Source organism: Pseudomonas sp. B35(2017) (assembly GCF_002113645.1).
Classification (GTDB): Bacteria; Pseudomonadota; Gammaproteobacteria; order Pseudomonadales; family Pseudomonadaceae; genus Aquipseudomonas; species Aquipseudomonas ekonensis.
Genome location: NZ_NEIZ01000003.1, coordinates 1 through 113,647, shown reverse-complemented (window position 1 = coordinate 113,647; position 113,647 = coordinate 1). Strand labels below are relative to the sequence as shown.

103 protein-coding genes and 1 pseudogene (1 of these 104 cut by a window edge) are annotated in these 113,647 nt (G+C 65.0%); 37 read left to right on the top strand and 67 right to left on the bottom strand.

The features are described from left to right. The 17 genes from CAG41_RS07045 to rpsB all read right to left on the bottom strand — a co-directional run. A protein-coding gene (locus CAG41_RS07045; protein WP_085581403.1) for an acetyl-CoA carboxylase carboxyltransferase subunit alpha crosses the window boundary here: on the bottom strand, positions 1-229 show its start. Its footprint begins 719 nt before the window's first position; 229 of the gene's 948 nt are visible here — the first part of the coding sequence; it begins with the start codon at positions 227-229; its stop codon lies beyond the left edge, outside the window. A gap of 138 nt (positions 230-367) precedes the next feature. Beyond that, entirely contained in the window at positions 368-3,889 is a 3,522-nt protein-coding gene (gene dnaE / locus CAG41_RS07040; RefSeq protein ID WP_085581401.1) for a DNA polymerase III subunit alpha, read from the bottom strand. A 76-nt stretch (positions 3,890-3,965) separates the two neighbouring features. Further along, complete coding sequence (rnhB, locus tag CAG41_RS07035; RefSeq protein ID WP_085581759.1) at positions 3,966-4,592, bottom strand: ribonuclease HII; 627 nt, start codon at positions 4,590-4,592, stop codon at positions 3,966-3,968. Positions 4,593-4,603: 11 nt separating this feature from the next. After that, on the bottom strand, positions 4,604-5,734 hold the full coding sequence (gene lpxB, locus CAG41_RS07030) for a lipid-A-disaccharide synthase (protein WP_085581399.1): 1,131 nt from the start codon (positions 5,732-5,734) through the stop codon (positions 4,604-4,606). 2 nt (positions 5,735-5,736) lie between these two features. Next, complete coding sequence (gene lpxA, locus CAG41_RS07025; RefSeq protein WP_085581397.1) at positions 5,737-6,513, bottom strand: acyl-ACP--UDP-N-acetylglucosamine O-acyltransferase; 777 nt, start codon at positions 6,511-6,513, stop codon at positions 5,737-5,739. Beyond that, positions 6,510-6,950 (bottom strand): 3-hydroxyacyl-ACP dehydratase FabZ, encoded by a 441-nt coding sequence (gene fabZ / locus CAG41_RS07020; RefSeq protein ID WP_085581395.1) that lies wholly within the window; start codon positions 6,948-6,950, stop codon positions 6,510-6,512. The genes lpxA and fabZ overlap by 4 nt, the downstream gene beginning before the upstream one ends. 105 nt (positions 6,951-7,055) lie before the next feature. Next, positions 7,056-8,111, bottom strand: a complete 1,056-nt coding sequence (gene lpxD / locus CAG41_RS07015; RefSeq protein ID WP_085706807.1) for a UDP-3-O-(3-hydroxymyristoyl)glucosamine N-acyltransferase — start codon at positions 8,109-8,111, stop codon at positions 7,056-7,058. 3 nt (positions 8,112-8,114) lie between these two features. Next, entirely contained in the window at positions 8,115-8,618 is a 504-nt protein-coding gene (locus CAG41_RS07010; protein WP_003222140.1) for an OmpH family outer membrane protein, read from the bottom strand. A 45-nt stretch (positions 8,619-8,663) separates the two neighbouring features. Next, positions 8,664-11,054: an outer membrane protein assembly factor BamA gene (bamA, locus tag CAG41_RS07005; RefSeq protein WP_085581391.1), complete on the bottom strand. Its 2,391-nt coding sequence runs from the start codon at positions 11,052-11,054 to the stop codon at positions 8,664-8,666. Positions 11,055-11,128: 74 nt separating this feature from the next. Next, the gene (gene rseP / locus CAG41_RS07000; RefSeq protein ID WP_085581389.1) at positions 11,129-12,481 is read right to left on the bottom strand and encodes a sigma E protease regulator RseP; all 1,353 of its coding nucleotides are present in this window, start codon (positions 12,479-12,481) and stop codon (positions 11,129-11,131) included. A gap of 53 nt (positions 12,482-12,534) precedes the next feature. Next, the gene (ispC, locus tag CAG41_RS06995) at positions 12,535-13,725 is read right to left on the bottom strand and encodes a 1-deoxy-D-xylulose-5-phosphate reductoisomerase (protein WP_085581387.1); all 1,191 of its coding nucleotides are present in this window, start codon (positions 13,723-13,725) and stop codon (positions 12,535-12,537) included. Next, positions 13,722-14,528, bottom strand: coding sequence for a phosphatidate cytidylyltransferase (locus CAG41_RS06990; protein WP_085581385.1), 807 nt, complete (start codon positions 14,526-14,528; stop codon positions 13,722-13,724). The genes ispC and CAG41_RS06990 overlap by 4 nt, the downstream gene beginning before the upstream one ends. After that, the gene (uppS, locus tag CAG41_RS06985; RefSeq protein WP_085581383.1) at positions 14,528-15,283 is read right to left on the bottom strand and encodes a polyprenyl diphosphate synthase; all 756 of its coding nucleotides are present in this window, start codon (positions 15,281-15,283) and stop codon (positions 14,528-14,530) included. The genes CAG41_RS06990 and uppS overlap by 1 nt, the downstream gene beginning before the upstream one ends. A 17-nt stretch (positions 15,284-15,300) precedes the next feature. Further along, positions 15,301-15,858, bottom strand: a complete 558-nt coding sequence (gene frr, locus CAG41_RS06980) for a ribosome recycling factor (protein WP_085581381.1) — start codon at positions 15,856-15,858, stop codon at positions 15,301-15,303. Next, on the bottom strand, positions 15,855-16,598 hold the full coding sequence (gene pyrH, locus CAG41_RS06975; RefSeq protein WP_011332683.1) for a UMP kinase: 744 nt from the start codon (positions 16,596-16,598) through the stop codon (positions 15,855-15,857). The genes frr and pyrH overlap by 4 nt, the downstream gene beginning before the upstream one ends. A 212-nt stretch (positions 16,599-16,810) precedes the next feature. Then, positions 16,811-17,674, bottom strand: coding sequence for a translation elongation factor Ts (gene tsf, locus CAG41_RS06970; protein WP_085581379.1), 864 nt, complete (start codon positions 17,672-17,674; stop codon positions 16,811-16,813). 205 nt (positions 17,675-17,879) lie between these two features. Further along, positions 17,880-18,617, bottom strand: coding sequence for a 30S ribosomal protein S2 (rpsB, locus tag CAG41_RS06965; RefSeq protein ID WP_085581377.1), 738 nt, complete (start codon positions 18,615-18,617; stop codon positions 17,880-17,882). 373 nt (positions 18,618-18,990) lie between these two features. On the opposite strand from rpsB, the gene map reads away from it, so the two are divergent. The 4 genes from map to CAG41_RS06945 all read left to right on the top strand — a co-directional run bounded on the left by map (position 18,991) and on the right by CAG41_RS06945 (position 24,679). Further along, positions 18,991-19,773, top strand: coding sequence for a type I methionyl aminopeptidase (map, locus tag CAG41_RS06960; protein WP_085581375.1), 783 nt, complete (start codon positions 18,991-18,993; stop codon positions 19,771-19,773). Positions 19,774-19,813: 40 nt separating this feature from the next. Next, entirely contained in the window at positions 19,814-22,516 is a 2,703-nt protein-coding gene (locus CAG41_RS06955) for a [protein-PII] uridylyltransferase (RefSeq protein WP_085581373.1), read from the top strand. Between the two features lie 61 nt (positions 22,517-22,577). Further along, entirely contained in the window at positions 22,578-23,777 is a 1,200-nt protein-coding gene (dapC, locus tag CAG41_RS06950; protein WP_085581370.1) for a succinyldiaminopimelate transaminase, read from the top strand. Positions 23,778-23,932: 155 nt separating this feature from the next. After that, positions 23,933-24,679: a peptidase M12 gene (locus tag CAG41_RS06945; protein WP_085581368.1), complete on the top strand. Its 747-nt coding sequence runs from the start codon at positions 23,933-23,935 to the stop codon at positions 24,677-24,679. Between the two features lie 27 nt (positions 24,680-24,706). Here the strand turns inward: CAG41_RS06945 and CAG41_RS06940 are convergent, their stop codons facing one another. Beyond that, positions 24,707-26,338, bottom strand: coding sequence for a Na+/H+ antiporter (locus tag CAG41_RS06940; protein ID WP_085632055.1), 1,632 nt, complete (start codon positions 26,336-26,338; stop codon positions 24,707-24,709). Positions 26,339-26,610: 272 nt separating this feature from the next. Here CAG41_RS06940 and CAG41_RS06935 point away from each other — a divergent pair, with 272 nt between their 5' ends. From CAG41_RS06935 to CAG41_RS06920, 4 genes are all read left to right on the top strand, one after another. Next, positions 26,611-26,973, top strand: a complete 363-nt coding sequence (locus CAG41_RS06935) for an ArsC family reductase (protein WP_085581364.1) — start codon at positions 26,611-26,613, stop codon at positions 26,971-26,973. 32 nt (positions 26,974-27,005) lie between these two features. Then, entirely contained in the window at positions 27,006-28,040 is a 1,035-nt protein-coding gene (gene dapD, locus CAG41_RS06930; protein ID WP_085581362.1) for a 2,3,4,5-tetrahydropyridine-2,6-dicarboxylate N-succinyltransferase, read from the top strand. A gap of 70 nt (positions 28,041-28,110) precedes the next feature. Continuing rightward, a complete protein-coding gene (locus CAG41_RS06925; RefSeq protein ID WP_085581360.1) occupies positions 28,111-29,316 on the top strand; it encodes an aminotransferase class V-fold PLP-dependent enzyme in 1,206 nt (401 codons plus the stop codon). After that, complete coding sequence (locus CAG41_RS06920) at positions 29,313-29,717, top strand: SufE family protein (protein WP_085581358.1); 405 nt, start codon at positions 29,313-29,315, stop codon at positions 29,715-29,717. The genes CAG41_RS06925 and CAG41_RS06920 overlap by 4 nt, the downstream gene beginning before the upstream one ends. 93 nt (positions 29,718-29,810) lie before the next feature. Here the strand turns inward: CAG41_RS06920 and tcdA are convergent, their stop codons facing one another. Continuing rightward, positions 29,811-30,623, bottom strand: a complete 813-nt coding sequence (tcdA, locus tag CAG41_RS06915) for a tRNA cyclic N6-threonylcarbamoyladenosine(37) synthase TcdA (RefSeq protein ID WP_085581356.1) — start codon at positions 30,621-30,623, stop codon at positions 29,811-29,813. Positions 30,624-30,840: 217 nt separating this feature from the next. Between tcdA and CAG41_RS06910 the strand changes: the two genes are divergently transcribed. The 4 genes from CAG41_RS06910 to CAG41_RS06895 all read left to right on the top strand — a co-directional run bounded on the left by CAG41_RS06910 (position 30,841) and on the right by CAG41_RS06895 (position 36,088). Further along, positions 30,841-33,432, top strand: a complete 2,592-nt coding sequence (locus tag CAG41_RS06910; RefSeq protein WP_085581354.1) for a glycosyltransferase — start codon at positions 30,841-30,843, stop codon at positions 33,430-33,432. 242 nt (positions 33,433-33,674) lie between these two features. Then, positions 33,675-34,826 (top strand): succinyl-diaminopimelate desuccinylase, encoded by a 1,152-nt coding sequence (gene dapE, locus CAG41_RS06905; RefSeq protein WP_085581352.1) that lies wholly within the window; start codon positions 33,675-33,677, stop codon positions 34,824-34,826. After that, the gene (locus tag CAG41_RS06900) at positions 34,826-35,635 is read left to right on the top strand and encodes a putative RNA methyltransferase (protein ID WP_085581350.1); all 810 of its coding nucleotides are present in this window, start codon (positions 34,826-34,828) and stop codon (positions 35,633-35,635) included. The genes dapE and CAG41_RS06900 overlap by 1 nt, the downstream gene beginning before the upstream one ends. A gap of 75 nt (positions 35,636-35,710) precedes the next feature. Next, positions 35,711-36,088, top strand: coding sequence for a hypothetical protein (locus tag CAG41_RS06895; RefSeq protein ID WP_085581348.1), 378 nt, complete (start codon positions 35,711-35,713; stop codon positions 36,086-36,088). 138 nt (positions 36,089-36,226) lie between these two features. Here the strand turns inward: CAG41_RS06895 and CAG41_RS06890 are convergent, their stop codons facing one another. Then, on the bottom strand, positions 36,227-36,436 hold the full coding sequence (locus CAG41_RS06890; protein ID WP_008019570.1) for a cold shock domain-containing protein: 210 nt from the start codon (positions 36,434-36,436) through the stop codon (positions 36,227-36,229). Between the two features lie 239 nt (positions 36,437-36,675). On the opposite strand from CAG41_RS06890, the gene plsB reads away from it, so the two are divergent. The 4 genes from plsB to CAG41_RS06870 all read left to right on the top strand — a co-directional run bounded on the left by plsB (position 36,676) and on the right by CAG41_RS06870 (position 41,130). Then, the gene (gene plsB, locus CAG41_RS06885) at positions 36,676-39,186 is read left to right on the top strand and encodes a glycerol-3-phosphate 1-O-acyltransferase PlsB (protein ID WP_085581346.1); all 2,511 of its coding nucleotides are present in this window, start codon (positions 36,676-36,678) and stop codon (positions 39,184-39,186) included. A gap of 91 nt (positions 39,187-39,277) precedes the next feature. After that, entirely contained in the window at positions 39,278-39,964 is a 687-nt protein-coding gene (locus CAG41_RS06880) for a hypothetical protein (RefSeq protein WP_085581344.1), read from the top strand. Between the two features lie 50 nt (positions 39,965-40,014). Continuing rightward, the gene (locus CAG41_RS06875) at positions 40,015-40,413 is read left to right on the top strand and encodes a YbaY family lipoprotein (RefSeq protein ID WP_085581342.1); all 399 of its coding nucleotides are present in this window, start codon (positions 40,015-40,017) and stop codon (positions 40,411-40,413) included. A gap of 27 nt (positions 40,414-40,440) precedes the next feature. Next, the gene (locus tag CAG41_RS06870; RefSeq protein ID WP_085632050.1) at positions 40,441-41,130 is read left to right on the top strand and encodes a DUF4197 domain-containing protein; all 690 of its coding nucleotides are present in this window, start codon (positions 40,441-40,443) and stop codon (positions 41,128-41,130) included. On the opposite strand, the gene CAG41_RS06865 is transcribed toward CAG41_RS06870, so the two are convergent. The 3 genes from CAG41_RS06865 to CAG41_RS06855 all read right to left on the bottom strand — a co-directional run bounded on the left by CAG41_RS06865 (position 41,127) and on the right by CAG41_RS06855 (position 46,774). Further along, positions 41,127-42,503 (bottom strand): Fic family protein, encoded by a 1,377-nt coding sequence (locus tag CAG41_RS06865; RefSeq protein WP_085581757.1) that lies wholly within the window; start codon positions 42,501-42,503, stop codon positions 41,127-41,129. The genes CAG41_RS06870 and CAG41_RS06865 overlap by 4 nt on opposite strands. A gap of 98 nt (positions 42,504-42,601) precedes the next feature. Further along, positions 42,602-45,667 (bottom strand): efflux RND transporter permease subunit, encoded by a 3,066-nt coding sequence (locus CAG41_RS06860; RefSeq protein WP_085581338.1) that lies wholly within the window; start codon positions 45,665-45,667, stop codon positions 42,602-42,604. Positions 45,668-45,673: 6 nt separating this feature from the next. Then, complete coding sequence (locus tag CAG41_RS06855) at positions 45,674-46,774, bottom strand: efflux RND transporter periplasmic adaptor subunit (RefSeq protein WP_085706806.1); 1,101 nt, start codon at positions 46,772-46,774, stop codon at positions 45,674-45,676. A gap of 94 nt (positions 46,775-46,868) precedes the next feature. On the opposite strand from CAG41_RS06855, the gene CAG41_RS06850 reads away from it, so the two are divergent. After that, a complete protein-coding gene (locus CAG41_RS06850) occupies positions 46,869-47,504 on the top strand; it encodes a TetR/AcrR family transcriptional regulator (RefSeq protein ID WP_085581334.1) in 636 nt (211 codons plus the stop codon). A 91-nt stretch (positions 47,505-47,595) separates the two neighbouring features. Here the strand turns inward: CAG41_RS06850 and CAG41_RS06845 are convergent, their stop codons facing one another. Beyond that, positions 47,596-48,378, bottom strand: coding sequence for a class I SAM-dependent methyltransferase (locus CAG41_RS06845; RefSeq protein ID WP_085581755.1), 783 nt, complete (start codon positions 48,376-48,378; stop codon positions 47,596-47,598). 92 nt (positions 48,379-48,470) lie between these two features. Between CAG41_RS06845 and CAG41_RS06840 the strand changes: the two genes are divergently transcribed. Then, entirely contained in the window at positions 48,471-49,091 is a 621-nt protein-coding gene (locus CAG41_RS06840) for an energy transducer TonB (RefSeq protein WP_085581332.1), read from the top strand. Positions 49,092-49,113: 22 nt separating this feature from the next. Here the strand turns inward: CAG41_RS06840 and CAG41_RS06835 are convergent, their stop codons facing one another. From CAG41_RS06835 to ppc, 6 genes are all read right to left on the bottom strand, one after another. Beyond that, positions 49,114-49,935: an oxaloacetate decarboxylase gene (locus CAG41_RS06835; protein ID WP_085706805.1), complete on the bottom strand. Its 822-nt coding sequence runs from the start codon at positions 49,933-49,935 to the stop codon at positions 49,114-49,116. 33 nt (positions 49,936-49,968) lie between these two features. After that, positions 49,969-50,829, bottom strand: a complete 861-nt coding sequence (locus tag CAG41_RS06830) for a DUF72 domain-containing protein (protein ID WP_085581328.1) — start codon at positions 50,827-50,829, stop codon at positions 49,969-49,971. Beyond that, on the bottom strand, positions 50,829-51,137 hold the full coding sequence (locus CAG41_RS06825; RefSeq protein WP_085581326.1) for a hypothetical protein: 309 nt from the start codon (positions 51,135-51,137) through the stop codon (positions 50,829-50,831). Before CAG41_RS06825 ends, CAG41_RS06830 begins: the two co-directional genes overlap by 1 nt. Positions 51,138-51,370: 233 nt before the next feature. Further along, a complete protein-coding gene (tsaB, locus tag CAG41_RS06820; RefSeq protein WP_085637416.1) occupies positions 51,371-52,045 on the bottom strand; it encodes a tRNA (adenosine(37)-N6)-threonylcarbamoyltransferase complex dimerization subunit type 1 TsaB in 675 nt (224 codons plus the stop codon). A gap of 94 nt (positions 52,046-52,139) precedes the next feature. Further along, positions 52,140-52,787 (bottom strand): adenylate kinase, encoded by a 648-nt coding sequence (adk, locus tag CAG41_RS06815; protein ID WP_085581321.1) that lies wholly within the window; start codon positions 52,785-52,787, stop codon positions 52,140-52,142. A gap of 289 nt (positions 52,788-53,076) precedes the next feature. Further along, complete coding sequence (ppc, locus tag CAG41_RS06810) at positions 53,077-55,707, bottom strand: phosphoenolpyruvate carboxylase (protein WP_085581319.1); 2,631 nt, start codon at positions 55,705-55,707, stop codon at positions 53,077-53,079. A 212-nt stretch (positions 55,708-55,919) separates the two neighbouring features. Here ppc and CAG41_RS06805 point away from each other — a divergent pair, with 212 nt between their 5' ends. From CAG41_RS06805 to CAG41_RS06795, 3 genes are all read left to right on the top strand, one after another. Beyond that, the gene (locus tag CAG41_RS06805) at positions 55,920-56,261 is read left to right on the top strand and encodes a pilin assembly protein (protein WP_085581317.1); all 342 of its coding nucleotides are present in this window, start codon (positions 55,920-55,922) and stop codon (positions 56,259-56,261) included. A 443-nt stretch (positions 56,262-56,704) separates the two neighbouring features. Beyond that, the gene (locus tag CAG41_RS06800) at positions 56,705-57,109 is read left to right on the top strand and encodes a DUF4398 domain-containing protein (protein ID WP_085581314.1); all 405 of its coding nucleotides are present in this window, start codon (positions 56,705-56,707) and stop codon (positions 57,107-57,109) included. A gap of 54 nt (positions 57,110-57,163) precedes the next feature. After that, on the top strand, positions 57,164-57,952 hold the full coding sequence (locus CAG41_RS06795; RefSeq protein ID WP_085581312.1) for an OmpA family protein: 789 nt from the start codon (positions 57,164-57,166) through the stop codon (positions 57,950-57,952). A gap of 91 nt (positions 57,953-58,043) precedes the next feature. On the opposite strand, the gene CAG41_RS06790 is transcribed toward CAG41_RS06795, so the two are convergent. The 14 genes and pseudogenes from CAG41_RS06790 to CAG41_RS06725 all read right to left on the bottom strand — a co-directional run bounded on the left by CAG41_RS06790 (position 58,044) and on the right by CAG41_RS06725 (position 74,052). Then, on the bottom strand, positions 58,044-58,373 hold the full coding sequence (locus CAG41_RS06790; RefSeq protein WP_085632037.1) for a hypothetical protein: 330 nt from the start codon (positions 58,371-58,373) through the stop codon (positions 58,044-58,046). Next, complete coding sequence (locus CAG41_RS06785; RefSeq protein ID WP_085694423.1) at positions 58,370-59,284, bottom strand: alpha/beta hydrolase; 915 nt, start codon at positions 59,282-59,284, stop codon at positions 58,370-58,372. Before CAG41_RS06785 ends, CAG41_RS06790 begins: the two co-directional genes overlap by 4 nt. 176 nt (positions 59,285-59,460) lie before the next feature. Further along, the gene (locus CAG41_RS06780; protein ID WP_085581306.1) at positions 59,461-60,738 is read right to left on the bottom strand and encodes a flavohemoglobin expression-modulating QEGLA motif protein; all 1,278 of its coding nucleotides are present in this window, start codon (positions 60,736-60,738) and stop codon (positions 59,461-59,463) included. A 124-nt stretch (positions 60,739-60,862) separates the two neighbouring features. Beyond that, positions 60,863-61,567, bottom strand: coding sequence for a TetR/AcrR family transcriptional regulator (locus CAG41_RS06775; protein ID WP_085581304.1), 705 nt, complete (start codon positions 61,565-61,567; stop codon positions 60,863-60,865). Positions 61,568-61,685: 118 nt separating this feature from the next. Then, positions 61,686-63,188, bottom strand: coding sequence for a lysine--tRNA ligase (gene lysS / locus CAG41_RS06770; RefSeq protein WP_085581302.1), 1,503 nt, complete (start codon positions 63,186-63,188; stop codon positions 61,686-61,688). 118 nt (positions 63,189-63,306) lie between these two features. After that, positions 63,307-64,402 (bottom strand): peptide chain release factor 2 gene (gene prfB / locus CAG41_RS06765; RefSeq protein ID WP_139831342.1). Its coding sequence is split into 2 segments (ribosomal slippage): positions 63,307-64,329 and positions 64,331-64,402, totalling 1,095 coding nucleotides; the frame shifts between segments, so codons are not numbered across the junction. Positions 64,403-64,642: 240 nt separating this feature from the next. Continuing rightward, positions 64,643-65,672 (bottom strand): annotated as a pseudogene (locus tag CAG41_RS06760) (diguanylate cyclase domain-containing protein); the annotation flags it as partial. A 48-nt stretch (positions 65,673-65,720) separates the two neighbouring features. Next, positions 65,721-66,731 (bottom strand): chemotaxis response regulator protein-glutamate methylesterase, encoded by a 1,011-nt coding sequence (locus CAG41_RS06755; protein ID WP_085581298.1) that lies wholly within the window; start codon positions 66,729-66,731, stop codon positions 65,721-65,723. Continuing rightward, positions 66,728-69,031 (bottom strand): hybrid sensor histidine kinase/response regulator, encoded by a 2,304-nt coding sequence (locus CAG41_RS06750; protein ID WP_085581296.1) that lies wholly within the window; start codon positions 69,029-69,031, stop codon positions 66,728-66,730. Before CAG41_RS06750 ends, CAG41_RS06755 begins: the two co-directional genes overlap by 4 nt. After that, positions 69,028-69,711 (bottom strand): chemotaxis protein CheW, encoded by a 684-nt coding sequence (locus CAG41_RS06745; protein WP_085581294.1) that lies wholly within the window; start codon positions 69,709-69,711, stop codon positions 69,028-69,030. Before CAG41_RS06745 ends, CAG41_RS06750 begins: the two co-directional genes overlap by 4 nt. Further along, positions 69,708-70,991 carry a CheR family methyltransferase gene (locus CAG41_RS06740; RefSeq protein ID WP_085633971.1) on the bottom strand — a complete coding sequence of 428 codons (1,284 nt, stop codon included), beginning with the start codon at positions 70,989-70,991 and terminating at the stop codon, positions 69,708-69,710. Before CAG41_RS06740 ends, CAG41_RS06745 begins: the two co-directional genes overlap by 4 nt. Further along, entirely contained in the window at positions 70,988-71,524 is a 537-nt protein-coding gene (locus tag CAG41_RS06735; protein WP_085581290.1) for a chemotaxis protein CheW, read from the bottom strand. Before CAG41_RS06735 ends, CAG41_RS06740 begins: the two co-directional genes overlap by 4 nt. After that, entirely contained in the window at positions 71,524-73,146 is a 1,623-nt protein-coding gene (locus CAG41_RS06730) for a methyl-accepting chemotaxis protein (protein ID WP_085581288.1), read from the bottom strand. Before CAG41_RS06730 ends, CAG41_RS06735 begins: the two co-directional genes overlap by 1 nt. A 222-nt stretch (positions 73,147-73,368) precedes the next feature. Further along, the gene (locus CAG41_RS06725) at positions 73,369-74,052 is read right to left on the bottom strand and encodes a tellurite resistance TerB family protein (RefSeq protein ID WP_085581286.1); all 684 of its coding nucleotides are present in this window, start codon (positions 74,050-74,052) and stop codon (positions 73,369-73,371) included. A gap of 176 nt (positions 74,053-74,228) precedes the next feature. Between CAG41_RS06725 and CAG41_RS06720 the strand changes: the two genes are divergently transcribed. The 8 genes from CAG41_RS06720 (at position 74,229) to CAG41_RS06685 (ending at position 84,193) form a co-directional block, all read left to right on the top strand. Then, the gene (locus CAG41_RS06720) at positions 74,229-75,143 is read left to right on the top strand and encodes a LysR family transcriptional regulator (protein WP_085581284.1); all 915 of its coding nucleotides are present in this window, start codon (positions 74,229-74,231) and stop codon (positions 75,141-75,143) included. Positions 75,144-75,243: 100 nt separating this feature from the next. After that, positions 75,244-76,731 (top strand): gamma-aminobutyraldehyde dehydrogenase, encoded by a 1,488-nt coding sequence (locus tag CAG41_RS06715; protein WP_085633975.1) that lies wholly within the window; start codon positions 75,244-75,246, stop codon positions 76,729-76,731. Positions 76,732-76,813: 82 nt separating this feature from the next. Further along, positions 76,814-77,965: a putative ABC transporter substrate-binding protein YdcS gene (ydcS, locus tag CAG41_RS06710; RefSeq protein WP_085581280.1), complete on the top strand. Its 1,152-nt coding sequence runs from the start codon at positions 76,814-76,816 to the stop codon at positions 77,963-77,965. 147 nt (positions 77,966-78,112) lie between these two features. Continuing rightward, positions 78,113-79,150: an ABC transporter ATP-binding protein gene (locus tag CAG41_RS06705; RefSeq protein ID WP_085581278.1), complete on the top strand. Its 1,038-nt coding sequence runs from the start codon at positions 78,113-78,115 to the stop codon at positions 79,148-79,150. Between the two features lies 1 nt (position 79,151). Then, positions 79,152-80,087: an ABC transporter permease gene (locus CAG41_RS06700; protein WP_085581277.1), complete on the top strand. Its 936-nt coding sequence runs from the start codon at positions 79,152-79,154 to the stop codon at positions 80,085-80,087. Further along, positions 80,077-80,886: an ABC transporter permease gene (locus tag CAG41_RS06695; RefSeq protein ID WP_085581276.1), complete on the top strand. Its 810-nt coding sequence runs from the start codon at positions 80,077-80,079 to the stop codon at positions 80,884-80,886. Before CAG41_RS06700 ends, CAG41_RS06695 begins: the two co-directional genes overlap by 11 nt. Before the next feature lie 79 nt (positions 80,887-80,965). Further along, positions 80,966-82,390, top strand: coding sequence for a gamma-aminobutyraldehyde dehydrogenase (locus CAG41_RS06690; RefSeq protein WP_085633986.1), 1,425 nt, complete (start codon positions 80,966-80,968; stop codon positions 82,388-82,390). A gap of 318 nt (positions 82,391-82,708) precedes the next feature. Further along, the gene (locus tag CAG41_RS06685; protein ID WP_085581275.1) at positions 82,709-84,193 is read left to right on the top strand and encodes an APC family permease; all 1,485 of its coding nucleotides are present in this window, start codon (positions 82,709-82,711) and stop codon (positions 84,191-84,193) included. Between the two features lie 67 nt (positions 84,194-84,260). On the opposite strand, the gene CAG41_RS06680 is transcribed toward CAG41_RS06685, so the two are convergent. Then, positions 84,261-84,443, bottom strand: a complete 183-nt coding sequence (locus CAG41_RS06680) for a hypothetical protein (RefSeq protein ID WP_085581272.1) — start codon at positions 84,441-84,443, stop codon at positions 84,261-84,263. A 407-nt stretch (positions 84,444-84,850) separates the two neighbouring features. Between CAG41_RS06680 and CAG41_RS06675 the strand changes: the two genes are divergently transcribed. Beyond that, entirely contained in the window at positions 84,851-86,482 is a 1,632-nt protein-coding gene (locus tag CAG41_RS06675) for a glucan biosynthesis protein D (protein ID WP_085581270.1), read from the top strand. 251 nt (positions 86,483-86,733) lie between these two features. On the opposite strand, the gene CAG41_RS06670 is transcribed toward CAG41_RS06675, so the two are convergent. From CAG41_RS06670 to CAG41_RS06655, 4 genes are all read right to left on the bottom strand, one after another. Next, positions 86,734-87,267 (bottom strand): GNAT family N-acetyltransferase, encoded by a 534-nt coding sequence (locus CAG41_RS06670; protein ID WP_085706804.1) that lies wholly within the window; start codon positions 87,265-87,267, stop codon positions 86,734-86,736. A gap of 93 nt (positions 87,268-87,360) precedes the next feature. Continuing rightward, positions 87,361-88,467, bottom strand: a complete 1,107-nt coding sequence (locus CAG41_RS06665; protein ID WP_085581266.1) for an NADH:flavin oxidoreductase/NADH oxidase — start codon at positions 88,465-88,467, stop codon at positions 87,361-87,363. Between the two features lie 263 nt (positions 88,468-88,730). Further along, positions 88,731-90,440, bottom strand: a complete 1,710-nt coding sequence (gene recJ / locus CAG41_RS06660) for a single-stranded-DNA-specific exonuclease RecJ (RefSeq protein WP_085581264.1) — start codon at positions 90,438-90,440, stop codon at positions 88,731-88,733. A 53-nt stretch (positions 90,441-90,493) separates the two neighbouring features. After that, positions 90,494-91,036 (bottom strand): YaeQ family protein, encoded by a 543-nt coding sequence (locus CAG41_RS06655; RefSeq protein WP_085581262.1) that lies wholly within the window; start codon positions 91,034-91,036, stop codon positions 90,494-90,496. A 146-nt stretch (positions 91,037-91,182) separates the two neighbouring features. Here CAG41_RS06655 and CAG41_RS06650 point away from each other — a divergent pair, with 146 nt between their 5' ends. Further along, positions 91,183-92,382 (top strand): CaiB/BaiF CoA-transferase family protein, encoded by a 1,200-nt coding sequence (locus tag CAG41_RS06650; RefSeq protein ID WP_085656075.1) that lies wholly within the window; start codon positions 91,183-91,185, stop codon positions 92,380-92,382. A 13-nt stretch (positions 92,383-92,395) separates the two neighbouring features. Then, the gene (locus CAG41_RS06645) at positions 92,396-93,289 is read left to right on the top strand and encodes a TIGR02285 family protein (protein WP_085656074.1); all 894 of its coding nucleotides are present in this window, start codon (positions 92,396-92,398) and stop codon (positions 93,287-93,289) included. A 174-nt stretch (positions 93,290-93,463) separates the two neighbouring features. On the opposite strand, the gene CAG41_RS06640 is transcribed toward CAG41_RS06645, so the two are convergent. The 13 genes from CAG41_RS06640 to ffh all read right to left on the bottom strand — a co-directional run bounded on the left by CAG41_RS06640 (position 93,464) and on the right by ffh (position 104,984). Next, positions 93,464-93,745 (bottom strand): DUF3509 domain-containing protein, encoded by a 282-nt coding sequence (locus tag CAG41_RS06640; protein ID WP_085694431.1) that lies wholly within the window; start codon positions 93,743-93,745, stop codon positions 93,464-93,466. Between the two features lie 163 nt (positions 93,746-93,908). After that, entirely contained in the window at positions 93,909-94,316 is a 408-nt protein-coding gene (locus CAG41_RS06635; protein WP_085581254.1) for a response regulator, read from the bottom strand. 119 nt (positions 94,317-94,435) lie between these two features. Beyond that, a complete protein-coding gene (locus CAG41_RS06630) occupies positions 94,436-95,803 on the bottom strand; it encodes a transporter substrate-binding domain-containing protein (protein WP_085633981.1) in 1,368 nt (455 codons plus the stop codon). 122 nt (positions 95,804-95,925) lie between these two features. Beyond that, positions 95,926-97,335, bottom strand: a complete 1,410-nt coding sequence (gene thrC / locus CAG41_RS06625) for a threonine synthase (protein WP_085581249.1) — start codon at positions 97,333-97,335, stop codon at positions 95,926-95,928. A gap of 105 nt (positions 97,336-97,440) precedes the next feature. Next, positions 97,441-98,745, bottom strand: a complete 1,305-nt coding sequence (locus CAG41_RS06620; RefSeq protein ID WP_085581247.1) for a homoserine dehydrogenase — start codon at positions 98,743-98,745, stop codon at positions 97,441-97,443. A 132-nt stretch (positions 98,746-98,877) separates the two neighbouring features. After that, entirely contained in the window at positions 98,878-99,609 is a 732-nt protein-coding gene (gene dsbC, locus CAG41_RS06615) for a bifunctional protein-disulfide isomerase/oxidoreductase DsbC (RefSeq protein ID WP_085581245.1), read from the bottom strand. Between the two features lie 280 nt (positions 99,610-99,889). Further along, positions 99,890-100,786 (bottom strand): site-specific tyrosine recombinase XerD, encoded by an 897-nt coding sequence (gene xerD / locus CAG41_RS06610; protein WP_085581243.1) that lies wholly within the window; start codon positions 100,784-100,786, stop codon positions 99,890-99,892. 121 nt (positions 100,787-100,907) lie between these two features. Further along, a complete protein-coding gene (locus CAG41_RS06605) occupies positions 100,908-101,321 on the bottom strand; it encodes an acyl-CoA thioesterase (protein WP_085581241.1) in 414 nt (137 codons plus the stop codon). 90 nt (positions 101,322-101,411) lie between these two features. Further along, positions 101,412-101,762 (bottom strand): 50S ribosomal protein L19, encoded by a 351-nt coding sequence (gene rplS / locus CAG41_RS06600; RefSeq protein ID WP_063322826.1) that lies wholly within the window; start codon positions 101,760-101,762, stop codon positions 101,412-101,414. A 45-nt stretch (positions 101,763-101,807) separates the two neighbouring features. Continuing rightward, positions 101,808-102,560: a tRNA (guanosine(37)-N1)-methyltransferase TrmD gene (gene trmD / locus CAG41_RS06595; protein ID WP_085581239.1), complete on the bottom strand. Its 753-nt coding sequence runs from the start codon at positions 102,558-102,560 to the stop codon at positions 101,808-101,810. 3 nt (positions 102,561-102,563) lie between these two features. Then, on the bottom strand, positions 102,564-103,100 hold the full coding sequence (gene rimM, locus CAG41_RS06590; RefSeq protein WP_085581237.1) for a ribosome maturation factor RimM: 537 nt from the start codon (positions 103,098-103,100) through the stop codon (positions 102,564-102,566). Positions 103,101-103,105: 5 nt separating this feature from the next. Continuing rightward, positions 103,106-103,357: a 30S ribosomal protein S16 gene (gene rpsP / locus CAG41_RS06585; RefSeq protein WP_085581235.1), complete on the bottom strand. Its 252-nt coding sequence runs from the start codon at positions 103,355-103,357 to the stop codon at positions 103,106-103,108. A gap of 250 nt (positions 103,358-103,607) precedes the next feature. Further along, positions 103,608-104,984, bottom strand: coding sequence for a signal recognition particle protein (gene ffh / locus CAG41_RS06580; RefSeq protein WP_085581233.1), 1,377 nt, complete (start codon positions 104,982-104,984; stop codon positions 103,608-103,610). A 211-nt stretch (positions 104,985-105,195) separates the two neighbouring features. On the opposite strand from ffh, the gene CAG41_RS06575 reads away from it, so the two are divergent. From CAG41_RS06575 to CAG41_RS06565, 3 genes are all read left to right on the top strand, one after another. Beyond that, positions 105,196-106,008 carry an inner membrane protein YpjD gene (locus tag CAG41_RS06575; protein ID WP_085581231.1) on the top strand — a complete coding sequence of 271 codons (813 nt, stop codon included), beginning with the start codon at positions 105,196-105,198 and terminating at the stop codon, positions 106,006-106,008. Between the two features lie 12 nt (positions 106,009-106,020). Beyond that, on the top strand, positions 106,021-107,253 hold the full coding sequence (locus CAG41_RS06570) for a transporter associated domain-containing protein (protein WP_085706803.1): 1,233 nt from the start codon (positions 106,021-106,023) through the stop codon (positions 107,251-107,253). A 265-nt stretch (positions 107,254-107,518) separates the two neighbouring features. Beyond that, entirely contained in the window at positions 107,519-108,835 is a 1,317-nt protein-coding gene (locus tag CAG41_RS06565; RefSeq protein WP_085581227.1) for an MFS transporter, read from the top strand. Positions 108,836-108,953: 118 nt separating this feature from the next. On the opposite strand, the gene purT is transcribed toward CAG41_RS06565, so the two are convergent. From purT to CAG41_RS06540, 5 genes are all read right to left on the bottom strand, one after another. Then, positions 108,954-110,135 carry a formate-dependent phosphoribosylglycinamide formyltransferase gene (gene purT, locus CAG41_RS06560; RefSeq protein WP_085656071.1) on the bottom strand — a complete coding sequence of 394 codons (1,182 nt, stop codon included), beginning with the start codon at positions 110,133-110,135 and terminating at the stop codon, positions 108,954-108,956. Between the two features lie 100 nt (positions 110,136-110,235). Next, complete coding sequence (locus CAG41_RS06555) at positions 110,236-110,703, bottom strand: VUT family protein (RefSeq protein ID WP_085581223.1); 468 nt, start codon at positions 110,701-110,703, stop codon at positions 110,236-110,238. A gap of 148 nt (positions 110,704-110,851) precedes the next feature. Beyond that, positions 110,852-111,067 carry a DUF1289 domain-containing protein gene (locus tag CAG41_RS06550; protein WP_085581221.1) on the bottom strand — a complete coding sequence of 72 codons (216 nt, stop codon included), beginning with the start codon at positions 111,065-111,067 and terminating at the stop codon, positions 110,852-110,854. Continuing rightward, positions 111,064-111,588, bottom strand: coding sequence for a gamma carbonic anhydrase family protein (locus tag CAG41_RS06545; RefSeq protein WP_085581751.1), 525 nt, complete (start codon positions 111,586-111,588; stop codon positions 111,064-111,066). Before CAG41_RS06545 ends, CAG41_RS06550 begins: the two co-directional genes overlap by 4 nt. Positions 111,589-111,634: 46 nt before the next feature. Beyond that, positions 111,635-112,234: a CoA pyrophosphatase gene (locus CAG41_RS06540; RefSeq protein WP_085581219.1), complete on the bottom strand. Its 600-nt coding sequence runs from the start codon at positions 112,232-112,234 to the stop codon at positions 111,635-111,637. A 147-nt stretch (positions 112,235-112,381) separates the two neighbouring features. Here CAG41_RS06540 and CAG41_RS06535 point away from each other — a divergent pair, with 147 nt between their 5' ends. Then, positions 112,382-112,933, top strand: coding sequence for an NUDIX hydrolase (locus CAG41_RS06535; protein ID WP_085581217.1), 552 nt, complete (start codon positions 112,382-112,384; stop codon positions 112,931-112,933). Positions 112,934-113,035: 102 nt separating this feature from the next. Beyond that, positions 113,036-113,551, top strand: coding sequence for a murein L,D-transpeptidase family protein (locus CAG41_RS06530; protein WP_085581215.1), 516 nt, complete (start codon positions 113,036-113,038; stop codon positions 113,549-113,551). The last annotated feature ends 96 nt before the right edge of the window (positions 113,552-113,647 follow it).

Sequence of the window (113,647 nt, the reverse complement as noted above, 5' to 3'; positions counted from 1 at the left end):
CGATGTAGTCGAGGGTGTACGGACGGCGCGGGTGACGCGCCAGACGTGCGATCTGCCAGCTGGTCAGCTTGCCGAAAATGTCTTCGGTCAGCGTCTTGCTCTTGTCCTGCAGGCGGGAGATCTCATCGCCGATATTCAGCGAATTGTCGTTACCGACCAAGCGCAATTCTTCGATCTTGGCTTGCAGGTCGGCGATCGGCTGTTCGAAATCTAGAAAATTCGGGTTCATAGGCGTCCGTCTAGGGTCGCGTCCAAGCAAGCTTGGGCCGGCCGGTTGTCTGTTCGCGCCCTACCTTAAGGGACAGGCGCGTCGAGGTCGAGATTAAAAGTTCAGGTTGCGGACAGGCGATCTGATATCACCTGCCGGTCAACGGTATTGGAGGAAGACGTTGTCTCGTCCGAACTGGTCACGCAGGGCTTGAATCAGGGCGTCCGCCGGATCGATCCGCCAGCTCTCGCCGAACTGCAGCAAGGTCTTCGCATCGGGGCTGGTGTATTCCATGGTGATCGGGCAAGCCCCGCGGTGGCGCTTGAGCAACTCGCCCAACCAGCGTAGCTGATCGCCCTTCAGGTCCTGGGTCTGCAGTTTCAGGCGCAGGCTCTCGGCCAGGCTGGTCCGCGCCTCTTCCATGCTCATCACCCGCTTGACCCGCAGGCGCAGGCCGCCGGAGAAGTCGTCGTTGCTGACCTCGCCTTCGACCACCACCATCGCGTCGGTCTGCAGCAGCGACTGGGCGGAGTGGAACGCATCGGCGAACAGCGACGCCTCGATCCGCCCGGAGCGGTCGTCGAGGGTGATGAAGCCCATCTTGTCGCCCTTTTTGTTCTTCATGACCCGCAGGGCGATGATCATGCCGGCGATGGTCTGGGTATCCCGCGCAGGCTTCAGGTCGATGATGCGCTGACGGGCGAAGCGGCGGATCTCGCTTTCGTATTCGTCGATCGGGTGGCCGGTGAGGTACAGGCCCAAGGTGTCCTTCTCGCCCTTGAGGCGTTCCTTGAGGGTCAGCTCCCGGGCCTTGCGGTGGCTGGCGTAGACATCCGCGTCCTCTTCGACGAACAGCCCGCCGAACAGGTCGGCGTGGCCGCTGTCGTGGGTGCGCGCGGTCTGTTCGGCGGCCTTGATCGCCTCTTCCATAGATGCCAGCAGCACCGCGCGGTTGCGGTCGATGTTGGCCTGGTAGGCCTTCTGCTCGTCATGGAAGTACGGCCCCAGGCGATCCAGCGCACCGCTGCGGATCAGACCGTCCAGGGTGCGCTTGTTGATGCGTTTGAGGTCGACGCGGGCGCAGAAGTCGAACAGGTCCTTGAACGGGCCGTCCTGGCGCGCTTCGGTGATCGCCTCCACCGGGCCTTCGCCGACGCCCTTGATCGCGCCGAGGCCGTAGACGATGCGCCCGTCGTCGTTCACCGTGAACTTGAACTCCGAGGTGTTCACGTCCGGCGCGTCGAGGCGCAGCTTCATCGTGCGCACTTCTTCGATCAAGGTCACGACCTTGTCGGTGTTGTGCATGTCCGCCGACAGCACCGCCGCCATGAACGGCGCCGGGTAGTGGGCCTTCAGCCACGCGGTCTGGTACGACACCAGGCCGTAGGCGGCGGAGTGGGATTTGTTGAAGCCGTAACCGGCGAATTTCTCCACCAGGTCGAAGATGTTGCCCGCCAGGTCCGCATCGATGTTGTTGGACGCGCAACCTTCGATGAAGCCGCCGCGCTGCTTGGCCATCTCCTCGGGCTTCTTTTTACCCATCGCCCGTCGCAGCATGTCCGCGCCGCCGAGGGTGTAGCCGGCCATGACCTGGGCGATCTGCATCACCTGTTCCTGGTACAGGATGATGCCGTAGGTCGGCGCCAGCACCGGCTGCAGGCCTTCGTACTGGTAGTCCGGATGCGGGTACGCCAGCTCGGCGCGGCCGTGCTTGCGGTTGATGAAGTCGTCCACCATGCCCGATTGCAGAGGGCCCGGACGGAACAGGGCCACCAGTGCGATGAGGTCTTCGAGGCAGTCGGGCTTGAGTTTCTTGATCAGCTCCTTCATGCCGCGGGATTCGAGCTGGAACACCGCCGTGGTTTCGGCCTTCTGCAGCAGGCTGTAGGTCGGCTTGTCGTCGAGCGGGATGAACGCGATGTCCAGCGGCGCCTCGTTGGTCTTGGCGCGGTCGCGGTTGATGGTCTTGAGCGCCCAGTCGATGATCGTCAGGGTCCGCAGGCCGAGGAAGTCGAACTTCACCAGGCCGGCCGCCTCCACGTCGTCCTTGTCGAACTGGGTGACCAGGCCGCCGCCCTCTTCATCGCAGGCGATCGGCGAGAAGTCGGTGAGCTTGGTGGGCGCGATCACCACGCCGCCGGCGTGCTTGCCGGTGCCGCGGGTCACGCCTTCGAGCTTGAGGGCCATGTCCCAGATTTCCTGGGCCTCTTCGTCGACCTTGAGGAAGTCGCGCAGGATCTCTTCCTGCTCGTAGGCCTTTTCGAGGGTCATGCCGACCTCGAACGGAATCATCTTCGACAGGCGGTCCGCCAGGCCGAACGACTTGCCCTGGGCCCGGGCCACGTCGCGCACCACCGCCTTGGCGGCCATGGAGCCGAAGGTGATGATCTGGCTCACCGCGTTGCGGCCGTACTTGTCGGCCACATAGTCGATCACCCGGTCACGGCCGTCCATGCAGAAGTCGACGTCGAAGTCGGGCATGGAGACCCGCTCCGGGTTGAGGAAACGTTCGAACAGCAGGTCGTATTCCAGCGGGTCGAGGTCGGTGATCTTCTGCACGTAGGCCACCAGCGAACCGGCGCCCGAACCCCGTCCGGGGCCCACCGGCACGCCGTTGTTCTTGGCCCACTGGATGAAGTCCATCACGATCAGGAAGTAACCGGGGAATCCCATCTGGATGATGATGTCCAGCTCGAAATTCAGCCGGTCGACATACACCTGACGCTTGGCGTCGTAGTCTTCGGTGGTGTCCTTGGGCAGCAGCACCGACAGGCGCTCCTCCAGGCCGTCGAACGAGACCTTGCGGAAATACTCGTCGATGGTCATGCCGTCGGGGATCGGATAGTCGGGCAGGAAGTGCTTGCCCAGCTTCACGTCGATGTTGCAGCGTTTGGCGATCTCGACGGTGTTTTCCAGCGCGTCGGGCAGGTCGCTGAACAGCTCGGCCATTTCCTCGGCGCTTTTGAGGTATTGCTGATCGCTGTAGTTCTTCGAGCGGCGCGGGTCGTCGAGGGCGCGGCCTTCACCGATGCAGACGCGGGTCTCGTGGGCCTCGAAGTCTTCCGGCTTGATGAAGCGCACATCGTTGGTCGCCACCAGCGGCGCGCCGAGCTTGTCGGCCAGAGCCACGGCGCCGTGCAGCTGCTCTTCGTCGTTGACGCGGTTGGTGCGCTGGATCTCCAGGTAGAAGCGGTCGGGAAACACCGCCATCCATTCGCGGGTCAATGCCTCGGCCTCGGCCGGGTTGCCGGCGATCAGGGCCATGCCGATCTCGCCCTCCTTCGCCGCCGACAGCATGATCAGGCCGGCGCTGGCCTCGACCACCCACTGGCGCTCGATGATGATCATCCCGTTGCGCTGGCCGTCGATGAACCCGCGGGAAATCAGCTCGGTGAGGTTGCGGTAGCCCAGGGCGTCCATCGCCAGCAGGCTGATCCGGCTCAGGGGGCCGTCCGGATCCTTGTTCGACAGCCACAGGTCGGCCCCGCAGATCGGCTTGATCCCGGCGCCCATGGCGGCCTTGTAGAACTTGACCAGGGAACACATGTTGTTCTGGTCGGTGACCGCAACGGCCGGCATGTTCATGCCGGTGAGCGCCTTGACCAGCGGCTTGATCCGCACCAGCCCGTCGACCAGGGAGTATTCAGTGTGCAGGCGTAGGTGAACGAATGAAGCCGGCATAGTGATCCTGTCCAGTTACATGGAAACAACAAGGCCCGGATTGTACCGGGCCTCGAACAAAACATCAGCCATGGGCCTAAACCGGCGCCAGGCCTTCCAGCGCCTCGTAGGCCTGACGCACCGGCGCGAACGAACGCCGGTGGATCGGCGTCGGCCCCAGGCGCACCAACGCTTCCAGATGAACGGGCGTCGGATAGCCCTTGTGGCCGCCGATGCCGTAGCCCGGGTAGGTCAGCTCAAACGCCGCCATCTCGCGGTCGCGGCTGACCTTGGCCAGGATCGAGGCCGCCGCGATGGCCGGCACCTTGCTGTCGCCCTTGACCACCGCTTCGGAACGCATCGGCAGTTTCGGGCAACGGTTGCCGTCGATCATCGCCAGCTTCGGCTGGATGTGCAGGCCGGCGACGGCCCGCTGCATGGCCAGCATGGTGGCATGGAGGATGTTCAGTTCGTCGATCTCTTCGACCTCGGCCCGGGCGATGCACCAGCTCAGGGCCTTTTCCTTGATTTCGTCGAACAGTTTCTCGCGCCTGGCTTCGGTGAGCTTCTTCGAGTCGTTCAGGCCCTGGATCGGCCGGTTAGGATCGAGGATCACCGCCGCCGTCACCACCGCGCCGCACAACGGGCCACGGCCGACCTCGTCGACACCGGCCACCAGTTCTTCGACTTCGGCGACCAGGGTGAAATCCAGGCCCATCTGCATGCTTGTCTTGCTCATCGTGATTGACCGATCAGGTTCAGCACCGCGTCGGCGGCCTGGTTGGAGGCGTCCAGCCGCAGGGTGCGGTGGATCTCGTCGAAGCCGCGGGTCTGTTCCTCGCCGCCGTCGATCAGCGGGGAAAGCGTCTGGGCCAGGGCCTCGACCGTTGCGTCGTCCTGCAGCAGCTCAGGCACCAGAAGGCGCTGGGCCAGCAGGTTCGGCAGGGACACGTAAGGGCTCTTGACCATGCGCTTGAGGATCCAGAACGTCAGCGGCGCCAACCGGTAGGCCACCACCATCGGCCGCTTGTACAGCAGCGCCTCCAGCGTCGCCGTGCCGGAAGCGATCAGCACCGCGTCGCAGGCGGCGAGGGCCAGGTGGGACTTGCCGTCGAGCAGGGTCACCGGCAGGTCGCGGCCGGCCAGCAGCGCTTCGATCTGCACCCGCCGCTCGGGGCTGGCGCAGGGCAACACGAAACGCACACCAGGGCGCAAGGCCCGCAGCCGCTGGGCGGTGTCGAGGAACAGCGCGCCGAGGCGCCCGACCTCGCCGCCGCGGCTGCCCGGCATCAGGGCGACCAGCGGCCCGTCGGGCAAGCCCAGCTCGGCCCGCGCCGCCCCACGGTCGGCCTGCAACGGAATGGCGTCGGCCAGCGAGTGGCCGACGAACCGCACCGGCACGCCCTTCTCTTCGTAGAATTTCGCTTCGAACGGGAACAGCGTGAGCATCAGGTCGCAGCCTTCGCGGATCTTCAGCACGCGCTTCTGCCGCCACGCCCACACCGACGGGCTGACGTAGTGCACGGTCTTGATCCCGGCCTGACGCAGCTTGAGTTCGATGTTGAGGTTGAAGTCCGGGGCGTCGATGCCGATGAACACGTCCGGCTTGCGCTCGATCAGGGTCTCGATCAGGTGCTTGCGCCGCTTGAGCAGCTCGCGCAGCCGACCGAGCACCTCCACCAGCCCCATGACCGACAGACGCTCCATGGGAAAGTCGGAGGTCAGCCCTTCGGCCTGCATCAGCGGCCCGCCGACGCCGATGAACTCCGCCGTCGGATGCCGGGCCTTGAGGGCGCGCATCAGGCCGGCGCCCAGAATGTCGCCGGAAGCCTCGCCCGCCACCAGCGCAATACGCAGATTGGCCATGGTCAGCGGGTGATGCCGCGGTTCGAAGACTGGATGGAGTCGCGGAACAAGGCGACTTCAGGGAACTGGGCCGCAGGTTCGGCCAGTTCGGCCAGTGCCTGCTCGACGGTCAGCCCCTGGCGGTACACCGTTTTGTAGGCACGGCGCAGAGCGTGGATGGCATCCTCGCTGAAGCCGCGGCGACGCATGCCTTCGAAGTTCATGCTGCGCGCTTCGGCCGGGTTGCCGAACACGGTGACGAACGCCGGGACGTCCTTGCCGATCGCGGTGCCCATGCCGGAGAAGCTGTGCGCGCCGATGTGGCAATACTGGTGCACCAGCGTGAAACCGGACAGGATCGCCCAGTCGTCGACGTGCACATGGCCGGCCAGCGCGGTGTTGTTGACCAGGATGCAGTGGTTGCCGATCACGCTGTCATGGCCGATGTGGGCATAGGCCATGATCAGGTTGTGGTCGCCCAGCGTGGTTTCCGAGCGGTCCTGCACCGTGCCGCGGTGAATCGTCACGCCTTCGCGGATGACGTTGTGGTCACCGATCACGAGGCGGGTCTCTTCACCCTTGTACTTGAGGTCCGGCGTATCCTCGCCGACCGAGGAAAACTGGTAGATCCGGTTGTGCTTGCCGATGCGGGTCGGGCCCTTGAGGACCACATGAGGCCCGATCACCGTACCCTCGCCGATTTCCACACCTGCGCCGACGATCGACCACGGGCCGACCTCGACCCCTTCAGCCAGGACGGCTGTCGGGTCGATGATTGCGCGAGGGTCGATCAAACTCATAGCTTGCGTTCCGCGCAGATGATTTCCGCCGAGCAGACCGGCTTGCCGTCGACAGAGGCCTGGCAGTCGAACTTCCAGATCTGGCGCTTGCAGCTGATGAACTTGGCTTCGAGGATCAGCTGATCACCCGGCAGCACAGGCTGACGGAAGCGCAGCTTGTCGGAACCGACGAAGTAGTAGAGGGTGCCGTCGGCCGGTTTGACGTCCAGCATTTTGAAACCGAGGATCCCGGCAGCCTGGGCCATCGCTTCGATGATCAGCACGCCCGGCATGATCGGATGCGCCGGGAAGTGGCCATTGAAGAACGGCTCGTTGATGCTGACATTCTTGTAGGCGCGAATGCGCTTGCCTTCAGTGTCCAGATCCACCACCCGGTCCACCAGCAGGAACGGGTAACGGTGAGGCAGGTATTCGCGAATCTCGTTGATGTCCATCATTTCGGGGGGAAGCCTATGTAAAGATTGGGAGTGCGACGTGGCGCACGCCTCTAGCAGATCAAGCAGACAGCCGGGTGGCTGCCTGCGATTGATATGGAAGCGGTATCAGCCATCTGATGAAGCATTACCGTCGGGGGTCACTTCCCCCACGCGCTTTTCCAGCTGTTTCAAGCGGCGCGCGAGGTCATCGAGCTGCCGGATGCGGGCCGCGCTCTTGCGCCATTCGGCCGCCGGTTGCATGGCTGTGCCGGACGAATAGGCACCCGGCTCGGTGATCGAGTGGGTGACCATGGTCATGCCGGTCAGGAAAACGTTGTCGCAGATGTCGATGTGCCCGACCAAGCCGACGCCGCCGGCCAGCATGCAATGCTTGCCGATCTTGGTGCTGCCGGAGATGCCGACGCAAGCCGCCATGGCGGTGTGGTCGCCGACCTGGACGTTGTGGGCGATCTGGATCTGGTTGTCGAGCTTGACGCCGTTGCCGATCACGGTATCGGCCAGGGCGCCGCGGTCGATGGCCGTGTTCACGCCGATCTCCACATCGTCGCCGACGGTGACGCCGCCGATCTGGGCGATCTTTTGCCAGACGCCTTTCTCGTTGGCGAAGCCGAAGCCCTCGCCGCCGAGCACCGCACCGGACTGGATGACCACCCGTTTGCCGATGCGCACGTCGTGGTACAGCGTCACGCGCGGGGCGAGCCAGCCGCCTTCACCGATCTCGCTGCGCGCGCCGACCACGCAATGCGCGCCGAGGGTCACGCCGGCACCGATCCGGGCACCCGACTCGACGACCGCGAAGGGGCCGATGCTGGCGCTCGGATCGACCACCGCGTCCGCCGCGATCACGGCCGTCGGATGGATCCCGGCGGCGGCTTTCGGTTTCGGGTCGAACAGGTGGGACAGGCGGGCATAGGCCAGGTACGGATCCGGCACCACCAGCGCATCGCCGGCGAACGCTTCAGCGTCCGCGGCCTTGAGCAGCAGCGCTGCGGCCTGCGAGCCGACGAGGTACTTGCGGTATTGGGGATTGGCCAGGAAGCTCAATTGAGCTGGGCCGGCCTCCTGCAAGGTGGCCAGCCCAGTGATTTGCTTCTCCGGGTCGCCACGCAGGGTGGCGCCGAGGAACTCGGCCAACTGGCCGAGCTTGATGGTCACGGTCATGGGTTACTTCAGCTGGTTCATGCGCTCGATGACCTGGCGCGTGATGTCGTACTGAGGTTTGACGTCGATGACCGCGCCACGCTCGAACACCAGGTCAAAACCACCTTTCTTGATGACTTCTTCCACGGCGCTGTCCAGCTTAGGCTTCAGTTGCTTGAGCATCTCGCGGTCGGCGACGGCCTTGGCTTCGTTCAATTCCTTGGACTGGAACTGGAAATCACGGGCCTTTTGCTTGAATTCCAGCTCCAGACGCTCGCGCTCGCCTTGCTGCATCTTGTCGCCGCCAGCCATCAGGCGGTCCTGGATGCCCTTGGCGCTGCTTTCCAGGGTCTTGAGCTTGGTCAGCTGCGGGCCGAACTTCTTCTCGGCGTCCACGGCGTACTTCTTGGCCGCGTCGGATTCCAGCAGGGCCATCTGATAGTTCAGGACGGCGATCTTCATGTCGGCAAATGCCGGGCCTGCCACCAGTACGGAGGCCAGGAGAACCAATTGAGTCAACTTACGCACGATGCACTCCTACAAAATCCATTGTCGTTATCTTGGGTCAGACGCTTAGAACGTCTGACCGAGGGAGAATTGGAACACTTGGGTTTCAGCGTTATCCGGTTTCTTCACCGGCGTGGCCAACGCGAAGCTCAATGGGCCCAGTGCGGTCACCCAGGTCACGCCGACACCGACGGAACTGGCCATGTTGCTCAGGCTCACGTCGTTGCACTGCGTGTTGGACTTCGTGACACCGTTGGTGTTGAGAGTCTGCTCGCACTTGGAGTCAAACACGTTACCCACGTCCCAGAACACGGAGGTGCGCAGGGAGCGTTGATCCTTGACGAACGGCAGCGGGAACAGGACTTCCACACCGCCCTGGATCAGGACGTTGCCGCCGAACGGCAGCGGATCCTGGTCCGGGTCGTTGATCGTGCCGACGTTGCCGGTCTTGGCCTGACCGCGGCTAGGCGTACTGCGCGGGCCCAGCGTGCTGTCCTTGAAGCCACGAACCGAGTTGAAACCACCAGCATAGTAGTTTTCATAGAACGGCAAGCCGTCGGTGGAGCCGTAGCCGTCGCCGTAGCCCAGTTCGGTGTGCAGGCGCAGCGTGTAGTTTTCGCTGATCGGCGCGAACAGCTGGCCGCGGTAGTCGAGCTTGTAGAACGACAGGTCGCTGCCCGGAATGGTGGTTTCCAGGGTCAGGCTCTGGGAACGGCCGCGGGTCGGCAGCACGCCCTTGTTCAGGGTCGACTCGGACCAGCCGGCCGACGCCTTGAAGTTCAGGTAGTTGTCGCCTTCACGGTTCACGAAGTCGAAGATTTCGTCGACGGTGTACTGACCGGTCTTGATCTTGTCCTGCTGGGCCGACAGGCCGAAGGTCAAGCGCGAGGTTTCGCTGATCGGGTAGCCGACGTTCACACCGGCGCCCAGGCTGTCCACCGCATAGCTCGCCACATCGACGTCGAGGTCTTTGTAGTCGGTGGTGCGGTAGAAGGCGTTGTAGCCCAGGCTCACGCCGTCGGCGGTCCAGTAGGGATCGACGTAGCCGAAGTTGTAGCGGCTCTGGTATTCGCTGCGGGTCAGGCCCACGCTGACGCGGTTACCGGTACCGAGGAAGTTGTTCTGGGTGATGGAGCCGCCCAGGATCAGACCGGCGCTCTGGGCGAAGCCCACGCTGGCGGTGATCGAACCGGAAGCCTGCTCCTCGACGCTGTAGTTCACGTCGACCTGGTCGTCGACGCCCGGCACGGCCGGCGTCTCGACGTTGACTTCCTTGAAGAAGCCCAGGCGCTCCAGACGGGTCTTGGACTGGTCGATCAGGTAGGTCGAAGCCCAGCCGCCTTCCATCTGGCGCATTTCGCGACGCAGCACTTCGTCCTCGGACTTGGTGTTGCCACGGAAGTTGATGCGGTTGACGTAGGCGCGCTTGCCCGGATCGACGGCGAACAGGATGTCGACGGTGTGATCGTCGTCATGGGGCTGAGGCACGCCGTTGACGTTGGCGAAGGTGTAGCCTTCGTTGCCCAGACGGCGGGTGATCAGCTCGGAAGTGGTGGTCATCAGCTTGCGCGAGAACACCTGGCCCTTCTGCACCAGCAGCAGGGACTTGACCTGGTCTTCAGGCACTTTCAGGTCGCCGCTCAGCTTGACGTCGCGAACGGTGTACTTCTCGCCTTCGGTCACGTTGACGGTGATGTAGACGTGCTTCTTGTCCGGGGTGATGGACACCTGGGTCGAAGCGATGTCCATGTTGATGTAGCCGCGGTCCAGGTAGTAGGAACGCAGACGCTCCAGGTCACCGGAGAGCTTTTCGCGGGCGTACTTGTCGTCGTTCTTGAAGAAGGACAGCCAGTTGGTGGTTTTCAGCTCGAACAGGTCGACCAGGTCTTCCTCGGGGAAAACGGTGTTGCCGACCACGTTGATGTGCTGGATGGCAGCCACGGTGCCTTCGTTGATCTTCACCTTCAGGCCGACGCGGTTGCGCGGCTGCGACACCACTTCGGTGTCGACGGTCGCCGAGTAGCGGCCCTGGGCGACGTACTGACGCTGCAGCTCGTTGCGCACGCCTTCGAGGGTGGCGCGCTGGAAGATCTCGCCTTCGGCCAGGCCGGACTGCTTGAGGCCTTTCATCAGGTCTTCGGTGGAGATCGCCTTGTTGCCTTCGATCTCGATGCTGGCGACGGACGGACGCTCGACGACCGTGATCACCAGTACGTTGCCTTCGCGGCCCAGCTGGATATCTTGAAAGAAACCGGTTTTGAACAGCGCACGAGTGGACTCAACCAGACGACGGTCGTCCGCCTGATCGCCGACGTTCAACGGCAACGCGCCAAAGACGCTACCTGCGGAAACCCGCTGGAGGCCGTTGACACGAATATCAGAGATAGTGAAGGACTCGGCGTGAACTTCGGCGATCATCAATACGGTGAGAACCGCAGTTAGCAGCAGACGTTTCATGAAGTCCTTTCTTATTCCAACTGGCAATAAAGAAACTGCCGCAAAATGCGGCAGATTCGCAATTCAACGAAGCGTTACAGACGACCCAGATCGTTGACCAGAGCGAGCAGCATCACTCCAACCACCAAACTGATACCGATCTGTATCCCCCAACCTTGTACCCGCTCCGACAAGGGGCGACCACGCGCCCACTCGATCAGATAAAACAACAGATGCCCCCCATCCAGTACAGGAATGGGCAGCAAATTCAGAACACCCAGGCTAATACTCAGATAAGCAAGGAAATTCAGGAAATCGGCAACGCCCGACTGGGCAGAAGCGCCCGCCACTTTAGCAATGGTTATCGGTCCGCTCAAGTTTTTTACCGAGAGCTCGCCGAAGAGCATTTTCTTCAGGGAATCCAGCGTCAGGACACTCATCGCCCAAGTGCGGCGGGCACCCTCGCCGATCGCCGCCAACGGCCCGAAACTGACCTCACGGATCATTTCCGGCGGCCAGTCGACCGCCTTCACCCCTGCCCCCAGATAGCCGCTCGGCGACTTGCTTTCGCCCCGGGCCGCCAGCGTGACCGGAACGTCGATCCGGGCACCGTCGCGCTCGATGCGCAGCAGGACTTTAGCGTCAGGGCGGGTACGGACGGTGTCGACCACTTGCTGCCAGTCGTCCAGCGCCTGGCCGTCGAGCGCCAACAGGCGGTCGCCGGTCTTCAGCCCCGCCGCCTGGGCCGGGCCTTTCGGATCGAGTTCGGCGAGCACCGGCGGCAACGCCGGGCGCCATGGGCGGATGCCCAGCGAACGGATCGGGTCAGGTTCGTCCGCGCCCTTGAGCCAGTGGTCCAAGGCCAGCTCGCGAGGCGAGTCCGCCGTGGAGCCCTGATCACGCACCATCACCTGCAGGGAACCGCTCTCGCCCAGACGACGCACCAGCTGCAGATTGACCGCCGCCCAGCCGGACGTCGGTTCGCCGTCGATGGCGATGATTTCCTGGCCGGGGCTCAGGCCGGCCTTGGCCGCCATGCTGCCGGACTCGACCGCGCCGATGACCGGGCGCACCTGCTCGCTGCCGAGCATGGCCAAGACCCAGAAGAACACCAGAGCGAGGAGAAAGTTGGCGACCGGGCCGGCGGCGACGATGGCGATGCGCTGACGGACGGTCTTGCGGTTGAACGACTGATGCAGCTGATCGGCCGGCACCTCGCCTTCACGCTCGTCGAGCATCTTGACGTAACCGCCCAGCGGAATGGCCGCCACCACGAACTCCGTGCCGTGCCGGTCGTGCCAGCGCAGCAGGGGCATGCCGAAGCCGACGGAAAAACGCAGCACCTTGACGCCGCAGCGGCGCGCGACCCAGAAGTGGCCGAACTCGTGGAAGGTGACCAGCACACCGAGGGCGATCAGGGTGCCGGCAATCATATAGAGCGCGCTCATCTACTTTCTCCGCATTCCTGTCCAGTGCCGCGTGAAGCCAAGTACGGCGCAGCCTAACGGCCGTGGCGGCTCAGCCATTGGCCGGCCAGTGCCCGTGCCTTCGCGTCCGCCGTGAATACCGCGTCCAGGTCATCCAGCGCCACCACGGGCTGAAGATTCAAGACTTCTTCGATGATACTCGCGATTTCCAGGTAGCGAACCCGTCCGTCGAGAAACGCCGCGACCGCCACTTCGTTGGCCGCATTCAGCATCGCCGGGGCGCTGTCGCCGGCTTCCGCCGCCTGGCGCGCCAGGCGCAGGCAAGGGAAGCGCTGCTCGTCCGGTGCCTCGAAGTCCAGGCGCGCCACCGCGAACAGGTCCAGCGGCGCCACGCCCGAGTCGATCCGCTCGGGCCAGGCCAGTGCGTTGGCGATCGGCGTGCGCATGTCCGGGTTGCCCAACTGCGCCAACACGGAACCGTCCACATAATCGACCAGCGAATGGATCACGCTCTGCGGATGGATGACCACCTCGACCTGCGAGGGCTTGGCATCGAACAGCCAGCAGGCTTCGATCAGCTCTAGGCCCTTGTTCATCATGCTGGCCGAATCCACCGAAATCTTGCGCCCCATGGACCAGTTCGGGTGGGCACACGCCTGCTCAGGTGAAACATGCGCCAAGTCAGCCATCGGCGTCTGCCGGAAAGGGCCGCCGGAGGCCGTCAGAAGAATCCGACGGACACCGACATGGCTCAATCCGCGGGAGAAGTCCTGCGGCATGCATTGGAAAATCGCATTGTGCTCGCTGTCGATCGGCAGCAGCGCCGAACCGCTCTTGCGCACCGCCTGCATGAACAAGGCGCCGGACATCACCAGCGCCTCCTTGTTTGCCAGCAGGATTTTCTTGCCCGCCTCGACGGCCGCCAGGGTCGGGCGCAGCCCGGCCGCGCCGACGATCGCCGCCATCACGGCGTCCACTTCGGGAGCTGCAGCCACCTGGCACAGCCCCTCCTCCCCCACCAGCACGCGGGTCGGCAGGCCGGCGGCGCGCAGGTCGTCCTGCAGGTGGCGCGCAGCCTGAGCCTCAGGCACGACCGCGAATTGCGGTACATGACGCACGCACAGGGCAAGCAGCTCGCTCAGGCGGCTGAACCCACTCAGGGCGAACGCCCGGTAACGGTCAGGATGGCGCGCGATGACATCCAGGGTGCTCAGACCGATGGAACCGGTCGCCCCCAGTACGGTGATCTGCTGCGGCCGGCTCACGGTGCGGCCATCCACAGCATCACGGCGAACAGCGGGATCGCTGCGGTCAGGCTGTCGATGCGGTCCAGGACACCGCCGTGCCCCGGCAGCAGGTTACTGCTGTCCTTGATGCCGGACTGGCGCTTGAACATGCTTTCGGTGAGGTCGCCCACCACCGAAACGAACACGATCACGGCCGCCCCGATCAAGCCCTTGAACAGCTGCGCCACGGTCCAGTCGCGCACGAAGCCGACCAGCACGGTGATCGCCAGGCTCAAGGCGAGGCCGCCGTAGACGCCCTCCCAACTCTTGCCCGGGCTGACCTGCGGCGCCAGCTTGCGCTTGCCGAAGGCCCGGCCGGAGAAGTAGGCGCCGATGTCGGCGCCCCACACCAGCACCATCACCGCCATGATCAGCCAGTTGCCCAGCGGGTACTGCTTGATCTGCACCAGCCCTTGCCAGGCGGGCAGCAGGATCAGGAAGCCGATGACCAGCTTGCACGCCGCGCTGGCCCAATGCCCGCTGGATTGCGGGTAGGTCAGCACCAGATACGTGGCCACCGCCCACCACAGCACCGAAGCGCCGAGCACCCAGGGCGCAAGGCCGGGCAGGATGTACATGACGAACAGCATCAACGCCACCACGGCGGCGTAGCCTACGCGGAACGACTGCGCGCCGAAGCCCGCCAGACGCGCCCATTCCCACGCGCCGAGACTCACGACCAGCCCGATGAACAACGCAAAACCGGATCCTTCGAGCAGAAAGAAACCGCCCAACGCGATCGGCAGCAAGATCAGTGCGGTGATGATTCGTTGTTTAAGCATTAAACCCGGGCTCCGGCTTCGACCTGCTCGCTCGTTTTACCGAAGCGGCGCTGGCGCGAAGCGAAATCGGCCAGCGCGTTGCGCATGGCATCGTGTTTGAAGTCCGGCCAGAACAGGTCGGAGAAATACAGCTCGGCGTAAGCGAGCTGCCAGAGCAGGAAGTTGCTGATGCGGTGTTCGCCGCCGGTGCGGATGCACAGGTCCGGCAACGGCAGGTCGCCGGTGGCCAGGCACGCCTGCAACAGGTCCGGCGTGATGTCGTCCGGCCGCAGGTGACCGGCCTGCACCTCACGGGCAAGACGCTGCGCAGCCTGCGCGATGTCCCACTGGCCGCCGTAGTTGGCGGCGATCTGCAGGACAAAGCGGTTGGCGCCGGCGGTCATCGCCTCGGCTTCGCGCATCGCCGCCTGAAGCTCAGGGTGGAAGCGCGAACGGTCGCCGATGATGCGCAGGCTGATGTTGTTGTCGTTGAGGCGCTTGGCCTCACGACGCAACGCCTTGAAGAACAGATCCATCAAGGCGCTGACCTCATCGGCCGGGCGCTGCCAGTTCTCGCTGGAGAAGGCAAACAGCGTCAGCACCTCGACCTTGGCCTCGGCGCACACTTCTATCACCGCACGCACGGCATCCACGCCCGCCTTGTGCCCGGCGACGCCGGGCATGAAGCGTTTCTTCGCCCAGCGGTTGTTGCCATCCATGATGATCGCGACATGGCGCGGCACCGCGGACGGCGCAGTCTGCTTGGTCTTTTCCATGAAGGCGTCCTGACCCTTTATACGGCCATCAGATCCTTTTCTTTTTCTTCGGTCGCCTTGGCGATCTGACCTTCGAAGTCCTTGATCAGCTTGTCGATGTCGGCACCGGCGCGACGCTCTTCGTCTTCGCTGATTTCCTTGTCCTTGGACAGCTTCTTCAGCTCGCCCAGGGCGTCACGACGGATGTTGCGCACGGCGACGCGGGCATCTTCGGCCGCGGCGCGCGCCTGCTTGGTGAAGCCCTTGCGGGTCTCTTCGGTCAGCGGCGCCATCTTGATCAGCAGCAACTCGCCAAGGTTGGTCGGGTTGAGGTTGAGGCCGGCGCTGCCGATGGCCTTGTCGATGGCGCCGAGCATGTTGCGCTCGAACGGCACCACCTGCAGGGTCTGGCTGTCCTTCACGGTCACGTTGGCCACACCGCTCAGCGGGGTGTCGGCGCCGTAGTAAGGCACCATCACGCTGCCCAGGATGCTCGGGTGGGCCTTGCCGGTGCGGATCTGGCCGAACGCGTGCGCCAGGGACTCCAGGGACTTCTGCATGCGCGCCTGGGCGTCTTTCTTGATTTCGTTGATCATTGTTGAACTTCCTCGATCAGGGTTCCTTCGGCGCCGCCATGCACGATGTTCAGCAGGGCGCCGGGCTTGTTCATGTTGAATACACGCAGCGGCATCTTGTGGTCGCGGCACAGGCAAATGGCCGTCAGATCCATCACACCCAGCTTGCGATCCAGCACTTCATCGTAGGTCAGATGATCGAACTTCTCGGCATGCGGGTCTTTGAACGGGTCTGCGGTGTAGACGCCATCGACCTTGGTCGCCTTGAGCACGACGTCGGCGTCGATTTCGATGGCTCGCAGGCAGGCTGCCGAATCCGTGGTGAAGAACGGATTGCCGGTGCCGGCGGCGAAAATCACGACGTCCTTGGAGTTCAGGTGGCGCATGGCCTTGCGGCGATCATAGTGATCGGTCACGCCGACCATGGAAATGGCGGACATCACGATGGCCGAGATATTGGCACGTTCCAGCGCATCGCGCATGGCCAGGGCGTTCATCACAGTGGCCAGCATGCCCATGTGGTCGCCCGTGACGCGGTCCATGCCGGCCTTGCTCAGGGCTTCGCCGCGGAACAGGTTGCCGCCGCCGATCACCAGACCGACCTGAACACCGATGCCGACCAGCTGGCCGACTTCCAGCGCCATGCGGTCCAGCACCTTCGGGTCGATCCCGAACTCTTCCGAGCCCATCAGGGCCTCGCCGCTGAGCTTGAGTAGAATGCGTTTATAGCGAGCCTGATAACCACTGCCCTGCTGAGCCATTGCGAATCTCTCCTGCGGCGTATTTAAAAATTCTTTGCGAGCTGTTTGCAGCTGGCGCTTCACTCTAGCTTGGCGCTGCTTCAGCGCCATCGGAACATGGCTTTGTAAGTCAGTTCCAAGCGGAAACCAATTAAAAAATCGGTCACCGTATCTGAAAAGAGGCTGCGCGCGTGAGCGGGCAGCCTCTTTCGGGCGACAGTTGAAAAACCGTCTTACTGCTTGGCGGCAGCCACTTGTGCGGCAACTTCTTCAGCGAAGTTGTCGACTGGCTTCTCGATGCCTTCGCCCACTTTGAAGTAGGTGAAGGAAACGATTTCAGCGCCGGCTTTCTTGGCCAGTTCGCCGACCTTGACTTCCGGGTTCATGACGAACGCTTGCTCGACCAGCGAGGCTTCGGCCAGGAACTTCGAGATACGACCTTTGATCATGTTCTCGACGATGTTTTCCGGCTTGCCCGCGATCTTGTCGGCGTTCAGCTGCAGGAAAACGCCTTTTTCGCGCTCGATGGCTTCGGCCGACACTTCCGACGGCAGCAGGAACTCTGGGTTCGAAGCGGCAACGTGCATGGCGATGTTCTTGGCCAGCTCGATGTCGCCGCCTTTCAGAACGACGGTAGCGCCGATCTTGTTGCCGTGCAGGTAAGCACCGACAACGTCACCCTCAACGCGCGCCAGGCGACGGATGTTGACGTTTTCGCCGCACTTGGCGACCAGGGCTTCACGGGCGGCTTCACGGGATGCGATCAGCGGAGCGGCGTCGGTCAGCTTCTGGGCGAAGGCTTCTTCCAGGCTTTCGGCGACGAAGTTCTTGAAGTCGTCCTGCAGGGCCAGGAAGTCGGTCTGCGAGTTCACTTCCAGCAGAACGGCGGATTTACCGTCGGTCTTCACGGCGATGGCGCCTTCGGCAGCGATGTTGCCTGCTTTCTTGGCAGCCTTGATGGCGCCCGAAGCACGCATGTCATCAATGGCTTTCTCGATGTCGCCGCCAGCCTTTTCCAGGGCTTTCTTGCAATCCATCATGCCTTCGCCGGTGCGCTCGCGCAGTTCTTTGACCAACGCTGCAGTAATTGCTGCCATTTTCAAATTCCTCTTGGATAGGTTTTCAACCATTCCACCCGACTGAACGGGCGTTCAATTCTTCCCGAACCACCTTGTATAGCCGCTGCACGTTACAGATGCAGGGCGGGCGCTGCCACAAGCGGGCGCCGACAAATGGTTTTCGAGGTGGCAAAAAGGGGGCCAAGCCCCCTTTTTGCTTACTGAGTCAACGCCAGGGCGTCAATTACTCAGCTGCAGCCGCCGGAGCTTCTTCAGCGAAGACTTCGGTGCCGCCAGCAACGTTGTTGCGGCCACGGATAACGGCGTCAGCCATCGAACCCATGTACAGCTCGATCGCGCGGATGGCGTCGTCGTTGCCTGGGATGATGTAGTCAACGCCTTCCGGGCTGCTGTTGGTATCGACTACGCCGATGACCGGGATGCCCAGCTTGTTGGCTTCGGTGATCGCGATGCGCTCGTGGTCGACGTCGATCACGAACAGAGCGTCCGGCAGGCCGCCCATGTCCTTGATGCCGCCCAGGGAGCGGTCCAGCTTCTCGAGGTCACGGGTGCGCATCAGCGCTTCTTTCTTGGTCAGCTTGGCGAAGGTGCCGTCTTCGGCTTGAACTTCGAGGTCACGCAGACGCTTGATGGAAGCACGGATGGTCTTGAAGTTGGTCAGCATGCCGCCCAACCAGCGGTGATCGACGTACGGCGAGCCGCAGCGTGCTGCTTGCTCGGCGACGATCTTGCCGGCGGAACGCTTGGTGCCGACGAACAGAATCTTGTTTTTGCCCTGGGCCAGGCGCTCTACGAAGGTCAGTGCTTCGTTGAACATCGGCAGGGTTTTTTCAAGGTTGATGATGTGGATCTTGTTGCGCGCGCCGAAAATGTACTTGCCCATTTTCGGGTTCCAGTAACGGGTTTGGTGACCGAAGTGCACACCGGCCTTCAGCATATCGCGCATGTTGACTTGGGACATGATAGTTCCTTGATAAGTCGGGTTGGGCCTCCACGCATCCCAATGACCAACCGCCGATCCGAGGATCAAGGGCACCCAGGTCATCGTGTCGACACGTGTGTGGGTTAATGCTTTCGGGGCTATCCCCGGAAAGCGGCGCATTTTATATCACAAGGAGGGCGCAAACGGAACCCGGAATCTGCATTCGCATCAGGGACATGAGGGAAGCGCGCCGCGGATCCGCCCTGGCACGGCATTGTACGGACGGACGCGATGCACACAGACGCGGATTTGCGCCTTTCGTCTGTTAGAATCGCGTTTTTCAGGGCCGCAGCCTGAACGCCTGCCGTCCTATCCGTATCTGCAAGCGCCGCCGGGCGCAGAGAGAGCCTGTATGACCGTCAACCTCAAAACCCCCGAGGACATCGCTGGCATGCGTGTCGCCGGCAAACTGGCCGCCGACGTGCTGGAAATGATCGCCGAACACGTAAAGCCGGGCATCACCACCGATGAGCTGAACCAGATCTGCCACGACTACATCGTCAACGTGCAGCAGGCCATCCCCGCCCCGCTCAACTACAAGGGCTACCCGAAGTCGATCTGCACCTCGATCAACCACGTGGTCTGCCACGGCATCCCCAACGACAAGCCGCTGAAGAACGGCGATACCCTGAACATCGACGTCACGGTGATCAAGGACGGCTACCACGGCGACACCAGCCGCATGTTCCACGTCGGCACCGTGCCGGTCTGGGCCGAACGCCTGTCCCAGGTCACCCAGGAATGCATGTACAAGGCGATCGAGATCGTCAAGCCCGGCTGCCGCCTCGGCGACATCGGCGAGATCATCCAGAAGCACGCCGAGAAGAACGGCTTCTCGGTGGTGCGCGAGTTCTGCGGCCACGGCATCGGCAAGGTGTTCCATGAAGAGCCGCAGATCCTGCACTACGGCCGCGCCGGCACCGGCATGGAGCTGCAGGCCGGCATGACCTTTACCATCGAGCCGATGATCAACCAGGGCAAGGCCGACACCAAGGTGCTGGGCGACGGCTGGACCGCCATCACCAAGGACCGCAAGCTCTCGGCGCAGTGGGAACACACCCTGCTGGTCACCGAAACCGGCTACGAGATCTTCACCCTGCGCAGCGACGACACGATCCCGCGCGTATCGGCCTGACCCAGACACCGCTCCCAGCCTATAGAAGGAAAGCCAACCGATGCCGCAGGTGGATCCCGAACTCTTCGACCGCGGCCAGTTCCAGGCTGAACTGGCCCTGAAAGCGAGTCCCATCGCGGCATTCAAGAAGGCCATCCGCCAGGCCCACGAGGTGCTCGACACGCGTTTTCGCAACGGCCGCGACATCCGCCGGTTGATCGAAGACCGCGCCTGGTTCGTCGACAACATCCTGCAAAAGGCCTGGGAGCAGTTCAACTGGAGCGACGACGCCGACATCGCGCTGGTGGCGGTCGGCGGCTACGGCCGAGGCGAGCTGCACCCCTATTCCGACATCGATCTGCTGATCCTGCTGGACAGCGCCGACCATGAGATCTTCCGCGACTCCATCGAACGCTTCCTGACCCTGCTCTGGGACATCGGCCTGGAGGTCGGCCAGAGCGTGCGCTCGGTGGACGAATGCGCCGAAGAGGCCCGCGCCGACCTCACGGTCGTCACCAACCTGATGGAAAGCCGCACCATCTGCGGCCCCGAGCGCCTGCGCCAGCGGATGCTGGACGTCACCAGCACCGCCCACATGTGGCCGAGCAAGGACTTCTTCCTGGCCAAGCGCGCCGAGCAGAAGGCCCGCCACCACAAGTACAACGACACCGAGTACAACCTGGAGCCCAACGTCAAAGGCTCGCCCGGCGGGCTGCGGGACATCCAGACGATCCTCTGGGTCGCCCGGCGCCAGTACGGCACCCTGAACCTGCGGGCGCTGGCCGGCGAAGGCTTTCTGGTGGAGAGCGAAAACGCCCTGCTCGCCTCGTCCCAGGAGTTCCTCTGGAAGGTGCGCTATGCCCTGCACATGCTGGCCGGCCGCGCCGAGGATCGCCTGCTGTTCGACCATCAGCGCTCGATCGCCACGCTGCTGGGTTTTGAAGGCGACGACGCCAAGCAAGCCGTCGAAAACTTCATGCAGCAGTATTTCCGCGTGGTGATGAGCATCGCCCAGCTCAGCGACCTGATCATCCAGCACTTCGAGGAAGTCATCCTCGCGCCGGAGGACGAAGCCCCGCCGCAGCCGATCAACGCACGGTTCCAGCTGCACGACGGCTACATCGAGGCCCGCAGCGAAAACGTGTTCCGCCGCACGCCGTTCGCCATGCTCGAGATCTTCGTGCTGATGGCCCAGCAGCCGGAAATCAAGGGCGTGCGGGCCGACACCATCCGCCTGCTGCGCGAACACCGGCACCTGATCGACGACAATTTCCGCAACGACATCCGCAACACCAGCCTGTTCATCGAGCTGTTCAAGTGCAAGATCGGCATCCACCGCAACCTGCGCCGGATGAACCGCTACGGCATCCTCGGGCGCTACCTGCCGGAGTTCGGCTTCATCGTCGGGCAGATGCAGCACGACCTGTTCCACATCTACACCGTGGACGCCCACACGCTGAACCTGATCAAGCACCTGCGCAAACTGCAGTACACCCAGGTGTCGGAAAAATTCCCGCTGGCCAGCAAGCTCATGGGCAAGCTGCCCAAGCCCGAACTGATCTACCTGGCCGGCCTGTACCACGACATCGGCAAGGGCCGCCACGGCGACCACTCCGAGATCGGCGCCGTGGACGCCGAGGCCTTCTGCCAGCGCCACCAGTTGCCGGTCTGGGACACCCGCCTGATCGTGTGGCTGGTGCAGAACCACCTGGTGATGTCCACCACCGCCCAGCGCAAGGACCTGTCCGACCCGCAGGTGATCCACGACTTCGCCCAGACCGTCGGCGACGAGACCCGCCTGGACTATCTCTACGTGCTGACCGTGGCCGACATCAACGCCACCAACCCGACCCTGTGGAACTCCTGGCGCGCCAGCCTGCTGCGCCAGCTCTACACCGAAACCAAGCGTGCGCTGCGCCGCGGCCTGGAAAACCCGGTGGATCGCGAGGAGCAGATCCGCCAGACCCAGAGCGCCGCGCTGGACATCCTGGTGCGCGGCGGCACCGACCCGGACGACGTCGAGCAATTGTGGGCGCAGCTGGGCGACGACTACTTCCTGCGCCACACCGCCGGCGACGTGGCCTGGCACAGCGACGCGATCCTCCAGCAACCGGCCGACGGCGGCCCGCTGGTGCTGATCAAGGAGACCACCCAGCGCGAGTTCGAAGGCGGCACGCAGATCTTCATCTATGCGCCGGACCAGCACGACTTCTTCGCCGTGACGGTGGCGGCGATGGATCAGCTCAACCTGAACATCCACGACGCCCGGATCATCACCTCCAGCAGCCAGTTCACCCTCGACACCTACATCGTGCTCGACACCGACGGCGACTCGATCGGCGACAACCCGCTGCGGGTCAAGCAGATCCGCGACGGGCTGACGGAGGCCCTGCGCAACCCTGACGACTACCCGACGATCATCCAGCGCCGGGTGCCGCGCCAGCTCAAGCATTTCGCGTTTGCGCCGCAGGTGACGATCCACAACGACGCCCAGCGTCCGGTGACGGTGCTGGAGCTCACGGCACCGGACCGGCCGGGCCTGCTGGCGCGGGTCGGCGGGATTTTCCTGGAGTTCGACCTGTCGCTGCAGAACGCCAAGATCGCCACCCTGGGCGAGCGGGTGGAAGACGTGTTCTTCATCACCGACGCGCACAACCAGCCGTTGTCCGACCCGCTGCTGTGCAGCCGATTGCAGGATGCGATCGTCGAGCAACTGAGCGTCAACCAGGAGCCCGACATCAAGCTGTCGCGCATCAGCATCTGACCCGACTATTTTCCCCTTGCGGGAGCGGGCTCGCCCGCTCCCGCACAGCACGAGACCCTTCATGAACAACGCCCTGAACCAGTTGCAGCCCTACCCGTTCGAAAAGCTCCGCGCCTTGCTCGGCAGCGTCACGCCGAACCCGGACAAGCGCCCGATCGCCCTGTCGATCGGCGAGCCGAAACACCGCTCGCCGAGCTTTGTCGCCGAGGCGCTGGCCAGCAACCTGGAGCAGATGGCGGTGTACCCGACCACCCTCGGCATCCCGGCCCTGCGCGAAGCCATCGCCGCCTGGTGCGAACGCCGCTTCAACGTGCCGGGCGGCTGGATCGACCCGGCGCGCAACGTGCTGCCGGTCAACGGCACCCGCGAGGCGCTGTTCGCCTTCACCCAGACCGTGGTCAACCGCGGTGACGACGCGCTGGTGGTCAGCCCGAACCCGTTCTACCAGATCTACGAAGGCGCGGCGTTCCTGGCCGGGGCCAAGCCGCACTACCTGCCGTGCCTGGACGAAAACGGCTTCAACCCGGACTTCGACGCGGTGTCGCCGGACATCTGGAAACGCTGCCAGATTCTGTTCCTGTGCTCGCCGGGCAACCCGACCGGCGCGCTGATCCCCCTCGACACCCTCAAAAAACTGATCGCCCTGGCTGACGAGCATGATTTCGTGATCGCCGCCGACGAGTGCTACAGCGAACTGTACTTCGACGAACAGACCCCGCCGCCGGGCCTGCTGACCGCCTGCGCCGAGCTGGGCCGCAAGGACTTCAAGCGCTGCGTGGTGTTCCACAGCCTGTCCAAGCGCTCGAACCTGCCGGGGCTGCGCTCGGGCTTCGTCGCCGGCGACGCCGACGTCCTCAAGGGCTTCCTGCTGTACCGCACCTACCACGGCTGCGCGATGCCGGTGCAGACCCAACTGGCCAGCGTCGCCGCCTGGAACGACGAAGTGCACGTGCGCGCCAACCGTGCGCTGTACCGCGAGAAGTTCGACGCCGTGCTGGCGATCCTCAGCCCGGTGATGGACGTGCAGCGCCCCGACGGCAGCTTCTACCTGTGGCCGAACGTGAACGGCGACGACGCGGCGTTCTGCCGCGACCTGTTCGAACAGGAGCACGTGACCGTGGTGCCGGGTTCGTACCTGTCCCGCGACGCCGACGGCGTCAACCCTGGGGCCGGCCGTGTGCGCATGGCGCTGGTGGCACCGCTGGCGGAGTGCGTCGAGGCCGCCGAACGGATCCGCGCGTTCATCACCCGTCGACAGTGAGCCCGACACCGTGCCAGCCATGCTGGCACGGTGACTTTTCATATCGGGAAACACCTGCGCACGGCGCGGACACCTTTTAGTGCAGGAAGGCAGGTTACTCTTGCCCCGCGCATCGACTTGCGCATCGCCCCCTCCACTTCAAGGATGAAGCCCCCATGAATCAATTGCAGGATTGCAGGCTCGTGCAATGGCCGGACGACCAGGCCGCCCATGACACCGCCATCAACGAAAACCCCGCCAACGCCGGCACCGCCAGCGGCGGACGCCGCAAGCGTTCGCTGATCGACTATTCGAAACTCTGGGCCAACGGCCGAACCCTGACGATCGCCTTCATCGACGCGCCCGACCCCGAGCGCAAACAGAGAATCATCAGCGCCGCCAGCCGCTGGCTGCCGTACATCAACCTGACGTTCGATTTCGTCGAAGGCGTGCAGGGCGATATCCGCATCGCGACGAAGAACAACAACAACAGCTCGATGCTCGGCACCGACGCGCTGCTCGTCCATCCCGACTGGCCCACCATGAACCTGGGCGTGACGCCCGACCATCCGGACTTCGACGTGATCGTCACCCATGAGTTCGGCCATGCCCTGGGCGCGATGCACGAACACCTGCATCCGCAGGCCAAAATCCCCTGGGACAAACCCAAGGTGTACGCGTTTTACCAGAACCGCGAGATGAACCCGCTGACCCGCAAGCAGGTCGACCTGAACCTGTTCAAAACCTTCAGCACGCCGGTGGCGATCCACACTGACTACGACCGCCGGTCAATCATGCATCACCCGGTCTCGAACGAACTGACGCTGGGGGACTGGGAAAACCCGATCAACCGCAAGATCAGCAAAAAGGACAAGAAGATGATGCGGCTGATGTACCCGAAGCAGCCCCGGCAAACCCGCTGAGCACCCGGCCCTTGCCGGGGCCTCCGCTCACTTGACCTGCCCCAGGTTCGCCTCGCTCAGATCAAGGTCCGCCAGCACTTCTCGCAGCACGTCATCACCGATCTGGTGGTGACGGCTCAGGCTGTAAAGCGTCAGACGCTGCGCCCGCAGCGCCTTCAGGCGCAGGCGACGCTCCAGCAGATCCATCTGGAAAGCCAGCGCCTGGGCTTCGGCCGAATCGTTGAACACCTCCAGCTGATGGCGGTACTCGGACATGATCCGTGCCTTGAGCTCCACCGCCAGGGCGGCCTCGGCGGCGTCCTGCGGGTTGGCCTCTTCGGTCTCCAGCGCATGGATCGCCGCCTCGGCGGTCTTGCGCCAGGCCTCGCGGACTTCCTGGCGGCGCTTGTCGTCCGGGCTCTTCTCGACGCCCCGAAGCAGCAGCGGCAGCGCGATGCAGGCCGCAATCAGCGACAGCAGGATCACCCCGGCGGCGATGAAGATCAGCAAGTCCCGCTCCGGAAACGCTTGCGCGCCCATCAGCATCGGCACCGACATCACACCCGCCAACGTCACCGCCCCGCGCACCCCGCCCACCGTCAGCAGCCAGCAGGAACGCGCCGTCGGCACCTGCGTCAGGTCGCCCTTGCCGCGCAGACGGCGCAACAGCACAGACAGGCGCCAGATGCTCTGCACCCAGACGAAGCGCAGCAGCACCAGCGCCAGGAAGATCGCCAGCACTTCGAGGCCACGGTAGAACAACGCGGGCCACAACGTCGGTTCATGGCTGACCACCGCCTTGACGATGTCCGGCAACTGCAGGCCCAGCAGCAGGAAAATCAGGCCGTTGAAGGCGAACTCCAACAGCGACCAGACGCTGCGGTTGAGCAGCCGGGTGCTGGTTTGGCGCGGCAACAGGTCGAGCCAGCTCTGCATCATGCCGGCCGCGACGGCCGAGAGGATGCCCGAAGCGCCCAGGCGCTCGGCAAGCACGTAAGCGGCGAACGGCAACAGCAGCATGAACACCACATGGGTCGCCGGATCGTCCCAGCCGCGGGCGATCATCCACGCCCGCAGCCGGCCGACCAGCCAGCTCAGCGCCACGCCGACCAGCAGGCCTCCCGCCGCCACCAGCACGAATGTCAGGCTCGCGCCGGCCAGCGAAAACGCGCCGGTGACCGCCGCCACCAGGGCGAACTTGAACGTCACCAGGCCCGAGGCGTCGTTCATCAGCGCCTCGCCCTGCAGGACGTGCATCAACGGAGTCGGCAGGCGGTTCTGGGAGATGGCGGACACCGCCACCGCATCGGTGGGCGACAGCACGGCCGCCAGGGCGAAGGCCACCGGCAACGGGATGTCCGGCAGCAGCCAATGGATGAAGTAGCCCGCCCCGACGACGGTGAACAGCACCAGCCCCACCGCCAGCGTCAGGATCGGGCCGCGCAAGTGCCAGAACGCCCGCTTGGGCATGCGCCAGCCATCGGAAAACAGCAGCGGCGGCAAAAACAGGAACAGGAACAGTTCAGGATCGAGGGCGACATGCAGCCCCAGCGTCGGCCAGGCCAGCAAGGCCCCGGCGGCGATCTGCACCAGCGGCAGCGGCAAGGGGACGACCCGTCCGACCAGGCGCGAGACGCTGACCAGCATCAACAGGATCAGGACGGTGTAGGCGGTTTGCATAAAGCGGATGTCTCAGGCGATCGACAGCGATGAACTGCCATATTAGCCGCATAGGCTCCGGATGACCGTTGCACCTATGTCGCACAGCCTCGATCGGCCCTTCTGCGGGCGCCAGCCTGCTGGTGATGGCCTCACCCGGCCAAACCAGACAGCGGCCCCACAGGCCCGATCAAGATTCCGGCGAGTAAATCGACCACGGCCGCCGCGATGCCGTCCGGTCATGGCATAATCCGACACCATTTTTCTCCAGCACCTGTAAAGGGGGCGATTCCTTGACCGTTTCAAGCAAAACGTTGCACCTTTTCGGCATCAAAGCCTGCGACACCATGAAAAAGGCGCGCACCTGGCTCGATGAACACGCTGTCAGCTACGACTTCCACGACTACAAGACCGCCGGCATCGACCGTGAGCACCTGACCCAATGGTGCGACGAACATGGCTGGCAAACCGTGCTGAACCGCGCGGGCACGACCTTCCGCAAGCTCGACGACGAACAGAAAGCCGATCTCGACCAGCCGAAGGCCATCGAACTGATGCTCGCCCAACCCTCGATGATCAAGCGCCCGGTGCTCGATCTCGGTGACCGAACCCTGATTGGCTTCAAGCCAGATACCTACGCGGCAGCGCTCAAGTAAGCGGCCCGTCCCCATTCGATAGAGGTATTCACATGTCCAACTCCCTGTTCAGCCTGGCCTTCGGCGTCGGCACCCAAAACCGTGACGGCGCCTGGCTGGAAGTGTTCTACGCCCAGCCGCTGCTCAAGCCGTCGGCCGAGCTGGTCGCCGCCGTCGCGCCGATCCTGGGCTACACCGAAGGCAACCAGGCCATCGCCTTCACCACCGCCCAGGCCGCGCAACTGGCCGAAGCCGTGAAGGGCGTCGACGCCGCGCAGGCCAAGCTGCTGACCCGCCTGGCCGAAAGCCACAAGCCGCTGGTCGCCACCCTGCTGGCCGAAGACACCCAGCTGACCTCCACCCCTGAGGCCTACCTGAAGCTGCACCTGCTGTCCCACCGCCTGGTGAAGCCGCACGGCGTGAGCCTGGCCGGCATCTTCCCGCTGCTGCCGAACGTGGCCTGGACCAGCCAGGGCGCCATCGACCTGAGCGAACTGGCCGAACTGCAGCTCGAAGCCCGCCTGCGCGGCGAGCTGCTGGAAGTGTTCTCGGTGGACAAGTTCCCGAAAATGACCGACTACGTCGTGCCGGCCGGCGTGCGCATCGCTGACGCCGCCCGCCTGCGCCTGGGCGCCTACGTGGGCGAAGGCACCACCGTGATGCACGAAGGCTTCGTCAACTTCAACGCCGGCACCGAAGGCCCGGGCATGATCGAAGGCCGCGTGTCCGCCGGCGTGTTCGTCGGCAAGGGTTCGGACCTGGGCGGCGGCTGCTCGACCATGGGCACCCTGTCGGGCGGCGGCAACATTGTGATCAAGGTCGGCGAAGGCTGCCTGATCGGCGCCAACGCCGGCATCGGCATCCCGCTGGGCGACCGCAACACCGTCGAGTCGGGCCTGTACGTGACCGCCGGCACCAAAGTCGCGCTGCTGGACGAGAACAACCAGTTGGTCAAGGTGGTCAAGGCCCGTGACCTGGCCGGCCAGACCGACCTGCTGTTCCGCCGCAATTCGGAAACCGGTGCCGTGGAGTGCAAGACCCACAAATCGGCCATCGAACTGAACGAAGCGCTGCACGCCCACAACTAAGCGGCACATCGTCCAACCTGTGGGAGCGGGCAAACCCGCTCCCACAGGTCTTGTGCATAGGCCGAACGACATGATGATTCCCTCCCCCTGGCGTGCCGACTTCCCGGCCATCGCCGCCCTGCAACGGCAAGGCCAGACCTACCTGGACAACGCCGCCACCACGCAAAAGCCCCAGGCCCTGCTCGACGCGCTGGCGCATTACTACGCCAACGGCGCCGCCAACGTGCACCGCGCGCAACACCTGCCCGGCGCCCATGCCACACAGGCGTTCGAAGACACCCGCCTGAAGGTGGCGCAATGGCTCAACGCCGGCGACAGCGGGCAGATCATCTTCACCCACGGCGCCACCAGCGCGCTGAATCTCCTGGCCTATGGCCTGGAACACCTTTTCTCTGCGGGCGACGAAATCGTCGTCAGCGCCCTGGAGCATCACGCCAACCTGCTGCCGTGGCAGCAACTGGCCCGCCGCCGCGACCTGAAGCTGGTGATCCTGCCGCTGGACGCCGACGGCCTGATCGATCTTGCGCAAGCGGTGCACCTGATCGGCCCGCGCACCCGTCTGCTGGCAGTCAGTCAGTTGTCCAACGTGCTCGGTGCCTGGCAACCGTTGCCCGCCCTGCTCGCCATGGCCAAAGTGCACGACGCCCTGACCGTGGTCGACGGCGCCCAAGGCGTGGTGCACGGTCGCCACGACGTGCAGGCGCTGGGCTGCGACTTCTATGTGTTTTCCAGCCACAAGCTGTACGGGCCCGACGGCCTCGGCGCGCTGTTCGGGCGCAACGCGGCGCTTGAGCGCTTGCGGCCGTGGCAGTTCGGCGGCGAAATGGTGCTCGAAGCCCATTACCACGACTCGCGCTTTCGCCCGGCACCACTGGGCTTTGAGGCCGGCACGCCGCCGATCGCCAGCGTGATCGGCCTGGGCGCGACCCTCGACTACCTGGCCGGCCTGGATCAGGACGCCGTGTCCGCCCACGAGGCGGCGCTGCACGACTACCTGCTCAAAGGCCTGGCGGCGCGCAACGGCATCCGCCTGCTGGGCCGGCCGCAACTGGCGCTGGCAAGCTTTGTGGTGGACGGCGTGCACAACGCCGATCTGGCGCATCTGCTGACCGAGCAAGGCATTGCCGTGCGCGCCGGTCATCACTGCGCCATGCCGCTGCTCAAGCGCTTCGAACTGGCCGGGGCGATCCGCGTGTCGCTGGCGCTGTACAACGATTCAGAGGATCTGGAACGCTTCTTCGAAGCGCTGGACCAGGCGCTGGAGCTGTTGCGGTGAGCCTGCCGAGCGAAGCCGCCGAAGCCCTGCGGATCTTTCAGGGCGCCGCCGGCTGGGAGCAGCGGGCACGCCTGCTGATGCAGTTCGGCGACCGTCTCGCCCCTCTGGATGACGCCGACAAGTGCGACGCCAACCGGGTGCACGGCTGCGAAAGCCAAATGTGGCTGGTGGGAGAACTTCACGACGGGCGCTGGCAATTCGCGGCCGCCAGCGATGCGCGGTTGATCCGCGGGCTGGTGGCGCTGCTGCTGGTGCGGGTGAACGGGCTGACGGCGGCCGAACTGCGCCAGGTGGATCTGCCGGACTGGTTCGATCAGCTGGGGCTGTCGCGCCAACTGTCACCGTCGCGCAGCAATGGCCTGAACGCGGTGCTCCAGCGGATGAACGCGCTGGCTGGCTGAGCGCCATCGCCAGCAGGCTGGCTCCCACCGGGATCTCGGTTGGATGCAGCGCCTGCTGTCACCCCGGATCACTGCGGGAGCGGGCTTGCCCGGTCAAGCCTGAGGCTTGGCCCGGTCCGAAGGCCGCCGCACGCCCGCGACGATCTTGTCCACCGCCTTGGTCGCCGCGACCATGCCGAACGTGGCCGTCACCATCATCACCGCCCCGAACCCGCCGGCGCAGTCCAGCTTCACGCCGTCGCCGACAAAGCGCTTCTGCAGGCAAATGCTGCCGTCCGGCTTCGGATAGCGCAGCTGCTCGGTGGAATACACGCACGGTACGCTGTAATGGCGGTTCGGCGTGCGGGAAAAGCCGTAGTCGCGGCGCAACGTGGAGCGCACCTTCGAGGCCAGCGGGTCGTTGTAGGTGCGGTTGAGATCCACGACCTGGATCTGGGTCGGGTCGATCTGCCCGCCCGCGCCGCCGGTGGTGATGATCTGGATCTTGCGGCGCTTGCACCAGGCAATCAGCGCGGCCTTGGCGTTGACGCTGTCGATGCAGTCGATCACGCAGTCGATGTCCGGCGTGATGTAGTCGGCCATGGTGTCGCGGGTGACGAAGTCGGCCACCGGGTGCACCGTGCAGGCCGGGTTGATGCCACGCACGCGCTCGGCCATCACCTCGACCTTGGGCTTGCCGACGGTGCTGTCCAGCGCATGCAGCTGACGGTTGGCGTTGCTCACGCAGACGTCGTCCAGGTCGAACAGCGAGATCTCGCCCACCCCGCAGCGGGCGATGGCTTCCGCCGCCCAGGAACCGACGCCGCCGATGCCGACGACCGCCACATGGGCCGCCCGCAGACGCGCCAAACCTTCAATGCCGTACAAACGGGCGATGCCTGCAAACCGCGGATCTTCTGTGCTCATGACCGTTACCCCAAAAACCGGCGCGCATTATGGACGACCGCGCGACAACTTTTAAGCTTCCAGCTACAAGTGTAAGAACTTAAGTCAAAGCGGGTTGCCCAATGTCGGGCATTTCCCCGTCCGATGTGCGACTGGTGAACTGCCGGTGTAGGATTCGCGCCCTTTGGCACGACCTCGCCGAACCTTCGTTCCACAGCCTTTGGAACCCGAAACAGCTATGTCATCGCGTAAATTTGGACTCAACCTGGTGGTGGTTCTGGCAATCGCCGCCCTGTTCACCGGTTTCTGGGCGCTGATCAACCGCCCGGTCTCCGCGCCGAACTGGCCGGAGCAGATCTCCGGCTTCTCCTACTCACCGTTCCAACAGGGACAATTCCCGCAGAAAGAGCAGTATCCGTCCGACGACGAAATGCGCCGTGACCTGGAAATCATGAGCAAGCTGACGGACAACATCCGTATCTACTCGGTCGACGGCAGTCTGCAGGACATCCCGAAACTGGCCGAAGAGTTCGGCCTGCGGGTGACGCTCGGGATCTGGATCAGCCCGGACAAGGAGCGCAACGAACGGGAAATCACCCGGGCCATTGAACTGGCCAACACCTCGCGCAGCGTGGTACGCGTGGTGGTCGGCAACGAAGCGCTGTTTCGCAAGGAAATCACCGCCCAAGAGTTGAGCGTGCTGCTCGACCGCGTGCGCGCGGCGGTGAAGGTGCCGGTCACCACGTCCGAGCAGTGGCACGTCTGGGAAGAGCACCCGGAACTGGCCAAGCACGTCGACCTGATCGCCGCGCACATCCTGCCCTACTGGGAATTCATCCCGATGGACAAGGCCGGGCAGTTCGTCTTCGACCGCGCCCGCGACCTGAAGAAGATGTTCCCGAAAAAACCGCTGCTGCTATCCGAAGTCGGCTGGCCGAGCAACGGCCGCATGCGCGGCGGCGCCGATGCGTCGCCGGCGGATCAGGCGATCTACCTGCGCACCCTGGTCAACAAGCTCAACCGCCAGGGCTTCAACTACTTCGTGATCGAAGCCTTCGACCAGCCGTGGAAGGCCAGCGACGAAGGGTCGGTCGGCGCCTACTGGGGCGTGTTCAACGCCGCGCGCCAGCAGAAATTCAACTTCGAAGGCCCGGTCGTGGCGATCCCGCAGTGGCGGGTGCTGGCAGTGGGCTCCGGGGTGCTGGCGCTGCTGTCGCTGACCCTGCTGATGATCGACGGTTCGGCCCTGCGCCAGCGCGGCCGCACCTTCCTGACCTTCATCGCGTTCCTGTGCGGTTCGGTGCTGGTGTGGATCGGCTACGACTACAGCCAGCAGTACAGCACCTGGTTCAGCCTGACGGTGGGCTTCTTGTTGGCGCTCGGCGCGCTCGGGGTGTTCATCGTGCTGCTCACCGAGGCCCATGAGTTGGCCGAGGCCGTGTGGGTGCACAAGCGCCGGCGCGAATTCCTGCCGGTGGTGGGCGATTCGGACTACCGGCCCAAGGTGTCGATCCACGTGCCTTGCTACAACGAGCCGCCGGAGATGGTCAAACAGACCCTCGACGCCCTGGCCAACCTCGACTATCCGGACTTCGAAGTCCTGATCATCGACAACAACACCAAGGATCCGGCGGTCTGGGAACCGGTACGCGACTACTGCGAGACCCTCGGCCCCCGCTTCCGGTTCTTCCACGTCTCGCCGCTGGCCGGCTTCAAGGGCGGCGCGCTGAACTACCTGATCCCGCACACCGCCAAGGACGCCGAAGTGATCGCGGTGATCGATTCCGACTACTGCGTGCACCCCAATTGGCTCAAGCACATGGTGCCGCACTTCGCCGACCCGAAGATCGCCGTGGTGCAGTCGCCGCAGGACTACCGCGACCAGAACGAAAGCACCTTCAAGAAGCTGTGCTACGCCGAGTACAAGGGCTTCTTCCACATCGGCATGGTCACCCGCAACGACCGCGACGCGATCATCCAGCACGGCACCATGACCATGACCCGCCGTTCGGTCCTGGAAGAGCTGGGCTGGGCCGACTGGTGCATCTGCGAAGACGCCGAGCTGGGCCTGCGGGTGTTCGAGAAAGGCCTGTCGGCGGCGTACTACCACGACAGCTACGGCAAGGGCCTGATGCCGGACACCTTCATCGACTTCAAGAAGCAGCGTTTCCGCTGGGCCTACGGCGCGATCCAGATCATCAAGCGCCACACCCGCAGCCTGCTGCGCGGCAAGGACACCGAACTGACCCGCGGCCAGCGCTACCACTTCCTCGCGGGCTGGCTGCCGTGGGTGGCGGACGGCATGAACATCTTCTTCACCGTCGGCGCGCTGCTGTGGTCGGCGGCGATGATCATCGTGCCGCAACGGGTCGACCCGCCGCTGCTGATCTTCGCGATCCCGCCGCTGGCGCTGTTCGCCTTCAAGGTCGGCAAGATCATCTTCCTGTACCGCCGCGCGGTGGGGGTGAACCTCAAGGACGCGTTCTGCGCGGCGCTGGCGGGGCTTGCGCTGTCGCACACCATCGCCAAGGCGGTGCTGTACGGGTTCTTCACCAGCAGCATCCCGTTCTTCCGCACCCCGAAGAACGCCGACAGCCACGGCTTCTGGGTGGCCATTTCCGAGGCCCGGGAAGAGCTGTTCATCATGTTGCTGCTGTGGGGCGCGGCGCTGGGGATTTTCCTGGTGCAGGGCCTGCCGAGCAGCGACATGCGCTTCTGGGTGGCCATGCTGCTGGTGCAGTCGCTGCCGTACGTGGCGGCGCTGATCATGGCGTTCCTGTCGTCGCTGCCAAGGCCCGCTCCGGCGCCTGAACCGGCACCGGCGGTCTAATTGTTCGACGATGCACTAAACGGCGGCCTATGGCCGCCGTTTTGCTTTAAGATGACCGCCATTTTGCAGGGCTTGGCGTGCAGCAAGGTCTGACCGACAGACTTCAGTCCCCTGTGGGAGCGGGCTTGCCCGCGAAGGCGTTGTAACATTCAACCGTTATGTTGGCTGACGCACCGCACTCGCGGGCTAGCCCGCTCCCACATCAACAGTCCGCGCCCACATTCATGATCCCGGAGTTTCCCATGACGGCCCACGCCGACCTTTCGCCGACCCTCCAGCTGGCCATCGACCTGATCCGCCGTCCGTCCGTGACGCCGGTCGACGCCGATTGCCAGAAACAGATGATGCAGCGCCTGGGCGCCGCCGGTTTCACCCTGGAGCCGATGCGCATCGAGGACGTGGACAACTTCTGGGCCACCCACGGCAAGGACGACGGCCCGGTGCTGTGCTTCGCCGGCCACACCGACGTGGTGCCGACCGGTCCCGTGACCGCCTGGCAGATCGATCCGTTCAACGCAGTGATCGACGAACACGGCATGCTCTGCGGCCGCGGCGCGGCGGACATGAAAGGCAGCCTGGCGTCGATGACCGTGGCCGCCGAGCGCTTCGTCGCCGACTACCCGGACCACAAGGGCAAGGTCGCGTTCCTGATCACCAGTGACGAAGAAGGCCCGGCGCACCATGGCACCAAGGCCGTGGTCGAGCGTCTGGCGGCGCGCAAGGAGCGCCTCGACTGGTGCATCGTCGGCGAACCGTCGAGCACCGCCCTGGTCGGCGATGTGGTGAAGAACGGCCGTCGCGGCTCCCTCGGCGCCAAGCTCACCGTGCGCGGCGTGCAGGGCCACGTGGCCTACCCGCACCTGGCGAAGAACCCGATCCACCTCGCCGCCCCGGCCCTGGCCGAACTGGCCGCCGAGCACTGGGACCACGGCAACGATTTCTTCCCGCCGACCAGTTTCCAGATCTCCAACGTCAACTCCGGCACCGGCGCGACCAACGTGATCCCCGGCGACCTGGTGGCGCTGTTCAACTTCCGCTTCTCCACCGAGTCCACCGTCGAAGGCCTGCAGAAGCGCGTCGCCGACATCCTCGACAAGCACAACCTGGACTGGCACATCGACTGGGCGCTGTCCGGCCTGCCGTTCCTCACCGAGCCGGGCGCGCTGCTCGACGCGGTGTCGTCGAGCATCAAGCAGATCACCGGCCGCGAAACCCAGGCGTCCACCAGCGGCGGCACCTCCGACGGCCGCTTCATCGCGACCATGGGCACCCAGGTGGTCGAGCTGGGCCCGGTCAACGCGACCATCCACCAGGTCAACGAACGCGTGCTGGCGGCCGATCTCGACGTCCTGACCGAAATCTACTACCAGACCCTGATCAAGTTGCTCGCCTGATGCTCGCCTGTCCGATCTGCAACGAACCGCTCAACGCCGTGGACAACGGCGTGGCCTGCCCCGCCGGGCACCGCTTCGACCGCGCACGCCAGGGTTACCTGAACTTGCTGCCGGTGCAGCACAAGAACAGCCGCGACCCCGGCGACAACCAGGCGATGGTCGAGGCCCGCCGCGACTTCCTCAACGCCGGGCACTATGCGCCGGTGGCCAGGCGCCTGGCGGAGCTGGCGGCCGGCTATGCGCCGCAGCGCTGGGTCGACATCGGCTGCGGCGAGGGCTACTACACCGCGCAGATCGCCGAGGCCCTGCCGGGTGCCGACGGTTATGCGCTGGACATCTCCAAGGAAGCGGTCAAGCGCGCCTGCAAGCGCAACCCCGCCGTGACCTGGTTGATCGCCAGCATGGCCCGCGTGCCGCTGGCGCCGGGCAGTTGCCAGTTCCTGGCCAGCGTGTTCAGCCCGCTGGACTGGGACGAGGCCAAGCGCCTGCTCAGCGTCGGCGGCGGCCTGATGAAGGTCGGGCCGACCCGCGGCCACCTGATGGAACTGCGCGAACGCCTGTACGACGAAGTGCGCGAATACACCGACGACAAGCACCTGGCCCTGGTGCCGCAAGGCATGGCGCTGGCCCACAGCGAAACGCTGGAGTTCAAGCTGACGCTGGACAAGCCCGAAGACCGCGCCAACCTGCTGGCCATGACGCCCCACGGCTGGCGCGCCAGCGCCGAGCGCCGCGCCGCGGTGATCGGCCAGGCCGAGCCCTTCGTGACCACCGTGTCGATGCGCTACGATTATTTCGTTCTTCAATAACCCTTTGGACTCGGGCACCGCCCGGGGCCGGCTAAATCCGCGAATGGATTTTTCAGACCCGCAGTGAGGACATCCATGCGCCAACCGGACATCGAGATTTACCTGAAAGACGCCGACGTCGACCACAAGCAGATCGCCGAATGGCTCGGCGCCGCCCTGGGCCCGTGCAGCGAATGGAAGCAGAAGGGCCAGACCTTCAAATGCCTGGCCGGCAGCATCCCCGTGACCTGGCTGCCCAAGGCCGTGGGCAAATGGAACAGCCTGTACCTGGAAAGCGACCAGACCCCATGGGACGACGACATCGCCTGCGCCCGCGCCGCCTTCGCCGCGCTGAACGTCGAAGTGCGCTGCGCACCGGGCAGCTGGGTCGAGGAAGAAGGCGAGGAAACGGCGGACCGCTGGATCCGCATCAGCGCCGACGGCGAGGAAGAGATCACCTGGCGCACGAGCTGACCTGCGTTTCAGCCCCAAAAATGTGGGAGCGAACCTGCTCGCGATTGCGCAATGTCAGTCGACATCAATGCCGGCTGAAACACCGCAATCGCGAGCAGGCTCGCTCCCACATGCGTTTTGGGGTTTCGGAGCGTGGCGTTACAGGCCTACCACATCCTCAGCCTGCAGGCCCTTCTGCCCCTGCACCACCGCATACTCCACCTGCTGGCCTTCGGTCAGCGAACGGTGCCCTTCGCCGCGGATCGCGCGGTAGTGCACGAACACGTCCACCCCGTCTTCGCGCTGGATGAAGCCGTAACCCTTGGCGTCGTTGAACCACTTCACGTTGCCGGTTTCACGTGTTGCCATCTGTTCATACTCCCTTTTTATTATTGAACGGGCTTTTCGCAGGAAAGCCTTTGAGGAACGTCAGCCTGCGCCCGACGTCCATACAAGGGCCCCGGCGACAGACCGCCGAGTATATGTCAGGTGCCGATAGTCTCAACAAGAGTTTACTTGGCCGCTTTTTTGCCGATTTTCAGCGAATCCGGCACACTGTCGCCCTTCCCGAGCAAACGCTCGGTTTTATTCAATGACGAAGAATCCGTATGACCCGTTCCCCGTTCCGCCGTCTTGTGTTCGGCACCTTGCGCCGGCTGTTGTACCTCTGGGTCCGCTCGGAGACGATCAACCAGTCGTCGTTCACCCTCGACCTCGACCGCAGCCGTCCGGTGTTCTACGTCCTGCAGACCCCTTCGCTGACCGACCTGGCCGTGCTCGACACCGAGTGCACCAAGGCCGGCCTGCCGCGCCCGGTGCTGCCGGTGTCCGTCGGGTCGCTGATCGAGCCGGCGGCGTTCTTCTACCTGACGCCGGATCCGGACTGGCTCGGCCGCCACGACAAGCGCGGCGCGCCGCCGACCCTGACCCGGCTGGTCAGCGCCCTGAGCCAGAACGCCGCCGAAGACGCGCAGGTCATTCCGGTGAGCGTGTTCTGGGGCCAGTCGCCGGACAGCGAGTCGAGCCCGTGGAAACTGCTGTTCGCCGACAGCTGGGCGGTCACCGGCCGTCTGCGCCGCCTGCTGAGCATCATGATCCTGGGACGCAAGACCCGCGTGCAGTTCTCAGCGCCGATCCACCTGCGCGAACTGATCGACCACAACAAGGGCCACGAACGCACCGTGCGCATGGCCCAGCGGATCCTGCGGGTGCATTTTCGCAACCTCAAGGCGGCGGTGATCGGCCCGGACATCTCCCACCGGCGCAACCTGGTCAAGGGCCTGATCAACCAGCCGCTGGTGCGCCAGGCGATCCTCGACGAGGCCGAGCGGGAAAACATCTCGGCGGAAAAGGCCAAGGCCCAGGCCCTGCGCTACGGCAACGAGATCGCCTCGGACTACACCTACACCGCCATCCGTTTCCTGGAAGTGGTGCTGAGCTGGTTCTGGAACAAGATCTACGACGGGATCAAGGTCAACCACATCGAAGGCGTGCAGAAGATCGCGCCGGGCCATGAAGTGATCTACGTGCCCTGCCACCGCAGCCACATCGATTACCTGCTGCTGTCCTACCTGCTGTTTCGCAACGGCCTGACCCCGCCGCACATCGCCGCCGGGATCAACCTGAACATGCCGGTGATCGGCGGCCTGCTGCGCCGCGGCGGCGCGTTCTTCATGCGCCGTACGTTCAAGGGCAACCCGCTGTACACCTCGGTGTTCAACGAATACCTGCATACGCTGTTCACCAAGGGCTTCCCGGTGGAGTACTTCGTCGAGGGCGGCCGTTCGCGCACCGGGCGCATGCTGCAACCGAAGACCGGCATGCTGGCGATCACGATGCGCAGCTTCCTGCGTTCCTCGCGCACGCCGATCGTGTTCGTGCCGGTGTACATTGGCTACGAGCGCGTGCTGGAAGGCCGGACCTACCTCGGCGAACTGCGCGGGGCGAGCAAGAAGAAAGAATCGATCTTCGACATCTTCAAGGTCATCGGCGCGCTCAAGCAGCGCTTCGGCCAGGTGGCGGTGAACTTCGGCGAGCCGATCAAGCTGGCGGAGTTCCTCGACCACGAACAGCCGGGCTGGCGCCAGCAAGACCTCGGCCCGCAGTTCAAGCCGGCATGGCTCAACGAAACCACCAACCGCCTGGGCGAGAAGGTCGCGCAGCACCTGAACGAAGCGGCGGCGGTCAACCCGGTGAACCTGGTGGCGCTGGCGCTGCTGTCCACCGGCCGCCTGGCCCTGGACGACCGCGCCATGGCGCGGGTGCTGGATCTGTACCTGGCGCTGCTGCGCAAGGTGCCGTACTCGCCGCACACCACCTTGCCGCAAGGCGACGGCCAGGCGCTGATCAAGCATGTGAAGGACATGGACCTGTTGTCCGAGCAGAACGACGCGCTGGGCAAGATCCTCTACCTGGACGAGCAGAACGCCGTCCTGATGACCTACTACCGCAACAACGTGCTGCACATCTTCGCCCTGCCGGCGCTGCTGGCGAGCTTCTTCCAGAGCAGCTCGCGCATGAGCCGCGAGCAGATCCTGCGCTACACCCGGGCGCTGTATCCGTACTTGCAGGCAGAGCTGTTCATCCGCTGGACGCTGGACGAGCTCGATGCGGTGATCGACCAGTGGCTGGAAGCGTTCGTCGAACAAGGCCTGCTGCGCTTCGAGAAGGACGTGTACCTGCGCCCGGCCCCGAGCTCACGGCATTTCGTGCTGCTGACCCTGCTGTCGCGCAGCATCGCCCAGACCCTGCAGCGCTTCTACATGACCGTCTCACTGCTGCTCAACAGCGGCCAGAACAGCCTCAGCGCCGAAGAGCTGGAAGACCTGTGCACGGTCATGGCCCAGCGCCTGTCGATCCTGCACGGGCTCAATGCCCCGGAGTTCTTCGACAAGAGCCTGTTCCGCCACTTCATCCAGACGATGCTCGACCTGGATGTGCTGCGCCGCGACGAGGCCGGCAAGTTGAGCTACCACGAACTGCTCGGCGAACTGGCCGAAGGCGCGGCCAAGCGCGTGCTGCCGGCGGAGATCCGCCTGTCGATCCGTCAGGTGGCGCTGCACCGCAGCGAAGATGCCGCCGAAGCGGCCGCCCCCGTGCAGCCGACCACTGAAAGCTGAAACGTGCGGACAACTAACCGGAAGGTGCCAGCATTTTCCGGTCGGTTGATTCGTGGACTAATGGGTTCTTTTGATCGATAAGGACATCGAAATGAACCCATTGAACGAAGTTGCACCCCTCATCAGGCTGACCTTCAGTCTTCCCGAAACCTTCAAGGCACCTGCCGACGGAGAGAACGAAACCGTCGTCGAAGTCCATGCGGACAACGGCACTGCACCGATGAAAATCAAAGCATGGAGAACCCCTTCCATCGCCGATGGCCAATGGGACTTCGCCTTTGAACACCGCCTGAGCGGCATCGGCGTCAGATACCGGATCAGTGTCCAGTTGTTCCACGACCGGCAGCCCTTGCTGGTGAAACAGGATCACCTGGTCATCGTCAATCGCGCCCCGCATCGCCAGACCGTGCACCTGAGCCCGGTCGGCTACCTGTATGTCAACGTCCAGGAGCCCGAGACTGTCGCGCCGGAAGAAGCCGTGACCATCAGCCTGCACGAACCCGACAGCCCGGACGTCGAACTGCTCCGTATCACCCAGGATGAACAGAGCGCCCGCTCGTTCTACCTTCGCTACGATCCGCGGCAACTGATCCCCGGCAGGCAGTATGCGTTGAGCGGCATCGAAAACCGCTATCACCAACGCATCGCGGTCTATCCCGGGCGGGCGGAACTGGTGCCGGCGGCGCGTGCGGCACGTTCAGCCGAATGGCCGTCGATCATCCGCCGGCTCGCGGCGCCATTACGTTTGTTCACTGACGCAGCCGCCAAATTCCGCTAGATTTTCCGGGGCGTCGGGATTCTTCCGGCGCCCCTGTCCCAGAGGTTTCCATGAAAAGACTGTCCCTGCTCGCCGCCGCCACGCTGCTGAGCGCCTGCCAATCCACCACGCCGGCCGGCAAGGCCAGCCTCGACGGCGAAGTGTTCTACCTGCAACGCATCGCCCTGCCGCCGAGCGCCACCCTCAGCGTGAGCCTGCAGGACGTATCCCTGGCCGACGCCCCGGCCGTGGTGCTCGACGAACAGACCGGCCCGGTCAAAGGCCAGGTGCCGCTGCCGTTCCGTTTGAGCTACGATCCGGCCCAGGTCAAACCCGGCCACCGCTATTCGGTCAGCGCGCGCATCGAGGTCAATGGTGAACTGATGTTCATCACCACCGAACACCACGCCGTGCAGCTCGACGGCAACGATCCGCAGCCGTTCAAAGTCCGCGTCGACGCCGTCCGCTAATTCACTTTCAGGAACAAGGAAGCCGCCATGCTCCGCCCTACCCTTCGCTTCGCCGGCCTGTGCGCAGGCCTGATGATCTCCGCCGGCGCGTCCGCGCTGTCCTTGAGCGACCTGTCGCAGTCCGACGCCACCGGCGGCCTCAAGGACGCCCTGACCCAGGGTGCGCAACTGGCCGTCAAACAGCTGGGCACGCCGGGCGGCTTCAGCGACAACCCGGACGTGAGGATCGAACTGCCGGGCAAGCTCGGCAAGGTCGCCAGCAAAATGAAGGCGTTCGGCATGGGCGACCAGGTCGACCAACTGGAGACCAGCATGAACAAGGCCGCCGAGACCGCCGTGGTGCAGGCCCAGCCGATCCTCGTCGACGCCGTGAAGAAAATGACCGTCGAAGACGCCAAGGGCATCCTCAGCGGCGGCAACGACTCCGCCACCCAGTACCTGAACAAGACCAGCCGCGAACAGATCCGCGCCAAGTTCCTGCCGATCGTCAAGCAGGCCACCGACAAGGTCGGCGTGGCGCAGAAGTACAACGCGTTCGCAGGCCAGGCCGCGACCTTCGGCGTGGTGGACGCCAAGAGCGCCAACATCGAAAGCTACGTGACCGAGCAGGCGCTCGATGGCTTGTTCGAAATGATCGGCAAGCAGGAAGAAACCATCCGCAAGAATCCGGCCGCCGCGGCGACCGGCCTGGCGAAGAAGGTGTTCGGCACCCTCTAGGCCGACAGGACAAGGGAGCGAGAGGCATCGCTCCCTTTCTTCGTTTCAAAGGGTGGCGCCGCACGCAGGAAGAACACCCACTCGCGCCCCATTTTCCGCTTCTCGAAGACCTGCAATCCCACCAGCCCGTTCAGGGCTGACACCGCCGCCCGATAGGAGCACCCCAGATGCTCCTGCACATTGCCCGCCGTGAATTCCTTGGCCACCTCGCTCTTGGCCGCCCGATACAGCGCCCGCTGCCTGTCCGAAAGCCGCTCGAAGAACCCTGACGCCAACAACCCGCGCTCGAAGTCTTCGGTGTGCGCCAGGCTCTTGCGATAGGCATCGGCAAAGGCATTCACCGCCCGCAGGATCACCGAGCACTGGAACTCGATGAAGTAAGTCAAATCCAGCTCGTCCGCTTCCGTATGCAGGTACGAGCGCCCGTACTGCACCGGCGCATTGCGCAGCAGGAGACTGATCGCGACGTAGCGAAACGCCGAGAAGTCGTTCTTGAACATGAACCAATAGAACAACGCCCGGGCGACCCGCCCGTTCCCGTCGCGGAACGGGTGCTCGTAACCCAGGGCAAAATGCAGCGTGATCGCCTTGATCAAAGGGTGCAGATCATCATGCCTTTGATTGACCCACCGAGAGAGGGCCTCAAGGCGCGCCACCAACCCGGCGGCGGGCGGCGGCCGATGCACCGTGTTGCCTTCGCCGTCCTGGACCACCACGTCGTCATCGCGCCTGAAACGGCCCGGCTGATACTGCGCATCATCGATCCCCTCCACACCGACCCGATGGAGCGCAGCGATCAGCCCGACACTCAAAGGCTCATGACGCTTTTCCCAGGCGAACCCCATCATCCTGTAATTGCCCATGACCATGCGCTCGTCGGGGGTGCGCGGCTGGCGCCGGTGCCTGAGCATGTCCTTGGCGACCCGCGTCGTGGTCGCCGCGCCCTCCAGTTGGCTGCTGGCGATGGCCTCGTCCTCGGTCAGGTCGTTGAGCAGACAGCTGAAATGCGCACGCTCGCCGATCCGGCTCGCCCTGTATTCGAGGGAGGCCGAAGTGGTCTGCCGATCCACCACGCAGAGGGTCTTCTGCGCCAGCGGCGTCAGCAGGTACTTGCCCCACTGCGCCGGCTCGCCCAAAGGCAGCAGGTTGATGTGCTGGGCGGCCCTGGCCTTCTTGACCAATGCCCAGCAGAGCCTCGCATCGAGCCCCGCCGCCCAGCGATGGCGCAAGGCGTCGAAGGGAAGGTAACGGTTCCGGTCGTCGAGGGGCTTGAGCAGTGCGAGATAGTCCATCAACCGATGCTTGTGGGGCGGGCGCACCAACAGCTCGAAGACCGGATCGGTCCTGCCCTTCAAGGGAGGCGGATTTTTCATGGAGGCTGACTCGAACGCTCGTCGAAAACGGAGCGTCGAGTACAGCATCCAGGCCCCGACGGCTCAATATCAGACCGGTCTGATATTGGCGTAGGAGATCAGACAGGCTCCTTCCTGACCCGGAACCACGCCGCATACAGCGCCGGCAGGAACAGCAGCGTCAGCGCCGTCGCCACGATCAGCCCGCCCATGATCGCCACCGCCATCGGGCCGAAGAACACGCTGCGCGACAGCGGGATCATCGCCAGCACCGCCGCCAGGGCGGTCAGCACAATGGGCCGGAACCGGCGCACGGTGGCCTCGATGATCGCCTGCCACGGCTTGAGCCCCGCGGCGATGTCCTGTTCGATCTGGTCCACCAGGATCACCGAGTTGCGCATGATCATCCCCGACAGCGCGATGGTGCCCAGCATCGCCACGAAGCCGAACGGCTGGCGGAACACCAGCAGGAACAGGGTCACGCCGATCAGGCCCAGCGGCGCCGTCAGGAACACCATCGCCGTGCGCGAGAAGCTGCGCAGCTGCACCATCAGCAAGGTCAGCACCACAACGATGAACATCGGCACGCCGGCGTTGACCGACTTCTGCCCGCGCTCGGAGTCCTCCACGGTGCCGCCGACGTCCAGCAGGTAGCCGTCCGGCAGTTCGGCGCGGATCGGGTCGAGGGTCGGCATGATCTGCTGCACCAGGGTGGCCGGTTGCTCCTTGCCGTAGATGTCGGCGCGCACGGTCACGTTCGGCAGGCGGTTGCGGTGCCAGATGATGCCTTCCTCGAACCCGTACTCCAGCGTGGCGATCTGCGACAGCGCCACGCTGCGACCGTTGTCGGTGGGCACCGCCAGGCTCGGCAGCAGCGACAGCTCGGTGCGTTCGTGCACGGTGCCGCGCAGCAGGATCTCGATCAGTTCGTTGTCCTCGCGGTACTGGCTGACGCTGGAGCCGGTCAGCGAGCTCTGCAGGAACTTCGCCAGGTTGGCGGTGCTCACGCCCAGGGCCCGGGCGCGATCCTGATCGATGTTCAGGTACACGACCTTGCTCGGCTCTTCCCAGTCCAGGTGGACGTTGACCACGTGCGGGTTCTCGCGCACCTTGGCCGCGACCTTGCGGGCCAGCGCACGGACTTCCTCGATGTGTTCGCCGGTGACGCGGAACTGCACCGGGTAGCCGACCGGCGGGCCGTTCTCCAGCCGCGTGACCCGCGAACGCAGGGTCGGGAACTGTTCGTTGAGCGTGTCGATCAGCCAGGTGCGCAGGGCTTCGCGCTCCTCGATGGTCTTGGCCAGCACCACGAACTGGGCAAAGCTGGCGGCCGGCAATTGCTGATCCAACGGCAAGTAGAAGCGCGGCGAGCCGGTGCCGACGTAGGCCACGTAGTTGTCGATGCCGGCGCGATCCTTGAGCAGCGCCTCCAGGCGTTTGACCTCGGCGGCGGTGTTGGCCAGGGAGGCGCCTTCGGCCAGCTTCAGGTCGACCATCAGCTCCAGCCGCCCGGAAGCCGGGAAGAACTGCTGGGGCACGAAGCGGAACAGCATCACCGAGGCGACGAACAGGCCGATGGTCAGCACGATCACGGTCTTGCGCCGGCGCACGCACCATTCCACCAGTCGACGCACCCGCTGGTAGAACGGCGTGCCGTAAGGGTCCGGCTGATCCGGGCCGTGCTTGGCCGCGTGGAGCTTCGCCAGGTCCGGCAGCAGCTTTTCCCCCAGGTAGGGCACGAACACCACCGCCGCCACCCACGAGGCCAGCAGCGCGATGGTCACCACCTGAAAGATCGAACGGGTGTACTCGCCGGTGCCGGACTGCGCCGTGGCGATCGGCAGAAACCCGGCCGCCGTGATCAGCGTGCCGGTGAGCATCGGGAACGCGGTGCTGGTCCAGGCGAAACTGGCGGCCTTGATCCGGTCGAAGCCCTGCTCCATTTTGATCGCCATCATCTCCACGGCGATGATCGCGTCGTCCACCAGCAGCCCGAGGGCCAGCACCAGCGCACCGAGGGAAATCTTGTGCAGGCCGATCCCCAGGTAGTACATGCAGGCGAATGTCATTGCCAGCACCAGCGGGATGGTCAGCGCCACCACCATGCCGGTGCGCACGCCGAGGGAGAAGAAGCTCACCAGCAGCACGATGGCCAGCGCCTCGACCAGCACCTGGACGAACTCGCCGACGCCGGTCTTCACCGCCGCCGGCTGGTCGGAGACCTTGCGCAGCTGCATGCCGGCCGGGAGGTTCTTCTGGATGCGGGCGAACTCCAGCTCCAGCGCCTTGCCCAGCACCAGGATGTCGCCGCCGTCCTTCATCGCCACGGCCAGGCCGATGGCGTCCTCGCCCATGAAGCGCATGCGCGGCGCGGGCGGGTCGTTGAAGCCGCGGCGCACGTCGGCGACATCGGCGATGCGGAAGGTGCGGTCGCCGACGCGGATCGGGAAGTTGCGGATTTCGTCGACCGTCTGGAAATTCCCCGAGACCCGCAGTTGCAGGCGTTCGCTGCCGGTCTCGAAGAACCCGGCGGTGGACACCGCGTTCTGCTCCTCCAGCGCCTGCTGCACAGCCGCCAGCGGCAGGCCGAGGGTGGCCAGCTTGACGTTGGACAGCTCGACCCAGATTTTCTCGTCCTGCAGGCCGAGCAGGTCCACCTTGCCCACGTCCTTGACCCGTTGCAGCTGGATCTGCACGCGGTCGGCGTAGTCCTTGAGCACCGCGTAGTCGAAGCCGTCGCCGGTCAGGGCGTAGATGTTGCCGAACGTGGTGCCGAACTCATCGTTGAAGAACGGGCCCTGAATGCCCGGCGGCAAGGTCTGGCGGATGTCGCTGACCTTCTTGCGCACCTGATACCAGAGATCCGGGATCTCGGCCGAATGCATGGAGTCCCGGGCAATGAACGTCACCTGGGATTCGCCGGGGCGGGAGAACGACACGATGCGTTCGTATTCGCCGGTCTCCATCAGTTTCTTTTCGATGCGCTCGGTGACCTGCCGCGAGACTTCCTGGGCAGTGGCGCCCGGCCAGCGGGTCTGGATCACCATGGCCTTGAAGGTGAACGGCGGGTCTTCGCTCTGGCCGAGCTTGGTGTAGGACAACGCGCCGACAATCGCCAGCAAAAGCATCAGAAACAGTACGATCTGGCGATTGCGCAGCGCCCAGGCGGAAAGATTGAAACCCATCGGGGATTACTCCTTGCCCGCCAGATTGACCACCCGGTTGGAACGGTCCACGGGGCGCACCTGCTGCCCCTCCAGAAGCACATGCACGCCGGCGGCGACCACCCAGTCGCTGGCGTTCAGGCCTTCGAGCACCGGCACGCTCTTCTCGCCGAAGGCGCCGATGCGCACCGGGGTCTTCTTCAGGGTGTTGTTGGCGCTGACGACCCAGACGTAGGTCGTGCCGTTCTCGGCGGTCAGCGCAGACAACGGTACCGACAGCGGCACGGATTCTGCGGTCTGCACGTACACCCGGGCGCTCTGGCCGAGTTCGGCGGGCACCTTGCCGGAGGCGAAGGCGATGCGCGCGGCAAAGGTGCGGGATTTCGGGTCGGCGGCCGGCGACAGCTCGCGGATGCGCCCGGCGAAACGCTGATCCGGCTGCGTCCAGAGTTCCACCGAAACCGGCTGGCCGACCTTGAAGCGGCCGAAGCTCTGCTCCGGCAGGCTGATCGACACTTCGCGCTCGCCGTCGGTGGCGAGGGTGAACACGGTCTGCCCGGCGGCGACCACCTGGCCGACCTCCAGCGAACGCCGGGACACCACGCCGTCCTGCGGCGCGCGCAGCACCGCGTAGCTGGCCTGGTTGGTCGAGACGTTGAATTCGGCCTTGATCTGCTTGAGGCGGGCTTCGCCGGAGCGGTAGAGGTTTTCCGCGTTGTCGTACTGGGAGCGGCTGACCATCTGCCGGTCCATCAGGGTCTTGTAGCGGTCGCGCTCGGCGCGCACCAGGTTCAGGTTGGCTTCGGCGGCGGCGACCTGGGCGCGGGCGGCCTCCAGCTGCAGGCGCACGTCCTGCGGATCGAGCTCGGCCAGGGGTTGGTCAGCCTTCACGCGCTGGCCCTCTTCGACCAGTCGTCGGCTGACCTTGCCGCCGATGCGGAACGCCAGATCCGGCTCGTAGCGGGCCCTCACCTCACCGGGATAACTCTCCATCGCCTGCGCCGAAGGCTCTGGCTGAACCACCATGGCCGGCCGGACGGCGACGGGCGTCGCCTCCTCGTGACCGCATGCCGACAATAAAAAAGCCAGACTGACTGGCATTGCAATGGACAGCGCATAGCGGAACATGGTGACGGACCTTTCGCTAAGGGGGCCTGGAATAATTATACTGGCGGGTATGTTATTAATAGCAAACTCACCAGTCCAGTATTAAAAGCGAAGAATGCCAAACAATCCCCCAGCCCCAAACGGCCCGGGTCGCCCCAAGGATCCGGCCAAGCGCCAGGCGATCCTCGAAGCGGCGAAAACCCTGTTCCTGAGCCACGGCTACGCCAACACCAGCATGGACGCGGTGGCCGCCGAGGCGGGCGTTTCAAAACTGACCGTATACAGTCACTTCAACGACAAGGAGACGCTGTTTTCCGCCGCCGTGGCGGCCAAATGCGAAGCGCAGCTGCCGTCGATGGTCTTCGAACTGCCGGACGGCGTCGCGGTGGAAAATGTGTTGCTGAACATTGCCCGCGGCTTCCACCAACTGATCAACAGCGAAGAATCGGTGAACCTGCACCGGCTCATCATGGCGCTGGGCAGTCAGGATCCGAAGCTGTCGCTGATCTTCTTCGAGGCCGGCCCCCAGCGCATGGTGCAGGGCATGGAGCGGCTGCTGGCCCGCGTCAACGAGACCGGCGAGCTGAGCATCGACCTGCCGCGCAACGCCGCCGAGCATTTCTTCTGCCTGATCAAGGGCGCGGGCAATTTCCGCCTGCTGTACGGCTGCGGCGAGCCGCTGACCGACGAGGCGGCCGAGAGCCATGTGCAGGAAGTGGTGGGGTTGTTCATGCGGGCCTACCGGCCCTGACGGCTGCGCCGCGCCGACGGGCTCCCACAGCGCATGCCTGATGCCCGGAGCATCACTGTGGGAGCCGGCCGGCGATGGCGGCGCCTGGGGCTCAGGCCTTGAGTGCTTTCTTCGGATAGATGTCGTAGCGGCTGGACTTGCCGTCCAGCGCATGGCTCGGCTTCGGCCCTTCGATGCACGGCGCCTTGCGCGGGCGCTTGACCACCACCCGGTGGCTGGCCAGGGCCAGGGCCGCCTCCAGCAGCGCCGGCGCGTCCGGGTCATCGCCCACCAACGGCCGGAACAGGCGCATCTCCTTCTTCACCAGCGCGGTCTTCTCGCGGTGGGGAAACATCGGATCGAGGTAGATCACCTGCGGCGGCTCGCCCTCCCAGTTGCGCATCACCTCGATGGAGTTGCCCTTGAGCAGCGTCATCCGCGCCACGATCGGCGCCACGTCGAAATCCTCAGCCGCCCGGGCCAGGCCGTCTTCGAGCAACGCACCGATCAGCGGCTGACGCTCGATCAGGCTCATCTCGCAGCCCAGGCTCGCCAGCACGAACGCATCCTTGCCCAGCCCCGCCGTGGCGTCCAGCACCCGCGGACGCACGCCCTGGGCGATGCCGACGGCCTTGGCGATCATTTGGCCGTTGCCGCCGCCGTACAGCCGCCGGTGTGCCGCACCGCCCTCGACGAAGTCCACCCGCACCGGCCCCGGCGCATCCGGCCCCAGCTGCTGCAGCTGCAGGCCCTGCCCGCCGACCTGCAAGGCGAACTCGCCGTCCTGCGCCTGCAACGGCAGGCTCAGGCGCTCGGCCCACTGCCGGGCCTGCGGCTCGAAGGCAGGCTCAAGGGCCTCGACATGGATGCGGCAGGCCGCTGGATGCTCAATCATGAAAAACACGCTCAAAAAGTTAAGGATCGGCAAAATCCGCCGATAACCCAATCAACGCGCATTCTGCCAGAGCCGAGCGTCGACCGAAAAAAATGTCAGGCATTCTTCCCACATCGATTGGCTACATCTCGCCCCATGGCGATTTCAGCCGTCAGAACACTCAGGCACTGAGCGGGGTCAGTCACCTGTGGCAGGATTTCTTTGCCCAGGCGCTGGCCGAACAGTCGAGTGATGTGGTGCCGGCCTGCGGCACGTTCCCGCCGGTCGACCTGGACAGCCCGGACGAGCCGACCGTGGGCAGCGACCTGCACGCGCACATCATCAGCCAGCGCGAATGCGACGTGGTCGACACCGAGATCCGCCCGCCGGAGCCGCTGTTCCTGCCGATCGCCGAATTCGAGACGGAACTGCTCGACAAGCCGTTCCCGCCGTTCCCGCCGGAAGAGATCAACGCCCAGCAGAAGCAGCAGGACTTCGAGAGCGGCTGGGTTCGCCCGATCGTGCTCACCCATGGCCAACCGGTTCCCGAGCCGGGCGCCGCGCCGCAGAAACGTCCGCTGTACCTGCCGATCGCCGAGTTCGACCTCGACCTCATGGAAAAACCGTTCCCGCCGTTCTCCCCCGAAGAGATCGTCGAGCAGCAGCGTGCGCTGGACTTCGACAACGGCTGGGTGCGCCCGATCGTTCAGCAGAACCTGCGCATCGCCGCCTGAGCCTCAGCGCCCCGCCCTGCCCTCACCCCTTGAACAGCTGATTGACCTGGGCATACGCCATCGAGCGCGAGGTGAACGTGAAGGTGCCCGACTGCTTGATCTCCTCGGCCGCCCGGAAGAACTCCCCGAGCGCCGCCAACGCCAGCGCCGACCCGGTGCTCACCCGGCGCACGCCCATCTCCTCCAGTTCCTGCAACGTCAGCTTCAGCCCGCCGGACATCAGTACATTCACCGGTTTCGGCGCCACGGCGCGCACCACCGCCAGCACCTCTTCGGCATCGCGCAGGCCCGGCGCGTAGAGCACGTTGGCCCCCGCTTCGGCGAACGCCTGCAAGCGGCGAAGGGTGTCGTCGAGGTCGGGCCGGCCGTGCAGGTAGTTTTCCGCACGGGCGGTCAGGGTGAAAGGAAACGGCAACGAACGCACCGCCGCCACCGCCGCCTCGATCCGCGCCACGGCATGTTCGAAGCAGTAGATCGGCGCGTCCTCTCGGCCGGTGGCGTCCTCAATGGAGCCGCCCACCGCGCCCGCCCTGGCCGCGTGGATCAGGCTCTGCGCCGATTCGGCCGGCCCGTCGGCGAAACCGTTCTCCAGATCCACCGACACCGGCAAATCTGTCGCCGCCGCGATTGCCCGGACATTGGCCAGGGTTTCCTCAAGGCTCAGGCCGCCGTCGGGCTTGCCCTGGGAAAACGCATACCCGGCGCTGGTGGTCGCCAGCGCCGGGTAGCCCAGGCCGGCGAGCATCTTCGCGGAGCCGGCGTCCCACGGATTGGGCATGACAAAGAGCCCGCTGCGTTCATGCAGGGCTCTGAAGGCTTCGGCTTTACGGATTTGCGCGTCCATCGGCAGGCTCCCGGGCAGAGAAGGAAATCCGCCTCAGAGCAGTCCCAACTGCTCCGCGGCGGGCTCTCTGTATAGCTCAGGCAGGGCCGGCAGGCCAGGCAGGCGCTGCATCAGTTGGGCGTGAAAGCGTTGCGCCAGCTTCGCCGCCAGCAGGTTGTCCGCCGTGTGCAGGAAGATGTACGGCGTGCGCCCCTCTTCGATCCACTCGGCGATTTTCGCCACCCACGGCACCAGGAACGGGTCGTTGGCCTCCAACTGCGGATGGCCGATGAAACGCACCTGCGGATGCTGGGTGAACGCCGCCGGGCGCGTGGGCACGCGGGGCTTTTTCGATTGGGCGTGGATCACCGACGATTCGGTGGACAGGCAACTGAACAGCGCACGCGGGTCGAGGCAGATGCGCTCGACGCCTCGGTCGAGCAACAAGCGATTGAGCAGCCGTTCGCTCTCGCCCTTGGCGAAGAACTGGTCATGGCGCACTTCCACCGCCAGGGGCCGGTCCAACGCGTCGATGAACGCCGCCAGTTCCGGCAAACGCTGCGGGGTAAAGCTTTTCGACAGTTGCAGCCACATCGGCGAGACCCGGTCGCCGAGGGGGCCGAGCAATTGGATGAAGGTTTCGGCGGCGGTGAGCTGGTCGCGCAGGTCGCCGCCGTGGCTGATGTCGCCGGGGAACTTGGCGGTGAACCGAAAGTGCTCCGGCATCACCTCGGCCCAGCGCTGCACCGTGGCCGGCGACGGGCTGGCGTAGAAAGTCGTGTTGCCTTCCACCGCGTTGAACACCTGGGCATAGAGGCCGAGGAAGTCAGCCGTTTTCGCGTCCGCCGGGTACAGGTAATCGCGCCAGGCGCTTTCGCTCCAGGACGGACAACCCAAGTAATAGGGCAGCGCCATCAGATGTACAGGTCGAGGCCCAGCACGTCCGCTTCCCAGTCGACAAACCCGGCGGTGCTCAGGTAGCTGGCCAAGGCCATGGCCACGCTCTTCTTCATCGCACGGTGGTAGATCATGTCTTGCTGACGGGCGGGCAGATTGCTCAGGCGTTGCGCGGAGGCCTTGGCGGCGCGGGCGGCCAGTTGCTCCTCGGAAGGGATTTCCAGCTCGCCGTCGATATCGTCGACGGACTCATCCAGCGCCGCGTTGCCTTTGCGGGGCTTGCGCTTGATGGGATAAGAATGAGAGGAAACGCCGTCTATACGCATAAAGTCATGCTCGGTATCGATGATGGCAATTTAGCGGCACCTGACCGACTTAGCAAACCGCCGAGTGATAACTAGAACACATAAAAGACAAAAGGTTTAAAGCGCGGGGTTGGAAACTGACGATTGGCAGCACAGGAACGGGCTCGCCCCTCCTATCGGTGCGTGCCTGCCGACACCATCGCCAGCAGGCTGGCTTCTGCAGTCGTTACCTGAGCCGCTGACTTGGGCGTGAGTCAGCGGGCCTTGGGGGTGGCGACCTTGTCGCGCAGGTAGACCGGCTGAGCGTCGTCCGGCGCAATGGCTTCGCCGCGCGCCCAGGCGAACCGGGCCAGGGTCAACAGGTCTTCGGCATGGGGCAGCATGCCGGCGTCAGAGCCGCTCGGGCTGACGGCGATGCGCTCGCCGTAGCCCCAACCGGTGCCCGCGCCGAACCATTCACCCGCGGCATCGGCCGGCAGCGCTGCGGCTTCCGGCGGCAGGACCGCTTCGGCGCCGACCAGGCGCATCTCCCCTGCCGTCTCGCGGTAGCAGCCCCAGTACACCTCGTCCATGCGCGCATCGATGGCTGCCGCGACCTGGCTTGCGCCGTGCTCGCGCAAGGCTCGCTGCGCCAGCACCGCCAGGTTGGAGACCGGCAGCACCGGACGTTCCAGGGCGAACGCCAGCCCCTGCACCACGCCGATGGCGATCCGCACGCCGGTGAAGGCGCCGGGCCCGCGGCCGAAGGCGATGGCGTCCACCGCTTGCAGGGTGGTGCCAGCGTCGGCCAGCAGCCGCTGGATCATCGGCAGCAGTTTCTGCGCATGCAGGCGCGGGATCACCTCGTAATGGCTCGTGACCTTGCCGTCATGCAGCAAGGCGACGGAGCAGGCTTCAGTCGCGGTGTCCAGGGCCAGCAGGGTGCTCATCGGTGTGTCCGTCAATCAGGAGGGGAAAAAGGGCGCCAGTATAAACAACTACGGCCCGCAAGCGGGCCGTGGATGATGCAGCTGAGCCGTTTTTTCAGCTCAGGGCCGCCAGCACCTTGGCGGTGATGGCCTCGACCGAACCGACGCCAGGGATGTGGCTGTACTTCGGCTTGCCCTGGGCGGCAGACAGCTTCTGGTAGAAGTCCACCAGCGGCTTGGTCTGCGAATGGTAGACCGACAGGCGATGGCGCACGGTCTCTTCGGTGTCGTCCTTGCGCTGCACCAGCTCTTCGCCGGTGACGTCGTCCTTGCCTTCGACCTTCGGCGGGTTGTAGACGATGTGGTACACGCGGCCGCTGGCCTCGTGGACGCGGCGGCCGGCGATGCGCTGCACGATCTCTTCGTCTTCGACCGCGATCTCGACCACGGCGTCCAGCTCGACGCCGGCGGTGACCAGGGCTTCGGCCTGAGGAATGGTGCGCGGGAAACCGTCGAACAGGAAGCCGTTGGCGCAGTCAGACTGAGCGATGCGATCCTTGACCAGCGCGATGATCAGGTCATCCGACACCAGGCCGCCGGCATCCATGATGCCCTTGGCCTTGAGGCCCAGCTCGGTGCCGGCCTTGACCGCCGCACGCAGCATGTCGCCGGTGGAGATTTGCGGAATGCCGAATTTCTCGGTGATGAACTTAGCCTGAGTACCTTTACCGGCCCCGGGAGCTCCCAGCAGAATGACGCGCATCGATGTGCTCCTCAATTTTTTATATAAAAAACAACGGATTCGCCTCGTGGGGCCAATCTTGAAAATAGGGTCGCGGCCGCCCAAACGGCCAAAGGCTGATCAAGATACACAGCAGGCTGCGCCCACACAAGACACCAAAAGTCGGAGAAACCGGCCCCTGCCGCGACGTTGCGCCGCAGTGTCCCAAGTCGCAACCCCATCATTAACTGTCGCCTGACCGCACCTTTTCCGTGTGCGCCAGACGGCCCCCGCGAACCGCTGCGGGAGCCCCCGCCCCACGCAGAAAACCTTAGCCGGTATTTCGAAGACCGGCGGCGATCCCCGCCACAGACACCAGCAGCGCCTGTTCCACGGGGCTGCCCTGCACCACTTCCTGGCGCCGGGAACGGGCCAGCAGTTCGGCCTGCAATAGATGCAGCGGATCAAGGTAAGTGTTGCGCAGGCGGATGAATTCCAGGGTGTCGGGGCTGTGCGCCAGCAACTGCGACTGACCGGTCAGCCCGAGCACGACCGCGCACGCCTGCGACAATAGGTCGCGCAAGTGCGCACCCAGCGGCAGCAGCGACGGCTCGACCAGCCGCTGGTCATAGGACAGCGCGATGTCGGCGTCCGCCTTGGCCAGCACCATCTCCAGCATGTCGATGCGGGTGCGGAAGAACGGCCATTGCTCGCGCATCTGCGCCAGCAGATCCCCTTCGCCCCGGGCCAGGGCGTTGTTCAGCGCGGTCTCCCAGCCGAGCCAGGCCGGCAGCATCAGCCGCGTCTGGGTCCAACCGAAGATCCACGGGATCGCCCGCAGGCTCTCGATGCCGCCGGCCCGGCGCTTGGCCGGGCGGCTGCCCAGCGGCAAGCGCCCCAGCTCCTGCTCCGGTGTGGATTGGCGGAAGTACTCGACGAACTGCGGATTTTCCCGCACCACAGCGCGGTAGGCCTTGACGCCGTCGGCGGCCAGTTCGTCCATCAGGTGCCGCCATTCGGGGGTCGGGGGCGGCGGCGGCAACAGGGTCGCTTCGAGCACCGCCGCCAGATAGAGGTTGAGGTTCTGTTCGGCGATGTCGGGCAGGCCGAATTTGAAACGGATCATTTCGCCCTGCTCGGTGGTGCGGAACCGCCCCGCCACCGATCCCGGCGGCTGCGACAGGATCGCCGCGTGGGCCGGGCCGCCGCCGCGGCCGACGGTGCCGCCACGGCCGTGGAACAGCAACAGTTCGACCTGCTGTTCGCGGCAGATCTCCACCAGCCGCTCCTGGGCGCGGTATTGGGCCCACGCGGCAGCGGTGGTGCCGGCGTCCTTGGCCGAGTCGGAGTAGCCGATCATCACTTCCTGCGGCCCCTGCAACCGTGCGCGGTAACCCGGCAGTTGCAGCAGCCGCTCGATCACAGGACCTGCGTTGTCGAGGTCGGCCAGGGTCTCGAACAGCGGCACCACGCGCATCGGCCGCAGCACGCCGGCTTCCTTGAGCAGCAGTTGCACCGCAAGCACGTCGGACGCGGCGCCGGCCATGGAAATGACGTAGGAACCCAGCGAGGCGCCCGGCGCAGCGGCGATCTCCTTGCAGGTGGCGAGGACTTCGGCGGTGTCCGCCGAGGGCTTGAAGTGGGCCGGCAGCAATGGCCGGCGGTTGTTCAGTTCGCGGGTCAGGAACTCGATGCGCTGCTCCTCGCCCCACTCCTCGTAGCGGCCCAGGCCCAGGTAATCGGTGATTTCGGTCATGGCCGCGCTGTGCCGCGACGAGTCCTGGCGCACGTCCAGGCGCACCAGGAACAGGCCGAACGTCACCGCCCGGCGCAGGCAGTCGAGCAGCGGCCCGTCGGCGATCACGCCCATGCCGCATTCGTGCAGCGAGCGGTAGCACAGCTCCAGCGGATCAAGCAGTTCGCGGTTGCCGTGCAGCACGTCCGCCGGCGCCGGGGTGGCGGCGGTCAGCGCCGCATGGGCCCAGTTGCGCGTGGCGCGCAGGCGTTCGCGCAGTTGCTTGAGCACGGCGCGGTACGGCTCGGCGCTGTCGCCGGCGCGGGCCTTGAGTTCATCGCTGGCCTGCTGCATCGACAGCTCGGCGGCCAAGCGGTCGACGTCGCGCAGGTACAGGTCGGCCGCCATCCAGCGCGCCAGCAACAGCACCTCACGGGTGACGGCGGCGGTGACATTGGGGTTGCCGTCGCGGTCGCCGCCCATCCATGAAGCGAAGCGGATCGGCGCGGCCTCCAACGGCAGGCGCAGGCCGGTGGCGGCGTGCAGCGCCTGGTCGGCCTTGCGCATGTGGTTGGGGATCGCCTGCCACAGCGAATGCTCGATCACCGCGAAGCCCCATTTGGCTTCGTCTACGGGCGTGGGTCGGGTGCGGCGGATCTCTTCGGTGTGCCAGGCTTCGGCGATCAGGCGTTGCAGGGTGTTGTGGATTTGCCCGCGCTCGGCGTCGGTCAGGTCGCGATGATCCTGGGCCGCCAACTGCGCGGCGATCGCGTCGTACTTCTGGATCAGCGTGCGCCGCGCCACTTCGGTCGGGTGGGCCGTGAGCACCAGTTCGATCTCCAACCGCGCCAGCTGGCGGGCCAGGGCCTCGGCGCTGTGGCCTTCGCTGCGCAGGCGGGCCAACAGCTCCGGCAGCACCCGGGATTCGAACGGCGCGGCCTGCGACGCCTCGCGGCGATGGATCAACTGGTACTGCTCGGCGATGTTGGCCAGGTTGAGGAACTGGTTGAACGCCCGCGCCACCGGCAGCAGTTCGGCTTCGCTCAGCTGATCGAGGCTGGCGCTGAGCTCGGCGTCCATCGAACCGCGCCGGTCGGCCTTGGCGCCCTTGCGGATCTGCTCGATCTTGTCGAGGAAACCCTCGCCGTACTGGTCACGGATGGTGTTGCCCAACAGCTCTCCGAGCAGGTGAACATCTTCGCGCAAGCGTGCATCGATATCGGTCATCGGCAGTTCTCCAGCAGTCGTCCAGGCGGCTAAAAAGCGAGCGAATGGTCAGAGAGTGCCGCTCTGCGGCGCGACTTACAAGCAGACGACGAAGGGCCACGCAACCCCGCGCCCGCCAGCTAACCTCAACAACAGGCCCCACAACGGCTTGCCGCCGGCCCCGCCGGACACTCACCAGAACCTGCCACGAGCGGGTGCGCCATGAGGTCATCATGAAAATCCGAGAACTTGCCCAGCATTGGGAAGAAACCGCCAAGGGTCGCCTGACCGACACCGGCTACACCATCCGCCTGGACGTGGAGGCCGCCGCGCGGCTGGCCGCCATCGCCGAGATGTACCCCAAGCGGCATCCCGAGGAACTGCTCGGCGAACTGATCGGCGCCGCCCTCGAAGAGTTCGAGGCGAGCCTGCCGTACGTGAAGGGCTCGACGGTGGTCGCCACCGACGAGGAAGGCGATCCGCTGTACGAGGACGTCGGCCCGACGCCGCGTTTCCTCGCCTTGTCGCGCCGGCATCTGCAGGATCTGTCCGCCGCCGGCAAGCCGAAGCACTGATCCCGCACAGCTCATCCTGTGGGAGCAACGGTCTTGACCTGGGCCTGCGGTCTCAGGCCTGACGCCATCGCCAGCAGGCTGGCTCCCACAGGGAAATGTGTGCCCCCCCCCGAAAACTGTGGGAGCGGGCTTGCCCGCGAAAGCGCCCTTTCTGGCTGCTTCAGTCGTGGCTGACACAGCGCATGGCAAGCAAGCCCGCTCTCGCTTTTCGGACGGCAATCGGCCCGCCCATACCGCCAGACACCGCCAAAGTTCCCGTTTTAGAGCCCTGCCCGTTCGGTCAAATTTTTTTTGGCGATGGGCCATCTTTTCTGAACTTTTAAAAAATGCCCCCGGTCGGAACAGGTAACCACGCCTGGGACGAGCGTTTCAGAACGCGCTCCGACACGACGCATGCGACTCCTCGTCCAGGATGGATTCAGCGTTATCCAAGGAGTTGAACAATGGAGTTGAAGACCATGAAGACCCAAACCTCGTCCACCCCTCTGCGCAGCCTGAAACTGGTCGCCCTGGCCCTGGGCGCCGGCGTCGTGCTGGCCGGTTGCGCCGGCAACCCGCCGACCGAGCAGTACGCCGTCACCCAATCGGCGGTCAACAGCGCGGTCAGCGCCGGCGGCACCGAATTCGCCGCCGTGGAAATGAAGCAGGCCCAGGACAAGCTCAAGCAGGCTGAAATCGCCATGCACGACAAGAAATACGATCAGGCCCGCACCCTGGCCGAACAGGCCGAGTGGGACGCCCGGGTCGCCGAGCGCAAGGCCCAGGCGATGAAGGCCGAGCAGGCCGTGAAGGACTCCCAGAAGGGCGTTCAGGAACTGCGTCAGGAAAGTCAGCGCACCGTGCAGTAAGCGCGCATCCCGACCGCAAGGCTGAATCTCTTATCGACAGAAGGACGAACGAACATGCGTAATCAACTGATGATCCCTGCTCTGCTGGCCGCAAGCGTTGCCCTGGCGGCGTGCTCCACCCCGCCGAACCCGAACCTGGAACAGGCGCGCACCAACTACGCAGGCCTGCAGGCCAACCCGCAGGCCAGCAAGGTCGCCGCCCTGGAGACCAAAGAGGCCAGCGACTACCTGGACAAGGCCGACAAGGCCTACCTGGACAAGCAAGACGCGGCCAAGGTCGACCAACTGGCCTACCTCACCAACCAGCGCGTGGAAGTGGCCAAGCAGACCATCGCCCTGCGCACCGCCGAAGCCAACCTGAAGAACGCCGCGGCCCAGCGCGCCCAGGCCCGCCTGGACGCCCGCGACCAGCAGATCAAACAGCTTCAGGACAGCCTCAACGCCAAACAGACCGACCGCGGCACCCTGGTGACCTTCGGCGACGTGCTGTTCGCCACCAACAAGGCCGAGCTCAAGTCCAGCGGCCTGATGAACATCAACAAGCTGGCGCAGTTCCTCCAGGAGAACCCCGACCGCAAGGTGATCGTCGAGGGCTACACCGACAGCACCGGCACCGCGGGCTACAACCAGTCGCTGTCCGAACGCCGGGCGACCTCGGTGCAGGTGGCACTGATCAAGATGGGCGTCGATCCGTCGCGCATCGTGACCCAGGGCTACGGCAAGGAATACCCGGTGGCGGACAACGGCAGCGTCTCGGGCCGGGCGATGAACCGTCGGGTGGAAGTGACCATCTCCAACGACAACCAGCCGGTGCTGCCGCGTTCGGCGGTGAGCGCGAACTAAGCGTCGCACGCTGATGCGAAAAGCCCCGCCTGAGCGATCAGGCGGGGCTTTTCGTTTCCCGGTTTCCTCGCCACAAGAGGCTGTGAGACCGTTATTGCTGCAGTTGCTGCGGAGTTTCCTGGCCCATGCAGCGCACCGCTTTCTTCTTGTTGTTGACCAGCACACCGGTCAGACCTTTCTGTTCGGTGTCGAACAGCACCAGCACGCCGTCGATGCATTGCGCCACTTGCGGCGCCGGTTCCAGCGACACCCGGTAATCCTCGCCGGGGATGGTCTTGAGCATGGTGAAGTCGTTGAGCAGCAGCGCATCCTCGGGTTTGGCGAAGTGCAGGTAGCCGTAGTACCACAGGGCACCGACGGTGCCGAGGATGCTGCAGATGCCGGTGATGATCAGCGGGATGGCGTTACGTTCTTCACTCATTGCGGACTCTCTGGGGGTTCGTCTTCGGTTTTCGGGGACGGCGGATAGTTGGGGATCTCGCCGAGGCGGCGCAGGCCGTTGAAGTGTTCGGGGTCGTCCAGGTAACGCAGCATCACCTGCCGCCACACCGGGTCGCCGAAGGTCTGCACGTGGCCGCCGCGGGTCAGCTGCAGCACACGGGGCGGCGGCGCAGCTTGATACAGACGGATGCCGTTGGAAAGGGGCACGAGGGGATCGTCGATGCTGTGGTAGATCAGCTTCGGCACGCCGTCGAGCTTCTCCATCGAACGGATGGCGCTGTCGCCGTCCGGCACCAGCCACGACAGCGGCACCTGGAACGGCCAGGTCATCCACGAGGTGCTCAGCGCATACTGGCCGACGCTGCGGTAGCTGGCGGGCACGCCGTCGAGCACCAGGGCCTTGAGCTGCTTTTGGCGTTCCGGATGCCGCACGAGCCAGTGCACCGCCATCGCGCCGCCCAGGCTCTGGCCCAGCACGACCAGCGGCTTGCCCTTGACCTCGGGCGCGCGGTCCAGCCAGGCGAAGGCGGCGTCGATGTCCTGGTAGATCGCCGGCAGCGACGGCTCGCCTTCGGACAGGCCATAGCCGCGGTAGTCCACCAGCAGCACCTGATAGCCGTTCTTCGGCAGCCACCAACTGCCGCCCAGGTGCATCGGCAGGTTGCCGCCGTTGCCGTGCAGGTGCAGCACCGTGCCCTTGACCTCGACCCCGGCCTTGGCCGGCAGCCACCAGGCGTGCAGGCGCAGGCCGTCGGCGGTGGTCAGGGTCACGTCGCGGTAGTCGAGCCCGGCCTTCTGCGGGGTGAACAACTGGCCGCGCTCGGGGTAGAACAGCAGCGAACTGCACCCGCCGAGGGTCAGGAGCAGGCAGACGATGCCGAGGATTCTCATCCGGTGAAACCTCGCGAAGGAAATTGGCGAACGATTCAGAGAAGAACAAATAACCCTGTGGGAGCTGGCTTGCCAGCGATGGCGGTGGGTCAGCCAACATCAATAATGACTGACAGAATGCAATCGCTGCGGTGCGGCGATCCGACAAGCCAGCTCCCACAGGTATTGTGTTTGCCCTATAGGATGTTGGAGTAGTCCGCCTCGATCCGGTCCAGGCTCAAATGGTTGAGGAAGTTGGAGAAGCACATCCACGCCGACAGCGCGTTCAGGTCACGGAACTGCTCCGGCAGGTACTTGGGCGGCACCACCAGGCCTTCGTCCACCAGTTGGCGCAGGGTGCGCATGTCCTCCAGCGTGGTCTTGCCGCAGAACAGCAGCGGGATCTGCTCGAGCTTGCCCTTGCGCACGGCCAACTGAATGTAGTTGTAAACCATGATGAAGCCCTTGAGGTAGGACAAGTCTTTGGTGAATGGCAGACCGGTCGGCACCGAACCCCGGAAGACCCGGCTCGCGTTGCCGTAGCTTTCCGCCATCTCGAAGCCCTGCTCGCGGAAGAACTCGAAGACCTGAAGAAAGTCCGCGCCCTCCTCCACCATGTGGATGGCGCGGGTGCGGTTGGTGAGCTTGCGCAGGCGGCTGGGGTAGGAGGCGAAGGTGATGATTTCCATCAGGATCGCCAGGCCTTCCTGGGTCACCGTCGACGAAGGCGGGCCCTTGGCCAGGAAGGTGCAGATCGGCTGGTTCAGGCCGTTGAGCGTGGTGCCGACGTGCACCAGGCCTTCATGCACTTCCAGGGCCCGGACGTCGCGGCCGTTGAACATCGCGTCGGTGCGGATCTTGATGTAGTCGGCCCCCGCCGCCGCGTCGGCGACGATGCCGTCGGACTCGAACACCCGGATGGTTTCCTCGGCTTCGCCGAACACTTTGTTCAGGCGCGTCTGCAGCAGGTGCACGGCGTCCTTGGCGGTGAGGGTCTTGGGCTCGTCCTTCAGGTCGCCGCGGCCGTCGATGTTGTTCAGGTAGTCGGACATCATCAGGCCGAGGTCGGCCAGGGTCGGATCGCCGGCATGGAACGCATCGGACGCGGCGCCGTACAGTTCCTGGGAAATCAGGCCGAAGTCCTCGGTGCCGCGCGCTTCGAGCATGCGCACCACCATGCGGTACTCCTTGCACATGCGGCGCATGATCTGCCCCACCGGGCTGAATTGGCCGAGCTGGCGGGTGATGTCGCGCTCGATGTTCTGGAACTCGAGCTTGACCTTGCTCGAATCGAAGGTCAGCGGCCGGTTGAGGTAGTAGTCCCGGTCCACTGCCGGCAGTTCCTTGCCCTTGGCCTTGAGGAAACCCTTGCGCACGTTCTCGTCCCACTTGACCGCGTCGAGGACGCGGATCGGTGTCTGCGCCAGCACAATGCGATCGGACAGCGTGCGTATCGTCTGCTGGTAATCGTCCACCCGAAACTCCTGTAGAAAACGTCTGTGGGAGCGGGCTTGCCCGCGAACGCGTCGCTGCATTCAACATCGCTGCTGCCTGTCGCACCGTCATCGCGGGCAGGCTCGCTCCTACAAGGGGATTGCGTCACACCGACGCCAGCACCAGATGCATGTACCGCGTCAGGATGCCGAGCATGTCCTCTTCGGCCAATGGCTCGACACCGTTGAGCAGGCCCTGATATTCCATCCGTCCGATAATCGCCGTCAACACTTTGGCATCCTGCTGCGGTTCCCGGGAACCCAGCACCTGGAACAGCTGGCAGGTGCCCTGCAGCAGGATCTGCTGGTGGGAACGCACCAGTTCCGCCAGGCGCGGGTTGAGCAGCGCCTCCTGGCGGAACGCCTGCTCGGCCATCAGGTGTTCGCGGCGGTTGACCAGTTGCCGGTGCACATAGTCGGCCATCAGCCGGGCGATGTCGTCGGCCAGTTGCGAGCGCGACTCGGGGCTGCCGTCGCCGCTGACCACCATCTCGCGCAGCAGGCCTTCGTTGTTGATCCACAGCTTGGCCATGTAGGCCGCGCTGCGCTCGACGTATTGGGCGAAGGTATCGGTGAGCAGGTCATCGATGTCCTTGAAGTAATAAGTGGTGGCCGACAGCGGCACGCCGGCCTCGGCCGCCACCGCACGGTGGCGCACGGCACGCACGCCGTCGCGCACGACGATGCGCATCGCCGCGTCGAGAATGTCCTGCCGGCGCTGCTCGCTGCCCTGTCGGCTGGCCTTGCGACCCTGGTACTGAACACTTTCAGCGACCGCAACGGCGATTCCCGCTGCACCCTCTTGAGCCATTGCACCGATCACGGCAGGTATTCCTCTGTTGTTCTTTTCAAAAGTAACCATTTGATACGTTTGTACCAGACAGGCAATAAAAAACCGCCTGTTCGAGGCGGTTTTTTAAGTGAAACGTTTACGCTTGCGGCCGCATGTGCGGGAACAGGATCACGTCGCGGATCGACGGCGAGTTGGTCAGCAGCATCACCAGGCGGTCGATGCCGATGCCTTCACCGGCCGTCGGCGGCATGCCGTACTCCAGCGCGCGGACGAAGTCGGCGTCGTAGTGCATGGCCTCGTCGTCGCCGGCGTCCTTGTCGGCCACCTGGGCCATGAAGCGCTCGGCCTGGTCTTCCGCGTCGTTGAGCTCGGAGTAGGCGTTGGCGATCTCACGGCCGCCGATGAACAGCTCGAAGCGGTCGGTGACGTTCGGGTTCTCGTCGTTGCGGCGCGCCAGCGGCGACACTTCGAACGGGTACTGGGTGATGAAGTGCGGCTGCTCCAGCTTGTGCTCGACCAGCTCTTCGAAAATCATCACCTGCAGCTTGCCCAGGCCTTCGAAGCCCAGCACCTTGGCGCCGGCCTTCTTGGCGATGTCACGGGCCTTGTCGATGTCGTTCAGGTCATCGGCGGTCAGCTCGGGGTTGTACTTGAGGATCGAGTCGAACACCGACAGGCGGGCGAACGGCTCGCCGAAGTGGAACACCTTGTCGCCGTACGGCACGTCGGTGCTGCCCAGAACCAGCTGCGCCAGCTCGCGGAACAGTTCTTCGGTCAGGTCCATGTTGTCTTCGTAGTCGGCGTAGGCCTGGTAGAACTCCAACATGGTGAATTCAGGGTTGTGACGGGTCGAGACGCCTTCGTTGCGGAAGTTGCGGTTGATCTCGAACACCTTCTCGAAACCGCCGACCACCAGGCGCTTGAGGTACAGCTCTGGCGCGATGCGCAGGAACATTTCCATGTCCAGCGCGTTGTGGTGGGTTTCGAACGGCTTGGCCGCGGCGCCGCCCGGGATGGTCTGCAGCATCGGCGTCTCGACTTCGAGGAAGTCGCGCTTCATCAGGAAGCTGCGGATGTGGGCGATGACCTGCGAACGCACGCGGAAGGTCTGGCGCACGTCTTCGTTGACGATCAGGTCGACGTAGCGCTGACGGTAGCGCTGCTCGGTGTCGGTCAGGCCGTGGTGCTTGTCCGGCAGCGGGCGCAGGGACTTGGTCAGCAGGCGCACATCGGTCATCTCGACGTACAGGTCGCCCTTGCCGGAACGGGCCAGGGTGCCTTCGGCGGCGATGATGTCGCCCATGTCCCAGGTCTTGACCGCCGCCAGGGTGTCTTCCGACAGGGTCTTGCGGTTGACGTAGACCTGGATGCGGCCGGTCATGTCCTGGATCACCATGAACGAGCCACGGTTGAGCATGATGCGACCGGCGACCTTGACCGGGATTGCAGCCTCTGCCAGCTCTTCCTTGGTCTTGTCCGCGTACTGTTTCTGCAAGGCATCGCAGTAGTTCTCGCGGCGGAAGTCGTTCGGGAAGGCGTTGCCCTTGGCGCGCTCGGCGGCAAGCTTTTCCTTGCGCAGGGCGATCAGGGAGTTCTCTTCCTGTTGCAGGGCTTGCGAATCGGGTTGTTGGTCGCTCATGTCTTCAAATTTTCCATCACAGGTTCGTTGCCCCCGGGCCTTGCGGACCGGGGATCGCCAGCAGGGCTGGCTTCCACAGGGATCGGACAGAAATCAGCCGAACCCTGTGTTACGTCTCTTACAGCCCGGACTTCAGGCTCGCTTCCAGGTATTCGTCGATGTCGCCGTCGAGCACCTTGTCGCAGTCGCTGCGTTCGATGTTGGTGCGCAGATCCTTGATCCGCGAAGCATCGAGCACGTACGAACGGATCTGGTGACCCCAGCCGATGTCGGACTTGCTGTCTTCCAGGGCCTGGGAAGCGGCGTTGCGCTTCTGCATTTCCTGCTCGTACAACTTGGCCCGCAGCATTTTCATGGCGGTGTCCTTGTTGGCGTGCTGGGAACGTTCGTTCTGGCAGCTGACCACGGTGTTGGTCGGCACGTGGGTGATCCGCACCGCCGAGTCGGTGGTGTTCACGTGCTGGCCGCCGGCGCCGGAGGAGCGGTAGGTGTCGATCCGCAGGTCGGCCGGGTTGATCTCGATCTCCACCTTGTCGTCGATCTCGGGCGAGACGAACACGGCCGAGAACGAGGTGTGGCGACGGTTGCCGGAGTCGAACGGGCTCTTGCGCACCAGACGGTGCACGCCGATCTCGGTGCGCAGCCAGCCGAAGGCGTATTCGCCCTTGATGTGCACGGTGGCGCCCTTGATCCCGGCGACTTCGCCGGCGGACAGTTCCATGATGGTCGCGTCGAAGCCGCGCTTGTCGGCCCAGCGCAGGTACATGCGCAGCAGGATGTTGGCCCAGTCCTGGGCCTCGGTGCCGCCGGAACCGGCCTGGATGTCCAGGTAGGCGTTGTTCATGTCCATTTCGCCGCTGAACATGCGGCGGAATTCCAGCTTGGCCAGGGAGTCTTCGAGGCGGGCCAGTTCAGTGACCACGTCACCTACGGCGCCTTCGTCGTTCTCTTCGACGGCCATGTCCAGCAGGTCGCGGCAATCGGCCAGGCCGCCGGACAGTCCGTCCAGGGTCTCGACGATCTGCGCCAGGGCGGCGCGCTCGCGGCCCAGCTCCTGGGCGTATTCGGGTTTGTTCCAGACGCTCGGATCTTCAAGCTCGCGGTTGACCTCGGTCAGACGCTCATGCTTTTGATCGTAGTCAAAGATACCCCCGAATGGTTTCGGAGCGCTCGGACAGGTCCTTGATAGTGTTCAGGATCGGGTTGATTTCCATGACAGGCAGCACTCGTTGGCGAACTTTTGAAAGCCGGCGAGTATAACGTAATCGGGCTGGCGCGGCAGCCCGTCCGGCGGCTGTAACCTCAATTCGCTTGACAGCGGCCTGCGCAGCCCGAAAGCGGTGTGCAGTCGCCAACGCAACGACCCATGCGCCGCCATCGCGAGCAGGCTCGGTCCCACAGTGTTGCGCAGTGACCGCAGACTCCGCTTCCGGCCGAAATGCCTGTGGGAGCCAGCCTGCTGGCGATGCGGGCTGGCGGGGGTTACTCGATCCCCACCTGGTTGCGCCCGTTGTTCTTGGCCTGGTAAAGGCCCCGGTCCGCCGCCGAGATCAGCAGGCGGCAGTCGCTGCCCGCCTCCGGCACCATCGTCGCCAGGCCGATGCTGATGGTCAGGCTCGACCCTTCGGTCGGTGCGATGTGCGGGATCTTCAGGGCCGCGACGGTCTGGCGCAGCTTCTCCGCCACCAGCCGCGCACCGCCCGGCGAGGTGTTGGGCAGCACCAGGGCGAACTCCTCGCCGCCGTAGCGCGCCGGCAGGTCCGACGGCCGCGCGCTGGCCTCGCGGATCGCCGTGGCCACCTTGCGCAGGGCTTCGTCGCCTTCGACGTGGCCGAAGGTGTCGTTGTAGGACTTGAAGTAATCGACGTCGATCATCAGCAGCGACAACTGGCTCTGGTCGCGCAGGCAGCGGCGCCATTCCAGTTCCAGGTACTCGTCGAAGTGCCGACGGTTGGACAGCCCGGTCAGGCCGTCGGAGTTCATCAGCCGCTGCAGCACCAGGTTGGTGTCGAGCAGCTGCTGCTGGCTGACCCGCAGGGCGCGGTAGGCCGCGTCGCGCTGCAGCAGGGTCATGTAAGAGCGCGAGTGGTAGCGGATGCGCGCCACCAGCTCGATGTTGTCCGGCAGCTTCACCAGATAGTCGTTGGCCCCGGCCGAGAACGCCGCGCTCTTGATCAGCGGGTCTTCCTTGGTCGACAGGACGATGATCGGGATGTCCTTGGTCGCCGGGTGGTTGCGGTATTCGCGCACCAGGCTCAGGCCGTCGAGGCCGGGCATCACCAGGTCCTGGAGGATCACCGTCGGCTTGATCCGCACCGCATGGGCCACCGCCTGGTGCGGGTCGGAGCAGAAGTGGAAGTCGATGTTCTCTTCATTCGACAGCCCGCGGCGCACGGCTTCGCCGATCATCGCCTGATCGTCCACCAACAACACCATGGCGGCGTTTTCGTCGGTCTTGATGTCATCGATCTGTAAGTCATTCATGGGCGGTCACCTGAATACTGCGGGAGCCGGGATTGCTGAAACATGGATTCATTTGGGGAAAACCTCCAGCAACCGTGGCGCTATCTTTTCCAGCGGACGGATTTCCACGGCCGCGTCGATCGCCGCCGCGGCCTTGGGCATGCCGTACACCGCACTGCTTTGCTGATCCTGGGCGATGGTCAAATAACCCTGCTGACGCATGAGCTTAAGCCCTTGGGCCCCGTCGCGTCCCATTCCGGTCAATAAAACCCCGATGGCGTCACCGTTCCAGAAGTTGGCCACGCTCTCGAAGAACACATCGATGGAGGGCCGGTAGATCTCGTTGACCGGCTCTGCGGTGTAGGCCAGCGTGCCGTTCTTGAGCAGGCGGATATGGTGATTGGTGCCCGCCAGCAGCACCGCGCCGGCCTGCGGCGGCTCGCCCTCGCGGGCCAGGCGCACGTCCAGGCCGCTGGCGCTCGCCAGCCATTCGGCCATGCCGGCGGCGAACACCTGGTCGACATGCTGCACCAGCACGATGGCGGCGGAGAAGTTGCGCGGCAGGCCCTTGAGCAGGACCTCCAGCGCCGCCGGCCCGCCGGCGGACGAGCCGATGGCCACCAGCCGCTTGCACGACGCCGAGCTGCGCTGGGGCGGCTGCGCCGGGCGGGAACGGGTGGTCCGCTCGCCGATCAGCCAGCCGATGTTGAGGATCTTGCGCAGCAGCGGCGCCGCCGCTTCCTGGGCGTTGCCGGCGCCCAGGGCCGGGGTGTCGACCACATCCAGCGCGCCGTGGCCCATGGCCTCGAACACCCTATGCACGTTCTGCTGCCGGTCGACCGTGACGATGACGATGGCGCACGGGGTTTCGGCCATGATCCGCCGGGTGGCCTCGACGCCGTCCATCACCGGCATGATCAGGTCCATCAGGATCAGGTCCGGGGTGTTCTCCGCGCACAGTCGCACCGCCTCGGCGCCGTTGCCGGCGACCCACACCACCTGGTGCGCCGGCTCGAACGCCAGCGCCCGGCGCAGTGCCTCCACCGCCAGGGGCATGTCGTTGACGATTGCGATCCTCATGCCCGCGCCCCTCCGATGAGTTCGACCACTGCATCGAGCAGGGCGTCGTCATGAAAACTGGCCTTGGCCAGATAATAGTCGGCCCCGGCGTCCAGCCCGCGGCGCCGGTCCTCTTCGCGGTCTTTGTAGGACACCACCATCACCGGCAACGACTGCAGGCGGTTGTCGCGCCGCAGCAGGGTGACCAGTTCGATGCCGTCCATGCGCGGCATGTCGATGTCGGTGATCAGCAGGTCGAAGTCTTCGGAGCGCAGGGCGTTCCAGCCGTCCATGCCGTCGACCGCCACCGCCACGTCGTAGCCGCGGTTGAGCAGCAGCTTGCGCTGCAGTTCGCGCACCGTCAGCGAGTCATCGACCACCAGGATACGCTTGCGCGCCGCTTCCGCCGCCTGGCCGCCGTGGCGGGCGATGCGCTCCAGGCGCCCGGTGTTGAGCAGCTTGTCCACCGACCGCAGCATGTCCTCGACATCGACGATCAGCACCACCGAACCGTCGTCGAGCAATGCCCCGGACGAGATGTCCTGCACCTTGCCCAGACGTTCGTCCAGCGGCAGCACCACCAGCGTGCGCTCGCCGATGAAGCGCTCCACCGCCACGCCGTAGATGGTGTCGCGCTCGCGGATCACCACCACCTTGAGGGTGTCGCCGCTGTTCTGGCTGGCCGGACGCTGCAGCAACTGGCTGGCGGCGACCAGGCCGACATGGCGGCCTTCGTGCCAGAAGTGCTGGCGGCCCTCGACCTGCACGATGTCTTCCGGCGCCAGGTCGCACATGCGCTCGATGTGCGCCAACGGAAAGGCGTAGGCCTCATCGCCGACCTCCACCACCAGGCTGCGCACCACCGACAGGGTCAGCGGCACCTCCAGATGGAAACGGCTGCCCTCGCCCGCCACCTGCTCCAGCACCACCGCGCCGCGCAACTGGCGCACCATGTGCTGCACCGCGTCGAGGCCGACGCCGCGGCCGGAGACCTCGGTGACGGTGTCCCGCAGGCTGAACCCCGGCAGGAACAGGAACGTCAGCAGCTCTTCTTCGCTCAACTGGGCGGCGGTCTCGGCCGGCGACAGCTGACGCTCGACGATGCTGCGGCGCACCTTGTCCAGATCCACGCCGTTGCCGTCGTCGCTCAGCTCCAGCACCAGCAGCCCGGCCTGGTGCGAGGCGCGCAGACGGATCAGGCCCTCTTCCGGCTTGCCCGCCAACAGGCGCTGCGCCGGGGTCTCGATGCCGTGGTCGACGGCGTTGCGCAGCAGGTGGGTCAGCGGCGCTTCGAGCTTCTCCAGCACGTCGCGGTCGACCTGGGTCTTCTCGCCCTCGACCTCCAGCCGCACTTGCTTGCCGAGGCTGCGGCCCAAGTCACGCACCATCCGCACCTGACCGGACAGCACGTCGGCGAACGGCCGCATGCGGCAGGCCAGCGCCGTGTCGTACAAGACCTGGGCGCGCTGGCTGGCCTGCCAGGCGAACTCGTCGAGCTCGGCGTTTTTCTCCGCCAGCAACTGCTGCGATTCGGCCAGCAGGCGCCGCGCATCTTCCAGCGCTTCCTGGGCCTCCAGGCTCAGCGCATGTTCCTTGAGGTGCACGTTGAGGCTTTCCAACGCCCGCAGGCCGTTGTTCTGCATGCGTTTGAGGCGCTGCATGGTGGCCAGGTGCGGTTTCAGCCGCTGGGTCTCCACCAGGGACTTGCTCGACAGGTCCAGCAGGCTGTTCAGGCGTTCGGCGGTGACCCGCAGCACCCGCTCGCCGCCTTCGGCCGTGCGCTTGCCCTTGCGCGGGGCCGGGATCGGGGCCGACTCGGGCTCCACCGGCTCGGGCTGGGGCTCCGGAACCGGTGCAGAGATCACCGGCGCCACGGGCGGCTCAAGCAGCAGTTCGGCCATGGGCGGCGGGGTTGAAACCACCGGCGCGCCCGCCGGGTCGATCAGGCGCCCCATCAACGCCACGTAGGCGTCGATGTCGGCGGGCTGCGGGGCGTTGGTCGGGTGGGCGATGCGCATCAGCAGGTCGGTGCCCTGCAACAGCGCGTCGATGTGTTCCGGGCGCAGGAACAGCCGCCCTTCCTGGGCGCTGACCAGGCAGTCCTCCATCACATGGGCGACGCTGACGCCGCTGTCGATGCCGACGATCCGCGCCGCGCCCTTGAGCGAGTGGGCCGCGCGCATGCACGACTCCAGCTGGTCGGCCTGGGTCGGATTGCGCTCCAGCGCCAGCAGCCCGGCGCTGAGCACCTGGGTCTGGGCCTCGGCTTCTAGGCTGAACAGCTCCAGCAGGGAGGCGTCGCGCATTTGCTCGGGGGTCATGTGAGGCTCCGGGTCACGGCGGACAGCAGCTGTTCTTCATCCAGCCAACGCAGGCTGCGGCCCTTGAAGGGCAGCACGCCCCGGGTGTACTTGGCGCCGGCCTGGGCGCCGGAGCGGGAAGCGGCCTCGAGCAGGCGTTCGTCGATGGCATGGATGCCGTCCACTTCGTCCACCGGCACCACCACAGGTCCCCCTTGGGCGGCGATGATCAGCATGCGCGGCATGACCCGTGCGCCGGTGGCCGGGGCGGCGCCGGCCTCGAGGTCGAGCAGCTCCACCAGCGACAGGCACGCCACCAGCGCCCCGCGCACGTTGGCCACCCCGAGCAAGGCCCGGGAGCGCTGGTGCGGCAGGGAATGGATCGCCTGCAGCGGCGCCACCTCCACCAGGCTGCGGGTGGCCAGGCCCAGCCATTCTTCGCCGAGGCGGAACATCAGCAGCGAACGGGTCTTGAGTTCGGACTCGACGGTGGTCGCCACCGGGTCGCGTTCGTCCTGCTGCAGCGCATAGCGGTCGAGCAGGCGCGTGGCGGCGGCGGAATACACCGAGCAGTTGCGGCAATGGATGTGTTCGTCCAGCAGCGGGCAGGACTTGTCGCCATGGATGCCGATGCGGTTCCAGCAATCGTCGATGGCCCGGGCGTCTTCATGGGTGACGTTCAAGGTGTCGGACGGGATCATCGTTTACGCTCACTGTCGGCGGAGCCGGCGCTGCGGGCCGCGCGCTCCTGCAATCGTCTGGCGCCTGCGCCGTCGCCCTGGGCCTGCAACAGGGCGGCCAGGTGCATCAGGGCTTCAGGGTGCTGCGGTTCGAGGTACAGCGCCTTGCGGTAATGGCCCTGGGCTTCGAGGGCGTTGCCGGCGACGTCGCTGAGCAGGCCGAGCCAGTAGAACACCTGGGCCACCGGCTCGTGGGTGCGCAGGTAGCGCTCGCACGCGGCGCGGGCCTCGGCGCTCTTGCCTTCGTTGGCCAGGCCGGCGATGTCCGCCAGCAAGGCCGACGCATCGGAAGGCACACCCTTGCCGGCCACCGGCAACGGCGTCACCGGGGCGAACGGCCGCGGGCGCGCCGGCGCGGCAGGGGCGCTGCGGATCGGCTGGCGCACCGGCAAAGGCACAGGCAACGGGTGCGCGAACGTGGCCGGCAAGGGTTCGGGCTGCGGATCGTCCTGACGGCTGAAGGCGAACGACTGCGGGATGCCGATCGAACGCATGCCCAACCGGCCCAGCAGGCTGCCCTCGGCCGGGCCGATGAACAGCACGCCGTCGACGTGGGTCAGGCGCTTGAGCACTTCGAACACCAGCCGCTGGGTCGGTTGGTCGAAGTAGATCAGCAGGTTGCGGCAGAACACGAAATCGAACGGCGGCTCGCCGGCCAGCAACGTCGGGTCGAGCACGTTGCCCGTCTGCCAGCGCACCTGTTCGCGCACCAGGTCATTGACCCGGTAACCCTCATGCTCCGGGCTGAAATGGCGGTCGCGGAACGCCAGGTCCTGGCCGCGGAAGGAGTTCTTGCCGTACAGCGCCCGCCGGGCCTTTTCCACCGACATCGGGCTGACGTCCATGCCGTCGACCTTGAACTGATGGGGCTTGAGCCCCGCGTCGAGCAAGGCCATGGCGATCGAATAGGGTTCCTCCCCCGTCGAACAGGGCAGGCTGAGGATGCGCAGTGCACGCATGCCGTTGAGGTCGGCCAGGCGCTTGCGCGCCAGCTTGCCCAAGGTGGCGAAGGATTCCGGGTAACGGAAGAACCACGTCTCGGGCACGATCACCGCTTCGATCAGCGCCTGCTGCTCGTCCCGCGAACCTTGCAGGGTCTGCCAGTACTCCTCGGCGGTTGCCGACTGCGACAGGGTGATGCGCTGGCGCACGGCCCGCTCGATGATGGCCGGCCCCACCGACGCCACGTCCAGGCCGATGCGTTCCTTGAGGAAGCCGAAGAACCGTTGGTCGCCGCTCATGGGGCCTCCTCGAGCCGCGCCGGATCCAGCGGCGGCGTCGGAAACAGCAGCCCACGGACGCTGTCGTCCAGCAGGTCGGCCACCCGCACCCATTGCACCAAACCCTGGGCATCCTCACGCACCGGGCCCAGGTAGGGCGCTTGGCGGTTGTCGAGGCCGTATGGCTGGAACTCGTCCGCGTTGCAGCGCAGGGTGTCGGTGGCCTGCTCCAGGATCAGCCCGAGCTTGCGCGCCGGCTGATTTTCGTCAGGGCGGTAATGCACCAGCACCAGCCGTGTGCTGGTGCGGGCCTCGGCGCTGCGACCGAACGTGAGGGCGCTGAGGTCGATCACCGGCACCACCACGCCGCGGTAGGCGAACACCCCGGCCACCCACTGCGGCGCCCGGGCGATCGGCTTCAGCGGCAGGCGCGGCAGCACCTCCGCCACTTCGGTGGCGCGCAAGGCGTAGCGTTCCTCGCCGATGCGGAACAGCAGGAACAGCGCCTGCCTCGCCGCCGGCGCGACGCTGCGTTTGGCGGTGACTTCGCTCATCAGACTTTGAATCGCGAGACGCCGCCGCGCAGGCCTACGGCCACCTGGCTCAGTTCGTCGATGGCGAAACTGGCCTGGCGCAACGACTCGACGGTCTGGCTGCTGGCGTCACCCAACTGCACCAGCGCGTGGTTGATCTGTTCGGCACCGGTGGCCTGGGCCTGCATGCCTTCGTTGACCATCAGCACCCGCGGCGCCAGCGCCTGCACCTGATGGATGATCTGCGACAGCTGCTCGCCGACCTGCTGCACCTCGGCCATGCCCCGGCGCACTTCCTCAGAGAACTTGTCCATGCCCATCACCCCGGCGGACACCGCCGACTGGATCTCGCGCACCATCTGTTCGATGTCGTAGGTGGCGACGGCGGTCTGGTCGGCCAGGCGCCGCACTTCGGTGGCGACCACCGAGAAGCCGCGGCCGTATTCGCCGGCCTTCTCGGCCTCGATGGCCGCGTTGAGGGACAGCAGGTTGGTCTGGTCGGCGACCTTGACGATGGTCACCACCACCTGGTTGATGTTGCCGGCCTTCTCGTTGAGGATCGCAAGCTTGGCGTTGACCAGGTCCGCGGCGCCCATCACCGAATGCATGGTGTCTTCCATGCGCGCCAGGCCCTGCTGGCCGGAGCCGGCCAGCACCGACGCCTGATCGGCGGCGGTGGAGACCTCGGTCATGGTGCGCACCAGGTCGCGCGAGGTGGCGGCGATCTCCCGCGAGGTCGCGCCGATCTCGGTGGTGGTGGCGGCGGTTTCGGTGGCGGTGGCCTGCTGCTGCTTGGAGGTGGCCGCGATCTCGGTCACCGAAGTGGTGACCTGCACCGACGAGCGCTGGGCCTGGGACACCAGCGCGGTGAGCTCGGTCATCATGTCGTTGAAGCCGGTCTCCACCGCGCCGAACTCGTCCTTGCGGTCCAGGTTCAGGCGGGTGCTCAGATCGCCTGTGCGCATGACCTCGAGGATGTCCACGATGCGGCTCATCGGCGCCATGATCGCGCGCATCAGCAACAGGCCGCACAGGCCGGCGGCCAGCACCGCCACCAGCAGCGACACGAACATGCTGACCTTGGCCGCCGCCACCGCGTCGTCGATGTTGTTCATGGCCTGGTCGGCGACCTTCTTGTTCTCGCCGATGATGTCGTTGAGCTTCATGCGCCCGCCGACCCATGCCGGGGTCAGCTTCTCGTTGAACAGCTTGACCGCCTCGGCCTCGAGGTTGCGCTTGTGCAGATCCAGCACGGCGTCCTGGATCTTCATGTAGTTGTCGTGGTCCTTCTCGAAGGCGGTGAACTCGATCCGGTCTTCGTCGGTGGTCACGGTGTTGCGGTAGTTGGTCATCTGCTCCTGCAGGCGGGCTTCGAACGTCTTGTAGTCCGCCGCGTCTTCGGCGCTGACGCCTTCGCCTTCCTTGAGGCCCAGCAGTTCCTGGGTCTGCAGGTAACTGTCGACCCAGGCGCCGCGGATCATCGAGCTGTAGTAGACGCCGGGAATCGCGTCGTCGCGCACGCTGTTTTCGCTGGCCTCGATCTTCAGCAGGCGCGAGTACGAGACGACCACCATGAGCAGCATGATGGCGATAATCACCGCAAAGCTCGCCAAAATGCGTTGGCGCAACGTCCAGTTCTTCACAGTGATTCCTCGTGCCTAGGTCGAAATGCGGGGGAGTATAGCTGAGGGCGGTGTTTCATTTATAAGACGCTTTGCCACGCTCAGGCCTGCCGACGCTGAATCGGTACAGGCATTGGGACGGACTTTCCGGCAAGCGGGGGCAGGCGCACCAGTGGCGGAGTGGCAAAAAGGGGCGATGGATCGGCCATCGCCCCTAGGTTCGCGGTGGCCGGCCCGAAATTCCTACAGCGGGATCTGGCGAACCTGCCTCTCCAGTTCCAGCTTCAACCCCGGCTCCAGCCCCAACTGCCGTGCGAGTTCGTCCAGGTACGCCTTCTCCATGAAGTTCTCCTCGTCCACCATCATCACGCTGGCGATGTACATCTCCGCCGCCATCTCCGGCGTGCCGGCGGCGCGGGCGATGTCGGCGGGGTCGAGGGGTTTGTTGAGTTCGGCGTGCAGCCAGTGGTGCAGGGCCTGGTCGTTGTCGAGCTTGGCGAATTCGCCTTCGATCAACTGACGCTCGCGCTCATCGACATGGCCGTCGGCCTTGGCGGCGGCGACCAGGGCCTTGAGGATGGCCTGGCTGTGTTGCTCGGCCTGGGCCGGCGGCAGGCGGTCGAGGGTCTGCGGTTCGGTTTCCGGCGCCCGGCCCTGCTGGGCATTCCAGTTGCCGTAGGCCTTGTAGGCAATCACGCCGAGCGCGGCGAGGCCGCCGTAGAGCGCGACCTTGCCGCCGACCTTGCGCGCCTTCTTGCTCCCCAGCAAAAGGCCCATGGCGCCGGCGGCCAGTGCCCCGCCGCCCGCGCCGGACAGCAGGCCGCCGAGTCCGCCGGCCGCCGCTTTGCCCTGCCCTGCGCCGGCCTTGTCCTGCAGCAGCGCCTGACCGGACTTGAGCAGTTGATCGAGCAATCCACGGGTGTTCATGTTCCGCCTCCAAAACAGGGACTTTCCAGATCGGTGAGGCCTTGAGCCTAGTTCGAAAGTGCCCGGCACCGGCCCCCGAGTGTGCTTCCGGATGTTGCGTGCCGGGCAGTCTCCCTTCGCGAAAACCGATATACACTCGGAACCATCGATAAAAACAGCCCACCGGGTACGCCGCCATGATGACCCTGCGTCAGATCCGCCATTTCATCGCCGTGGCCGAGACCGGCTCGATCTCCGCCGCCGCCCAGACCGCGTTCATTTCCCAGTCGACCCTGACCCTGGCCATCCAGCAACTGGAGGAAGAGATCGGCGTCAGCCTGTTCAACCGCCACGCCAAGGGCATGACCCTGACCCACCAGGGCCACCAGTTCCTGCGTCAGGCGCACCTGATCCTGGCCACCGTGGACAACGCCAAGCGCAGCCTGCAGCAGAGCACCGACCAGGTTGCCGGGCAACTGACCGTCGGCGTGACCAGCCTGGTGGCCGGCTACTACCTGGCGGATCTGCTCACCCGCTTCCAGCGCGCCTACCCCAATGTCGAGATCCGGGTGATGGAGGACGAGCGGCCGTACATCGAGCATTTGCTGGTCAGCGGCGAAATCGACGTGGGCGTGCTGATCCTGTCCAACCTGGAAGACCGCCACGCCTTGCAGACCGAGGTGCTGACCCACTCACCCCACCGTCTCTGGCTGCCGGCCCAGCACCCGTTGCTGGAACACGACAGCATCAACCTGGCCGACGTGGCCGGCGAACCGCTGATCCAGCTGAACGTCGACGAGATGGACCGCAGCGCCCAGCGCCTGTGGCGCGGCGCCGGGCTGCAGCCCAAGGTCACCCTCAGGACCGCCTCGACCGAGGCGGTGCGCAGCCTGGTGGCGGCGGGGCTCGGCGTGTCGATCCAGCCCGACATGACCTACCGCCCGTGGTCGCTGGAGGGCGACATCATCGAAGCCCGCCCCATCGCCGACCTCAGCCAGACCCTCGACGTCGGCCTGGCCTGGCGCCGCGGCACCGCCCGGCCGGCGCTGGTCGACCCGTTCCTCACCGTGGCCCGCGAGCAGCCCCACGGCGGGCGCAAGCCATCTATTTAATCGAATGCCACCTTCAGTATTTAGAATTTGTCGACCCCGGAGCCGCGCACTAGTCTTGCTTCATCCATAAGACGTTCGGCTCCCGGTCACAGGGAGTGCCATGAACCCACAAGAAAAGAGATCACGGAAAATGGCTGGCGCGCAGACCCCGATGTGTACCGCGTTGCTGATCGACGGCGAACTGGTCGCAGGCCAGGGTTTCGTCGAACCGATCCTCAACCCGGCCACCGGCGAAGTCCTGACCCAGATCGCCGAGGCCAACACCGAGCAGGTCGAGGCCGCCATCCTCGCCGCCCACCGTGCCTTCGGCGAATGGTCGCGCACCACCCCGCAGCAACGCTCCGGCCTGCTGCTGGCCATCGCCGACGCCGTCGAAAGGCACGCCGACCACCTCGCCCGCCTCGAAGCCCTGAACTGTGGCAAGCCGCTGCACCTGGCCCGCCAGGACGACTTGAGCGCCACCGTCGATGTGTTCCGCTTTTTCGCCGGCGCCGTGCGCTGCCAGACCGGCCAGCTCAGCGGCGAGTACATGCCCGGCTACACCAGCATGGTGCGCCGCGACCCCCTCGGCGTGGTGGCATCGATTGCGCCGTGGAACTACCCGATCATGATGGCCGCGTGGAAGATCGCCCCGGCCCTGGCCGCCGGCAACACGCTGGTGTTCAAGCCGTCGGAGCACACACCGCTGTCGATCCTGGCGCTGGCGCCGGCCTTGGCCGAGATCCTGCCGCGCGGGGTGATCAACATCATCTGCGGCGGCGGCGAAGGGGTCGGCAGCCATCTGGTCGGCCACCCGAAAGTGCGCATGGTGTCGCTGACCGGCGACATCGTCACCGGGCAGAAAATCCTTCAGGCCGCCGCCAAGACCCTCAAACGCACGCACCTTGAATTGGGCGGCAAGGCCCCGGTGATCGTCTGCGACGACGCCGACCTCAAGGCCGTGGTCGAAGGCGTGCGCACCTACGGCTACTACAACGCAGGCCAGGACTGCACCGCCGCCTGCCGGATCTACGCCCAGGCCGGCATCCACGACAAGCTGGTGGCCGAACTCGGCGCCGCCGTCGGCAACCTGCGCTTCGCCGGCAAGCGCGACGCCGACAACGAGATCGGCCCGCTGATCAGCACCCGCCAGCGCGACCGGGTGGCCAGCTTCGTCGAACGCGCCCTCGGCCAGCCGCACATCGAGCGGGTGACCGGCGCGGCGGTGCATTCCGGGCCCGGCTTCTTCTATCAGCCGACCTTGCTGGCCGGCTGCCGGCAGAGCGACGAGATCGTCCAGCGCGAAGTGTTCGGCCCGGTGGTGACCGTGACCCGCTTCGACGAATTGGCGCAGGCGGTGGACTGGGCCAACGACTCCGAATACGGCCTGGCCTCGTCGGTGTGGACGCAGAACCTGGACAAGGCCATGCAGGTCGCCGCCCGGCTGCAATACGGCTGCACCTGGATCAACAGCCATTTCATGCTGGTCAGCGAAATGCCCCACGGCGGCCTGAAACGCTCCGGCTACGGCAAAGACTTATCCAGCGACTCGCTGCAGGACTACAGCGTGGTGCGGCACATCATGGCCCGTCACGGACAGCATCTCTGACTACGCTAATAACAAGCCGATCACGGCATGCGTCACCGCGTTCACCACTGCCCCGACCATAATTTGAAGAAGAGGGTTCACCATGTTCGTGCACAAGACCGCACTGCTCAGTGCAATCACCACGGCCCTGCTGGCCAGTGCCGGCGTCCAGGCCGCCGAGCCGCTGAAGGCCGTCGGCGCCGGCGAAGGCCAGCTCGACATCGTCGCCTGGCCGGGCTACATCGAGCGCGGCGAAAGCGACAAGGCCTACGACTGGGTGACCGGCTTCGAGAAGGAAACCGGCTGCAAGGTCAACGTGAAGACCGCCGCCACCTCCGACGAGATGGTCAGCCTGATGGCCAAGGGCGGCTACGACCTGGTGACCGCGTCCGGCGACGCCTCCCTGCGGCTGATCGTCGGCAAGCGTGTGCAGCCGATCAACACCGCGCTGATCCCGAACTGGAAGAACCTCGACCCGCGCCTCAAGGATGCGCCCTGGTACGTGGTCGGCCAGCAGACCTACGGCACCCCGTACCAGTGGGGCCCGAACGTGCTGATGTACAACACCAACGTGTTCAAGACCGCACCGACCAGCTGGAACGTGGTGTTCGCCGAACAGAACCTGCCCGACGGCAAGCCGAACAAGGGCCGCGTGCAGGCCTACGACGGCCCGATCTACATCGCCGACGCGGCGCTGTACCTCAAGACCGCCAAGCCTGAGCTGGGCATCAAGGATCCGTACCAGCTCACCGAAGAGCAGTACAAGGCCGTGCTTGAACTGCTGCGCGCCCAGCAGAAGCTGATCCACCGCTACTGGCACGACGCGACCGTGCAGATGAGCGACTTCAAGAACGAAGGCGTGGCGGCGTCCAGTTCCTGGCCGTACCAGGTCAACGGGCTGACGACCGACAAGCAGCCGATCGCCTCGACCATCCCGAAAGAAGGCGCCACCGGGTGGGCCGACACCACCATGCTGCACAGCGAGGCCAAGCACCCCAACTGCGCCTACAAGTGGATGGACTGGTCGCTGCAGCCGAAGGTCCAGGGCGACGTGGCCGCCTGGTTCGGCTCGTTGCCGGCGGTGCCGGCGGCGTGCAAGGAAAGCGAACTGCTCGGCGCCGAAGGCTGCAAGACCAACGGCTTCGACCAGTTCGACAAGATCGCCTTCTGGAAGACCCCGCAGGCCGAGGGCGGCAAGTTCGTGCCGTACAGCCGCTGGACCCAGGACTACATCGCGATCATGGGCGGCCGCTGAGCCCCGTCGCCGGCAGGCTCGCGCCTACACCCAGCCGCATCCCCCTGTAGGGGGCGGGCCTGCCCGCGATGCCCTTCAAGATTCAGACTCTTCAGAAGTCCAGGCAGGGCCGCTGCGACGGCCCTCGCCTTCCCGGAGTACCGCACCATGACGCTTGCAGTCCAGTTCACCAACGTTTCCCGCACCTTCGGCGACGTGAAGGCCGTTGACCGGGTCTCCATCGATATCCAGGACGGCGAGTTCTTTTCCATGCTCGGCCCTTCAGGCTCGGGCAAGACCACCTGCCTGCGCCTGATCGCCGGGTTCGAGCAGCCGAGCGCCGGCTCGATCCGCATCCACGGCGCCGAAGCCGCCGGGCTGCCGCCGTACCAGCGCGACGTCAACACCGTGTTCCAGGATTACGCGCTGTTTCCGCACATGAACGTGCGGGACAACGTCGCCTACGGCCTGAAGGTCAAGGGCGTGAGCAAGGCCGAACGCCACCAGCGCGCCGAAGAGGCCCTGGAGATGGTCGCCCTCGGCGGCTACGGCGAGCGCAAGCCGGTGCAGTTGTCCGGCGGCCAGCGCCAGCGCGTCGCCCTCGCCCGCGCCCTGGTCAACCGCCCCCGGGTGCTGCTGCTCGACGAGCCCTTGGGCGCACTCGACCTCAAGCTGCGCGAGCAGATGCAGAGCGAGCTGAAAAAGCTGCAGCGCCAGCTCGGCATCACCTTCATCTTCGTCACCCACGACCAGACCGAAGCGTTGTCGATGTCCGACCGCGTGGCGGTGTTCAACAAGGGCCGGATCGAACAGGTCGACACGCCGCGCAACCTGTACATGAAACCGACCACCACCTTCGTCGCCGAATTCGTCGGCACCTCCAACGTGATCCGCGGCGACCTGGCCCGCCAGCTCAGCGGCCATCCGCAGCCGTTCTCGATCCGTCCGGAGCACGTGCGCTTCGCCGAAGGGCCGCTGGCCGGCCACGAGATCGAAGTCAGCGGCCTGCTCCACGACATCCAGTACCAGGGCAGCGCCACTCGTTATGAGCTGAAACTGGACAACGGCCAGACCCTGAGCGTCAGCCAGGCCAACAGCCAGTGGACCGACACGGGCGCGCAGCACCGCACCGGCCAGCGCATCAGCGCACGGTGGGCGCGGGAAGCGATGATCCCGCTGCACGACACCGTCGCGGGCGGGGTGTGAGATGAACACCATGGTTCTCCCCCAGACGGCGCCGTTGCGCAGGGTATCCAACCTGCTGTACCGCAAGCCCAACCTGTACCTGTCGCTGCTGCTGGTGCCGCCGCTGCTGTGGTTCGGCGCGATCTACCTGGGCTCGCTGCTGGTGCTGCTGTGGCAGGGTTTCTACACCTTCGACGACTTCACCATGGCGGTCACCCCCGACCTGACCCTGGCCAACTTCGCGGCGCTGTTCCAGCCGTCGAACTTCGACATCATCCTGCGCACCCTGAGCATGGCGATCGCCGTGTCGGTGGCCAGTGCGGTCGTGGCGTTCCCGATCGCCTACTACATGGCGCGCTATACCACCGGCAAGACCAAGGCGTTCTTCTACATCGCGGTGATGATGCCGATGTGGGCCAGCTACATCGTCAAGGCCTACGCCTGGACGCTGCTGCTGGCCAAGGGCGGCGTGGCGCAATGGTTCGTCCAGCACTTGGGGCTGGAACCGCTGCTGCAGGTGATCCTCGGCATTCCCGGCGTGGGCGGCAGCACGCTGTCCACCTCGCACCTGGGCCGCTTCATGGTGTTCGTCTACATCTGGCTGCCGTTCATGATCCTGCCGATCCAGGCCTCGCTGGAACGCCTGCCGCCGTCGCTGCTGCAAGCCTCTGCCGACCTCGGCGCCAAGCCGCGCCAGACCTTCATGCAGGTGATCCTGCCGCTGTCGGTGCCGGGCATCGCGGCCGGCTCGATCTTCACGTTTTCCCTGACCCTGGGCGACTTCATCGTGCCGCAGCTGGTGGGCCCGCCGGGCTACTTCGTCGGCAGCATGGTCTACGCCCAGCAAGGCGCCATCGGCAACATGCCCATGGCCGCAGCGTTCACCCTGGTGCCGATCGTGCTGATCGCAGTCTACCTGTCCATCGTCAAACGCCTGGGGGCCTTCGATGCACTCTGAAAAAGCGTCCCTGGGCTTGCGCGCAGCCGCCTGGGGCGGGTTGGCGTTCCTGCACTTCCCGATCCTGATCATCTTTCTCTACGCCTTCAACACCGAAGACGCGGCGTTCAGCTTTCCGCCCAAGGGCTTCACCCTGCACTGGTTCAGCGTGGCCTTCGGGCGGCCCGACGTGCTGGAGGCGATCAAGCTGTCGCTGCAGATCGCGGCCATCGCCACGCTGATCGCGCTGGTGCTCGGCACCCTGGCGTCGGCGGCACTGTACCGCCGGGACTTCTTCGGCAAGCAGGGCATTTCGCTGATGCTGATCCTGCCGATCGCGCTGCCGGGGATCATCACCGGGATCGCGCTGCTGGCAACCTTCAAGACGCTGGGGATCGAGCCTGGGATGTTCACCATCGTCACCGGCCACGCGACCTTCTGCGTGGTGATCGTCTACAACAACGTCATCGCCCGCCTGCGCCGCACGTCCCACAGCCTGATCGAGGCGTCGATGGACCTGGGCGCCGACGGCTGGCAGACCTTCCGCTACATCATCCTGCCCAACCTGGGCTCGGCCCTGCTCGCCGGCGGCATGCTGGCGTTCGCCCTGTCGTTCGACGAAATCATCGTCACCACCTTCACTGCAGGCCACGAACGCACCCTGCCGCTGTGGCTGCTCAACCAGCTCAGCCGCCCGCGGGACGTGCCGGTGACCAACGTCGTGGCGATGCTGGTGATGCTGGTGACCATGCTGCCGATCCTGGGGGCCTACTACCTGACCCGGGGCGGCGAGAGCGTGGCGGGCAGCGGCGGCAAATGAGCACGTGACAGACACATCCCTTCCACAAGGAATCCTTCGGATTCAGCAGAACGACAAAGGTGCTAGAGAGGACATGACCATGCAAACGCAACTCCTGATCAACGGCCAACTCGTCACCGGTGAAGGCCCGGCGCAACCGGTGCTCAACCCCGCCCTCGGCGAGGTGCTGGCGGAGATCAACGAAGCCACCGAGGCCCAGGTCGATGCCGCCGTGCGCGCCGCCGACGCCGCCTTCGCCGCGTGGTCGCAGACCACCCCGAAAGACCGTTCGCTGCTGCTGCTCAAATTGGCCGACGCCATCGAAGCCCACGGCGAGGAACTGGCGAAACTGGAATCGGACAACTGCGGCAAGCCCTACAGCGCCGCCCTCAACGACGAGATCCCGGCGATCGCCGACGTGTTCCGCTTCTTCGCCGGCGCCAGCCGTTGCCTGAGCGGCTCGGCCGGCGGCGAATACCTGCCCGGCCACACCTCGATGATCCGCCGCGACCCGGTGGGCGTGATCGCCTCCATCGCGCCGTGGAACTACCCGCTGATGATGGTCGCCTGGAAGATCGCCCCGGCCCTCGCCGCCGGCAACACCGTGGTGCTCAAGCCGTCGGAGCAGACCCCGCTGACCGCGCTGCGCCTGGCCCAGCTGGCGTCGGACATCTTCCCGGCCGGCGTGCTCAACCTGGTGTTCGGCCGCGGCCCGAGCGTCGGCCAGCCGCTGGTCACCCACCCGAAAGTGCGCATGGTGTCGCTGACCGGCTCCATCGCCACCGGCGCCCACATCATCAGCGACACCGCCGAGAGCGTTAAACGCATGCACATGGAGCTGGGCGGCAAGGCCCCGGTGATCATCTTCGACGACGCCGACATCGACGCCGCCGTCGAGGGCATCCGCACCTTCGGCTTCTACAACGCCGGCCAGGACTGCACCGCCGCATGCCGCATCTACGCGCAGCAAGGCATCTACGACAAGTTCGTCGAGAAGCTCGGCGCCGCGGTCAGCACTATCAAGCATGGCTTGCAGAGCGATCCGGCCACCGAGCTGGGCCCGCTGATTACCGCCCAGCACCGCGACCGCGTGGCCGGGTTCGTCGAGCGCGCGGTGGCTCAGCCGCACATCCGGCTGGTCACCGGCGGCAAGAAGGTCGAGGGCAACGGCTTCTTCTTCGAGCCGACCGTGCTGGCCGACGTGCAGCAGGACGACGAAATCGTGCGCCGCGAAGTGTTCGGGCCGGTGGTGTCGGTGACTAAGTTCACCGACGAGGCCCAGGCGCTGGAGTGGGCCAACGATTCGGACTACGGCCTGGCGTCCTCGGTGTGGACGGCGGACGTCGGCCGCGCCCATCGCCTGTCGGCGCGACTGCAGTACGGCTGCACCTGGGTCAACACCCACTTCATGCTCGTCAGCGAAATGCCCCATGGCGGTCAGAAACTGTCCGGGTACGGCAAGGACATGTCCATGTACGGGCTGGAGGACTACACCACCGTGCGGCATGTGATGTTCAAGCACTGACACGCCGGTCGATTCGTCGCAGCGCTGCTCCCATCGTTGAAATGCAGTCCCTTGAGCAAGCCACTGCCCTGCGGCGCCAGGGATGACGCCATCGCCAGCAGGCTAGCGCCCACAGGGATCTTGGTTGAATGCTGCTTTTGCAGTCACTGCCGAACAATGTGGAGCCAGCCTGCTGGCGATGACGGCGCCACGGTTTCAACGCACCACCTGACTTCACCGCAACACCCAAAACAATAACCACCGATCCGGGCGGCGCCTGCACGGCCCCGCCACGGCTTCGGCCATCCGGAATCTGCCGATCCTGCGGAGCGAACACCCATGAGCGCGTCACCCGATCTCTCCACCGCCATCGCCGACAGCGATGCCGAACAGCTGCGTCAGCTGGGCTACACCTCCAATTTCAAACGCAGCATGAGCCTGTGGGAAAACTTCGCCCTGGGCTTCACCTACCTGTCGCCGGTCGTCGGCGTGTACACCTTGTTCGGCCTGTGCCTGGCGGCCGGCGGGCCGCCGATGTTCTGGGCCTACCTGCTGGTGGGCTGCGGCCAGTTGCTGGTGTGCCTGATCTTCGGCGAGGTGGTCTCGCAGTTCCCGATCTCCGGCGGCGTCTACCCGTGGGCCCGGCGCCTGGTGGGCAAGAAATGGGCGTGGATGGTCGGCTGGATCTACTCCATCGCCCTGTGCGTGACCATCGCGGCGGTGGCGGTGGGCGCCGGCCCTTACCTGGCGGCCATGATGGGCTTCGAGCCGAGCAACAACACCAACATCGTGATCGCCCTGGCGCTGACGCTGTTCGCCACGCTGGTCAACCTCAGCGGCACCAAGGCCCTGGCGCGCATCGCCATGTTCGGCTTCCTCTGCGAACTGGTCGGCGCGGTGATCGTCGGCGTGTACCTGCTGATCTTCGAACGCCACCAGCCGCTCGGCGTGCTGTTCGACACGTTCGCCATCAGCGTCGACGGCTCCTACCTGCCGGCCTTCCTCACCGCCTCGCTGGCGGGGATGTTCCTCTACTACGGCTTCGAGGCCTGCGGCGACGTCGCCGAAGAGACGCCGAACCCGAGCAAGCGGATCCCGGTGGCCATGCGCATGACCATCTACATCGGCGGCATCGCGGCGATGTTCGCCTGCCTTGCGCTGATCCTCGCCGTGCCGGACATGCAGGCGGTGATCAACGGCACCGACAAGGACCCGGTCACCACCATCCTCAACAACGCCTTCGGCCCGGTGGGCTCGAAAGTGGTGATGGGCGTGGTGATGATTTCCTTCATCTCCTGCGTCATCAGCCTGCAAGCGGCGGCGAGCCGTCTGCTGTATTCCTACGCCCGTGACGAGATGGTGATCGGCAGCCGACTGCTGAAACGAATTTCTCCCACGACCCAGGTTCCGGTGGCGGCGCTGTTCGTGTCCGGCGTCCTGCCCGGCCTGATCATCGCCTTGGGCTTCTTCCTGCAAGACGCCGTGGCCACCATCGTCAGCTTCGCCGCCATCGGCATCTACCTGGCGTTCCAGATGATCGTGCTGGCGGCGCTGTACGCGCGGACCAAAGGCTGGAAGCCGAGCGGCAAGTTCACCCTCGGCGCCTGGGGCTGGCCGGTGAACATCGGCGCGCTGGTGTACGGCGTCGGCGCCATCGTCAACATGGCCTGGCCGCGCACGCCGGACGCGGCGTGGTACATCAACTACGCGATGGTGCTCAGCACCGCCATCGTGGTGGGGTTGGGCCTGCTGTACATGTGGATCGGCAAGCCGTACGACCACGGCAAGGCACCGGCCGGGGATGCGTGGAAGGTGGGGCGCTGAAAACATCGGCGTTTGCCGTTGGATGCCTGTGGCGAGGGAGCGTGCTCCCTCGCCACAATTTCCTGTTTCAAAACCGCGAAACGCTGCGCATCGCGTCCACCAGGTAGCGCATCGCGATCCGGTCGCTTTCCGACAGCTCGCGGTAGCGCTCCACCAGTTTCAGTTCCTCGGAGCTGAGCCTGCGCCTTCGCCGGCTGCCCAGGCAGGGAAAGATGCCCAACATTTCGGTGATGCCTTGTGCTTTTGCCATGGACGATGTCCTTCTCCAATACGTCAAAGAATTTCCTGAAAACCGCATCGCCCTGCTCCCTTCAGGAGCGATCTGAGCCCCCGCCGGCCCGACGGATCGTGGCCGGCCATGCCCCTAGGATAGAAATTTAATCGGCGCTGGAAAGCGGTTTTTAGAGTAATTAATCGAAAAAAGCAGAAATGCCCTCTAAATCAGAAAACCCTGTCGGATAAATTAACCGTAACGTCTTGTTTCATTGAGACGCTAGCGCCGTGCTATCAACGAATTTTGCAATTCAAGCGAACGGTTTAAGCTAGCGCGCATCTGTTTATAGTCCGCAGCGTTTGGCCGAAGGCTTGTCCGAACCCTCATCTCTGATCCAGCACGTGCCAGGAAAGGCGCGGGATTGCCCACGACAGGTTGTACTTATGCACCGCAGGAATTTGCTCAAAGCGTCCATGGCCATTGCGGCCTACACCGGCCTTTCCGCCAGCGGCCTGTTGGCTGCCCGCGCCTGGGCCGCCAGCGGCAGCGGCGCCGCCGACGGCGAGGCCCAGGCCTTCGATTTCGAGACGCTCAAACGTCAGGCCAAGCAACTGGCCAGCAGCGCCTACCAGGACACCAAGCAAGTGCTGCCGCCGACCCTGGCGACCATGACCCCGCAGAACTTCAACGCCATCCGCTACGACGGCGAGCATTCTTTGTGGAAGGACAACAAGGGGCAGCTCGACGTGCAGTTCTTCCACGTCGGCATGGGTTTCCGTCAACCGGTGCGCATGTACAGCGTCGACACCAAGACCCGCATGGCCCGCGAGGTGCACTTCCGGCCGTCGCTGTTCAACTACGAGAACACCTCGGTCGACACCCAGCAGCTCAAGGGCGACCTGGGCTTCGCCGGCTTCAAGCTGTTCAAGGCGCCGGAGCTGGACCGCCACGACGTGGTGTCGTTCCTCGGCGCCAGCTACTTCCGCGCGGTGGACGCCACCGGCCAATACGGCCTGTCGGCCCGAGGCCTGGCCATCGACACCTACGCCAAGAAGCGCGAAGAATTCCCTGACTTCACCAAATTCTGGTTCGAGACCCCTGACCAGAACGCCACCCGTTTCGTGGTCTACGCCCTGCTCGATTCGCCGAGCGCCACCGGCGCCTACCGCTTCGACATCGATTGCCAGGCCGAGCGCGTGGTGATGGAGGTCGACGCCCACGTCAACGCCCGCACCGCCATCGACCAACTGGGCATTGCGCCGATGACCAGCATGTTCAGCTGCGGCACCCACGAGCGGCGCATGTGCGACACCATCCACCCGCAGATCCACGACTCGGATCGCCTGGCCATGTGGCGCGGCAACGGCGAATGGATCTGCCGTCCGCTGAACAACCCGGCGACTCTGCAGTTCAACGCGTTCTCCGACAAGGATCCGAAAGGCTTCGGCCTGGTGCAGACCGACCACGAGTTCGCCAACTACCAGGACACCGTGGACTGGTACAGCCGTCGCCCGAGCCTGTGGGTCGAGCCGACGACCCCTTGGGGCGAAGGCTCGGTCGATCTGCTGGAGATCCCGACCACCGGCGAGACCATGGACAACATCGTGGCCTTCTGGACACCGAAGAAACCGGTGGCCGCCGGCGACTCGCTGAACTACGGCTACAAACTCTACTGGAGCGCCCTGCCGCCGGTCGGCACGCCGCTGGCGCGGGTGCACGCCACCCGTTCCGGCATGGGCGGCTTCACCGAGGGCTGGGCCCCGGGCGAGCATTACCCTGAGGTCTGGGCCCGCCGCTTCGCCGTGGACTTCACCGGCGGCGGCCTGGAGCGCCTGCCACAGGGCACCGGGATCGAACCGGTGGTGACCTGCTCCAACGGCAAGGTGCAGGACTTCAGCGTGCTGGCGCTGGACGACATCAAGGGCTACCGGATCCTGTTCGACTGGTACCCGACCAACGACAGCGTGGATCCGGTGGAACTGCGCCTGTTCATCCGCACCAACGACCGCACGCTGAGCGAGACCTGGCTGTACCAGTACTTCCCGCCGGCGCCGGACAAGCGCAAGTACACCTGAGGCTTTGCGGCGCCCTGACCGGCGCCATCGCGGGCAAGCCCGCTCCCACAGGCTTTTTTGGGTGTGCAGGGATTTTGCGCACGACCGGGATCCCTGTGGGAGCCAGCCTGCTGGCGATGGCGGCAGTCCAGGCTCCGCAGAGCAGGATCAACACAGTTGCTCCCACAGTGACCGGGGGATACTCACCCCTGTTGTGCTCCCACATGACCTGTGGGAGCGGGCTTGCCCGCGATAGGGCCCTCACAGCCGACTCAGTCCAGCGGGCGATACAGGTGAATGTCCAGCGGCTCAAGCTCGAACAGTTCAGGATCCGGCCGCTTCACCAGCCGACACCCCTGGCGCAGATAGAACTCCACGGTATTGCGCGACTCGGTGGCCGACACGTACAGCGCCTGCGCCCCCGTTTCCCGCCCTTGCCCGCAAGCCAGGGCAAACAGCCGCGACCCCAGCCCGCGCCCCCGCCAATCATGGCTGATGTGCAGGAACTTCAACTGGCGCATGCGCAAGTCCCCGTTGCGGATGACCCGGTTATCCACAACCACCGCCGCCACCAGCACCTGCCCGTCGAACACCCCGTAGAACCAGCCGCCGCGCCTGAAGCATTCCGTCAGCGTCACGGCATCGCGCTGCGCCTCGCCCTCCGGCCAGCCGCGCATGTCGTAGTGCACCGGGTACAGCACCAGTTCGCCGTTCTCCAGGCGATAGCACTGTTCGATCAGTTCGGTGCGGTCGATCAGCGCCAGCAGCGGCAGATCGTCTTCGGTCAAGGCGCGTTCGTTCAGCATGCGGGGCTCAATCCTTTGTGTTCACGTTTCGGCAGGCCAGAAAAAACCCGCCGTACCTGCGGCGGGTCTTTATAGGCCGGAGCGAACCGGCGATCAATCCCGCAGGTCAGACTCGTGGATCGGCTGGTCGCGGTGCGTCGCGCGCTGGTACTGCGCCGGCCAGGTCGCCTTGCGCCCGCCCAGGTCGTCGTCGGCGTGCAGCGGCCAGTACGGGTCGCGCAGCAATTCGCGGGCGAGGAAGATGATGTCGGCCTGACAGGTGCGCAGGATGTGCTCGGCCTGGGCCGGTTCGGTGATCATGCCCACGGTGCCTGTGGATATCCCCGACTCCTTGCGCACCCGTTCGGCAAACCGGGTCTGGTAGCCGGGCCCCACGGGGATCTCGGCGTTCGCGGCGGTGCCGCCCGACGACACATCGACCAGATCGGCGCCCAGGGCCTTGAGGCGCCGCGCCAGCTCCACGGTTTCGTCCGGGTTCCAGCCGTCCTCCACCCAATCGGTGGCCGACACCCGGACAAACACCGGCAACTCTTCCGGCCACACCGCGCGCACGGCCTCGGTGACTTGCAGCACCAGGCGGATACGGTTCTCGAACGAGCCGCCGTACTGATCCCGGCGCTGGTTGCTCAACGGCGACAGGAACTGATGCAGCAGATAGCCATGGGCGGCATGCACCTCGGCCACCTTGAACCCCGCCGCCAACGCTCGTTTGGCCGCCGCGACGAAGGCCTGGACGACCTCGGCGATCTGCCCCTCATCGAGTTGCCGGGGCTGGGTGTGCTGCGGGTCGAACGCGATCGGCGACGGCCCCACCGGCGTCCAGCCGCCGTCCGCCGGCTTGACGCTGCCGTGCTTACCCAGCCACGGGCGGAAGGTGCTGGCCTTGCGCCCGGCATGGGCCAGCTGAATGCCGGCCACGGCGCCCTGGGCGGTGATGAACCGGGTGATGCGTTGCAGGGGTTCGATCTGCTCGTCGTTCCACAGGCCGAGGTCCTGCGCGGTGATCCGGCCGTCGGCGGTGACGGCCGTGGCTTCGGTGAACACCAGGCCGGCGCCGCCCACCGCACGGCTGCCGAGGTGCACCAGGTGCCAGTCGTTGGCCAGGCCGTCGACGCTGGAGTACTGGCACATCGGCGACACGGCGATGCGGTTGGGCAAGGTCAGTTGGCGAAGGGTAAAGGGCTCAAGCAGCAGACTCATGGGGCACCTCTCAATTCAGTGGGCAGGCTCCAGGGTTCTGTTTGAAAAGTCGACGAGTGACAGGAAAGGATGCAGCACCCGCCCCCGCGGGCAAAAAACTCGACAAGACGTCACAAGGCCAATCAAGCAGTGTTTAGAGCCTAGACGACATCCGGGGAGGATGGCGGAGTTGCGAGCGATTCGGTGCCGCCCCGCCCGGCCGCCGCTCCCACAACCCTGTGCACGGCACGGTTGCTGTGGGAGCCAGCCTGCTGGCGCTGGGCTTAACGCGGTTCGATGTGGGCGATCATCAGTTGCACGGTCTCATTGCCGCGGAACTCGTTGAGGTCGAGCTTGTAGGCCAGTTCCACCCACTTGATGGTCGGGTTCGGCCAGATGTCGCGGTCGATGCCGAACGCGATGCCGTCCAGCTTCACCGAACCGCATTCGCTCTTGAGCACCACCTTGAGGTGCCGCTCGCCGACCACCCGCTGCTCGACCAACTGGAACACGCCATGGAACAGCGGCTCCGGGAAGTGCTGCCCCCAGGGGCCGGCATGGCGCAAGGCGCGGGCCAGCTCCAGGTGGAACTCCTCCACCGCCAGCGTGCCGTCCGACAGCAGGCGCCCGGTGAGGTCCTCTTCACGGAGCTGTCGGCGCACCTCCGCGTCGAACGCTTCGGCGAACAGCGGAAAGTGCTCCTGCGGCAAGGTCAGGCCCGCCGCCATCGCGTGGCCGCCGTACTTGGTGATCAAGTGCGGATGCTGCGCCGCAACCACGCTCAGGGCATCGCGGATGTGAAAGCCCTGCACCGAACGGCCCGAGCCCTTGAGCAGACCGTCGCCGGCATCGGCGAAGGCGATGGTCGGGCGGTGGTAGCGCTCCTTCATCCGCGAGGCGAGGATGCCGATCACCCCTTGGTGCCATTCCGGGTCGAACAGGCACAGGCCGAACGGCATCGACTCCACCGGCAGGTCCTTGAGCTGGGCCATGGCTTCGCGCTGCATGCCCTGCTCGATGGACTTGCGATCCTGGTTCATGCCGTCCAACTGCGCGGCCATTTCCCGGGCCAGCGCGGCGTCCTGGGTCAGCAGGCACTCGATGCCCAGGCTCATGTCGTCCAGTCGGCCGGCCGCGTTGAGACGCGGGCCGACGATGAAGCCAAGGTCCGTGGAGGTGATGCGCGACGCATCGCGCTTGGCCACTTCCAGGATCGCCTTGATCCCCGGCCGCGCGCGCCCGACGCGGATCCGCTCCAGCCCCTGGTGCACCAGGATCCGGTTGTTCGCGTCCAGCGGCACCACGTCGGCGACGCTGCCCAGCGCCACCAGGTCCAGCAGTTCGCCGATGTTCGGCTGCGGCTGGCTGTCGTAGCGGCCGAGGCTGCGCAGGCGTGCGCGCAAGGCCATCAGCACATAGAAAATCACCCCGACCCCGGCCAGCGCCTTGCTCGGGAATTCGCAGCCGGGCTGGTTCGGGTTGACCAGCGCGTCGGCCTGCGGCAGCTCGTCGCCGGGCAAGTGGTGATCGGTGATCAGCACCTTGAACCCGGCCCGCTTCGCCGCCGCCACACCGTCGACGCTGGAGATGCCGTTGTCCACCGTGATCAGCAGGTGCGGCTCGCGGGTCTTGGCCACCTCGACGATTTCCGGGGTCAGGCCGTAGCCGTAGTCGAAACGGTTCGGCACCAGGTAATCCACATGGGCCGCCCCCAACAGACGAAGGCCCAGCACGCCCACGGTGCTGGCGGTCGCGCCGTCGGCGTCGAAGTCGCCGACGATCAGGATCCGCTGCCGAAGGTCCAGCGCCGTCACCAGCAGATCCACCGCCGCATCGATGCCCTTGAGCTGCTGGAACGGAATCAGCCGCGCCAGGCTCTTGTCCAGTTCCGACTCGGACTGCACGCCCCGCGCCGCGTACAGACGGGTCAGCAGCGGCGGCAGATCACCGAGAAAAGGCAGGGTTTCAGGCAACGGGCGAGGTTCGATACGCATGGGGTGACAGCTGTTTCTCTTGAATGTGTGGGAAATTGCGAAGCGGTAAGGCCTCAGCCGCGGTCGCCGAGCAGCCAGGTCAGCTGGACTTCGTGCTGACCGCGGTCGTCGGTCACGAACACCGTGCCCTCGCTGATCATCACGTCCCACTTGATCGCACGCGGCATGTCGGTGGCCAGGGCTTCCAGCGCCTCCTGCGGCACGGCGGCGATGTTGACGTTCTTCAGCGTCTTGACCGCCGGCACCACCTTGCCTTCCCACACGCGCAGGCTGCCGTAGGCCAGCAGGCTGGTGCGTTCGGTGCGGCGCGAGCACCAGGTCAGGCGCTCGGCGTCTGGCTGGCCGACTTCGATCCAGTGCAGGATGCGGTCGTCCAGGCTCTTTTCCCACAGCGCAGCTTCATCCACGTCCGACAGACCACGGCCGAACGACAGGTTCTCGTTGTACCAGAGGGCGTAGGCCAACAGCCGAACGGCCATGCGTTCCTCGGTTTCCGAAGGGTGACGGGCGATGGTCTGCTTCACGCTCTCGTAGACGTTGCGGTCGAGGTCGGTGAGGTTCAGTTCGAATTTGTAGGTGGTGGACGGCTGGGCCATGGACGGGCTTCTTGAGACGTGGAAAGTCGGCCAGTCTAACCGATGCCGCAGGCAATCCACGAATTGATGGCGATCAACCTTGCGCGTCTGACGGCCGGCTATGTTAAAACGCTGTATCCGCCACGCCTTGTCCTACAGGATTCAGCATGCCGTTCTCCAGCAAACCGCTCAGCGGTCTGAAAGTCATCGAGTTGGGTACATTGATTGCCGGCCCCTTTGCCTCGCGCATCTGCGGCGAGTTCGGCGCCGACGTGATCAAGGTCGAATCGCCGGACGGCGGCGATCCGCTGCGCAAGTGGCGCAAGCTGTATGAAGGCACGTCGCTGTGGTGGTTCGTCCAGGCGCGCAACAAGCAGTCCCTGACCCTGAACCTCAAGCACCCGGACGGCCTGGCGATCCTCAAGCAGTTGCTGGGCGAGGCGGACATCCTGATCGAGAACTTCCGTCCCGGTGTGCTGGAAAAACTCGGCCTGGGCTGGGACACCCTGCACGCGCTCAACCCCAAACTGGTGATGGTGCGTCTGTCCGGCTTCGGCCAGACCGGCCCCATGAAGGATCAGCCGGGGTTCGGCGCGGTGGGCGAGTCCATGGGCGGCCTGCGCTACATCACAGGTTTCGAGGACCGGCCGCCGGTGCGCACCGGCATCTCCATCGGCGACTCGATCGCGGCCTTGTGGGGCGTGATCGGCGCCCTGATGGCCCTGCGTCACCGCGAGGTCAACGGCGGCCTCGGCCAGGTGGTCGATGTGGCGCTGTACGAGGCGATCTTCGCCATGATGGAAAGCATGGTGCCGGAATTCGACGTGTTCGGCTTCATCCGCGAGCGCACCGGCAACATCATGCCCGGCATCACCCCCTCGTCGATCCACACCAGCGCCGACGGCAAGCATGTGCAGATCGGCGCCAACGGCGATGCGATCTTCAAGCGCTTCATGCAGATCATCGGCCGCGACGACCTGGCCGACGACCCGACGCTGGCCAGCAACGACGGCCGCGACAGCCGCCGCGACGAGCTGTACGGCGTGATCGACCGCTGGGTCAATTCACTGCCGCTGGCCCAGGTGCTGGAGAAGCTGAACGAGGCCGAGGTCCCCGCCAGCCGCATCTTCAGCGCCGAAGACATGTTCAGCGATCCGCAGTACCTGGCCCGGGAAATGTTCCTGCAGGCCCGCCTGCCGGACGGCAAGCCTTTCAAGATGCCGGGCATCGTGCCGAAACTGTCTGAAACGCCCGGCACCGCCGAATGGGTCGGGCCGCAGTTGGGTGAACACAACGCACAGGTGCTCAAGGGTCTTGGCTACGACGACGAACGGATCGCCCGGCTGCGCGAAGACGGAGCCATTTAAGCTGAAGCCCCGGATGAACCGAACGCACAACCGCGCCCGCCACTGGTGGACGTGGCGGTTGTTCGGCCTGCTTTTCCTGCTGGCGCTCCCGGCGTGGGCCCAGGCCAAGCCCACGTTGATCTGGCTGTTGCGCGACCTGCCGCCGCTGACCATCTTCGAAGGCCCGAAGAAGGGCCAGGGCGTGATCGATCAATTGATGCCGATGCTGATCGCCGGCATGCCGCAGTACGAACACACGCTGATGCGGGTCAACCGCGCCCGCGGCCTGCAGATGCTGCATGAGCACCCCTTCGCGTGCGACCCCTCGATGCTCTGGAACAAGGAGCGGGCACAGTGGATCGCCTTCTCCATACCGGCCGTCCGGGCGGTCAGCAACGGTCTGGTGGTTCGGCGCCGGGACCGCGAGGTGCTGACGCCGTTCCTGGCCGACGGCGCAGTCGACCTGACGGCACTGCTGGCCAGCGGCGAGAGGAAGGTCGGCGTGGTGGCCGAGCGCAGCTATGGCGATTACCTCGACACCCTGCTGCGGCAGGCTCCGGCCAATGCCCTGACCCCGCATTACGGCAACGATGCCGTGAGCAGCCTGCTGTCCATGCAGCGCCTGGGCCGGTTGCAGGTGGTGCTGGGCTACTGGCCGGAAATCCGCTACCAGGCCCGCCAGGCCGGCATCGACGAAGACGAACTGCTGTTCTTTCCGATCCTCGGCGCGGACAAGTACCTGTCGAGCCACGTCGGCTGCACCGACACCACCCAGGGCCGGCAGGCGATCGCCGAGATCGACCAGTTACTGCGAACCCTCCCCCATGAGCACCTGAACCGGTTGTACGCCGACTGGCTGGATCCTGACAGGCGCGAAGACTACCTGGAGCAGGCACGGCTGTTCTTCCGGCAGCAGTCGGCACCCTGAACGGCGGGCAAAAAGAAACCCCGAGAAGTGGGGAGCCATCTCGGGGTCAAACGTGGCCTTCAACAAAGCCTCGTGACAGCAGGCGACAAGCACCGGAGCACAATGCTTGATCCTGCTGACATGGGGTCTGACTGACAGGAACGCAGGAAGGTTCCCACAAAATTGCCTAGGCGCTCAGATCGCCGGAGGACGAACCCCGCCAGCATTGCGCAAGGCTGCGATGACGCAGGGCTCCAACCGCCCTTCGGCGATCAGCAGGTCGCGGTGCAGGCCGTCGACGACGTCCGTGAGCTGGCGCCTGTCGCCCAACTGAGCCCGGTTGAATCCGCGCTTCAGCACGACGGTGCCCTCGGGGTTCTGCAGCGTCACCTGGCAATCGCCGTTCTGACCGCTCGGCGTTACCGTCACCTGATAGGGGCTCAGCGCCTCGCCCAGCAAAAGACTGATACTTTCCATATGGATCTCCACTCGTTCGTCCGGCAGCGAAGTGCCTTGGGCGTGTACACCGTGAATGACCCGCGATCCGGGAAGAAAGTTCTGCCGGCAGAACCTCCGGACCTGCGCATCGTCAATGCATCAGAGCATGCGCGGCGAAGATGACAGGAACATAACCGCCCGCTCAGGCGCTCGCCGATTGCCTTGCCGTTTGGAGGTAACGGTCCAGCAGCCCCCGCATCAGCACCGCCGACACCGGCGACTGCAACCGCCCCAACAAGACGAGTTCGTGGGCCTTGAACAGCGCGTCGAGGTCCGCCGACAGGCTCGGCGCGACATTGCCCAGCTGTATCAGCCCCCGCGCCCGCTTCTCGACCGCGAGGTGGCGGATCAGCGCCAGGCCGTCGCCGCCCTTGAGCTGCGGATCGCAGATGGCGATGTCGACCGGGCCCCGACACTTGAGCGAACGGAGCGCCGAGGCGAGCGACGGTGCCGTCAGCACATCGTAGATGCCGACGGCGTTGAGCATCTGGTGCAGGGCCATCAACCGGAAAGGATTGTGTTCGAGTATCAGGATCTTGAGTGCGCGCATGGACGACCTCCGGGCAACAATCGCGGACTCTCACCGCATGTGCCGTCCACTCTAGGGCAGCCCCCCTTCAGACGCCCATCAGAAAAGTGGTCGCGTTTTATAGGACGTTTCCTAGTTTTTCACGGGCATCCCGACCCGCCCTCCGCCTTGCGCTGGTTGATGTCTGTCCAGCCGCCCACAAGGCCTCGCAACTGGCCATCGACGCCGTAGAACGGCACAGTCCATTGATAGATGTCCCTCAGACCGCCCTTGAACAGCAGCCGGCGTTTGCTGAAGCGGGTCTTGCGCGACCCCATCTGCGCCATGAATTCGTCATGCAGCATCCGGGCGGTGGATTCCGGCAAGGTGTCCACGTCGATCAGCCGGCGCCCCTGCACCCGGTCGAATCGGGTCGACAGGCTCTCCTCGTAGCTCTTGTTGCACATGACCAGGCGCCCTTCCGGATCCCGCACGAATACCGGATCGGGCATGGCATCGATCAAGGCCCGCTGAAAGGCCAATTGGTCGCCCAGATGCCGCTCGACGTCCCGGCGCTGCCGGATCACAGCGCTCAGCCGGCGGTTCCAGACCATCGACAGCACACCGAAAACGCCTACGAAGAACATGAGCCAGCATCCCCACCAACTGAGCGGATAGCAGAAGCCGGACTTGGGCGGCGGCGCGATTCCGCCCAGCCACCTCAGGCGGATGGCCCGCAGCTCTTGGGCGGGAAAGGCCTCCAGGGCCTTGTTGAGAATACCGCGCAGCTCGGGCTGGCCTTTGCGCAACGCCAAGTGATCCGCCTCCCAGCGTCCCTCGACGACGCCGCCCACCTTGAGCAGCCCCGACGGGTACAGTTGGGCGCCGATCTCGTTCTCGATGGTGGCATGCGCCTCTCCGCTCTCCACCAGCGCCCTGGCTTCGGCGTAGGTCTTGACCGAGCGTACCCGGATGGCCGGATACTCCCGGCGGATCGCCTCCTCCAGGGCATGCCGGGCGGGCAACACCAGCACCCGGCCGGCCAACTGCTCCAGCGATGTGAGCAGCGGCGCGCCGGCCTTTCCGACAAACACCCAGCCCGCCCCGCCGAAGGCGTGGCTGAAATCCAGGAACGCCTTGCGCTCGTCGTTCATCGCCAGTGTCGTGCTGATGTCCGCCGCGCCGCTTTTCAGCCGCTCCAGCATCTGCTCGGTGGAAAACGATTCGCGATGGACGAACACCAGTCCGGTCATCGCGCCGATGCGCTGGAGCACATCGTTGTTCAAGCCGCTCCAGTGACCGTGCTCGTCCTGGAACAGGTACAGCGGGTACTGCACCGACGCGACCGCCACTTCGGGATGATCGCGGATCCACTGGCGCTCGGCGGGGTCCAGTTCAAGGGCGGCGGGCGGCGGAGCACCCCCCTCGTGCATGGCCAGCTGCGCCGCCTTCCCTTCCTGGCACCCGGCCAGCAGCGCCATCAGGCACAGGCTGCCGAGCGCCGACATCATTTTTCTGTAGAACAGCATTGCCACTTCCTTCGTGATCGACTCACCCGTCCTTTGCTGGGGCGAAAACCCGGGCAGTGTGGCACGCAGGAATGAAAAAGCCCGTCATCGGACGGGCTTCAAAATGTGACAGCTTTTCGGGCCTACAGCGGCTTGCCGCGGTTGCCATGCTGGCTGACAAAGGCCTGCACGGATTTCAGCTCGTTCGGCAGGACGGTGCAGCGCTCTTCTCTTTCAAACAAATCAGAAAGATGTGCAGGCAGTTCGAGAGCTTTTCCTACACCGGCTTTTTCCACCGCATCCGGGAACTTCACCGGGTGCGCCGTGCCCAGGATCACCATCGGAATGTCCAGGCTGCGGCGGCATTCCCGTGCGGCCTTGACGCCGATGGCGGTGTGCGGGTCCAGCACTTCGCCGGTCTGCTCGAACACTTGCGCGATGGTCTCGCAGGTCTGCGCATCGTCCACCGCCAGCGAATCGAACAGTTTGCGCGCCTCGGTCCAGCGTTCCTGTTCAACGCTGAAACCACCGCCCTGCTTGAACGCGTCCATCAGGCCGGCGATCGCGGCGCCGTTGCGACCGTGCAGGTCGAACAGCAGGCGTTCGAAGTTCGACGACACCATGATGTCCATCGACGGCGACAGCGTGGCGTGCAGGGTTTCCTTGACGTACTGGTTGCCGCTCATGAAGCGGTGCAGGATGTCGTTGCGGTTGGTGGCGACGATCAGCTGGTTGATCGGCAGGCCCATGTTGCGCGCCAGGTAACCGGCGAAGATGTCGCCGAAGTTGCCGGTCGGCACCGAGAACGACACCGAACGCGCCGGTCCGCCCAACTGCAGGGCCGCGTGGAAGTAGTAGACGATCTGGGCCATGATCCGCGCCCAGTTGATCGAGTTCACCGCCACCAGGCGCGTGCCCTTGAGGAAGCCCTGGTCGGCGAAGCTGGCCTTGACCATCTCCTGGCAGTCGTCGAAGTTGCCTTCGATGGCGATGTTGTGGATGTTGTCGCCCAGGATCGTGGTCATCTGCCGGCGCTGCACTTCGGACACGCGGTTGTGCGGGTGCAGGATGAAGATGTCGACGTTCTCGCAGCGCTTGCAGCCTTCGATGGCGGCCGAACCAGTGTCGCCGGAGGTGGCGCCGACGATCACCACGCGCTCGCCGCGCTTTTGCAGCACGTGATCGAGCAGGCGGCCGAGCAGTTGCAGGGCGAAGTCCTTGAAGGCCAGGGTCGGGCCGTGGAACAGCTCCATCACCCACTCGTTGCCGTTCAGCTGACGCAGCGGCGCGACGGCGCTGTGGGCGAACGCACCGTAGGTCTCTTCGAGGATCTTCTTGAAATCGGCGTCGGCGATGCTGCCGGTGACGAACGGCCGCATGACGCGGAAAGCCAGCTCGTGGTACGGCAGGCCGGCCCAGGAAGCGATTTCCTCCTGGGTGAAGCGTGGCAGGTTTTCCGGGACGTACAGGCCGCCGTCGGTGGCGAGGCCGGCCAGCAGGACGTCTTCGAAATTCAGGGCCGGTGCCTGGCCGCGGGTACTTATATAACGCATGTTTTCAAACCTTCGGTTTGAGCCGCGAGTTTCAAGCTGCAAGCAACAAGGAAAAGCCGAACTGCCTTTGACTTGCCGCTTGCGACTTGCCGCTTGCCGCTGCTGTTAATTCAGGGATTCGACACGGATCCGCACGACCGGACCGACCACGCCCGCCAGGGCTTCGAGGGCGGCGATCGCATCGTTGATGCGCTGCTCCAGCACGCGGTGGGTCAGCAGGATCATCGGCACCAGGCCATCGTGTTCCTCGGCCTCTTTCTGCATGATCGACTCGATGTTGATGCCGCGCTCCGACAGGATGCTCGCCACCTGGGCCAGCACGCCCGGATGGTCCTTGGCCTGGATGCGCAGGTAGTACGCACTTTCGCAGGCTTCGATCGGCAGGATCGGATGGGCCGACAGCGAGTCCGGCTGGAAGGCCAGGTGCGGCACGCGGTTTTCCGGGTCGGAGGTCATGGCGCGAACCACGTCCACCAAATCGGCGATCACCGACGAAGCGGTCGGCTCCATGCCGGCGCCGGCGCCGTAGAACAGGGTCGAGCCGGCGGCGTCGCCGTTGACCATCACCGCGTTCATCACGCCGTTGACGTTGGCGATCAGGCGGTCGGCCGGAATCAGCGTCGGGTGGACGCGCAATTCGATGCCGGCCGCGGTGCTGCGCGCCACGCCCAGGTGCTTGATGCGGTAGCCCAGCGCTTCGGCGTAGTTCACATCGGCGGTGGTCAGCTTGGTGATGCCCTCGGTGTACGCCTTGTCGAACTGCAGCGGAACGCCGAACGCGATGGACGCCAGGATCGTCAGCTTGTGCGCTGCGTCGATGCCTTCGACGTCGAAGGTCGGATCGGCTTCGGCGTAGCCCAGCGCCTGGGCCTCGGCCAACACGTCTTCAAAGGTGCGGCCCTTCTCGCGCATTTCGGTGAGGATGAAGTTGCCGGTGCCGTTGATGATCCCGGCGACCCAGTTGATACGGTTGGCGGACAGGCCTTCACGGATCGCCTTGATCACCGGAATGCCACCGGCTACCGCCGCTTCAAATGCCACGATCACGCCTTTCTCGCGTGCCTTGGCGAAAATTTCATTACCGTGAACGGCAATCAGAGCCTTGTTCGCGGTGACCACATGCTTGCCATTCTCGATGGCCTTGAGTACCAGCTCGCGGGCAACGGTGTAGCCGCCCATCAGCTCTATGACGATGTCGATCTCAGGGTTCGTGGCCACTTCGAAGACATCGTTGGTAATCGCAATACCGGTCGTCTGGAACTGAGGCTTTGGCGTGCGCATGGCAATTTGTGCCACTTCGATCCCACGCCCGGCACGACGAGCGATTTCCTCGGCGTTGCGCTGAAGTACGTTGAAGGTTCCGCCACCGACGGTCCCTAACCCACAGATGCCTACTTTGACCGGTTTCACTGTGAACTCCCCATGAAACGGCCGACGCGAGGCCGGCCGTGAAAACAACCGCGCAATCGCGGCTCTCTGTTGACGGCCCGGCCATGTCGCCGCCGGGCCACGCTCGTCACGGCGAACCGTGACGATGCGGACTTATTTCGCGCCCAGCGCCAGTTTGGCGACTTGCGGCGCAGGCTGGTAGCCCGGAATGACCTGTCCGTCGGCCAATACGATGGCCGGTGTGCCGTTCACGCCGATCGACTGACCGAGGGCGAACTGCTTGGAGACCGGGTTATCGCACTTGGCGGCCTTGATCTCCTTGCCGTCGACCATCTTGTCCATGGCCGACTTCTTGTCCTTGGAGCACCACACCGCCTGCAGCTGCTCATCGCCCGGCGAGCCCAGGCCCTGGCGCGGGAACGCCACGTAGCGCACTTCGATGCCGCGCTTGTTCAGCTCCGGCACTTCGGCGTGCAGCTTGTGGCAGTACGGGCAGGTGGTGTCGGTGAACACGGTGATGTGCGACTTGGTCTCGCCCACGGCCGGGTAAACCACGGTTTCGGCCACAGGGATCGCGTTGATCAGCTTGGAGATGCCCAGGCGCTCGGTCTTCTCGGTCAGGTTGACCGGCTTGCCGTCCTTGAGCTGGAACATGTAGCCCTGGACGATGTACTGGCCGTCGGCGCTGGCGTACAGCACGCGGCTGCCCTTGAGCTTGACCTCGTACAGGCCGGGCAGCGGGCTGGCGCTGATGGTGTCGACCGGCACGTCGAGCTGGAGGTTTTCCAGGCTTTGGCGAATGGCTTTCTCCGCCGCATCGTCGGCGACGGCAAAGGTGCTGGCCAACGCGAGGGCGGCGGCCGCGAAAATCTGGGTCAGACGCATGGGAACTCCTGAAGGCGGACAGATGGAACGGCCAGAACGCCCGTGCCGCGGCACCGGGTCATAACCGTTCATCGTACAAACCGCCAAAGCCTAACACATAAGGCCTCCATGGCCGAATGCGCCTGTCGCAAGACGTCGGCCCGACCCGAAACCTGTGGCTTGGACAGCGACGGTGTCGACTGCACCGACGCCTTCGCGGGCAAGCCCGCTCCCACAGTGTCTGCGGCGCGCGCGCTGTGGGAGCCAGCCTGCTGGCGATGACGACCGCAGAAGGCCCCGGTCAACCCCGGGGGTGGTGCTTGGCGTGCAGGTCTTGCAGCCGCGCGCGGGCGACGTGGGTGTAGATCTGGGTCGTGGACAGGTCGCTGTGGCCGAGCAGCATCTGCACCACCCGCAGGTCCGCGCCGTGGTTGAGCAGATGGGTGGCGAAGGCGTGGCGCAGGGTGTGCGGCGACAGCGACTTGCCGATCCCGGCGACCTGGGCCTGGTGCTTGATCCGGTGCCAGAAGGTCTGGCGCGTCATCTGTTCGCCGCGCTGGCTGGGGAACAGCACGTCGCTGGGGCGCCCGCCGAGCAAGTCGTTGCGGCCGTCGCGCAGGTAGCGCTCGACCCAGACGATGGCCTCCTCGCCCATCGGCACCAGACGCTCCTTGCTGCCCTTGCCCATCACCCGCAGCACACCCTGACGCAGGTTGACCTGTTCCAGCGTCAGGCTGACCAGCTCGGTCACCCGCAAACCGCAGGCGTAGAGCACCTCCAGCATGGCGCGGTCGCGCTGGCCGATGGGCTCGCTCAGGTCCGGGGCGGCCAGCAGCGCCTCGACGTCGGCCTCCGACAGCGACTTGGGCAACGGCCTGCCCAACTGCGGCATGTCGACCCGCAGGGTCGGATCCACCGCGATCAGTTTCTCCCGCAGCAGATAACGGTAGAACCCCCGCACGCCGGAGAGAAAGCGCGCGGTGGAGCGAGGCTTGTAGTTCTGCTCCAGGCGCCAGGCCAGGTGATCGAGGATCAGCTCGCGACCGGCGTCGATCAGCTCCAGGCGCTGCTCCTGCAACCAACCGTTGAACAGCGCCAAATCGCTGCGGTACGCATCGCGGGTGTTGTCGGACAGGCCTTTTTCCAGCCACAGGGCGTCGAGGAACTGGTCAATCAGCGGATGGTCGATGGCTGGCATGGTGCGCGCAAATAAAGAGTGGTCGTCAAAAATGGCCGCTAGTCTTTCATAGCCCGCCCCTTCAAGGAACCGTCAAGCCCATGAACGGGCAGCGAAACGGGCAACCGCCGAGCCAGTCGGCTCAGTCGGCAAACCCCGGCAGCACCGGCACCGGCCGCTTGTCGTCATCGATGGCGACAAAACTGAATTGGCCATGGATCGCCTTCTCCCGGCTGTCGCAGCTCATGCTTTCGACAAACACCTCCACCTCGACCTTGAGGCTGGTGTTGCCAACCTTGACCACACGACCCACCAGCTCGACGATGGAGCCGGCCGGGATGGCATGGTTGAAGTCGATGCGGTCGGTGGACACGGTCACCAGCGGCAGGCGGCAGAACCGGGTGGCGGCGATGAACGACACCTCGTCCATCCAGGCCAAGGCGGTGCCGCCGAACAGGGTGTTGTGGTGGTTGGTGGTCGGCGGGAAGACCGCCTTGGTCACGCGGGTCACGGAAAGCTCTGTGCGGCGTTCGATTTCTTGCTGGCGGGAAGTCATGGGTACGGCCTGGGACTGCGGGGTTGTGGATAAACGGCGGGCAACAAAAAAGCAGCCCGTAGGCTGCTTTTTTCTGCATCGGAGACTGGATTAAGCCAGTTTTTCCTTGATGCGGGCTGCTTTACCCGACAGGTCGCGCAGGTAGTACAGCTTGGCTTTACGTACGTCACCGCGACGCTTGACAGCCATGCTGTCGATCTGCGGGGAGTAGGTCTGGAAAGTACGCTCTACGCCAACACCGTTGGAGATTTTGCGAACGGTGAACGCACTGTTCACGCCGCGGTTACGCTTGGCGATGACAACGCCTTCGAACGCCTGCAGACGGGAACGGTCGCCTTCCTTCACTTTAACCTGAACGACAACGGTGTCGCCCGGTGCAAAGGTAGGGATCTCTTTGGTCATCTGCTCTGCTTCGAGTGCAAGGATGATTTTGTTGGTCATGCTGTGCTCCTAAGGTAAATCGTCGGATCTACCATCGATACGTTGTTAACTATCGTCCCGCTCGCGGATGTATTCCTCGAGCAGCTTCTTCTCTTCTCCAGAAAGCGAGCGGCTTTCCAGAAGATCGGCGCGTCGTTCATAGGTCCGACCAAGGGACTGCTGCAAACGCCAACGCCGGATGTGCGCGTGATTGCCACTCAGCAACACGTCGGGAACACGCTGATCCGCATACACCTCCGGTCGGGTGTAGTGCGGGCAATCCAGCAGACCATCCGCAAAGGAATCCTCCTCGGCGGAATCCGCATGCCCTAAAGCTCCGGGCAGCAGTCGTGTAACCGCGTCGATCAGCACCATGGCCGGCAGCTCGCCGCCAGACAGTACATAGTCACCGATCGACCACTCTTCATCGACATGAGCTTCAATGAAACGCTCGTCGATGCCTTCGTAACGGCCGGCAATCAGGATCAATGCATCCTCTTTCGCCAGCTCGCGAACCGCCGGCTGAGTCAGCTGACGGCCTTGCGGGGACAGGTAGATCACCTTCGCCGCTTCCCCTGCCGCTGCCTTGGCCTGAACCAGGGCGTCTTCCAGGGGCTTGATCTTCATCACCATGCCCGGACCACCGCCAAACGGGCGATCGTCCACAGTGTGATGCCGATCCGTCGTGTAATCCCGCGGATTCCAGCAGGTCAGCTGCAACAGCTCCTGCTTGACCGCACGACTGGTGATGCCGTACTCACTGATGGCCGAGAACATCTCGGGGAACAACGTGATGACTTCTACGCGCAGGCTCGCCATCGCTTAGAAATCCGCGTCCCATTCCACCCTCATCACGCCTGCCTCAAGGTCGATGGCCAGCACGCATTGCTCCGTATAGGGCAACAACCGCTCGCGATCATCCAGGCTGCCTGCGCAGGGCTTGACCACCATTACATCGTTCGCGCCGGTCTCCAACAGGTGATCAACCTTGCCGAACAGCTGTTCGTCCTGGTTGATGACCTTCAGACCCACCAACTGGTACCAGTAGTACTCGTCGGCAGTCAGGTCGGGCAAAAGGCTTCGCGGGATGCAAATCTCGTAACCGCTCAGAAGACGGGCTTCATCACGATCGTCGAGGCCTTTGAGCTTGGCGACCAGATCCTTTTGAGTGGAACGGCCACTGACCAGCTCGACCTGTTTGACCACGCCTTCGCGCCGAAGCGTCCAGTTGCGGTAACCCAACAGGTTTTCAATCGGATCGGTAAAGGAAAAGACCTTCACCTCGCCGCGAACGCCGTGAACCGAAAAAATCTTGCCGACGACGATCAGGTCGTCCGCTTTTTCTGGCGTCGCGTTCATATTGCTCAGGCTGCAGCCTTGGCTTTTTCCTTCAGCAACTGAGCAACGCGCTCAGATGGCTGTGCGCCAACGCTCAGCCAGTAGTTCAGGCGTTCTTCGTTTACGGACAGACGAACTTCCTGACCACGGGCAACAGGGTTGAAGAAACCAACCTGTTCTTTGTGGGAACCGTCGCGCGGGTTGCGGCTGTCGGTTACGGTCAGGTGGTAAAACGGGCGCTTTTTGGAGCCGCCAAGGGCAAGACGGATTGTTAGCATGTGAACATCGTTCCTGTAGTCGGTGCTGCAAATCTAAATGCACAGCGGGCATGGGTGCCCGAAAGGCCGCATATTCTAAGGAATATCCGGACTTTTGCAAATGACTTTTTCCGGCGCCTGTGGCATGCCGTGCAGATTTGCGGTAGAGCCGTCGTTGAAAACGGCCGGTCGGCTCCCGCCGTATGCGGGTTTGCCGTGGATCCCGCGTCCTTGCGGGTTCAGCGCCGGTGCGACGACCGGCGCGGATTCTTCAGAGCTTGGGCATGCCGCCGCCGGGCATCATGCCGCCCAGGCCGCGCATCATTTTCGCCATCCCGCCCTTGGCGGAGAACTTCTTCATCATCTTCTGCATCTGCTTGTGCTGCTTGATCAAGCGGCCGATGTCCTGCACCTGGGTGCCGGAACCCAAGGCGATCCGGCGCTTGCGCGAGCCGCTGATCAGCTCGGGGTCGCGACGCTCGGCCGGGGTCATGGAGTTGATGATGGCCTCCATCTGCTTGAACTGCTTCTCCGCCGCGTTCTGGGCATTGCCCATCTGCGACAGGTTCACGCCGCCGATGTTCGGCAGCTTGTCCATGAGCCCGCCGAGGCCGCCCATGTTCTTCATCTGTTGCAGCTGGTCGCGGAAGTCTTCGAGGTCGAAGCCCTTGCCCTTCTTCAGCTTCTTGGCCAGCTTGTCGGCCTTTTCCTTGTCGAGGGTCTGCTCGGCCTGCTCGATCAGGCTGAGCACGTCGCCCATGCCGAGGATCCGCGAGGCGATCCGCTCAGGATGGAACGGCTCGAGCGCTTCGCTCTTCTCGCCCATGCCGATGAACTTGATCGGCTTGCCGGTGATCGAGCGCACCGACAGCGCGGCGCCGCCACGGGCGTCACCGTCGACCTTGGTCAGGATCACGCCGGTCAGCGGCAGCGCATCGCCGAAGGCCTTGGCCGTGTTGGCGGCGTCCTGGCCGGTCATGGCGTCGACCACGAACAGGGTCTCCACCGGCTTGACCGAGGCGTGCAGCGCCTTGATCTCGACCATCATCTCTTCGTCGATGTGCAGGCGGCCGGCGGTGTCGACGATGACCACGTCGATGTACTTGAGCTTCGCTTCCTTAATAGCCGCCTGGGCGATGTCGACCGGCTTCTGGCTCAGGTCGGACGGGAAGAACGTCACGCCGATGTCGTTGGCCAGGGTTTCCAGCTGCTTGATCGCGGCCGGGCGGTAGACGTCCGCCGACACGACCATCACCGACTTCTTCTTGCGCTCCTTGAGGAAGCGCGCCAGCTTGCCGGCGGTCGTGGTCTTGCCGGCGCCCTGCAGGCCGGCCATCAGCACCACGGCCGGCGGCACTGCGCTCAGGTTCAGGTCTTCGTTGGCCGCGCCCATCAGGCTTTCGAGCTCGGCCTGGACGATCTTCACGAACGCCTGGCCCGGCGTCAGGCTGCGCGACACCTCGGTGCCGACGGCGCGTTCCTTGACCGAATTGACGAAGTCCTTGACCACCGGCAGGGCGACGTCGGCTTCGAGCAACGCCATGCGCACTTCGCGCAGGGTGTCTTTGATGTTGTCCTCGGTCAGCTTCGCCTTGCCGGTGACATGGCGCAGCGTCTGCGAGAGACGGTCGGTTAGGTTTTCAAACATTGCGCGATCCTTTCAGGCCCTGTGTAGACCGGGATAATGGCGGCCCGAACCGGAATCAAACAGGTGGCCGGCGAGCCTGCGGCGTGGGCAGGCGGCGGATTATAGCGAAGACTGCGGCCGGCGGACACCTCGCCGTCGGGTCATGCGGTCTTTCGTGCCGTGGCCGATCTATGCCACACTCAGCGCCTTTCGGGCTTGCCTAACAGGACTTATGCTCCCCTTGTCACCCAGTTTGCTGACTACCCTCGCCGCCGCCCTTCTGTACGCCGCTGCGACCCTTTATCAGGGCACCCGCCTGGCCACCGGCGCCAAGGCCGACAAGCGCCGGCTGGTCACGCTCGGCGTGCTGGCCGTGCTGGCCCACGGCGCCAGCCTGCTCGCCCACCTGCTGACCCCGGTCGGCCTGGCCCTGGACTTCTTCAGCGCCTCGAGCCTGATCGCCGCCGCCGTCATCGCCCTGACCCTGCTGGCCTGCTCGCGGATCCCGGTGGAGAACCTGCTGGTGCTGCTGTTCCCCCTCGGCGCCGTCACGGTGCTGCTGGCCCAGTTCGCCCCGACCGGTACGGTGCAGGTGATCGACGAAGAGCCAGGCATCCTGGCCCACATCCTGCTGTCGATCCTCGCCTATGGCATGTTCACCATCGCGGTGTTCCAGGCCTTGCTGCTGCTGGTGCAGGACCATCAGCTCAAGCACAAGCACCCGTCCGGGCTGATCCGCAACTTCCCGCCGCTGCAGACCATGGAAAGCCTGCTGTTCGGCTTCCTGTGGGCCGGTTGGACGCTGCTGTCGCTGTCGCTGATCTCCGGCTGGCTGTTCGTCGAGAACCTGTTCGCCCAGCACCTGGTGCACAAGACTCTGCTGGCTTGCCTGGCCTGGATCGTGTTCAGCGTGCTGCTGTGGGGCCGCAACCGCCTGGGCTGGCGCGGCCACAAGGCGATCCGCTGGACCCTGGCCGGTTTCTGCCTGCTGATGCTTGCGTACTTCGGCAGCAAACTGGTCCGCGAATACATCCTGCACATCTGACGGGCGACATAAATGGACGGTTTGCCCATAGGGCCTATGATCGCGGCGTTCATCCTGCTGATTCTGTGGTCGGGCCTGTTCACCGCCGTCGAAACCGCACAGCAGCACCTGCTGGCGCAGCGCACCGCGTCCCGCGCCAGCGACAAGCCGCTGGCCAGACTCGCATTTCCGCTCGACAGCCTGATCTTCTGCAACACCCTGTGCCGAACCCTGGCCGTGGTGCTGGCGACGCTGCTGGCGATCTTTCTCTGCGCAGAGAACGGCCCCTGGGCGGCGAGCCTCGGCGCCGTCGCGGCGCTGCTGATCTTCGCCGACCACTTCCCGCGCACCCTTGCCCGCCGCTACCCCGACGCCGTGCTGTCGTTCGGCAACGCGCTGCTGCCGGTGCCGCTGAAGATCGTCTACCCACTCGCCTGGCTGTTCGCCGCCGCCAGCCGGTTGCTGATGCGGCCGCTGGAACGCAAGGTCCAGGTCGTGCAGCAGAGCGAGGACGACACCCCGGCGGACCGCGAGGCCACAGACCACCCCGCCGGCCGGCCCCACCCGGTCGCGGGCATCCACGCGCTGGACAACATCACCGTCAATGACATCCTGGTGCCCCGCAGTGACGTCGACGGCATCAACCTCGACGACTCGATCGAGGAGATCACCGAGCAACTGCGCCACAACAAACGCACCCGCCTGCCGGTGTTCCACAGCGACATCAACCAGGTGGAAGCGGTGCTCAACACCCGGCAGATCCGCCACTTGCTGGACAACGGCCAACTGACCCGCGACGCCCTGCTGGCCGCCAGCTACGAGCCGTACTTCGTGCCGGAAAGCACCCCGCTGCAACTGCAGTTGCTGAACTTCCACAAGCAGCAGCGGCGCCTGGGCATGGTGGTGGACGAGTACGGCGAAGTGCTCGGCATCGTCACCCTGGAAGACATCCTGGAAGAGATCGTCGGCGAATTCGAAAGCGAGCACAGCCTCGACAACCCGCATATCCACCCCCAGGCCGACGGACGGATGGTGATCGACGGCGCCGCCTCGATCCGCGAACTGAACAAGTGCCTGGGCTGGCACTTGCCGAGCGACGGGCCGCGCACCCTCAACGGCCTGGTGACCGAAGCCCTGGAAAGCATCCCGGAAAGCGCGGTGTGCCTGAAGATCGGCCGCTACCGGCTGGAGATCCTCGAAACCGAGGAAAACCGGGTGAGCAAGGTGCTGATCTGGCACACCAGCTCGGCAACGGCGCCGGTCTGACCACCACAGGGGCCAGACGTCCTTCAGGATCTTGTCCTCTTGTTTGATCGTTAGCCGGCTTCCTATAATCGGGGCGCTTACCCAGCCCCGCCGAACCGCGCGCCTACCCGGCAACCGACAGGTTCCGGCCTGACCACCGGCAATGTCCGCACCACACCGACGACTGTTCCTACCTGAAACAGCGCTCGCGCCCCATCCCACATCCCTGGGTGTTCGACCATAATAATTCGCTCCAATGGAGCTCATGACTGTCAGGGATCACCGCATGACGACCCATACCGCTTACCGCGAAACCGACGCCGCCCAGCCGGCCAACTCAACCGCCCGCGTGGCCACGGCGAGCTTCATCGGCACCGCCATCGAGTTCTACGACTTCTATGTCTACGCCACCGCCGCCGCGCTGGTGATCGGACCGGTGTTCTTTCCGCAGACCTCCGGCACGGCGCAGATGCTGTCGGCCTTCCTCACCTTCGGCATCGCGTTCCTCGCTCGCCCCCTGGGCTCGGCGCTGTTCGGCCATTTCGGCGACCGCATCGGGCGCAAGTCGACGCTGGTGGCCTCGCTGCTGCTGATGGGCGTGTGCACCACCCTGATCGGCGTGCTGCCGGGCTACGACAGCATCGGGGCCTGGGCGCCGATCCTGCTCTGCGTGCTGCGTTTCGGCCAGGGGCTGGGATTGGGCGGCGAATGGGGCGGCGCGGCGCTGCTGGCCACCGAAAACGCGCCGAAGGGCAAACGGGCATGGTTCGGCATGTTTCCGCAGCTTGGCCCTTCCATCGGGTTTCTGGCGGCCAACGGCCTGTTCCTGGCGCTGGCCATGGGCCTGAGCGACGAACAGTTCCGCAGCTGGGGCTGGCGGATCCCGTTCTTGCTCAGCGCGGCGCTGGTGATGGTCGGCCTCTACGTGCGCCTCAGGCTCCATGAAACCCCGGTGTTCGCCAACGCCATCGCCCGCCAGGAGCGGGTCAAGGTGCCGCTGGTCGAGCTGTTCAGCCAATACTGGGCCCCGACCCTGCTGGGGGCGGCGGCCATGGTGGTGTGCTACGCGCTGTTCTACATCTCGACGGTGTTTTCCCTGAGCTACGGGGTATCCACCCTCGGCTACAGCCGCGAAACATTCCTCGGGCTGCTGTGCTTCGCGGTGCTGTTCATGGCGGCGGCGACACCGTTGTCGGCCTGGGCGAGCGACCGCTACGGGCGCAAACCGGTGCTGGTCGGCGGCGGGGTGCTGGCGATCCTGTCCGGCTTCCTGATGGAGCCGCTGCTGACCCAGGGCTCGACGGCGGGCGTGGCGCTGTTCCTGTGCATCGAGCTGTTCCTGATGGGCGTGACGTTCGCCCCGATGGGCGCGTTGCTGCCGGAGCTGTTTCCGACCCATGTGCGGTACACGGGGGCCTCGGCGGCGTACAACCTGGGCGGCATCGTCGGAGCCTCGGCGGCGCCCTTCTTTGCCCAGAAACTGGTGGCGATGGGGGGATTGGGTTACGTCGGCGGGTATGTGTCGGGGGCGGCGGTGCTGAGCTTGATCGCCGTGCTGTGCCTGAAGGAAACGCGCCACAACGACCTGAATCAGGTTGCCTGACAGAAGATCAAAAGCATCGCGGGCAAGCCCGCTCCCACAGTGCCGGTGTCGTACACAAAAGCTGTGAACACCGCTTGACCTGTGGGAGCGGGCTTGCCCGCGATAGGCGAGCCTCGGTTTACAGCTCGACCACAACAGCCTTGGACGCGCGGGTCGCCTTGGCGCGGGCCGCCTCGATCGACTCGTCACGGGCCAAGGCCACGCCCATGCGGCGCTGGCCGTTGACTTCCGGCTTGCCGAACAGGCGCAGCGCGGTGTCCGGCTCGCTCAGGGCGGCGCCGAGGTTGGCGAAGGCGGTCTGGGTCGACTGGCCTTCCACCAGGATCACCGCCGACGCCGACGGGCCGAACTGACGGATCAGCGGCACCGGCAGGCCGAGGATCGCCCGGGCGTGCAGGGCGAACTGGGACAGATCCTGGGAAATCAGCGTCACCAAACCGGTGTCGTGCGGACGAGGCGACACTTCGCTGAACCACACCTGATCACCCTTGATGAACAGCTCGACGCCGAACAGGCCGCGGCCGCCCAGGGCCTCGGTCACCGCCTTGGCCACACGCTCGGACTCCGCCAGCGCCACCGGGCTCATGGCCTGCGGCTGCCAGGACTCCTGGTAGTCGCCCTTCTCCTGACGGTGGCCGACCGGCGCGCAGAATGTGGTGCCGCCGACGTGGCGCACGGTCAGCAGGGTGATTTCGTAGTCGAAGTCGATGAAGCCCTCGATGATCACACGGCCCTTGCCGGCACGGCCGCCCTCTTGGGCGTAGTCCCAGGCCTTCTGCACGTCATCGGCGCTGCGCAGCAGGCTCTGGCCCTTGCCGGAAGAACTCATCACCGGTTTGACGACGCACGGGAAGCCCAGATCCTGTACCGCCTTGCTGTAGTCCTCGAAGGTATCGGCGAAATGGTACGGCGAGGTCGGCAGATCCAGCTCTTCGGCGGCCAGGCGACGGATGCCTTCGCGGTTCATCGTCAGTTGCGCCGCGCGGGCGGTCGGGATCACGGTGAAGCCTTCGGCTTCCAGTTCGACCAGGGTGGCGGTGGCGATGGCTTCGATTTCCGGCACGATGAAATGCGGCTTTTCGGCCTCGATCACCGCACGCAGGGCGGCGCCGTCGAGCATGTTGATCACGTGGCTGCGATGGGCGACCTGCATGGCCGGCGCATCGGCATAGCGGTCAACGGCAATCACCTCGACACCCAGGCGTTGCAGCTCGATCACCACCTCCTTGCCCAACTCACCACAGCCACACAGCAATACGCGGGTCGCGGTCGGCGACAATGGCGTTCCGATACGGGTCATCTCAGGTCCTCAAAGCAGCGGATCGTCGAGGGTCGCGGCCAAAGGCGCACTTCCCATGGGGAGAAAGCGCGGCATTTTACATGAACCGAAGGCTTTGGCTTCAGCCGGCGACAGCCTGTTTGCGCTCGCGCCAGGCCATGATCAGCCAGACCGCCGTGACGCCGGCGAACTTGGAGGCCAACGCGGTGATGATCACCGGCGGGGTCAGCGCGTCGATCATGCCGAAGAAGATGAACGTATCGAGGGGAATGCTCAGGGCCGAACTGATCCACAGGCGATCGCGCAGCGGGCGCTTGGTGATGCTGAATACCAGCCAGTCGATGCACTCGGACACCGCGAACGCCGTGGCGCTGGCCAGCGCGATGGACGGATCGGACGTGACATAGGACAGCACCAGCGCCGCCAGCATCGCCACGATCGCGCCGTGGCCGTAGCGGGTCTGCACCATGTCCCGCAGCACGAACACCAGCCCGCCCCAGGCCGACCAGATGATGTCCAGGTGCGGCGCGGTGGAGAACGCGAAGTTGATGAGCACGACGCTGCTGATGTAGGCGATGAGAAAGAGCATGGGGGGCGACCTGTCGGATTGGCGCACAGGGTACTTCAGGCCGGGCACCGGGCCAAGGGAGCGGGCGCCATCGCCAGCAGGCTGGCTCCCACACCAATGGGCAACACGGATCCACTATGGGAGCCAGCCTGCTGGCGATGGCCGCGCTTCAGTGTTCCGGTTTGCCGCCCAACATCCAGATCAACCCGCTGGCCTTCGCCCGCTCATGGCACAACCCGAGCACCACCCGCCGCTCGTCGTTGCTCATGCGGCTCCAGCGGGTGATTTCCTCCACCGTGCGCTGGCAGCCGGTGCAGATGTCGTCATCGTCCAGCGCGCAGATGCTCACGCAGGGCGACGCCACCGGACGTTCTGGGGTGGTCATTCTTCCTGCTCGGCCAGGTCGCGCGCGTAACGCTGCGAGTTGTGCACATAGTGCGCGGCGCTGGCTTCGAGCATTTTCTTCTGCGGTTCGGTCAGCTCGCGCACGACCTTGCCCGGCGAGCCCATCACCAACGAACCGTCCGGGATCTCCTTGCCCTCGCCGATCAGCGAGTTGGCGCCGATGATGCAGTGCTTGCCGATCTTCGCGCCGTTGAGGATCACCGCGTTGATGCCGATCAGGCTGTAGTCGCCGACGGTGCAGCCGTGGAGCATGGCGTTGTGGCCGATGGTCACGCCGGTGCCGACGGTCAGCGGGTAGCCCATGTCGGTGTGCATCACCGTGCCGTCCTGGACGTTGCTGTTCTTGCCGATCAGGATCAGTTCGTTGTCGCCGCGCAGCACGGCGTTGAACCAGACGTTGGCGCCCTCTTCCAGCTTGACCTTGCCCACCAGCACGGCATTGGGGGCGACCCAGCTCTGCGGATGGGTGTCGACGCGGGCGTCGCCCAGGCGGTATTTCATCGTGTTTTCCTCGGGGCTCACGGTGGCGGCCATTCGAACGATGGCTTCAGGTGTTGATAAAGCTTTTGGGCGGTCGGTGCAGGCTGATCTTGGCGTCATACAGCAGATTGATCAACTCGACGATCATGATCGCCGTCAGCCCCCAGATCTTGAACCCGCCGTAGCGGTAGCTCGGCACGTACCAGCTGCGGCCCTGGTAGTCGATGCGGTGGGTGTGTTCGCGCGGGTCTTCGCGAAAGAACGCCAGCGGCACGCTGAACACGGCGGCGATCTCGGCGTCGTTGGCCTGATACTCGACGAAGTCGGGAATCACCCCGACGTACGGCGTGACCTTGATGCCGTGCAGGGAGATCAACGGGCTGAGCGGCCCGATCACTTCGACCAACCCCGGCGCCAGGCCGATTTCCTCTTCGGCCTCACGCAACGCCGTGAACACCAGGTCCGGATCCTCCGGGTCGCGCCGGCCGCCGGGGAAGGCGACCTCGCCGCCATGGGTCGAGAGCCCGCTGGCGCGCAGGGTGAGGACAAGTTCCGGTTCGTCGTTGCGCGTGATCGGCACCAGGACGGCGGCCTCGGGGAAACGCTTGTCGGTCTCCAGCGTGCGCGGCGTGTGATTGCTGACCCGGTGCAGCAGCTCATCCAGCATAAGTGTTCTCGATCTGTGCCTTACGCTGCATCATGCACCAATCGCCGCAGCCGCCCAACCCCTGGAACGGCGCCATGTCGCGAAACGGCAACTTGCCGTCTGCCACCGCCGCACGCCAAGATAGGCGCAGCCTTCAGGAACCCCAGCATGAAATTTTGCAGCCAGTGCGGCAACCCGGTGACCCAACGCATTCCCGAAGGCGATTCGCGCCTGCGGTTCGTCTGCGACAGCTGTCAGACCGTTCACTACCAGAACCCCAACATCGTCGCCGGCTGCGTGCCGACCTGGGGCACGAAAGTGCTGCTGTGCCGCCGCGCCATCGAGCCGCGCCTGGGCTACTGGACGCTGCCGGCCGGCTTCATGGAGAACGGCGAGACCCTCGAACAGGCCGCCATGCGCGAAACCGCCGAGGAAGCCTGCGCCCGCGTGCGCAACTTGAGCATCTACACCTTGATCGACGTGCCGCACATCAGCCAGGTGCACGTGTTCTTCCGCGCCGAACTGGCGGACCTGGACTTCGCCGCCGGCCCCGAGAGCCTGGAGGTGCAACTGTTCGACGAAGCGGACATTCCATGGGACGAGCTGGCTTTCCGCACCGTGGGCCGTACCTTAGAATGCTTCTTCGCCGACCGGCGCACCGAGGCCTACCCGGTACGCTCAGAGTCGATCCCGCCGCTCGTTCAGCCGGCCATCACTTGATTTGCGCGCACTCCGGCCGATAACCCGTGTACGCAGCCCGCGACGGCGACTGCACGGCATCTATAAATAAAGTATCTGCTTCATTTTTGGGGAATCGTTTCAATGCGCTGGTTGCTTGCCCTGTTCTGCCTGTCGTTCGTCACCGTCTCCCAGGCGTCATTCGTGACCACCGTGACACCGTCCAACACGCCGTTGATCGAAAAGGTGCTGGTGCTCAAATCGGCCCATCAACTGCAGCTGATCGCCGACGGCAAGCCACTCAAGAGCTACCGCATCTCCTTGGGCAAAGGCGCGAAAAAAGGCCCGAAGCTGATTGAAGGCGACAAACGCACGCCAGAAGGCTTCTATTGGATCGACTGGCGCAAGACCAGCGACAAATTCAACCTGTCGATGCACATCTCCTACCCGAACATCAGCGACTCGGCCCGCGCCCGCCGCGAAGGCGTCGAGCCCGGCGGGATGATCATGATCCACGGCACGCCGGACTCCGCCGAGAACCCGGAGAACCTGTTCCACACCCTCGACTGGACCGACGGCTGCATCGCCATGCGCAACGTCGACATGCGTGAGGTCTGGAACCTGGTGCCGGACGGCACGATGATCGAAATCCGCCCCTGACCTGCGGCGAGGGCGCTTGCTCCCTCGCCGCAGGCGCATGACCGCCGGTCGCAAACCCACCCGCCCCTGTCAGATCTGACAGTAGCCACCGCCTTC

What these genes read in the sequence shown, in the direction of transcription:
- dnaE (WP_085581401.1), bottom strand. Translation starts at nt 3,889, where the DNA reads ATGCCGGCTTCATTCGTTCACCTACGCCTGCACACTGAATACTCCCTG.
- rnhB (WP_085581759.1), bottom strand. Translation starts at nt 4,592, where the DNA reads ATGCAGATGGGCCTGGATTTCACCCTGGTCGCCGAAGTCGAAGAACTG.
- lpxB (WP_085581399.1), bottom strand. Translation starts at nt 5,734, where the DNA reads ATGGCCAATCTGCGTATTGCGCTGGTGGCGGGCGAGGCTTCCGGCGAC.
- lpxA (WP_085581397.1), bottom strand. Translation starts at nt 6,513, where the DNA reads ATGAGTTTGATCGACCCTCGCGCAATCATCGACCCGACAGCCGTCCTG.
- fabZ (WP_085581395.1), bottom strand. Translation starts at nt 6,950, where the DNA reads ATGATGGACATCAACGAGATTCGCGAATACCTGCCTCACCGTTACCCG.
- lpxD (WP_085706807.1), bottom strand. Translation starts at nt 8,111, where the DNA reads ATGACCGTGACCATCAAGCTCGGCCAGTTGGCCGAGTTCCTCGGCGCC.
- bamA (WP_085581391.1), bottom strand. Translation starts at nt 11,054, where the DNA reads ATGAAACGTCTGCTGCTAACTGCGGTTCTCACCGTATTGATGATCGCC.
- rseP (WP_085581389.1), bottom strand. Translation starts at nt 12,481, where the DNA reads ATGAGCGCGCTCTATATGATTGCCGGCACCCTGATCGCCCTCGGTGTG.
- CAG41_RS06990 (WP_085581385.1), bottom strand. Translation starts at nt 14,528, where the DNA reads ATGCTTAAACAACGAATCATCACCGCACTGATCTTGCTGCCGATCGCG.
- uppS (WP_085581383.1), bottom strand. Translation starts at nt 15,283, where the DNA reads ATGGAAAAGACCAAGCAGACTGCGCCGTCCGCGGTGCCGCGCCATGTC.
- frr (WP_085581381.1), bottom strand. Translation starts at nt 15,858, where the DNA reads ATGATCAACGAAATCAAGAAAGACGCCCAGGCGCGCATGCAGAAGTCC.
- pyrH (WP_011332683.1), bottom strand. Translation starts at nt 16,598, where the DNA reads ATGGCTCAGCAGGGCAGTGGTTATCAGGCTCGCTATAAACGCATTCTA.
- tsf (WP_085581379.1), bottom strand. Translation starts at nt 17,674, where the DNA reads ATGGCAGCAATTACTGCAGCGTTGGTCAAAGAACTGCGCGAGCGCACC.
- rpsB (WP_085581377.1), bottom strand. Translation starts at nt 18,617, where the DNA reads ATGTCCCAAGTCAACATGCGCGATATGCTGAAGGCCGGTGTGCACTTC.
- map (WP_085581375.1), top strand. Translation starts at nt 18,991, where the DNA reads ATGACCGTCAACCTCAAAACCCCCGAGGACATCGCTGGCATGCGTGTC.
- CAG41_RS06955 (WP_085581373.1), top strand. Translation starts at nt 19,814, where the DNA reads ATGCCGCAGGTGGATCCCGAACTCTTCGACCGCGGCCAGTTCCAGGCT.
- dapC (WP_085581370.1), top strand. Translation starts at nt 22,578, where the DNA reads ATGAACAACGCCCTGAACCAGTTGCAGCCCTACCCGTTCGAAAAGCTC.
- CAG41_RS06945 (WP_085581368.1), top strand. Translation starts at nt 23,933, where the DNA reads ATGAATCAATTGCAGGATTGCAGGCTCGTGCAATGGCCGGACGACCAG.
- CAG41_RS06940 (WP_085632055.1), bottom strand. Translation starts at nt 26,338, where the DNA reads ATGCAAACCGCCTACACCGTCCTGATCCTGTTGATGCTGGTCAGCGTC.
- dapD (WP_085581362.1), top strand. Translation starts at nt 27,006, where the DNA reads ATGTCCAACTCCCTGTTCAGCCTGGCCTTCGGCGTCGGCACCCAAAAC.
- CAG41_RS06925 (WP_085581360.1), top strand. Translation starts at nt 28,111, where the DNA reads ATGATGATTCCCTCCCCCTGGCGTGCCGACTTCCCGGCCATCGCCGCC.
- tcdA (WP_085581356.1), bottom strand. Translation starts at nt 30,623, where the DNA reads ATGAGCACAGAAGATCCGCGGTTTGCAGGCATCGCCCGTTTGTACGGC.
- CAG41_RS06910 (WP_085581354.1), top strand. Translation starts at nt 30,841, where the DNA reads ATGTCATCGCGTAAATTTGGACTCAACCTGGTGGTGGTTCTGGCAATC.
- dapE (WP_085581352.1), top strand. Translation starts at nt 33,675, where the DNA reads ATGACGGCCCACGCCGACCTTTCGCCGACCCTCCAGCTGGCCATCGAC.
- CAG41_RS06900 (WP_085581350.1), top strand. Translation starts at nt 34,826, where the DNA reads ATGCTCGCCTGTCCGATCTGCAACGAACCGCTCAACGCCGTGGACAAC.
- CAG41_RS06895 (WP_085581348.1), top strand. Translation starts at nt 35,711, where the DNA reads ATGCGCCAACCGGACATCGAGATTTACCTGAAAGACGCCGACGTCGAC.
- CAG41_RS06890 (WP_008019570.1), bottom strand. Translation starts at nt 36,436, where the DNA reads ATGGCAACACGTGAAACCGGCAACGTGAAGTGGTTCAACGACGCCAAG.
- plsB (WP_085581346.1), top strand. Translation starts at nt 36,676, where the DNA reads ATGACCCGTTCCCCGTTCCGCCGTCTTGTGTTCGGCACCTTGCGCCGG.
- CAG41_RS06880 (WP_085581344.1), top strand. Translation starts at nt 39,278, where the DNA reads ATGAACCCATTGAACGAAGTTGCACCCCTCATCAGGCTGACCTTCAGT.
- CAG41_RS06875 (WP_085581342.1), top strand. Translation starts at nt 40,015, where the DNA reads ATGAAAAGACTGTCCCTGCTCGCCGCCGCCACGCTGCTGAGCGCCTGC.
- CAG41_RS06870 (WP_085632050.1), top strand. Translation starts at nt 40,441, where the DNA reads ATGCTCCGCCCTACCCTTCGCTTCGCCGGCCTGTGCGCAGGCCTGATG.
- CAG41_RS06865 (WP_085581757.1), bottom strand. Translation starts at nt 42,503, where the DNA reads ATGAAAAATCCGCCTCCCTTGAAGGGCAGGACCGATCCGGTCTTCGAG.
- CAG41_RS06860 (WP_085581338.1), bottom strand. Translation starts at nt 45,667, where the DNA reads ATGGGTTTCAATCTTTCCGCCTGGGCGCTGCGCAATCGCCAGATCGTA.
- CAG41_RS06855 (WP_085706806.1), bottom strand. Translation starts at nt 46,774, where the DNA reads ATGTTCCGCTATGCGCTGTCCATTGCAATGCCAGTCAGTCTGGCTTTT.
- CAG41_RS06850 (WP_085581334.1), top strand. Translation starts at nt 46,869, where the DNA reads ATGCCAAACAATCCCCCAGCCCCAAACGGCCCGGGTCGCCCCAAGGAT.
- CAG41_RS06845 (WP_085581755.1), bottom strand. Translation starts at nt 48,378, where the DNA reads ATGATTGAGCATCCAGCGGCCTGCCGCATCCATGTCGAGGCCCTTGAG.
- CAG41_RS06840 (WP_085581332.1), top strand. Translation starts at nt 48,471, where the DNA reads ATGTCAGGCATTCTTCCCACATCGATTGGCTACATCTCGCCCCATGGC.
- CAG41_RS06835 (WP_085706805.1), bottom strand. Translation starts at nt 49,935, where the DNA reads ATGGACGCGCAAATCCGTAAAGCCGAAGCCTTCAGAGCCCTGCATGAA.
- CAG41_RS06830 (WP_085581328.1), bottom strand. Translation starts at nt 50,829, where the DNA reads ATGGCGCTGCCCTATTACTTGGGTTGTCCGTCCTGGAGCGAAAGCGCC.
- CAG41_RS06825 (WP_085581326.1), bottom strand. Translation starts at nt 51,137, where the DNA reads ATGCGTATAGACGGCGTTTCCTCTCATTCTTATCCCATCAAGCGCAAG.
- tsaB (WP_085637416.1), bottom strand. Translation starts at nt 52,045, where the DNA reads ATGAGCACCCTGCTGGCCCTGGACACCGCGACTGAAGCCTGCTCCGTC.
- adk (WP_085581321.1), bottom strand. Translation starts at nt 52,787, where the DNA reads ATGCGCGTCATTCTGCTGGGAGCTCCCGGGGCCGGTAAAGGTACTCAG.
- ppc (WP_085581319.1), bottom strand. Translation starts at nt 55,707, where the DNA reads ATGACCGATATCGATGCACGCTTGCGCGAAGATGTTCACCTGCTCGGA.
- CAG41_RS06805 (WP_085581317.1), top strand. Translation starts at nt 55,920, where the DNA reads ATGAAAATCCGAGAACTTGCCCAGCATTGGGAAGAAACCGCCAAGGGT.
- CAG41_RS06800 (WP_085581314.1), top strand. Translation starts at nt 56,705, where the DNA reads ATGGAGTTGAAGACCATGAAGACCCAAACCTCGTCCACCCCTCTGCGC.
- CAG41_RS06795 (WP_085581312.1), top strand. Translation starts at nt 57,164, where the DNA reads ATGCGTAATCAACTGATGATCCCTGCTCTGCTGGCCGCAAGCGTTGCC.
- CAG41_RS06790 (WP_085632037.1), bottom strand. Translation starts at nt 58,373, where the DNA reads ATGAGTGAAGAACGTAACGCCATCCCGCTGATCATCACCGGCATCTGC.
- CAG41_RS06785 (WP_085694423.1), bottom strand. Translation starts at nt 59,284, where the DNA reads ATGAGAATCCTCGGCATCGTCTGCCTGCTCCTGACCCTCGGCGGGTGC.
- CAG41_RS06775 (WP_085581304.1), bottom strand. Translation starts at nt 61,567, where the DNA reads ATGGCTCAAGAGGGTGCAGCGGGAATCGCCGTTGCGGTCGCTGAAAGT.
- lysS (WP_085581302.1), bottom strand. Translation starts at nt 63,188, where the DNA reads ATGAGCGACCAACAACCCGATTCGCAAGCCCTGCAACAGGAAGAGAAC.
- CAG41_RS06755 (WP_085581298.1), bottom strand. Translation starts at nt 66,731, where the DNA reads ATGAGGATCGCAATCGTCAACGACATGCCCCTGGCGGTGGAGGCACTG.
- CAG41_RS06750 (WP_085581296.1), bottom strand. Translation starts at nt 69,031, where the DNA reads ATGACCCCCGAGCAAATGCGCGACGCCTCCCTGCTGGAGCTGTTCAGC.
- CAG41_RS06745 (WP_085581294.1), bottom strand. Translation starts at nt 69,711, where the DNA reads ATGATCCCGTCCGACACCTTGAACGTCACCCATGAAGACGCCCGGGCC.
- CAG41_RS06740 (WP_085633971.1), bottom strand. Translation starts at nt 70,991, where the DNA reads ATGAGCGGCGACCAACGGTTCTTCGGCTTCCTCAAGGAACGCATCGGC.
- CAG41_RS06735 (WP_085581290.1), bottom strand. Translation starts at nt 71,524, where the DNA reads ATGAGCGAAGTCACCGCCAAACGCAGCGTCGCGCCGGCGGCGAGGCAG.
- CAG41_RS06725 (WP_085581286.1), bottom strand. Translation starts at nt 74,052, where the DNA reads ATGAACACCCGTGGATTGCTCGATCAACTGCTCAAGTCCGGTCAGGCG.
- CAG41_RS06720 (WP_085581284.1), top strand. Translation starts at nt 74,229, where the DNA reads ATGATGACCCTGCGTCAGATCCGCCATTTCATCGCCGTGGCCGAGACC.
- CAG41_RS06715 (WP_085633975.1), top strand. Translation starts at nt 75,244, where the DNA reads ATGAACCCACAAGAAAAGAGATCACGGAAAATGGCTGGCGCGCAGACC.
- ydcS (WP_085581280.1), top strand. Translation starts at nt 76,814, where the DNA reads ATGTTCGTGCACAAGACCGCACTGCTCAGTGCAATCACCACGGCCCTG.
- CAG41_RS06705 (WP_085581278.1), top strand. Translation starts at nt 78,113, where the DNA reads ATGACGCTTGCAGTCCAGTTCACCAACGTTTCCCGCACCTTCGGCGAC.
- CAG41_RS06700 (WP_085581277.1), top strand. Translation starts at nt 79,152, where the DNA reads ATGAACACCATGGTTCTCCCCCAGACGGCGCCGTTGCGCAGGGTATCC.
- CAG41_RS06695 (WP_085581276.1), top strand. Translation starts at nt 80,077, where the DNA reads ATGCACTCTGAAAAAGCGTCCCTGGGCTTGCGCGCAGCCGCCTGGGGC.
- CAG41_RS06690 (WP_085633986.1), top strand. Translation starts at nt 80,966, where the DNA reads ATGCAAACGCAACTCCTGATCAACGGCCAACTCGTCACCGGTGAAGGC.
- CAG41_RS06685 (WP_085581275.1), top strand. Translation starts at nt 82,709, where the DNA reads ATGAGCGCGTCACCCGATCTCTCCACCGCCATCGCCGACAGCGATGCC.
- CAG41_RS06680 (WP_085581272.1), bottom strand. Translation starts at nt 84,443, where the DNA reads ATGGCAAAAGCACAAGGCATCACCGAAATGTTGGGCATCTTTCCCTGC.
- CAG41_RS06675 (WP_085581270.1), top strand. Translation starts at nt 84,851, where the DNA reads ATGCACCGCAGGAATTTGCTCAAAGCGTCCATGGCCATTGCGGCCTAC.
- CAG41_RS06670 (WP_085706804.1), bottom strand. Translation starts at nt 87,267, where the DNA reads ATGCTGAACGAACGCGCCTTGACCGAAGACGATCTGCCGCTGCTGGCG.
- CAG41_RS06665 (WP_085581266.1), bottom strand. Translation starts at nt 88,467, where the DNA reads ATGAGTCTGCTGCTTGAGCCCTTTACCCTTCGCCAACTGACCTTGCCC.
- recJ (WP_085581264.1), bottom strand. Translation starts at nt 90,440, where the DNA reads ATGCGTATCGAACCTCGCCCGTTGCCTGAAACCCTGCCTTTTCTCGGT.
- CAG41_RS06655 (WP_085581262.1), bottom strand. Translation starts at nt 91,036, where the DNA reads ATGGCCCAGCCGTCCACCACCTACAAATTCGAACTGAACCTCACCGAC.
- CAG41_RS06650 (WP_085656075.1), top strand. Translation starts at nt 91,183, where the DNA reads ATGCCGTTCTCCAGCAAACCGCTCAGCGGTCTGAAAGTCATCGAGTTG.
- CAG41_RS06645 (WP_085656074.1), top strand. Translation starts at nt 92,396, where the DNA reads ATGAACCGAACGCACAACCGCGCCCGCCACTGGTGGACGTGGCGGTTG.
- CAG41_RS06640 (WP_085694431.1), bottom strand. Translation starts at nt 93,745, where the DNA reads ATGGAAAGTATCAGTCTTTTGCTGGGCGAGGCGCTGAGCCCCTATCAG.
- CAG41_RS06635 (WP_085581254.1), bottom strand. Translation starts at nt 94,316, where the DNA reads ATGCGCGCACTCAAGATCCTGATACTCGAACACAATCCTTTCCGGTTG.
- CAG41_RS06630 (WP_085633981.1), bottom strand. Translation starts at nt 95,803, where the DNA reads ATGCTGTTCTACAGAAAAATGATGTCGGCGCTCGGCAGCCTGTGCCTG.
- thrC (WP_085581249.1), bottom strand. Translation starts at nt 97,335, where the DNA reads ATGCGTTATATAAGTACCCGCGGCCAGGCACCGGCCCTGAATTTCGAA.
- dsbC (WP_085581245.1), bottom strand. Translation starts at nt 99,609, where the DNA reads ATGCGTCTGACCCAGATTTTCGCGGCCGCCGCCCTCGCGTTGGCCAGC.
- xerD (WP_085581243.1), bottom strand. Translation starts at nt 100,786, where the DNA reads ATGCCAGCCATCGACCATCCGCTGATTGACCAGTTCCTCGACGCCCTG.
- CAG41_RS06605 (WP_085581241.1), bottom strand. Translation starts at nt 101,321, where the DNA reads ATGACTTCCCGCCAGCAAGAAATCGAACGCCGCACAGAGCTTTCCGTG.
- rplS (WP_063322826.1), bottom strand. Translation starts at nt 101,762, where the DNA reads ATGACCAACAAAATCATCCTTGCACTCGAAGCAGAGCAGATGACCAAA.
- trmD (WP_085581239.1), bottom strand. Translation starts at nt 102,560, where the DNA reads ATGGCGAGCCTGCGCGTAGAAGTCATCACGTTGTTCCCCGAGATGTTC.
- rimM (WP_085581237.1), bottom strand. Translation starts at nt 103,100, where the DNA reads ATGAACGCGACGCCAGAAAAAGCGGACGACCTGATCGTCGTCGGCAAG.
- rpsP (WP_085581235.1), bottom strand. Translation starts at nt 103,357, where the DNA reads ATGCTAACAATCCGTCTTGCCCTTGGCGGCTCCAAAAAGCGCCCGTTT.
- ffh (WP_085581233.1), bottom strand. Translation starts at nt 104,984, where the DNA reads ATGTTTGAAAACCTAACCGACCGTCTCTCGCAGACGCTGCGCCATGTC.
- CAG41_RS06575 (WP_085581231.1), top strand. Translation starts at nt 105,196, where the DNA reads ATGCTCCCCTTGTCACCCAGTTTGCTGACTACCCTCGCCGCCGCCCTT.
- CAG41_RS06570 (WP_085706803.1), top strand. Translation starts at nt 106,021, where the DNA reads ATGGACGGTTTGCCCATAGGGCCTATGATCGCGGCGTTCATCCTGCTG.
- CAG41_RS06565 (WP_085581227.1), top strand. Translation starts at nt 107,519, where the DNA reads ATGACGACCCATACCGCTTACCGCGAAACCGACGCCGCCCAGCCGGCC.
- purT (WP_085656071.1), bottom strand. Translation starts at nt 110,135, where the DNA reads ATGACCCGTATCGGAACGCCATTGTCGCCGACCGCGACCCGCGTATTG.
- CAG41_RS06555 (WP_085581223.1), bottom strand. Translation starts at nt 110,703, where the DNA reads ATGCTCTTTCTCATCGCCTACATCAGCAGCGTCGTGCTCATCAACTTC.
- CAG41_RS06550 (WP_085581221.1), bottom strand. Translation starts at nt 111,067, where the DNA reads ATGACCACCCCAGAACGTCCGGTGGCGTCGCCCTGCGTGAGCATCTGC.
- CAG41_RS06545 (WP_085581751.1), bottom strand. Translation starts at nt 111,588, where the DNA reads ATGAAATACCGCCTGGGCGACGCCCGCGTCGACACCCATCCGCAGAGC.
- CAG41_RS06540 (WP_085581219.1), bottom strand. Translation starts at nt 112,234, where the DNA reads ATGCTGGATGAGCTGCTGCACCGGGTCAGCAATCACACGCCGCGCACG.
- CAG41_RS06535 (WP_085581217.1), top strand. Translation starts at nt 112,382, where the DNA reads ATGAAATTTTGCAGCCAGTGCGGCAACCCGGTGACCCAACGCATTCCC.
- CAG41_RS06530 (WP_085581215.1), top strand. Translation starts at nt 113,036, where the DNA reads ATGCGCTGGTTGCTTGCCCTGTTCTGCCTGTCGTTCGTCACCGTCTCC.